The 115,343-nt window shown below is 38.8% G+C and carries 94 protein-coding genes, 4 tRNA genes and 4 pseudogenes (2 of these 102 running past the window's edge); 36 read left to right on the top strand and 66 right to left on the bottom strand.

Features of this window, described 5'->3' with window-relative positions; all coding sequences use genetic code 11:
* The 5 genes from AC0L4E_RS05590 to yghU form a co-directional block, all read left to right on the top strand.
* A protein-coding gene (locus AC0L4E_RS05590; RefSeq protein WP_473678352.1) for a hotdog fold thioesterase crosses the window boundary here: on the top strand, nt 1-756 show its 3' end. The gene continues 5,304 nt to the left of window position 1, outside the view; 756 of the gene's 6,060 nt are visible here — the last part of the coding sequence; its start codon lies beyond the left edge, outside the window; the stop codon is at nt 754-756.
* Nucleotides 757-766: 10 nt separating this feature from the next.
* On the top strand, nt 767-2,395 hold the full coding sequence (gene pfaD / locus AC0L4E_RS05585; RefSeq protein ID WP_473678351.1) for an eicosapentaenoate synthase subunit PfaD: 1,629 nt from the start codon (nt 767-769) through the stop codon (nt 2,393-2,395).
* A gap of 125 nt (nt 2,396-2,520) precedes the next feature.
* The gene (locus AC0L4E_RS05580; RefSeq protein ID WP_473678350.1) at nt 2,521-2,778 is read left to right on the top strand and encodes a hypothetical protein; all 258 of its coding nucleotides are present in this window, start codon (nt 2,521-2,523) and stop codon (nt 2,776-2,778) included.
* Nucleotides 2,779-3,011: 233 nt separating this feature from the next.
* A complete protein-coding gene (locus tag AC0L4E_RS05575) occupies nt 3,012-4,589 on the top strand; it encodes a methyl-accepting chemotaxis protein (RefSeq protein WP_473678349.1) in 1,578 nt (525 codons plus the stop codon).
* Between the two features lie 284 nt (nt 4,590-4,873).
* Nucleotides 4,874-5,737 carry a glutathione-dependent disulfide-bond oxidoreductase gene (yghU, locus tag AC0L4E_RS05570; protein WP_473678348.1) on the top strand — a complete coding sequence of 288 codons (864 nt, stop codon included), beginning with the start codon at nt 4,874-4,876 and terminating at the stop codon, nt 5,735-5,737.
* A 186-nt stretch (nt 5,738-5,923) separates the two neighbouring features.
* Here yghU and AC0L4E_RS05565 read toward each other — a convergent pair whose 3' ends face one another.
* Nucleotides 5,924-6,355, bottom strand: coding sequence for a GIY-YIG nuclease family protein (locus AC0L4E_RS05565; protein ID WP_473678347.1), 432 nt, complete (start codon nt 6,353-6,355; stop codon nt 5,924-5,926).
* Complete coding sequence (locus tag AC0L4E_RS05560) at nt 6,355-6,762, bottom strand: hypothetical protein (RefSeq protein WP_473678346.1); 408 nt, start codon at nt 6,760-6,762, stop codon at nt 6,355-6,357. Before AC0L4E_RS05560 ends, AC0L4E_RS05565 begins: the two co-directional genes overlap by 1 nt.
* Nucleotides 6,763-6,959: 197 nt before the next feature.
* On the opposite strand from AC0L4E_RS05560, the gene AC0L4E_RS05555 reads away from it, so the two are divergent.
* Nucleotides 6,960-7,478: a hypothetical protein gene (locus AC0L4E_RS05555; RefSeq protein ID WP_473678345.1), complete on the top strand. Its 519-nt coding sequence runs from the start codon at nt 6,960-6,962 to the stop codon at nt 7,476-7,478.
* Nucleotides 7,479-7,507: 29 nt separating this feature from the next.
* Entirely contained in the window at nt 7,508-7,927 is a 420-nt protein-coding gene (locus AC0L4E_RS05550) for an MmcQ/YjbR family DNA-binding protein (protein ID WP_473678344.1), read from the top strand.
* Nucleotides 7,928-7,944: 17 nt separating this feature from the next.
* Here the strand turns inward: AC0L4E_RS05550 and AC0L4E_RS05545 are convergent, their stop codons facing one another.
* Nucleotides 7,945-8,625, bottom strand: coding sequence for a PilZ domain-containing protein (locus AC0L4E_RS05545; RefSeq protein ID WP_473678343.1), 681 nt, complete (start codon nt 8,623-8,625; stop codon nt 7,945-7,947).
* Nucleotides 8,626-8,916: 291 nt separating this feature from the next.
* On the opposite strand from AC0L4E_RS05545, the gene AC0L4E_RS05540 reads away from it, so the two are divergent.
* Nucleotides 8,917-9,477, top strand: a complete 561-nt coding sequence (locus tag AC0L4E_RS05540; RefSeq protein WP_473678342.1) for a CBS domain-containing protein — start codon at nt 8,917-8,919, stop codon at nt 9,475-9,477.
* 22 nt (nt 9,478-9,499) lie between these two features.
* Here the strand turns inward: AC0L4E_RS05540 and AC0L4E_RS05535 are convergent, their stop codons facing one another.
* From AC0L4E_RS05535 to AC0L4E_RS05515, 5 genes are all read right to left on the bottom strand, one after another.
* On the bottom strand, nt 9,500-10,477 hold the full coding sequence (locus tag AC0L4E_RS05535) for a GGDEF domain-containing protein (protein ID WP_473678341.1): 978 nt from the start codon (nt 10,475-10,477) through the stop codon (nt 9,500-9,502).
* A 268-nt stretch (nt 10,478-10,745) separates the two neighbouring features.
* The gene (locus tag AC0L4E_RS05530) at nt 10,746-11,465 is read right to left on the bottom strand and encodes a fumarylacetoacetate hydrolase family protein (protein ID WP_473678340.1); all 720 of its coding nucleotides are present in this window, start codon (nt 11,463-11,465) and stop codon (nt 10,746-10,748) included.
* 326 nt (nt 11,466-11,791) lie between these two features.
* Complete coding sequence (locus AC0L4E_RS05525; protein WP_473678339.1) at nt 11,792-12,802, bottom strand: succinylglutamate desuccinylase/aspartoacylase family protein; 1,011 nt, start codon at nt 12,800-12,802, stop codon at nt 11,792-11,794.
* Nucleotides 12,802-13,707 (bottom strand): 30S ribosomal protein S6--L-glutamate ligase, encoded by a 906-nt coding sequence (gene rimK / locus AC0L4E_RS05520; RefSeq protein ID WP_220753810.1) that lies wholly within the window; start codon nt 13,705-13,707, stop codon nt 12,802-12,804. The genes AC0L4E_RS05525 and rimK overlap by 1 nt, the downstream gene beginning before the upstream one ends.
* A 4-nt stretch (nt 13,708-13,711) precedes the next feature.
* Complete coding sequence (locus tag AC0L4E_RS05515) at nt 13,712-14,143, bottom strand: ATP-dependent zinc protease family protein (RefSeq protein WP_473678338.1); 432 nt, start codon at nt 14,141-14,143, stop codon at nt 13,712-13,714.
* Nucleotides 14,144-14,698: 555 nt separating this feature from the next.
* On the opposite strand from AC0L4E_RS05515, the gene AC0L4E_RS05510 reads away from it, so the two are divergent.
* The 3 genes from AC0L4E_RS05510 to AC0L4E_RS05500 all read left to right on the top strand — a co-directional run bounded on the left by AC0L4E_RS05510 (nt 14,699) and on the right by AC0L4E_RS05500 (nt 18,565).
* Nucleotides 14,699-15,370 carry a DUF2461 domain-containing protein gene (locus AC0L4E_RS05510; RefSeq protein WP_473678337.1) on the top strand — a complete coding sequence of 224 codons (672 nt, stop codon included), beginning with the start codon at nt 14,699-14,701 and terminating at the stop codon, nt 15,368-15,370.
* A 314-nt stretch (nt 15,371-15,684) separates the two neighbouring features.
* Nucleotides 15,685-17,043: a BamA/TamA family outer membrane protein gene (locus tag AC0L4E_RS05505; RefSeq protein WP_473678336.1), complete on the top strand. Its 1,359-nt coding sequence runs from the start codon at nt 15,685-15,687 to the stop codon at nt 17,041-17,043.
* Between the two features lie 154 nt (nt 17,044-17,197).
* On the top strand, nt 17,198-18,565 hold the full coding sequence (locus AC0L4E_RS05500) for an RsmB/NOP family class I SAM-dependent RNA methyltransferase (RefSeq protein WP_473681538.1): 1,368 nt from the start codon (nt 17,198-17,200) through the stop codon (nt 18,563-18,565).
* A gap of 143 nt (nt 18,566-18,708) precedes the next feature.
* On the opposite strand, the gene rfbD is transcribed toward AC0L4E_RS05500, so the two are convergent.
* The 27 genes and pseudogenes from rfbD to AC0L4E_RS05365 form a co-directional block, all read right to left on the bottom strand.
* On the bottom strand, nt 18,709-19,611 hold the full coding sequence (gene rfbD / locus AC0L4E_RS05495) for a dTDP-4-dehydrorhamnose reductase (RefSeq protein WP_473678335.1): 903 nt from the start codon (nt 19,609-19,611) through the stop codon (nt 18,709-18,711).
* Entirely contained in the window at nt 19,608-20,240 is a 633-nt protein-coding gene (rfbC, locus tag AC0L4E_RS05490) for a dTDP-4-dehydrorhamnose 3,5-epimerase (RefSeq protein WP_473678334.1), read from the bottom strand. Before rfbC ends, rfbD begins: the two co-directional genes overlap by 4 nt.
* Nucleotides 20,227-21,141, bottom strand: coding sequence for a glucose-1-phosphate thymidylyltransferase RfbA (gene rfbA, locus AC0L4E_RS05485; protein ID WP_473678333.1), 915 nt, complete (start codon nt 21,139-21,141; stop codon nt 20,227-20,229). The genes rfbC and rfbA overlap by 14 nt, the downstream gene beginning before the upstream one ends.
* Nucleotides 21,141-22,205 (bottom strand): dTDP-glucose 4,6-dehydratase, encoded by a 1,065-nt coding sequence (rfbB, locus tag AC0L4E_RS05480; RefSeq protein ID WP_473678332.1) that lies wholly within the window; start codon nt 22,203-22,205, stop codon nt 21,141-21,143. The genes rfbA and rfbB overlap by 1 nt, the downstream gene beginning before the upstream one ends.
* Before the next feature lie 141 nt (nt 22,206-22,346).
* Nucleotides 22,347-23,702: a phosphoglucosamine mutase gene (gene glmM, locus AC0L4E_RS05475; RefSeq protein WP_473678331.1), complete on the bottom strand. Its 1,356-nt coding sequence runs from the start codon at nt 23,700-23,702 to the stop codon at nt 22,347-22,349.
* A gap of 579 nt (nt 23,703-24,281) precedes the next feature.
* Complete coding sequence (gene cysC / locus AC0L4E_RS05470; RefSeq protein WP_473678330.1) at nt 24,282-24,926, bottom strand: adenylyl-sulfate kinase; 645 nt, start codon at nt 24,924-24,926, stop codon at nt 24,282-24,284.
* Between the two features lie 26 nt (nt 24,927-24,952).
* Nucleotides 24,953-26,679, bottom strand: a pseudogene (locus tag AC0L4E_RS05465) (SLC13 family permease).
* 338 nt (nt 26,680-27,017) lie between these two features.
* Entirely contained in the window at nt 27,018-28,421 is a 1,404-nt protein-coding gene (gene cysN / locus AC0L4E_RS05460; protein ID WP_473678329.1) for a sulfate adenylyltransferase subunit CysN, read from the bottom strand.
* Between the two features lie 92 nt (nt 28,422-28,513).
* Nucleotides 28,514-29,419, bottom strand: coding sequence for a sulfate adenylyltransferase subunit CysD (gene cysD / locus AC0L4E_RS05455; RefSeq protein WP_299568295.1), 906 nt, complete (start codon nt 29,417-29,419; stop codon nt 28,514-28,516).
* Between the two features lie 609 nt (nt 29,420-30,028).
* Entirely contained in the window at nt 30,029-31,963 is a 1,935-nt protein-coding gene (locus tag AC0L4E_RS05450) for a polysaccharide biosynthesis protein (protein WP_473678328.1), read from the bottom strand.
* A 794-nt stretch (nt 31,964-32,757) separates the two neighbouring features.
* Nucleotides 32,758-33,948, bottom strand: a complete 1,191-nt coding sequence (locus tag AC0L4E_RS05445) for a DegT/DnrJ/EryC1/StrS family aminotransferase (RefSeq protein WP_473678327.1) — start codon at nt 33,946-33,948, stop codon at nt 32,758-32,760.
* 16 nt (nt 33,949-33,964) lie between these two features.
* Nucleotides 33,965-35,956, bottom strand: a complete 1,992-nt coding sequence (locus tag AC0L4E_RS05440) for an NAD-dependent epimerase/dehydratase family protein (protein ID WP_473678326.1) — start codon at nt 35,954-35,956, stop codon at nt 33,965-33,967.
* Nucleotides 35,949-36,563 carry a sugar transferase gene (locus tag AC0L4E_RS05435; RefSeq protein ID WP_473678325.1) on the bottom strand — a complete coding sequence of 205 codons (615 nt, stop codon included), beginning with the start codon at nt 36,561-36,563 and terminating at the stop codon, nt 35,949-35,951. Before AC0L4E_RS05435 ends, AC0L4E_RS05440 begins: the two co-directional genes overlap by 8 nt.
* A gap of 69 nt (nt 36,564-36,632) precedes the next feature.
* Entirely contained in the window at nt 36,633-38,033 is a 1,401-nt protein-coding gene (locus AC0L4E_RS05430; protein ID WP_473678324.1) for a hypothetical protein, read from the bottom strand.
* Nucleotides 38,034-38,042: 9 nt separating this feature from the next.
* Entirely contained in the window at nt 38,043-38,468 is a 426-nt protein-coding gene (locus AC0L4E_RS05425; protein ID WP_473678323.1) for an acyltransferase, read from the bottom strand.
* A gap of 301 nt (nt 38,469-38,769) precedes the next feature.
* Nucleotides 38,770-39,717 carry a hypothetical protein gene (locus tag AC0L4E_RS05420; protein ID WP_473678322.1) on the bottom strand — a complete coding sequence of 316 codons (948 nt, stop codon included), beginning with the start codon at nt 39,715-39,717 and terminating at the stop codon, nt 38,770-38,772.
* Between the two features lie 191 nt (nt 39,718-39,908).
* Nucleotides 39,909-41,153 (bottom strand): oligosaccharide flippase family protein, encoded by a 1,245-nt coding sequence (locus AC0L4E_RS05415; protein ID WP_473678321.1) that lies wholly within the window; start codon nt 41,151-41,153, stop codon nt 39,909-39,911.
* A gap of 2 nt (nt 41,154-41,155) precedes the next feature.
* Nucleotides 41,156-42,526 carry a glycosyltransferase gene (locus AC0L4E_RS05410; protein ID WP_473678320.1) on the bottom strand — a complete coding sequence of 457 codons (1,371 nt, stop codon included), beginning with the start codon at nt 42,524-42,526 and terminating at the stop codon, nt 41,156-41,158.
* Nucleotides 42,523-43,116, bottom strand: coding sequence for an acyltransferase (locus tag AC0L4E_RS05405; protein WP_473678319.1), 594 nt, complete (start codon nt 43,114-43,116; stop codon nt 42,523-42,525). Before AC0L4E_RS05405 ends, AC0L4E_RS05410 begins: the two co-directional genes overlap by 4 nt.
* Nucleotides 43,116-44,816 carry an N-acetylneuraminate synthase family protein gene (locus tag AC0L4E_RS05400; protein WP_473678318.1) on the bottom strand — a complete coding sequence of 567 codons (1,701 nt, stop codon included), beginning with the start codon at nt 44,814-44,816 and terminating at the stop codon, nt 43,116-43,118. Before AC0L4E_RS05400 ends, AC0L4E_RS05405 begins: the two co-directional genes overlap by 1 nt.
* Nucleotides 44,816-45,358, bottom strand: a complete 543-nt coding sequence (locus tag AC0L4E_RS05395; protein ID WP_473678317.1) for an acyltransferase — start codon at nt 45,356-45,358, stop codon at nt 44,816-44,818. The genes AC0L4E_RS05400 and AC0L4E_RS05395 overlap by 1 nt, the downstream gene beginning before the upstream one ends.
* 19 nt (nt 45,359-45,377) lie before the next feature.
* A complete protein-coding gene (locus AC0L4E_RS05390) occupies nt 45,378-46,406 on the bottom strand; it encodes an NAD-dependent epimerase/dehydratase family protein (RefSeq protein ID WP_473678316.1) in 1,029 nt (342 codons plus the stop codon).
* Between the two features lie 41 nt (nt 46,407-46,447).
* Nucleotides 46,448-47,728, bottom strand: a complete 1,281-nt coding sequence (tviB, locus tag AC0L4E_RS05385; RefSeq protein WP_473678315.1) for a Vi polysaccharide biosynthesis UDP-N-acetylglucosamine C-6 dehydrogenase TviB — start codon at nt 47,726-47,728, stop codon at nt 46,448-46,450.
* Nucleotides 47,729-47,965: 237 nt separating this feature from the next.
* The gene (locus AC0L4E_RS05380; protein WP_473678314.1) at nt 47,966-48,934 is read right to left on the bottom strand and encodes a Wzz/FepE/Etk N-terminal domain-containing protein; all 969 of its coding nucleotides are present in this window, start codon (nt 48,932-48,934) and stop codon (nt 47,966-47,968) included.
* Nucleotides 48,935-49,069: 135 nt separating this feature from the next.
* Nucleotides 49,070-51,811 (bottom strand): SLBB domain-containing protein, encoded by a 2,742-nt coding sequence (locus tag AC0L4E_RS05375; RefSeq protein WP_473678313.1) that lies wholly within the window; start codon nt 51,809-51,811, stop codon nt 49,070-49,072.
* Between the two features lie 494 nt (nt 51,812-52,305).
* The gene (gene rfaH, locus AC0L4E_RS05370) at nt 52,306-52,797 is read right to left on the bottom strand and encodes a transcription/translation regulatory transformer protein RfaH (RefSeq protein WP_473678312.1); all 492 of its coding nucleotides are present in this window, start codon (nt 52,795-52,797) and stop codon (nt 52,306-52,308) included.
* 294 nt (nt 52,798-53,091) lie between these two features.
* Entirely contained in the window at nt 53,092-53,652 is a 561-nt protein-coding gene (locus AC0L4E_RS05365) for a DUF4136 domain-containing protein (RefSeq protein ID WP_473678311.1), read from the bottom strand.
* 283 nt (nt 53,653-53,935) lie between these two features.
* Here AC0L4E_RS05365 and yciH point away from each other — a divergent pair, with 283 nt between their 5' ends.
* The 3 genes from yciH (at nt 53,936) to ruvX (ending at nt 55,398) form a co-directional block, all read left to right on the top strand.
* Nucleotides 53,936-54,265: a stress response translation initiation inhibitor YciH gene (gene yciH / locus AC0L4E_RS05360; protein WP_473678310.1), complete on the top strand. Its 330-nt coding sequence runs from the start codon at nt 53,936-53,938 to the stop codon at nt 54,263-54,265.
* A gap of 78 nt (nt 54,266-54,343) precedes the next feature.
* Complete coding sequence (locus AC0L4E_RS05355; protein ID WP_473678309.1) at nt 54,344-54,904, top strand: YqgE/AlgH family protein; 561 nt, start codon at nt 54,344-54,346, stop codon at nt 54,902-54,904.
* A 68-nt stretch (nt 54,905-54,972) separates the two neighbouring features.
* On the top strand, nt 54,973-55,398 hold the full coding sequence (ruvX, locus tag AC0L4E_RS05350) for a Holliday junction resolvase RuvX (RefSeq protein ID WP_473678308.1): 426 nt from the start codon (nt 54,973-54,975) through the stop codon (nt 55,396-55,398).
* A 166-nt stretch (nt 55,399-55,564) separates the two neighbouring features.
* Here ruvX and hemH read toward each other — a convergent pair whose 3' ends face one another.
* From hemH to AC0L4E_RS05330, 4 genes are all read right to left on the bottom strand, one after another.
* Nucleotides 55,565-56,578 carry a ferrochelatase gene (gene hemH / locus AC0L4E_RS05345; RefSeq protein WP_473678307.1) on the bottom strand — a complete coding sequence of 338 codons (1,014 nt, stop codon included), beginning with the start codon at nt 56,576-56,578 and terminating at the stop codon, nt 55,565-55,567.
* A gap of 157 nt (nt 56,579-56,735) precedes the next feature.
* Nucleotides 56,736-57,281 (bottom strand): glutathione peroxidase, encoded by a 546-nt coding sequence (locus AC0L4E_RS05340; RefSeq protein ID WP_473678306.1) that lies wholly within the window; start codon nt 57,279-57,281, stop codon nt 56,736-56,738.
* A gap of 280 nt (nt 57,282-57,561) precedes the next feature.
* Nucleotides 57,562-58,674 (bottom strand): PilT/PilU family type 4a pilus ATPase, encoded by a 1,113-nt coding sequence (locus AC0L4E_RS05335; protein ID WP_473678305.1) that lies wholly within the window; start codon nt 58,672-58,674, stop codon nt 57,562-57,564.
* Between the two features lie 11 nt (nt 58,675-58,685).
* Nucleotides 58,686-59,723, bottom strand: a complete 1,038-nt coding sequence (locus AC0L4E_RS05330; protein ID WP_220753529.1) for a type IV pilus twitching motility protein PilT — start codon at nt 59,721-59,723, stop codon at nt 58,686-58,688.
* Between the two features lie 35 nt (nt 59,724-59,758).
* On the opposite strand from AC0L4E_RS05330, the gene AC0L4E_RS05325 reads away from it, so the two are divergent.
* The 8 genes and pseudogenes from AC0L4E_RS05325 to AC0L4E_RS05290 all read left to right on the top strand — a co-directional run bounded on the left by AC0L4E_RS05325 (nt 59,759) and on the right by AC0L4E_RS05290 (nt 67,133).
* Nucleotides 59,759-60,448, top strand: a complete 690-nt coding sequence (locus AC0L4E_RS05325) for a YggS family pyridoxal phosphate-dependent enzyme (protein WP_473678304.1) — start codon at nt 59,759-59,761, stop codon at nt 60,446-60,448.
* 177 nt (nt 60,449-60,625) lie between these two features.
* Nucleotides 60,626-61,444, top strand: coding sequence for a pyrroline-5-carboxylate reductase (gene proC / locus AC0L4E_RS05320; RefSeq protein WP_473678303.1), 819 nt, complete (start codon nt 60,626-60,628; stop codon nt 61,442-61,444).
* A 149-nt stretch (nt 61,445-61,593) separates the two neighbouring features.
* Nucleotides 61,594-62,142, top strand: coding sequence for a YggT family protein (locus AC0L4E_RS05315; protein ID WP_473678302.1), 549 nt, complete (start codon nt 61,594-61,596; stop codon nt 62,140-62,142).
* Nucleotides 62,143-62,160: 18 nt separating this feature from the next.
* Nucleotides 62,161-62,475: a DUF167 family protein YggU gene (gene yggU / locus AC0L4E_RS05310; RefSeq protein ID WP_473678301.1), complete on the top strand. Its 315-nt coding sequence runs from the start codon at nt 62,161-62,163 to the stop codon at nt 62,473-62,475.
* A 183-nt stretch (nt 62,476-62,658) separates the two neighbouring features.
* A pseudogene (locus AC0L4E_RS05305) lies at nt 62,659-63,106 on the top strand (DUF4426 domain-containing protein).
* 188 nt (nt 63,107-63,294) lie between these two features.
* Complete coding sequence (gene rdgB / locus AC0L4E_RS05300; protein ID WP_473678300.1) at nt 63,295-63,891, top strand: RdgB/HAM1 family non-canonical purine NTP pyrophosphatase; 597 nt, start codon at nt 63,295-63,297, stop codon at nt 63,889-63,891.
* 5 nt (nt 63,892-63,896) lie between these two features.
* The gene (gene hemW, locus AC0L4E_RS05295) at nt 63,897-65,036 is read left to right on the top strand and encodes a radical SAM family heme chaperone HemW (protein WP_473678299.1); all 1,140 of its coding nucleotides are present in this window, start codon (nt 63,897-63,899) and stop codon (nt 65,034-65,036) included.
* Between the two features lie 249 nt (nt 65,037-65,285).
* The gene (locus AC0L4E_RS05290; protein WP_473678298.1) at nt 65,286-67,133 is read left to right on the top strand and encodes a DUF885 domain-containing protein; all 1,848 of its coding nucleotides are present in this window, start codon (nt 65,286-65,288) and stop codon (nt 67,131-67,133) included.
* Nucleotides 67,134-67,855: 722 nt separating this feature from the next.
* On the opposite strand, the gene AC0L4E_RS05285 is transcribed toward AC0L4E_RS05290, so the two are convergent.
* The 5 genes from AC0L4E_RS05285 to trmB form a co-directional block, all read right to left on the bottom strand.
* Complete coding sequence (locus AC0L4E_RS05285) at nt 67,856-68,797, bottom strand: LysR family transcriptional regulator (RefSeq protein WP_220753537.1); 942 nt, start codon at nt 68,795-68,797, stop codon at nt 67,856-67,858.
* Between the two features lie 537 nt (nt 68,798-69,334).
* Complete coding sequence (locus tag AC0L4E_RS05280) at nt 69,335-70,162, bottom strand: YggN family protein (protein WP_473678297.1); 828 nt, start codon at nt 70,160-70,162, stop codon at nt 69,335-69,337.
* A gap of 377 nt (nt 70,163-70,539) precedes the next feature.
* Nucleotides 70,540-71,454, bottom strand: a complete 915-nt coding sequence (glsB, locus tag AC0L4E_RS05275; RefSeq protein WP_473678296.1) for a glutaminase B — start codon at nt 71,452-71,454, stop codon at nt 70,540-70,542.
* Between the two features lie 8 nt (nt 71,455-71,462).
* Nucleotides 71,463-71,789 carry a 50S ribosome-binding protein YggL gene (locus tag AC0L4E_RS05270; protein WP_220753540.1) on the bottom strand — a complete coding sequence of 109 codons (327 nt, stop codon included), beginning with the start codon at nt 71,787-71,789 and terminating at the stop codon, nt 71,463-71,465.
* A gap of 62 nt (nt 71,790-71,851) precedes the next feature.
* Nucleotides 71,852-72,568, bottom strand: a complete 717-nt coding sequence (gene trmB, locus AC0L4E_RS05265; RefSeq protein ID WP_473678295.1) for a tRNA (guanosine(46)-N7)-methyltransferase TrmB — start codon at nt 72,566-72,568, stop codon at nt 71,852-71,854.
* A 326-nt stretch (nt 72,569-72,894) separates the two neighbouring features.
* Between trmB and mutY the strand changes: the two genes are divergently transcribed.
* From mutY to AC0L4E_RS05235, 6 genes are all read left to right on the top strand, one after another.
* Nucleotides 72,895-74,007: an A/G-specific adenine glycosylase gene (gene mutY / locus AC0L4E_RS05260; protein WP_473678294.1), complete on the top strand. Its 1,113-nt coding sequence runs from the start codon at nt 72,895-72,897 to the stop codon at nt 74,005-74,007.
* A gap of 20 nt (nt 74,008-74,027) precedes the next feature.
* Nucleotides 74,028-74,306, top strand: a complete 279-nt coding sequence (locus AC0L4E_RS05255; RefSeq protein ID WP_473678293.1) for an oxidative damage protection protein — start codon at nt 74,028-74,030, stop codon at nt 74,304-74,306.
* A 335-nt stretch (nt 74,307-74,641) separates the two neighbouring features.
* Complete coding sequence (locus AC0L4E_RS05250; protein ID WP_473678292.1) at nt 74,642-76,444, top strand: aryl-sulfate sulfotransferase; 1,803 nt, start codon at nt 74,642-74,644, stop codon at nt 76,442-76,444.
* 383 nt (nt 76,445-76,827) lie between these two features.
* Nucleotides 76,828-78,228 (top strand): MFS transporter, encoded by a 1,401-nt coding sequence (locus AC0L4E_RS05245; protein WP_473678291.1) that lies wholly within the window; start codon nt 76,828-76,830, stop codon nt 78,226-78,228.
* Nucleotides 78,229-78,291: 63 nt separating this feature from the next.
* Nucleotides 78,292-80,670, top strand: coding sequence for a GH36-type glycosyl hydrolase domain-containing protein (locus tag AC0L4E_RS05240; RefSeq protein WP_473678290.1), 2,379 nt, complete (start codon nt 78,292-78,294; stop codon nt 80,668-80,670).
* Between the two features lie 246 nt (nt 80,671-80,916).
* Nucleotides 80,917-81,759 (top strand): sugar-binding protein, encoded by an 843-nt coding sequence (locus tag AC0L4E_RS05235; protein WP_473678289.1) that lies wholly within the window; start codon nt 80,917-80,919, stop codon nt 81,757-81,759.
* 126 nt (nt 81,760-81,885) lie between these two features.
* Here AC0L4E_RS05235 and AC0L4E_RS05230 read toward each other — a convergent pair whose 3' ends face one another.
* Both AC0L4E_RS05230 and AC0L4E_RS05225 read right to left on the bottom strand, forming a co-directional pair.
* Nucleotides 81,886-82,461 (bottom strand): YceI family protein, encoded by a 576-nt coding sequence (locus AC0L4E_RS05230; RefSeq protein ID WP_473678288.1) that lies wholly within the window; start codon nt 82,459-82,461, stop codon nt 81,886-81,888.
* Nucleotides 82,462-82,572: 111 nt separating this feature from the next.
* Nucleotides 82,573-83,124 (bottom strand): cytochrome b, encoded by a 552-nt coding sequence (locus AC0L4E_RS05225; RefSeq protein ID WP_473678287.1) that lies wholly within the window; start codon nt 83,122-83,124, stop codon nt 82,573-82,575.
* Nucleotides 83,125-83,693: 569 nt separating this feature from the next.
* Here AC0L4E_RS05225 and AC0L4E_RS05220 point away from each other — a divergent pair.
* The 5 genes from AC0L4E_RS05220 to AC0L4E_RS05200 all read left to right on the top strand — a co-directional run bounded on the left by AC0L4E_RS05220 (nt 83,694) and on the right by AC0L4E_RS05200 (nt 86,145).
* Nucleotides 83,694-83,769, top strand: a tRNA-Phe gene (locus AC0L4E_RS05220).
* 6 nt (nt 83,770-83,775) lie between these two features.
* Nucleotides 83,776-83,851: transfer RNA gene (locus tag AC0L4E_RS05215), tRNA-Thr, on the top strand.
* A gap of 272 nt (nt 83,852-84,123) precedes the next feature.
* A tRNA-Phe gene (locus tag AC0L4E_RS05210) sits at nt 84,124-84,199 on the top strand.
* Nucleotides 84,200-84,205: 6 nt separating this feature from the next.
* A tRNA-Thr gene (locus AC0L4E_RS05205) sits at nt 84,206-84,281 on the top strand.
* A 322-nt stretch (nt 84,282-84,603) separates the two neighbouring features.
* On the top strand, nt 84,604-86,145 hold the full coding sequence (locus AC0L4E_RS05200) for an arylsulfatase (protein ID WP_473678286.1): 1,542 nt from the start codon (nt 84,604-84,606) through the stop codon (nt 86,143-86,145).
* Between the two features lie 99 nt (nt 86,146-86,244).
* On the opposite strand, the gene nagP is transcribed toward AC0L4E_RS05200, so the two are convergent.
* The 9 genes and pseudogenes from nagP to AC0L4E_RS05155 form a co-directional block, all read right to left on the bottom strand.
* Nucleotides 86,245-87,549, bottom strand: coding sequence for an N-acetylglucosamine MFS transporter NagP (gene nagP, locus AC0L4E_RS05195; protein ID WP_473678285.1), 1,305 nt, complete (start codon nt 87,547-87,549; stop codon nt 86,245-86,247).
* Between the two features lie 262 nt (nt 87,550-87,811).
* Nucleotides 87,812-88,923, bottom strand: a pseudogene (gene nagX / locus AC0L4E_RS05190) (transmembrane glucosamine N-acetyltransferase NagX).
* A 94-nt stretch (nt 88,924-89,017) separates the two neighbouring features.
* Entirely contained in the window at nt 89,018-90,211 is a 1,194-nt protein-coding gene (nagA, locus tag AC0L4E_RS05185) for an N-acetylglucosamine-6-phosphate deacetylase (protein ID WP_473678284.1), read from the bottom strand.
* Nucleotides 90,212-90,293: 82 nt separating this feature from the next.
* Nucleotides 90,294-91,292, bottom strand: a complete 999-nt coding sequence (gene nagB-II, locus AC0L4E_RS05180) for a glucosamine-6-phosphate deaminase NagB-II (RefSeq protein WP_473678283.1) — start codon at nt 91,290-91,292, stop codon at nt 90,294-90,296.
* 216 nt (nt 91,293-91,508) lie between these two features.
* Nucleotides 91,509-92,414 (bottom strand): N-acetylglucosamine kinase, encoded by a 906-nt coding sequence (gene nagK / locus AC0L4E_RS05175; RefSeq protein WP_473678282.1) that lies wholly within the window; start codon nt 92,412-92,414, stop codon nt 91,509-91,511.
* 370 nt (nt 92,415-92,784) lie between these two features.
* Nucleotides 92,785-95,514: a family 20 glycosylhydrolase gene (locus AC0L4E_RS05170; RefSeq protein ID WP_473678281.1), complete on the bottom strand. Its 2,730-nt coding sequence runs from the start codon at nt 95,512-95,514 to the stop codon at nt 92,785-92,787.
* A gap of 621 nt (nt 95,515-96,135) precedes the next feature.
* Nucleotides 96,136-96,840: a SapC family protein gene (locus AC0L4E_RS05165; RefSeq protein ID WP_473678280.1), complete on the bottom strand. Its 705-nt coding sequence runs from the start codon at nt 96,838-96,840 to the stop codon at nt 96,136-96,138.
* A gap of 262 nt (nt 96,841-97,102) precedes the next feature.
* Nucleotides 97,103-98,671, bottom strand: a complete 1,569-nt coding sequence (locus AC0L4E_RS05160; protein WP_473681536.1) for a tryptophan halogenase family protein — start codon at nt 98,669-98,671, stop codon at nt 97,103-97,105.
* 392 nt (nt 98,672-99,063) lie between these two features.
* A complete protein-coding gene (locus AC0L4E_RS05155) occupies nt 99,064-101,661 on the bottom strand; it encodes a TonB-dependent receptor (RefSeq protein WP_473678279.1) in 2,598 nt (865 codons plus the stop codon).
* Between the two features lie 444 nt (nt 101,662-102,105).
* Between AC0L4E_RS05155 and AC0L4E_RS05150 the strand changes: the two genes are divergently transcribed.
* The gene (locus AC0L4E_RS05150; RefSeq protein ID WP_473678278.1) at nt 102,106-103,116 is read left to right on the top strand and encodes a LacI family DNA-binding transcriptional regulator; all 1,011 of its coding nucleotides are present in this window, start codon (nt 102,106-102,108) and stop codon (nt 103,114-103,116) included.
* Nucleotides 103,117-103,219: 103 nt separating this feature from the next.
* Here the strand turns inward: AC0L4E_RS05150 and AC0L4E_RS05145 are convergent, their stop codons facing one another.
* Nucleotides 103,220-103,561 carry a P-II family nitrogen regulator gene (locus AC0L4E_RS05145; RefSeq protein WP_473681534.1) on the bottom strand — a complete coding sequence of 114 codons (342 nt, stop codon included), beginning with the start codon at nt 103,559-103,561 and terminating at the stop codon, nt 103,220-103,222.
* A 220-nt stretch (nt 103,562-103,781) separates the two neighbouring features.
* Between AC0L4E_RS05145 and AC0L4E_RS05140 the strand changes: the two genes are divergently transcribed.
* Together AC0L4E_RS05140 and AC0L4E_RS05135 are read left to right on the top strand one after the other, a co-directional pair.
* Nucleotides 103,782-104,309 carry a GspH/FimT family pseudopilin gene (locus tag AC0L4E_RS05140; RefSeq protein WP_473678277.1) on the top strand — a complete coding sequence of 176 codons (528 nt, stop codon included), beginning with the start codon at nt 103,782-103,784 and terminating at the stop codon, nt 104,307-104,309.
* A 94-nt stretch (nt 104,310-104,403) separates the two neighbouring features.
* Complete coding sequence (locus tag AC0L4E_RS05135; RefSeq protein WP_473678276.1) at nt 104,404-104,892, top strand: GspH/FimT family pseudopilin; 489 nt, start codon at nt 104,404-104,406, stop codon at nt 104,890-104,892.
* A gap of 80 nt (nt 104,893-104,972) precedes the next feature.
* On the opposite strand, the gene AC0L4E_RS05130 is transcribed toward AC0L4E_RS05135, so the two are convergent.
* From AC0L4E_RS05130 to ileS, 10 genes and pseudogenes are all read right to left on the bottom strand, one after another.
* A complete protein-coding gene (locus AC0L4E_RS05130) occupies nt 104,973-105,269 on the bottom strand; it encodes a TapY2 family type IVa secretion system protein (RefSeq protein ID WP_473678275.1) in 297 nt (98 codons plus the stop codon).
* Entirely contained in the window at nt 105,269-105,664 is a 396-nt protein-coding gene (locus AC0L4E_RS05125) for a type IV pilin protein (protein ID WP_299568232.1), read from the bottom strand. The genes AC0L4E_RS05130 and AC0L4E_RS05125 overlap by 1 nt, the downstream gene beginning before the upstream one ends.
* Nucleotides 105,665-105,670: 6 nt before the next feature.
* Nucleotides 105,671-109,207, bottom strand: a complete 3,537-nt coding sequence (locus tag AC0L4E_RS05120) for a pilus assembly protein (protein ID WP_473678274.1) — start codon at nt 109,205-109,207, stop codon at nt 105,671-105,673.
* Nucleotides 109,208-109,211: 4 nt separating this feature from the next.
* Entirely contained in the window at nt 109,212-109,646 is a 435-nt protein-coding gene (locus AC0L4E_RS05115; RefSeq protein ID WP_299568230.1) for a pilus assembly PilX family protein, read from the bottom strand.
* Between the two features lie 11 nt (nt 109,647-109,657).
* Nucleotides 109,658-110,665 carry a PilW family protein gene (locus AC0L4E_RS05110; protein WP_299568229.1) on the bottom strand — a complete coding sequence of 336 codons (1,008 nt, stop codon included), beginning with the start codon at nt 110,663-110,665 and terminating at the stop codon, nt 109,658-109,660.
* A complete protein-coding gene (gene pilV / locus AC0L4E_RS05105; RefSeq protein ID WP_473678273.1) occupies nt 110,666-111,193 on the bottom strand; it encodes a type IV pilus modification protein PilV in 528 nt (175 codons plus the stop codon).
* Between the two features lie 286 nt (nt 111,194-111,479).
* Nucleotides 111,480-112,439, bottom strand: a complete 960-nt coding sequence (ispH, locus tag AC0L4E_RS05100) for a 4-hydroxy-3-methylbut-2-enyl diphosphate reductase (protein ID WP_473678272.1) — start codon at nt 112,437-112,439, stop codon at nt 111,480-111,482.
* Between the two features lies 1 nt (nt 112,440).
* Nucleotides 112,441-112,875, bottom strand: a complete 435-nt coding sequence (fkpB, locus tag AC0L4E_RS05095) for an FKBP-type peptidyl-prolyl cis-trans isomerase (protein WP_259651297.1) — start codon at nt 112,873-112,875, stop codon at nt 112,441-112,443.
* A gap of 11 nt (nt 112,876-112,886) precedes the next feature.
* A complete protein-coding gene (lspA, locus tag AC0L4E_RS05090; RefSeq protein ID WP_473678271.1) occupies nt 112,887-113,384 on the bottom strand; it encodes a signal peptidase II in 498 nt (165 codons plus the stop codon).
* 9 nt (nt 113,385-113,393) lie between these two features.
* Nucleotides 113,394-115,343, bottom strand: a pseudogene (ileS, locus tag AC0L4E_RS05085) (isoleucine--tRNA ligase) (it continues 872 nt past the right edge of the window).

The raw sequence follows: 115,343 nt of genomic DNA, 5'->3' as shown, positions 1-115,343 counted from the left end.
TTATTGCGTGATGTAGATTTACGCGGCAAAACCATTGTCAATGATTCTAAGCTATTATCTACCGTTATTGCCGGCAGTAATATCATCCAAAGCTTTAGCTTTGACTTAAGTGTCAATGGCGAACCTTTCTACACAGGTAGCGCAGTATTTGGTTACTTCAAAGGCGATGCGCTTAAAAACCAATTGGGTATTGATAATGGCCGAATCACACAGCCGTGGCACATTGAAAATAACGTCCCTGCTGATATCACTGTGGATTTATTAGATAAGCAATCACGTGTATTCCACGCACCGGCCAATCAACCACATTATCGTTTAGCTGGCGGTCAACTTAACTTTATCGACAAAGCTGAAATTGTTGATAAAGGCGGTAAAAATGGCTTAGGTTACTTGTCTGCATCACGCACAATTGATCCAAGTGATTGGTTCTTCCAATTCCACTTCCATCAAGACCCTGTAATGCCAGGTTCATTAGGCGTTGAAGCAATTATCGAGTTAATGCAAACTTACGCCATCAGTAAAGACTTAGGCAAAGGCTTCACTAATCCTAAATTTGGCCAGATTTTATCTGATATCAAATGGAAGTACCGTGGCCAAATTAACCCACTGAACAAGCAAATGTCGCTAGATGTTCACATCAGTGCAGTCAAAGATGAAAACGGCAAACGCATCATTGTGGGTGACGCAAACCTCAGCAAAGACGGTTTACGTATTTACGAAGTAAAAGACATCGCTATCTGTATCGAAGAGGCATAAAGGAATAATAATGACTATTAGCACTCAAAACGAAAAGCTTTCTCCATGGCCTTGGCAAGTAGCCCCAAGTGATGCCAGCTTTGACAATGCCGCTATCGGTAAAAAATTAAAAGAACTGACTCAGGCGTGTTATTTAATTAACCACCCTGAAAAAGGCTTAGGTATTTCACAAAACGCACAAGTGATGACTGAAAGCATGAACAGCCAACAGGATTTACCTGTCAGCGCATTTGCCCCAGCACTTGGTACTCAAAGCTTAGGCGACAGTAACTTCCGCCGCGTTCACGGTGTTAAATACGCCTACTACGCTGGCGCGATGGCCAATGGTATTTCATCTGAAGAGTTAGTGATTGCATTAGGCCAAGCCGGTATTTTGTGTTCATTTGGCGCAGCAGGATTAATTCCATCACGTGTTGAACAAGCCATTAACCGCATTCAAACGGCGCTACCAAATGGCCCGTACATGTTTAACTTAATCCATAGCCCGAGCGAGCCTGCGCTTGAGCGTGGCAGTGTTGAGTTATTTTTAAAACATAAAGTGCGCACGGTTGAAGCATCAGCATTTTTAGGGTTAACCCCGCAAATTGTCTATTACCGCGCAGCAGGCTTAAGTCGTGATAGCCAAGGTGAAGTGGTTATTGCCAATAAGGTTATCGCTAAAGTTAGCCGCACAGAAGTGGCGAGTAAGTTCATGCAACCAGCTCCAGCTAAAATGCTGCAAAAGCTGGTTGATGAAGGCTTAATCACGCCTGAGCAAATGGAACTGGCACAGCTTGTTCCTATGGCTGATGACGTAACTGCAGAAGCTGATTCTGGCGGCCATACTGATAACCGCCCGTTAGTCACGCTACTACCTACAATCTTGGCGCTTAAAGACAAAATTCAAGCCGAGTACCAATACAAAACACCTATCCGAGTCGGTTGTGGCGGTGGTGTCGGTACACCTGATGCAGCACTCGCGACCTTTAATATGGGCGCAGCATACATTGTTACTGGCTCAATTAACCAAGCGTGTGTTGAAGCAGGCGCCAGTGAACATACTCGTAAGTTGCTTGCCACTACAGAAATGGCTGATGTCACCATGGCACCTGCTGCTGATATGTTTGAAATGGGCGTTAAACTACAAGTCGTTAAGCGCGGTACACTATTCCCAATGCGTGCCAATAAGCTTTATGAGATTTACACTCGTTACGAATCAATTGAAGCGATTCCAGCTGAAGAACGTGAAAAACTAGAGAAACAAGTTTTCCGTTCAAGCCTTGATGATATTTGGGCAGGCACCGTGGCTCACTTTAACGAGCGTGATCCTAAACAAATCGAGCGCGCTGAAGGTAACCCTAAGCGTAAAATGGCACTCATCTTCCGTTGGTACTTGGGTTTATCGAGCCGTTGGTCAAACTCTGGTGAAGTTGGCCGCGAAATGGATTACCAAATTTGGGCAGGTCCTGCACTTGGCGCGTTCAATGAATGGGCAAAAGGCAGCTATTTAGATGATTATACCCAGCGAAATGCGGTAGACTTGGCAAAACACTTGATGCATGGCGCAGCTTATCAAGCCCGCGTTAACTTATTAACAGCTCAAGGTGTGGCACTGCCTGTTGAATTACAACGCTGGAGCCCGCTAGATCAGGTTAAGTAACTGAGCGATAAGTTATAGCATAAGCTCTGATACTCGCCGTATTGCGATCAAGTTAACCATTACTATTGTGCCACTCACTCAACATGAGTGGCTGATTGATATTTAGTTTGCAGTTAGGTAACAGTATGAGCGACACTCAAAAGTTAGATTTTTCAGCAGTTAATGGCACAACATTAGCTTCGTTCAATCAACATAAAAACTTGATTAAACGTATGCTAAAAGGCAACAGCGCTGAATGCAGTGAATGTAAAAAACCACTCACATTGCAATTACCGCCTAACGTTAAAAACGCTAAACCCAATGCTAAAGCCCCTGGTATTTATTGCGCAAAAGGCTGCACTGATATCGAACTCGATATGGAAGCGGTAGCGTTAATGAAGTAGTCATTTATAAGCATACGGCTCTTAGGGTCTAAAACTTAACAAGCACAAAAACGAAAGCATCTCAGGGTGCTTTTTATTTGCCCTTTCAAATTAGCCTTGTCAGCCAAACAAGCTCCACCACATCTCATTTTTGCTAACAAAAATAATGTGTTAACAATTTTTTGACCTATATCAATAATAAAAATAACCAGCTAAGGCACACTGCCCCATTATTTATTTTTTGGTTATATTGAATGAGTGATATCAAGGCAAACAATAATATAGAGCAGCCTCTTACTGATGACTGTATTTTACTTTCTACAACGGATTTGAATGGGAATATAAAATACGCGAATAAAGCTTTTGCTGATATTTCTGAATTCAGTGCAGATGAGCTGCATGGACAACCTCATAATATTGTTCGTCATCCTGATATGCCCAAAGCCGCATTTAAAGCACTTTGGGAACGAGTCAAAGAGGGAAAGCCTTGGTGTGGCATCGTTAAAAATAAAACCAAAACCGGTAAGTACTATTGGGTTAACGCCTATATATCGCCAGTATTTGAGAATGGCCGCTTACATGAGCTGCAATCTGTAAGGCGCAAACCTAGTCGTGAGCATATCGCCTCAGCAGAAAACATTTATCAGCAACTCAATGAAGGCAAAGAGCCTGCTGCAATTACTCCACCTCTATTCAGTTTTACTGGAGCATTATGTTTATGGGCAGTGCTTATCTCGCTAATCGGGGTTATCTCTTCACTAATAATGCCGACACTCGTCGCCGCATTTTTCATCCCTTTATTGGCGGGTTTTGGAATTTACTTCCTAACACGTCCATTAAAAGAACTTGAAAACAAAGCGACCAATATCATTGATGATCCTATTGCCTGTGGCATTTTTTCATCAACTCAAAATGAAATTGGCAAAATTGATCTGGCTTTAAGTTACCTTGTCACAGAGATGGGAGGTGTAGTCGGCCGTATGGCAGATTCAGCTTCTTCAATCAGTGAAGAAAGCCAACAACTGAACGAAACTATTATTAACACACGTGAACGAGTGCAAGAGCAAACCCAACAAACAAGCCAAGCAGCAACGGCGATGGAAGAAATGACCACTAGCTTTGCTGAAGTAAATCAAAACACTCACAGCACGGCTCAAGAAATTACCACCAGCCAAGAAGCCGCAAACCTTGGGCATAACAGCATGGTCAAAGTGGTCGATTCAATTGGCGAACTTAGAAAAGATGTCGTGCAGTTTTCAACCGTCGTTAACACGATTGAGCGAGACAGTAAGTCCATTGTAGGCGTGTTAGGAGAAATCAAAGGCATAGCCGAGCAAACCAACTTACTTGCCTTAAATGCCGCTATTGAAGCCGCAAGAGCCGGTGAAAGTGGTAGAGGTTTTGCTGTAGTTGCAGACGAAGTCAGACAGCTTTCAAAAAGAACTAGTGAATCTACCGCTGAAATTGAAAATATTGTGTCAAACTTCCAGCAAACCACTAAAAAAGCCACAGAAGCCATGGAAGCAGGTCAACGACAAGCAGATACCTCTGTCACACTTGCTGAAGAAGCTGATGGCGCTTTCGATAAACTACTCGTATCTATCAATCGTATTCAAGAAATGGCCGAGTTAAATGCAACAGCAATGAATCAACAAACCACTGTAGCAGAAGAAATTAGTCGTTCAATTTTACAAATTGATGAGCTTTCAAATCAAAGCCTAACGCAAACAGAAGATACGCAAGTGAAGTGTGAACAGATGAATAGACTGTCTAATAAAACTAGTCACCTATCGAAGCAGTTTTGGAAGCAAACGATAGAAAGGGCTAGATAAATATTTAAAAAGTCACTTTTGATAAGGCTGTAGTCTGACTATCGCTTTATCAAAGCCTTTACTTCAACAAAACTCCACTGTTTAACAATTAAGCCTTTCTTTTTTACTGCTACAACTTATTCCAAAACGACACTAATCATAACCAAAAATGCTAGTCTTATTCATTCTGTAAGGTTTTATATTAAATTTTCGCCCTCATATCCTAGAGACACTAACTGATAAAGCTTAGATAAAGCTTAACTGTATAGAGATCATTTGGCAGCTTTCAATAAAGAGGTTTTACAATGACAAAAGAATTCACTCCACCTAAAGTTTGGAAAATGGAAGATGAAAATGGCGGTAAATGGGCAAGTATCAATCGTCCAGACTCAGGTGCCCGCTTCGAAAGGTCGCTCCCAAAAGGTAACCATGCTTTGCAGCTTTACTCAATGGGCACACCTAACGGTCAAAAAGTCACTATCATGTTGGAAGAGTTACTAGCTGCTGGCGTTTCTGAAGCCGAGTATGATGCGCATATCATCAACATTGGCGACAGCGATCAGTTTTCTTCTGGCTTTGTCGCGGTAAACCCAAACTCCAAAATTCCTGCCTTGTTAGATTACACAACAGATGCTCCAATTAATGTTTTTGAGTCAGGTGCGATTTTAGTTTATCTCGCTGAAAAATTTGGCCACTTTTTACCTACAGAATTGGCAAGTCGTACCCAAGTAATGAATTGGTTATTTTGGCTACAAGGCTCTGCACCTTATTTAGGTGGCGGTTTTGGTCATTTCTACGCCTATGCACCTGAAAAATTCGAATATCCAATTAATCGCTTTTCTATGGAGGCTAAACGTCAACTGGATGTGCTAGACAAACAACTTGCTAATAACCAGTATCTTGCAGGTGATGAGTACAGTATCGCAGATATAGCAACTTGGCCTTGGTATGGTAATTTGGTCCTAGGAAATTTATACGATGCTGCCGAATTTTTAGATGTTGAAAGTTATCCTAATTTACTTCGTTGGGCGAAAAAAATAGAGCTACGCTCTGCAGTTGAGCGAGGTAGAATAGTCAACCGCTCATGGGGAGAAGAATGGGAGCAAGTGGCTGAACGCCACAGCGCCGAAGATATTGATAAGGCTCTAAACTTAAAACCCAAAGCATAATCTCAAACATTAAAGAGGTAACAAGAACATTCACTTAGTTACCTCTTTATTCTTCAAGCTTCTTTCCATAGCACAAACACTCAGGCTGGATATCTGGCGGTAACGTAATGATGAAATCACAATGTGGGCATAAATCCCCTTGATTAAGGGAGAAGTTACAACTGACAACTAAAAACATATTTTTCATTAGCAGCGCTCTTCTTTGCGATTATATTTAGGAGAGTACATTTTCATTAGCTGAGCTTCCACGGCGCCTCGAACGCAAACAGGTTCACCATTCAACGGACTAGGAACCGTCACGTCTATAGCCACCCATAACTCCATATCTCTAAGTTGTTCTTCTTTTACTAATCGTCCAGCTGTTCCATGGGACCAAATACGCTTACCTAATAAGCCACTTTCACCGACATAGAGTACATCATCACCTTTTTTGAAGTAGTAAACGCCTGTGGCTTCACGCGGCATCAAACTAAACCAATGCTTTCTTGTGGCATATTCATTACCATCAAAATCATATAAACCATAGGTCTCGCTATTGCGATTGGCTAACCAAGCTTTTGACAAGCTGATATTAGCAATATGGTTAAATTCAATACTGCCCATGCGAAATGCTGTCATTAGCTAAACCCTACACAGTTAAATCCCTGATACATCTGGCCTTCCTCAGTTAACTTTGAGCTTTTAATGCCGTTTATAGTTATAAATTGGCTATAGGACATATCAACGCGCTCAATTGGTTTACCAAATAGCACTCGAGTATTGCCTCCAATCGCTGATACAACACGACTGCCAAACTCTGAGCCTTCTTCCAACGCTACCTCTTCAAGAATTTCATGTACCTCATAAACAACTGGGATCTTTCTGGTGTGATTAATCACGAAAACTTTATCACCCTTTGTAATGGATGAATAAGCTTCCCACCCATGCTGAGAAGGCTGTAGATCAAAGAAAGCCCCGTTACCTAACACGCTATATATTTTGTTATGCCTACGATTTGCTATGTTGGACACTAAAAATTTACCCATCAACTTGCTCCTTCATGAACTTTTTCTGGATTTTACTTAAATTAAACAATAAAGTAAACCGTACTAGGTACCAATAATGATAATTAGCTATTTCCCATAATTGTTGATTTATTGGATCTGTAGGCGCATGGTGAATAAGCTTAGAGGTGTATTAAGACAAGAGTATGGTACTGATTTAGTAAGGAAAGGAGTATCTAATGGAGCAAGTAACACACTTGAAGGTCAGCTTTGTTAATTTCTTATTTTCCAATAAAAAACATCGCTTAAACAAAACTCTTCTCGACTTGAACTGCCCACTAATATTAATGGTTTTACTATTTTCTATTCAATCAAATATTGCCTTTGGTACAACCATCAACCTTGAAAAATATATAGGGGGATATAACGCTGAGCTTGCTGGGAAACCAGCTCTGACATTTAGATTTTCCAGTGAAAATAGTGACAATTTCTGCAATATCATCACTACAGAAGAACATATGTTTAGTTCAAATAACCTGTTAGAAAATATAAATTTAAGTGAGAAGAATTTTTACCTAGATTGTGAAGTTGAAGGCCAGTTTTATATGCTCTCTAATCGCTACCGAACCTACGCACAGGTGCTAATAAAACAACCTGATATAACTTTCCCTATGTCGATGCATATTGAAGCTAAACTGGTTACCATAAACGGTGATCAACTTAATGTTATAAGTGGTGATATCTCGCTTAGGAAATAAATCCATCAGTTAATGTTGTGGAATATATTATGGAATTTGATCAAATAAGACAGTATTTACTCGCAAAACCCTTCACCACAGAAAGCTTTCCTTTTGGTGAAGATGCGCATGTATTTAAAGTGAAGTCTAAAATGTTTGCTTTAGTTGCATGGCGTAAAAATGCCTTGATGATTAACCTTAAGTGCGATCCTGATGAGTCTTGTGCTTTACGGGATATTTTTAACTCTATTACCACTGGTTATCATATGGACAAAAAACACTGGATTTCAGTTTATTACCCAAATGATGTTGAAAATCAGATGATAACTGAAGGCTCAAACAATGATAAAACACGACCAATTAATATTGTTCCAAATGGGGAGTTGGAAAGAATTATCGATAATTCCTTTATGTTGGTGGTGAACAAAATGCCTAAAAAAGTTCAAACATCGATTTTACTTCACCTGTAAAATTGAAGGTTTACAGACTATTTTTCGGCTAATAGCGCCAAACGAACAATTTTTTCTACCTGTTCATCTTGCTCACTAATAAACTGACAGCCTAATTTAAGCACATCTTCAGAATTTTTTGCGTTACAAATTCGGGCTTTGAGTAATATTTGGGATTCATCATCCCCATCAACAGACATAATGATAGTAATAGTTTCACCTTCAACAAGTTCATCTTGCTCCCCTTCACGGACTTCTACGTGACAGCCTGTTAGTGAGACATCGGTTAACTGCGCTACCCAAGACTTCTCTTTTATTTTTATACTAGCGATAAGCTCTGTTAACACACGTTTAGTCGAGCGCAAATTATGAATGATCATTTTATCTGGGAAGTTAAGTGCCATCATTTTTGTTGGCGTACTCAAGGTTTGTTTTATTGTTGATGAAAATGCAATTACAGATGCTTCATGACCCTCAACTAATCCTCTAACAACAACTTCACTCCCTTGAACAAAATATTGGCCAAAGTTACCTAACTTATTCGAATCAGGAAATTGAATTAATATAAATTGCTCAGGTAAGTAGCCTATAAAAATGGTTCTAAAGCGCCCTTTTTGCCCTGCAGGGCTGACGATATCAATGTTAACTGGGGTTCCAGCTAATAAGAATTTGAACTCTTTCGACAAACCTTCTTTTGTATCGACTTGTTTAGTTGGCATTTAACTTCCCGATTTCAATTTCCACCTCTGAAAGACTAGCACAAATATTAACAACTACTACAACAACTTAACCTTAATTAATTGTTATTCATCTACTTGCATCAATTGCATCTACAGGACTATGGTGAATATACAAGGTTAAGGCTTTATTGATGCAACACTTAAGTTAAGCACCCGCATTCATATCCAATAAGTCGAGTATTTATTTCTATTTGATGCTATCGATACCAGAGTTAACCAAAGCTATGTTCAGTGCCCTGAGCTATTTAATACTGTAACGGAGTTTTCACCATGAGAAATTTAGAACTATTTAGTACTGCATCTATCGATCATCTTTTATGGTCATCAAAACCATCAACACCGAATTTAGACTCTTCAGCGTTAGATATTTTCACTGATTTCGATGTGTCTAGGCCAATCATTGTTGATGCCTCAACCAGTGCGGTAGGTACGGCTAAAATCATGGAAAAAACCCATGCTTATATGCGTTTAGTTGTTGATAAAAATGATAGATTTCTTGGAATTATTACCCAACGAGAATTATCACATCACAACCTTATGCTCACCGCTAAGCGATTAACTTTAACCATCGATGAATTATTAGTCACTGAAGTGATGGTACCTAGAGAAGAGCTTCAAGCATTTGATTATAATCAAATTGCTACCGCTAAAGTCAGCGATATAGTGCGATTATTGCAGGAAAATAATTTACATCACATGTTAGTCATTGATCAGGATTTACATCATATTAGAGGGTTAATTGCCGCGAGTGATTTAGCAAGAAAGCTAAATCAGCCAATTGAAATACACCAGCGCCCATCTTTTAGCCAAATATTCTCTCAAGCCCATTAATTGGCCGAATATTAAACCGACATCATCTGCTATTGACGACATAACCGATGTTAGTATTGAACTCTATACATCGGTTTTTCCCCAACTGTTTTGCTTGATAAAGAGCAGCATCAGCTTTTTCAATTAGCTCTCGTGCTGTGGTGTTTTTTGAGGGGATACAAGAAGTAAAGCCCAAACTCATTGTAACGACTCTATTACTCGCTTCAGGGTGGGCAATTCCTAGCGTTTCAATATTGGATCTTATGTCTTCAGCTAATATTGCAACATCTTCATGAGTGCCATAGCAAATTATGGCAAACTCTTCACCGCCGTAACGGCAAACCACGTCAGTGGAGCGAACACAGACATTAGCGATGGTTTGCGACACATTGATGAGGCACTGATCTCCTTGATAGTGCCCCAACATGTCGTTATAAGCTTTGAAACAATCAATATCACACATAATCAAGGAGATAGGCTGTTGCTCTCGCCTTGCTAAATTAATGATAAAATCCAATTGGGAATCAAATTCTCTGCGATTATAAAGTCCCGTTAAACTGTCTAATTTAGAAAGTTTAAATAGCTTTGAACTTGTTCTTTCTTGCTCAATTAATCCAAATAACAGCACCGCGTGACCACTATCATTTCTGACGACGGCCCTCGCCTTACTGGTAAAATACAAGACTTCATCTTGTTTGGCGTCGTAATAAGGAAATCGATTATGATACTCATCGATATTACCTAACTTCAAATTATGGTAATCCTCAAAAATTTGTTGCGCTTTTTCTGAATCTTTTAAGGCAATATTCTTGTTGTAATCACCAGCTATAGGACAAGTTTTACTAACAGAATGCTGAATAAGTTGAGTGTCTAGCGAGAACATATCTTGCATGATTTGATTGCAATAGAAAATATTACTGTCTTGCTCTAAGTCAATGAGCCACCAAGATACCCCAGAAAAGTTGAGTAACTCTTGATAAAGTTGGTAATACTTTTTAATCCGTTCATTAGGAAATGTCATATTCAACTAGCCACTTTAAAAAGCTAATTAAGTTGTCAATTCAATGACTAACTTTCCCTTTAGCAAGATTATTTAATTGTAATTCTAGATTGAGTATAGACCTTGTTGAAAATACTGCCTGTCACGACAAGACTCCACACGATCCAATATGATAATTAATGGATGAAGTTTTAATAGCTGAAGGACAAATAGGTTAGGCCCTAATCTTTTTGAAATGCTAAACCAGAATTAAGATAATCACTGGGCATAGAGAGAGGCCTCCTCGAGTTTACTCAGCAACCCAAGTTTGGGTAATAATGGGCTCAAGGTTTTTGACATCATTTAATAATTGCTCAAAAGAGTTATATTCAATATCAACCCATAACTTAACTGCAAACGTCGCACCTTTTGTTATTACCCCAACACCTTTAGGCGTGCCAGTCATAACTATGTCACCGTTTTCTAGGGTTAAAAAGTCAGTAATGGATTCATGAATATCTGAGGCTGAATACATCATCAAGTTACTGTGACCCAGCTGCACGACTTCATCATCTATGGTTAACTGAAAACAAAACTGTCTTGTAAAATCAGCTGAAGACTCAAGTGATGACTTAACCGGTGGTTTAAGCGATGGTTTAATTGATGAAAGTTCAACAAACTCGCTAAAAACTGCAGCGCCATTAAAGGCTTTTGCTCGCTCCCAAGGTAATTGTTTAGCTTTAAGTGTTGACTGCAGTGCTCGTTTAGTTAGATCAAGGCCCACTCCAACGGCAGAAAACTGGCCGTTTTTAACCATAAAGCACAACTCAGTTTCAAAATGAATAGGTTCATGATGGAATGAAACTAAGATGTCAGAAATTGACGAGTTGGGTTTAATAAACACTACCATTTCATCTGGTGTTTCATTACCCAGTTCGTGGATATGATCAACATAATTTCTACCCACACAGATGATTTTTGAAGGAGTTAATCGCTCCTGACCTGAACTTGAATAAACTGTTTTTAACATTAAGTCACACCTCAAGATAGCAATGACAGACTAGCTTATTGATTTTATTGTAACTAATCAAATAGCTTGTTGATATTAAAAAGCTTTCTTAGGTGCAAAAATACTCAAATGGCTTCACTCTATAATCTACTAACCAACTTAGCGACTTAGCGACTTAGCGACTTAGCGACTTAGCGACTTAGCGACTTAGCGACTTTAGTAAAATATAGACTGCCTTGAGTTTGACAAATGTAGATACCAAAAAGCCACTGATTGAATTTAAAGAAATCAATCAGTGGCTTTTTAAAATAACGATGACCATTACAATAACAACACAACATTATTTATTATGCGTATGTCGAGATAAACTCATCTAAATGCTCGTTGGCAATTTCAATATCATCGCCAACAAACTGCGCAATATGAAACAGTGCTTCGCCTTCGTTTGCGACAGGAATATTGCTTAATCCAATAATAATGCCATCTGTCGGAGATTTAAGTTCTGACAACTCTCCACCTAAAGGGTTTACTACATTGGCTAATACGCAACCTTTACTGACTCTTGCGCCAATTTTACGCTTTATATTCACTAAACCATCTGATTCACTTCGCAGCCAATAACTGCGACTAGCGTTGATCGAAGCAGTCGGCTTAAGCTTACTGGTTAACATGCCTAAGTGACGCATCACATTAAGTACACCTGTTAAGCCAGATTTAATCGATAACTCACTAAACCTAAGCGCTTCACCAGCTTCATACAAAATACATGCAATGCCTAGCGAGTTAGCATAACCGCGCATTGAGCCCTGCTGTGCTTTTGAGTCCATAATCACTGGCGCGCCAAAAGCTGTTGCCATCGCCATCATGGTTTCATCATCTGTATCACAACGTATTTGCGGAAAGTTGTCCCGATGAATCGCACCAGTATGTAAATCAACAATGTGGGTCGCTTGTTTTAATAACTCATTAGAAAACAAGTGAGCTAAACGACTCGCTAACGCGCCTTTTGCACTGCCAGGGAAACAACGATTTAAATCGCGTCTGTCAGGTAAATAACGTGATTGATGAATAAAACCAAACACATTCACAATAGGCACAACCACCAAGGTTCCAGTTAAGGTTTTAATGTTCACCTTATCAATCAAACGACGACATATTTCTATGCCATTTAGCTCGTCACCATGAATTGCAGCGCACACTAATAATACAGGCCCAGGCTTTTTACTATGAAACACTTCAGCATGCAGCTCTAACGGCGTGTCGTTGTACAATTTTGCTGCGGGCAGTTTGATGCTGGCACGCGTGCCAGCATCAATACTAAACTCACCAATTGCAAACGCTTCACGCTTAGGCGCCATTAACCCACACCTTTGGTTTTAGTGCTGTTTGGTTTAGCATTTTTTTCAATAAACTGAATAATTTTTTCAGCCACATCGATACCCGTAGATTGCTCAATGCCTTCAAGACCCGGAGATGAGTTAACTTCCATTACTAAAGGGCCATGTTTCGAACGTAAAATATCCACACCTGCAACATTAAGCCCCATGGTTTTAGCCGCGCGCAATGCCGTAGAGCGCTCTTCTGGAGTCAGCTTCACAATCGTTGCAGTGCCGCCGCGGTGAAGGTTTGAACGAAACTCGCCTTCAGCGCCTTGGCGCTTCATCGCTGCAATCACTTTGTCACCAATCACAAAACAACGAATATCAGCGCCACCAGCTTCAGCGATATACTCTTGCACCATGATATTCGCTTTTAAGCCCATGAATGCTTCAATAACACTTTCAGCCGCTTTACGGGTTTCAGCTAATACCACACCAATACCTTGGGTGCCTTCAAGTAACTTAATCACGCAAGGTGCGCCGCCAACCATGTCCAATAAATCTGGTACATCAGCAGGCTTATTTGCAAAACCTGTAACGGGTAAACCAATGTTTTTACGTGACAATAATTGCAATGAACGTAATTTGTCACGCGAACGTGAAATCGCTACAGATTCATTTAGCGGGTGCACACCCATCATCTCAAACTGACGCAAAACAGCAGTACCATAAAAGGTTACTGAAGCGCCAATACGAGGTACAACAGCATCAAATGTTGGTAATTCTTCACCACGCATATGAATACTAGGAGCCATCATATTGATGTTCATGTAACACGCTAGCGGGTCAATAATTTGTACTTCGTGACCTCGAGCTATCGCCGCTTCTTGAATACGACGAGTAGAATATAAGTCTTTATTTCTAGACATAATTGCAATGCGCATAACCTTAAGCTCCTGTTAAATGTGCTGCTGATGAATCCACTAAAAAACGCCCTGCTAGTGCTCGGCGACCTAAAAGCATTCTAAACTGCATGTTGTCACGCTGTGTCAGCGTAAGTTCAATATCAAACTGTGTATCGCCAATAATAATTGGGGTTTTAACCACGTAGCGATTTGTTATGTGACCGCCAGAATCTTTGACATGGCGACGATCAAAAACCGCAAACTCTTGAACGATTTCTCTGTCTGATTCTTGCTCAGGGTGGATCCAGACTTTAATCCAGTCTTGATCATGTTTAATAAACGGTTTAATTCTAAATGCGTGTAAACATGACGTCTTAGCACCAGTATCAACTTTCATATTGACCCGTTCATTGCCAAGTTCAGGAAACGTCGCCCATTCACACCAGCCAAGAATTTTTAATGCATTTTTTGTCATGTTTAAGCCTTTTTCACAAAACCTTATTTCGTTTAATATCGTTAAATTGAGCGGCATAAAGGAATCAATAAGACTGCTTTTGACAATATTGCAGCCATATAAAAGTATCAACTTTAGCCAAAACAACACTTTAATTGAGTTAACAATACGTTAAAAACTTACTCTCAATCAGTTTGGAAGCGCATAATACTCCTAAAGTTTAAAAATACTACTAAAAAAAACACAAAATATAAAAAAACTCACCAGCAACAAGCAATAACCTTATCAACACTGCATTCTCAAACAGCCAAAAATGGCAGTTAACTCTAGATAAAACTAATAAATACCGTAAAGTAAATGAAAATTGACGTTTTAACACACAAAATAATTCATTTGAGTCAAGTATAAAAGACGATTATAAATTAACCACTGAACTTTGTACTATTTATAGTCAAATAGGTCCTGCATGTTGTAGTCAATTCGGTCCTACATTCCAAGCAGAGTTTTTTAACATTTTGAATTAAAGATAGTAGTTTTTTGTGGCACACTTTGGGCTCACCATTTTTAGGATCTGTTATGTATACTCAGCAAAGTTTTGACTTCTTAACCTTACTTGCCAATAACAACGATCGCGAATGGTTTAAAGCAAACCAACAAGATTACGAAGACAGGGTTAGAACGCCGACGTTAAAGTTTATTGAAGCCATGCAAGGACCAATCTTAAATATATCACCTCGCCTTACTGCCGTGCCTAAAAAGGTAGGCGGCAGCATGATGCGACCACAAAGAGACAGTCGTTTCAGTAAAGATAAAAGCCCTTACAAGTTAAATGTTGGTATTCAATTCAGACACTTTCAGGGTAAAGATGTCCATGCGCCAGGGTTATATTTACATTTAGCCAATGACGGTTGCTTTCTCGCGGCTGGTATTTGGCACCCTGAATCTAAAACCTTAAATGCAATTCGCCACTGTATAGATGAAAACCCAAATGGTTATAAAAAGGCATTAAACGCACTAGATAAAGCTGGGTTTGAGTTATCAGGTGATAGCCTAGTCAGGCCTCCTCGGGGATTTGATAAAGAACATCCGCTTATAGAAGAATTAAAACGCAAAGATTTTATCGCCATTAAACCAATAACGATTGAGCAGGTTTGTGATAAGGGCTTTGTAGAGTACTGCGCCAAAGAGTTCGAGAAAACGACGCTATTAATGGGCTACCTTTGTTTTGCTCTCGATTTAGACTTTTAGTTGGATTCTTAATTAGATTTTTAGAAAAATTAGGCTTTTAAAAACTTACACTCTTATCAAGCTTGGACTATTTATACTCCAAGCTTACAAACCTCTAAATCAACTTCATGATTTGGTAAACCTCCTCCCCCAATAAAGTTATTTGTAGGGGATTTCCGGCGTGTATTTCACTCTTAGCTCGAACAAGCTTCAATAATTATAAAATCATTTAATCACTGTACCTTTTTCGCTAAACAACCTATATTATTCAATAAAATACCAACAAATAAACAACAAACATCCCCTTGAACTCGATGTACTGACAAGGCTTGCTGATGATGAATAAATACCAGAAAAATGCTGCCATTAAACCGCTCAGAGGCTTACTTCCTTTAACCGTACTCATTGCAGCTTCCTCACTACTTTTTAGCCAGTCAACAATTGCTGCATCTGCACATGTAAAATCATCTGTAAACCGAAGTGAAACACCTGATACTGGCGCCGAGAAACTGCTTTTACCTTATGTTTTCAGTACAGATTCTATGGGCGTTAATATTGGCTTAGGTGCTATGGTCAGTGGTTATTATCAAGAGCAGATGACAGTCGGCGGAACCGTATATGGTGGCGATGTCAGTTATGGTGTCGGCGGCGGGATTTGGAATTATAAGCTCCCTAAAACTGAGCGATTTTATTTAAGCCTTGTTGGCTTTATGGGTTACTACCCGCAGCAAAAGGCTTATGCAAGTTCAGGTGATGGATACACTCCCCCAGGCACACCATTACCTGGCAGTAATGAATCCTCAACCGAACAATTTCTTCAAGCTGACGGCTCATCAAACTGGTGGGATATCAAGCTTGAATATGCTTTACCCATTGGCGCAACCAAAGATAAAGGTCGCGTAACTTATGAATTAACTGGAGGGTTACTCACTTCAGAGCCGACTGGCGGTAAAGTATGGAATCCGCTTGAATCTGGTGCCACTGTTGCTGTTTTAAAGCAATTTAATCGTTATGAAAGTTACGAGTTTGATGACGATGAACTCGATGGTGCCGTTCACGCTATTGAGCTAGGACTGCTCTACGACAATACCGATTTTTCAGTTAACCCAAGTATTGGTAGTAAGCAGTATTTATCAATCTCACACGATGCTGGCTGGTTTGAGTCTGAACAATCTTGGACTTTCTTAGAGTTTGAAGCCAGTAAATACTTTTCATTTGGGCAATCAGATTACGCATCACAACGAATTTTGGCGTTGAATTTTTGGACAGGTTACTCCCCTTCTTGGGAACTTGAATACGATGAGCAAGGTGGTAGAAAGGTTAATAATAACGCCCCATACAGTGAAGGCGCTTCATTAGGCGGCTTTTATAGAATGCGTGGCTTCGAAAGTAACCGTTTTCATGATAAAGCGTCAATCTATGCTACCGCAGAATACCGCTACACCCTTAAATATAACCCTATAGAAGATGTAAGTTGGCTTAAGTTTTTGCGTTTAGATTGGTTTCAACTTGTAGGTTTTGTTGAAGCAGGACGTGTTGGTGAATCCTATACCGCCGATGAATTGTTAACTGACATGAAATACGACTATGGCGTGTCTTTAAGAGCATTAACCGCAGGGATTGTAGTCAGGCTTGATGTAGCAACATCTGATGAAAGCACCAATGCTTGGGTTATGGTTGATCACCCTTTTTAATGTCATAACTGCTCGCCCTCTTTAGAGAGCGAGCACACAGTTCGTCAATGAATACTCATACATATTCAACCAAAATTAAAGACATGCTAAAATAGCGCATTATTTTTTTAGATTACAAACAACCTTTGTGATCACAGCCACTCTTGAGTTAGCCATGCCATCAGCACCACAATCTACCATTATCGCTAATACACCAGCAGAAAAAAGAGCACTTAGTTACTCTACCACCATCAAAAAACTATTTGATGAAGTACTGGACACTAAAATGCCTGCAGACAGGATTGTGGCTAATTATTTCCGTGAACATAAAAAACACGGTTCTAAAGACAGACGCGTGATCCGCGAAACTTTATTTGGGCTATTTAGATGGTGGGGCTGGCTTAAGCAATTAGGCTCACAACATGACGAGCAAACTTGGTACAAGATGCTCAGCGCATGTGCATTATTAGAGCAACATAATTGGCGTAGCTTTGCTGATGCTTGGCAAGTATTTGCTGCACTTTCTGATGCTCAGTTAGAGATAATAACGACTCTTATTGCCTCCAATGAGATAGTAAACACTGACTCAGTGGTTGCTAAAAATCAGCTGCTCAATAAACTATTTACTGACATTGAATTCACAGAAACTCAGTTACTACCTGATTGGTTTTGGGAAGTTTGCCCTGTTGATGACCATAAAACACAAATACAGCTAATAGATGCCATGAGCTCTAGACCACCTATTTGGGCGAGAGTGCAAGATCATGACACTCAGAAGGCACTAACTGAACTGCAACAAGCTGACATTGATGCATCCCTAAGTGAATTCTTTAGTGATGCGATTAGCTTAGGCAGTAAAAGCATTAACTTGAATGAAGTGAAACTGTATAAAAATGGTCAATTAGAAATACAAGATTTAGCCTCACAAGTCATCGGTAATATTTGTCAGCCTAAAACCGATGAAAACTGGTGGGATACCTGTAGTGGCGCAGGCGGTAAAACCTTACAACTTAGATCCTTGATGATGCAAGATGCAGTAAAAGCAACGTCTATTGGCAGCGTAATTTCATCCGACATTCGCTCTAAAGCATTAGAAGAGCTAAACAAGCGTGCCAAAAGAGCAGGTTTTAACAATATCTCGATTGCCCGTTGGAAATCAGATGCGTTGCCAGTCGAAGTTAATCATTTTGATGGCGTATTAGTTGATGCACCTTGCAGCTGCACAGGCACTTGGCGCAGAAACCCAGACATGCGCTGGATAGACGACAGAAATTGTGTCGAAGACAAACCTGCCCTGCAGTTAGACATTCTCACTCGTAGCGCTAAAGCGGTTAAATCAGGTGCAAGTTTAGTTTATGCCACCTGTTCTTTATCACCAATTGAGAATGAAGCCGTGGTTGAAGCGTTTTTAGCGAGCAATAAAGAGTTTACTCTTGAAACGATTACTCATCCATTTACCCAGCAGCAAAATACAATGCTGACAGTATGGCCTTATGAAGCTAATAGTGACGGTATGTTTGTCGCGAAAATGGTTAAGCGATAACACGAGAGTACTTTTCGTAAATCTGATTAAAAAGCCTTTTTAGCTCACTTATGACTCGTTAATTGCTCAATTGAGTTATGTGACTAAACAAGGCTTTTTTATTGGTCGTGACAACCAAAACAGTAAAAATAAATGTGGTTAAATTAGAGATTTTCAACAAGCCGTTTTAAGGAGCAAGTCCATTCAGGCGCAGTTATTCCCCAAACCTCTTTGATCTTTTGACATTCCAGCACAGAATATTTAGGCCTTAGAGCTTTGATATTAGCCTGCACAGCAAATGCCTCTGATGAAATGGCTACAACTTCAGGTTTAGAGCTGATTTTTTTCTGCAGTAAAGCTTCATCCAAAATCTGCTGGGTTAACTCAAACCAAGTCATGGCAGCATTGCCACAATAATGAAATGTTCCCCAATCAGCTTGCCCAGCATCTATTGCTATCAACAGTTTAAATATCGTTGCGGATAAGTCATCTGCAAAGGTTGGGCAGCCTTGTTGATCTGAAATCATTGTTAACTGCGAATGCTGTTTAGATAACCTTAATACTGTTTTTGCAAAGTTATTGCCATACTGACTTATGAGCCAAGATGTGCGGATAATAAGGTACTGTTTTAATATCTTGTTGATCCGTTCTTCACTTTGTAATTTGGTCTTGCCATAGGTATTAAGTGGCTGAGTATCATCAGTTTCAAGGTAAGGCGAAATAGAGTTGCCATCGAATACATAATCGGTCGATAGATGAATAAGTGGGATATTATGATGACTTGCAGTGTTAGCTAAATTGCTGGTACCAACAAGATTCACTTCTCGGCACAATTCAATATCAGTTTCGGCTTGTTCTACATTGGTATAAGCAGCAGCATTAACGATAATGTCCGGTTTGAACATTGCCATATATCGTGACACTGCATCAGAACAACAAATATCAACATCAGATTTACTCGTTGACTGGAGTTCGAACCTAGCACTGAGAAGCGATGAGTTTTGTTTGCAATAGGCAATCAAGCTTTGGCCTAATTGACCATCAGCGCTAACTAACCAAACTTTCACAGAACTAAATCCTTCGACATCTCACCCTTAAAAATCAAGCCTTTCAGCACTAACTCTTCCAACGTCAAACCAAGCGTATCTTTGGTTGATAATATTGGGTCTTTAATCGGCCAATCTATTGCCAAATCAGGGTCATTCCAAAGCAAGCAAACTTCATGTTGAGGCGCGTAATAATCAGTGCATTTATATTCAACATCTGCAAGCTCTGATAAGGTCACAAATCCATGGGCGAACCCTTCAGGGATCCAAATTTGGCGTTTGTTTTCAGCCGATAGTTCAACACCAAGCCACTTACCAAAACTGTTTGAGTCTTTACGGAGATCGACTGCTACATCAAAGATGCTTCCTCGAGTGACACTAATCAGTTTTCCCTGAGGTTGTTGTCTTTGAAAGTGAAGGCCTCTTAGTACACCTCGTTTAGATTGAGACACATTACTTTGTACAAAAGGCTTATTAATATTTAATGCTTGCAGGTAGCGCTCTGCTTGAAAGCTTTCATAGAAAAAGCCTCTGTCATCATTGAATACTTGAGGTTCGATGACTTTAACATCTGCAAGATCAGTTTCGATGATTTTCATGCCGTTACTATTACTATTACTATTACTGTTACTGGTCTTATGATTTGTCATATGAATAACTATGTTCTTGTGCGATAAGCTTTAGATAATCACCATAAGCTGTATGCTGATGACGCTGAGCTTGCTGCATCAGTTGTGCGACATCAATCCATTGATTGATAAATGCAATTTCCTCTAAACAGGCCACTTTAAGACCTTGACGTTTCTCTACTGTTTGCACAAAGTGACTGGCCTCTAACAATGAGTCATGGGTACCAGTATCTAACCAAGCAAAGCCTCGGCCTAAAATTTCAACATTCAGTTGTTTCTTGTTTAAGTAAGCCATATTCACATCAGTAATTTCTAACTCACCTCTTTTAGATGGCTGAATCGACTTGGCGATACTAATAACGTCATTGTCATAAAAGTACAAGCCTGTGACGACATGATTTGATTTTGGTTCTAACGGTTTCTCTTCAATATCGATAACTTGGCCTTCATCATCAAAACCTATTACTCCAAAACGCTCAGGCTCGCTGACTCTATAGCCAAATATCGTCGCACCAGATTGTTTCGACACCGCTTTTTTAAGTTGCTCACTAAAGCTTTGGCCGTAAAAAATATTATCACCTAGAACTAATGCGACATTACTATCACCAATAAACGATTCGCCAATAAGAAATGCTTGCGCGAGTCCATCAGGAGAAGGTTGTGGCTCATAAGTAATCTTAATCCCGAATTGTTCGCCATTACCCAGTAAGCGCTTAAAATTAGCAATATCATCAGGGCTTGAAATAATTAACACATCTCGAATGCCCGCCAACATCAACACTGACAAAGGATAATAAATCATCGGTTTATCATAAACAGGTAACAGCTGTTTAGATGTGCCAAAGGTAATAGGAAAAAGCCGGCTGCCACTGCCACCAGCAAGAATGATACCTTTATAAGCAGATGAGTTAATTTGTGTCATTAGTTAGTATTCACTCTGTCAAATGGCTTCAATTGATAACCTTCATCTATTATATTTTGGCACCAATCTAAGTGGGTTAAATACCATTGCACAGTTTTTCGTAAACCCGTTTTAAAGGACTCTGTTGGCTGCCAACTTAGTTCTGTTCGTATTTTGGTGATATCAATAGCATAACGCACATCGTGCCCGGGTCTATCGGCTACAAAAGTTATCAATTCAGCATATGATTTAAGCTCGCTTTTCCATGGTGTCAACTCATCTAATAACTCGCATACTTGGTGAACAACATCTAGATTTGTTATCTGATTCAAACCACCAATATTATACACTTGCCCTACTTTTCCTTGAGTGAGCACTTTAAATAATCCACGAACATGATCATCAACATGCAGCCAATCTCGCACTTGTTTACCATCACCATAAATAGGCAAAGGCTTGCCAGCTAGGGCATTTAAAATCATATGGGGAATGAGTTTTTCAGGATATTGAAACTGACCATAGTTATTCGAGCAATGACTCATCACAACGGGTAAACCATAGGTTCGATGCCATGCATTGACTAAATGATCAGAGGAAGCTTTCGAAGCTGAATAAGGTGAACTTGGCTTATAGGAGGTTAATTCATTGAAAGCCGACTCTTCTTGGCTTAAATCACCGTAAACTTCATCAGTGGAGATATGAACAAACCGAAAATTGTGCTTATCTTGTTCATTTAACGTTAGCCAATAGTCTTTGGCAGCTTCTAATAACTTAAATGTGCCAACAATATTGGTCTCAATGAACGTTGAAGGACCATCTATGGAACGATCCACATGACTCTCGGCAGCTAAATGCATTACAGCTGTAGGTTTAAAGTCCGAAAATACTTGCTTCAAAGACTCAGAATCACAAATATTACCATGTACGAAGTGATATCTAGGATTTGATTCTACACTCTTTAAAGAGGCTAAATTACCTGAGTAACTTAACGCATCAAAATTCACTACAGTTTCATTGGTAGTGTCTAAAATGTATCGAATTAAATTTGCACCGATAAAACCCGCACCGCCAGTGATTAAAAGCATAAATGTCCTGTAAGAGCGTAAAGTGGCAAAGAATAAGCGATGGATTATATCAAACAAAACAAAAATGCCAGCGTAGATTACGCTGGCATTTTTATTTAAATAGCTATATAAGCAAATTAAAGCTGATTTACAATCTGGCGATTAACCCGCAAGCTTTACCGCATCAGCAATATTTTGTGCTTGAGTTTGGGTCATTTCAGCGCAAGTAGACTCAACCATCACTCGAATTAGTGGCTCAGTGCCTGATTTACGCAGTAACACACGACCGCGTTCACCCATAAATTCTTCGGCAGCTAACACTGATTTCTTAACCGATTCTGCAGCGATAATCTCATCGGCATTATCGGCATTTAAGCGAACATTGATAAGTACCTGAGGCAGTTTAGTCATTCCAGACTTAACATCTGCTAAGCTTTTTCCTGATTCAATCACCGCATCAAGTACTTGAAGTGAAGCAACAACACCATCACCAGTAGTGGTGTGTTTTAAGCTTAAGATATGACCCGAGCCTTCGCCGCCCAATTGCCAGCCAGTTTGTTTTAATTGCTCAACTACATAACGGTCGCCCACTTTGGCGCGAACAAAAGGAATATCCATCTCTTTTAGCGCTAACTCAAGGCCTAAGTTAGACATTAAGGTGCCGACTACGCCACCTTGTAGTTCACCTTTAGTTTGTGCGGCTTGAGCAAGAATAAACAAGATTTCATCGCCATCAACTGCATGGCCATTATGATCAACAAATAAGACCCTATCAGCATCACCATCTAACGCAATACCTAAGTCAGCTTCATGAACCATCACAGCAGTTTGCAGGCTGTCTAAGTGGGTTGCACCACAACGCTCGTTAATATTGAGGCCATCTGGCTTGTCATTAATACTAATAACTTCTGCGCCAAGTTCTGCATAAACTTCTTTGGCGATATGGTAAGCCGCGCCATTGGCAGAATCTACAACAATCTTAAGCCCTGTAAGTGACTTATCTTTATCGAAAGTCCCTTTACAAAACTCAATGTAACGGCCAGCAGCATCAGCAATTCGGCGTACCTTACCTAATTTATCTGAATCAACACAGGTCATTGCACCATGGTTAATCGCTTGGTCGAGTAAATGTTCAATCTCTAACTCTTGAGCGTCATTCAGTTTGGTACCCGAATTTGAAAATAACTTAATACCATTATCATAATAAGGGTTGTGGGATGCACTGATCACCACGCCCGCATCGGCTCTAAATGTCGATGTTAAATATGCAATTGCTGGTGTTGGCATTGGGCCAACCAACGCACAGTTAATACCCGCAGCAGAAAAGCCTGCTTGCATTGCAGTTTCAAGCATATAACCACTAATACGAGTATCTTTACCAATAATCACTTCTTTGGTGCCTGCTGACGCTAAAACCGTCCCAGCAGCCCAACCTAATTTCATTGCAAAAGACGGATTAATAGGGAACTCACCTACTTTACCGCGCACACCGTCGGTGCCAAAATACTTACGAGACATTATTACTCCATTAAAAACTACAAGCTCGTGGCTCACTGCTGATGGCACTTAGCACTTAGCACTTAGCACTTAGCTTTTAGTACATAGCTAACAGCGCACTGCTCTCTTAAAATTGAATGCTTTATTCACTGTGGCTAAGTTTACCTAATTTTTAGCCAAGTTTAACCACATTTATTTGCAGCGCTTCATAGAGTTCGAGTTATGTCTCCGCTACATCGAATTTCGGTGACTTACTTAGCATTAGCTAAACAACTTATCTGTAGCCAACCTTGGCAGGTTGTGAACATGGCTCAACAAGTTTAAACAGGTCTTACTAATGACAGCAGCTTTATAAGCGAAGGTTAGAAAAGGCTTTAAAATTAGAGGATTGATGGTAGGTTTGCTTGGCGTGATGTAAGAGTGCGCTGGTACAGCAGTTAGCTGCCAGTAATCAGCTATCAGTAATCAGCTATCAGTAATCAGTAATCAGTAATCAGTTGTCAGTTGTCAGTTGTCAGTTGTCAGTTGTCAGTTGTCTGTTGTCTGTTGTCTGTTGTCTGTAATGAAATAGCATTAAACACACCAACAACTGACGGAATATCACTTTACAGTGATGTAGCGATGTTCAATTAAATAGTTAATCACTTGCATGGCGCAAGCTTCAATATCGTTTTCTGCCGTTTTAACGTGGACCTCAGGAGTTAAAGGCACGTCATAATCGGAGTCGATACCAGTGAAATGTTTAATCTCGCCTGCGCGGGCTTTTTTATACAGTCCTTTAGGGTCTCGCTGCTCGCAAATAGCAATAGGGGTATCTATAAACACCTCAATAAATTGCCCTTGTTTAAGTTGCGATCGCACCATTTCTCTGTCTTGTAAAAATGGCGAAATAAAAGCCGTAGAGACAATCAATCCGGCATCTACAAATAACTTAGACACCTCACCAATTCGACGAATATTTTCAACTCGCTCATTATCACTAAAACCTAAATCGCCATTTAAGCCATGACGAACGTTATCGCCATCGAGCACATAGGTTTTACAGCCCAAATCGTAGAGCATTTTATCAACAGCGTTAGCGACAGTTGATTTACCTGAACCACTTAAACCAGTAAACCACAATACCGCAGCGCTATGGCCATTGAGCTGAGCGCGTTCGTTGTGGCTAACACTGGCAAGATGCCAGACAACATCGGTTGATTTTTCAGCGCTAACGTCAATAGACTGATAAGGCGTTTGTGACATGGTAAATCCTTGCAATACTTAAGTTGTTAAAAAGGGAAAAAATAAGGCACAGCCAGAATAACAATCGCGCCATAAACCATACTGACGGGCAAACCAACTTTAATAAAGTCGTTAAACTTATACTGACCAGCGTTAAACACCATTAGATTGGTTTGATATCCATAAGGGCTAATAAAGCTGCCACTGGCCGCAAAGGCTACTGTCATGACAAACGGCAGTACATCAACTCCAAACCCTAACGCCACACTGTAAGCAATTGGAAACATCAGTGCAGCAGCGGCATTATTGGTTACAAGCTCCGTCATAAACCAAGTTAAAAAATAAATAATAATCAATGCTAAGTAAACATGATTACTGTCAAAGCCATCACTTATCCAATCACCCAACAAGCCAACAACACCGGCATTAGTCAATGCATGAGATAACAAAATAGCCGCAGAAACAATTAACCAAATATCAATGGGTAACCTACGCATTATTTCATTAACGCTAATCGACTGAGATAAAATAAGACAACCAAGTAAAATAACCAACCCTTGGAATAATTCAACCAAACCCAAAGCGGCTAACGCAACGGTAGCAACAAAGCCGCCCACAGCTAACCAAGCTCGCCAGCCATTAAGCCTAACCTCAGTTTCAACACCACTCAAAAAAATGAAGTTTTTACTGATATTTCGTCGAGACTTAAAGTCTTCACCCACTGCAAGCACTAAAAAATCACCCGCTTTTATGCATACTTCACCTAACTTACCCGACACTTGCTCACCGTCACGCCTAATAGCAACGACAGCGGCATCGAACAAGGCTCTAAAGCCGACATGCTTGAGTGTTTTTCTAATTAAAATGCTTTCAGGTCGTACAACAACTTCGGTCAAATTGGCTGTTGTCAGCTCATTTTGGTGGGCAAAGGTTTTAAGACCTGAAAACTGAGCTAGCTGTTCAACTTTAGTAATGTCACCTGAAAAAATTAACCGATCATCTTGTCTTAAAATTTCACTAGGAGAAACAGGGCTGATTAAGCATCCATCACGCACTACTTCAACCAAAAATAATGACTCTAAGTTACGTAACCCATTACTTTCGACAGTTCTTCCTATCAATTCAGAATGCTCGGTTATTTTTGCATCGATAAAGTAACCTTTACTGCAATCAGAAACCGTCGTATTTTCAGGTAAAAACCGAACAGAAAAGGCCAATACCCCACCACAACCAACAACCAATAAACAACCAATGGCTGTAAAGGAGAAAAAGATAACGACTGCCCCACCGTATCCATATAAAGGCTATTAATAATCAAATTTGTTGAAGTGCCAATCAGGGTTAATGTTCCCCCTAAAATGGCCGCATAAGACAAGGGCAGCAATAATCGACTAGCGAAATGGTGTGGATTATTTCGAATCGGCGAAAGCAGTGTCGCTACGACCGCGGTATTATTTAACAATGCAGAACTGATAGTGGTTAACGAGAACAACCTAATAAAAGTAGCCTTGTAGCTTTTTAAAATCACTTTAGAGGCTATGAGCCTAAGCAGGCGCGTTTTTTCTAGTGCAAAGGAGCAAATAATAAGCAACACTAAAGTGATTAACCCAGGATTGGCAATACTCGATAACAGTTGCTGCTGGGTCACTAAGCCAGAAGCGACTAGCAGCAATAAGGTTACGCCAAAAACGGCGCCAGGCCGATTCTGAAAGCGCAATAATGCCACGATAGTGGCAACAAAAATAAATACTGTAACGTAGGCTTCAAATGACATATAACAATGGTTCACGCTAAGTAAATAATAGGAATAAGAACATTACCAAAGAAGAGCATTAATCAATGCCAGCTATATGTAGTATTCTCAGATTCAGGTGACACTCTTTAAAGGCATCTATTTCGATAGCGATAAGCACTAACCATTAACCACTAACCACTAACCACTAACCACTAACCACACTCATCAAACGCATCAAACGCATCAAACGTTAGTCACTTTCAACTTGGCACAATCGAGGTGCTCGCACTGAACATCACTTCCACACGAGCACTTTCATAAGAGCACTTTTATACGAGCACTTCTAAATGACCACTTCCAAATGACCACTTCACTAGCTAGCCAATCACTTTGGCTCCCCAGTGCGGAAAGTGCTTGCGAACCAGTGCATTGAATTCAACTTCAAATTCAGAATACTGGTGCTTCGAGCTTACCTCGCCTTCAATGGCAGAACGGATCATTGCTGCGCCCACGGTCACGTTGGTTAGCCTATCAATAATAATAAACGCACCCGTTGAACGATTTTGGCTATATGAGTCAAATTGCACTGGCGCTGTTAGAGTAAAGTGACAATTACCCATTTCATTGAGTGCCAGTTGTTGAGTACTTTCAGTAGCTAATGTGTTCACATCAACTTTAAAGTTAAAAGCATCCACATAACCGTAAACCGACTTACTGCCCGCTTTGATTTCATACTCACGGTCTAGTTGCAGTGGCTCTTCAGCCATCCAAACAACATCTGCTTCAAGGTGGTTAGATGAATGAGGTTGGTCATGGGGCCTAACAAGCATGTCGCCGCGGCCAACATCTATCTCATCCTCTAAGGTAAGCGTTACTGACATTCCAGCTGAGGCTTTTTCTAAATCACCATCAAAGGTCACAATCGATTTAATCTTGCTTTCTTTACCTGATGGCAGCGCAACTATGGTGTCACCGACACGGATCTCACCAGATGCAACGGTACCGCAAAAACCTCTAAAATTAAGATTAGGGCGGTTAACATATTGAACCTGAAAACGGAAAGACGCATTACTATTTTCTGTAATAGAAACCGTATTAAGCAACTTAAGTAACGTAGAACCTGGGTACCATTTCATGTTGTCACTTTCGTTGACGACGTTGTCACCTTTTAAAGCAGAAATAGGCACAAAACGGATATCATCAAAGGCTAAGTCTTGGGCAAATTCACGGTAATCTTTTTTAATTTTTTGATAAACAGATTGGTCATAATCAACGGCATCCATTTTATTAATCGCGATAACAACGTGCTTAATGCCTAATTGCGAACAAATAAAACTGTGTCTGCGCGTTTGAACTTGAACGCCATGACGAGCATCAATCAAAATAATCGCTAAATCGGATGTTGACGCACCTGTTGCCATATTGCGGGTGTACTGCTCATGGCCTGGTGTATCAGCGATGATAAATTTACGTTGCTCAGTAGCAAAATAGCGATAAGCCACATCAATGGTGATCCCTTGCTCACGCTCAGACTGTAAGCCGTCAACTAATAGGGCTAAGTCAAATGCCTCATCTGTAGTATTAAAACGCTTTGAATCTTTCTCGATAGCCGCCATTTGATCTTCAAAAATCATTTTGCTATCAAACAATAAACGACCAATTAACGTAGATTTACCGTCATCAACACTGCCGCATGTTAATACTCTGAGCATGTCTTTATTTTCATGAACGTTTAGATATGCTTCGATATCAGATGCGATTAACCTTGTGCTATCACTCATTTTATTTCCTTAGCTATCGCCATACATCCTGCGCAGCTTGATCAATTCTTTTAGGGTTTACTAGATGGATTAAAATAGATGTACTTCTGTTGTTAGAAATACCCTTCCATTTTCTTTTTCTCCATTGAGCCTGCTGAGTCATTATCAATAACCCGGCCTTGTCGCTCAGATGTGGTGCATAACAACATCTCTTGAATAATTTCAGGCAGTGTTGTCGCTTCTGACTCCACTGCGCCCGTTAATGGATAACAACCTAAAGTACGGAAACGCACCATTTTATGTTCTACCACCTCATTAGGCTCAATTGGCATGCGCTCATCATCTACCATAATCAAGGTACCATCGCGCTCTACCACAGGGCGCGGCTTAGATAAGTACAGTGATGGAATTTCAATGCCTTCAAGGTAGATGTACTGCCATATATCTAACTCTGTCCAATTAGAAAGCGGGAAAACGCGAATACTTTCGCCTTTATCAACTTTACCGTTATAGATATTCCACAGCTCAGGACGTTGGTTTTTTGGGTCCCAGCGATGCTTACTGTCACGGAATGAATAAACCCGCTCTTTAGCGCGAGATTTTTCTTCATCACGTCTTGCACCGCCAAAAGCAGCGTCAAAACCATGCTCATCTAATGCTTGTTTTAGCCCTTCGGTCTTCATAATGTCAGTGTGTTTAGCACTACCGTGTGTAAAAGGGCCAACATTCATCGCTAATCCGCGGGGATTCTTGTGCACAATTAAATCAAAACCATACTTTTCAGCCATTTGGTCACGAAAAGCGATCATTTCTTTAAATTTCCAGTTAGTGTCGACGTGCATCAACGGGAATGGAATTTTACCTGGGTAAAAGGCTTTTCGAGCCAAATGAAGTAGTACTGAGGAGTCTTTGCCCACAGAGTACAGCATCACGGGATTATCAAATTCAGCGGCGACTTCACGCATAATTTGTATCGATTCTGCTTCAAGTTGCTTTAAATGAGTCAATTGTGTCGACATATCTATTCCAATAAACCTTCAATAATTCATACGATAAAAGGAGACTTATAATGCAATGTCATCCCTTTAATGATTGTTAAGCTGAATTTACATATATTTATATTACCAGCATCAAATAATAGTAAAAGTTATTAATGTCACATTTAGTATAACGAAAAGGAATATAAAGGAATGAAAGGTTTGTTAATTGGATAAGATATTCTGCGGGAAAGTGGAACTAGTGGAGCCTATTTTACATGGTGATAATTAGGTACAAATAAGCAGTGATATAGTAGGTGAATCTAAAGTGCTGGCAAGATAACTCTTAGTTCACAATATCCCTTGCATCTTTAATACAGCCTACTTTTAGGGTAGTAAATGAAAGCATCAACTTAATGATTAACTACTGTAGTCATCTTGTAATAATTGGGAGCATTCTTCATAAAAATTACTTTATTTAATATTTCAATGACTAATTTAAACTCAAGGAAGCATATGGCAACTAACCTCAGCCAGCCTCAGTACAAAAAAACCTCAAATCAAAAAAGGCCTCAAGCTTTCACTTGAGGCCTAAACTTTATGAATGATGGTTAATGACGCATTAGCTAAAACTTATTTTGTAAAACACCTCTAGGAAACTAAATTAACCACTTTAGCATTTGTTTCACTATTCTTTTCTTGTTGTTGGTACAGTAAATCACAAATACCATCTGTCGGAGCAAAACCTGTAGGTGTACTTAACAAAATTTCACGAATAGCTTCATGATTAAATTCATGGCAGGCGGCATCTAAACGATCGAGTATAATAGAATAATCACTCCAAGTAAGATGAAGCTCATTAGCAGTCATAATACGCTCATGCTCTGTACCGGTGACATCATCCCCGATAAGCAACTCCTCATATAGTTTTTCACCTGGGCGTAAGCCACTAAATTCGATAGCAATATCCCCATCAGGATTTACATCATCTTTAACTTCAAAACCGCTTAAACGAATCATTTTAGCTGCTAAATCGACAATTTTAACTGACTTGCCCATATCTAAAACAAACACATCACCGCCTTTACCCATTGCACCAGCTTGAATGACTAACTGAGATGCTTCAGGAATAGTCATAAAGAATCGAGTGATCTCTGGATGAGTCACAGTAACAGGGCCACCATTGGCAATTTGAGTTCTAAATACTGGAACCACAGAGCCAGATGATCCTAGAACATTGCCAAATCTCACCATACAAAAACGAGTTTGATTACTCTCTTTTGAAAATGCCTGCAGAACTAATTCAGCCATTCGCTTAGTCGTGCCCATAACATTAGTTGGACGAACTGCTTTATCAGTAGATACAAGTACAAATGTTTCTACGTCAGCTTCAATAGCTGCGCGCGCGGTATATAAAGTACCAAAAATATTGTTGCGCACCCCTTCAACTACGTTATGTTCAACTAAAGGTACATGTTTATATGCCGCAGCGTGGTATACAGTTTGCACACCAAACGCTAACATAATTTCTTTTACGCGGTTCTCGCGCTGTACTGAGCCCATCATAGGCAAAATACGAACACTTAAGCCTAACTCGAGTGCAGTAGCGCTTAATTCGCGCTCAATAGCATATAAGGCAAACTCAGATAATTCAAAAAGTACCAACTTTTTTGGAGACTGCTTTAAAATTTGGCGGCATAATTCTGAGCCAATAGAACCACCAGCCCCTGTAACCATAACAACTTTATCTTTAATATTGGCAGACAGTAAATCTTGACGAGGAGCAACAGCATCACGACCTAACAAATCATCAATTTCAACTTCCTTGATGTCAGTATAAAGCTTAGTACCATTGACTAAATCAGCCATCGCAGGAATAGTAAGAACCTGTACAGATAAAGGTTCCAAGCGATTTAAAATGTTTTGACGTTTAGCACGACTTGCACTTGGAATAGCCAGTAAGACTTTAGTCGCTTTCTTCTGTTTAATTAATTTACGAATGATTGAAGGTGAATGAACATGAACCCCCTGAATAACCGTGCCATGTAGGGACTCATCGTCATCAACAAATGCAAAAGGATGATATTCATGACTCAAAACTAAAGAAGTCAAAAGTTGCCTGCCACTGACACCTGCGCCATAAATAATAACCGGTTCACCTACACGTTTTATCCCTGAGCCTACAAGAGAGCGAACAATTGCACGCGTTCCACCAATAAAGACAATTGCAAATGCTGCGTAAATAATAGGAACAGTACGAGGAAGAGGAGCATCTGTAAAATAGGAAGCTAACACTAAAATGAAAGCAGAAACCAACGCTCCCAAGAAGATAGCAGTTAAAGCCTGTAGGCCCATATATCGAAGAATGGCTCGATATAATCCAAGCTTTGTAAAAGCAGCTAGAGTAAAGGGGAGCATGATTGCAGCAAGCAACCAATAACTCGCATCAGTTAATACACTGATATCATCAACTCTAACCAATAATGCTGTCCAAAAGGCAAAACAAAGAAAAAGTGCATCAATAGATAAACTAACAGCACGTTTTTGTGAACGTTTAAGTCCAAATAATGTTGGCAAAAAATCCATTTTCCGCTCCAAATTTATAATTTTCATAGAGTATTACAACTTAAATACAAACAGTATTATAAAAACTTCTTATAGAAACGAAGTAATCAGGGAATAGATAACTAATGATTATATGCAAAAAGTGAGCAAGATGAAAACTAAGAATCTACAGACTGAAATAAAACAACGATAAATTTCTTTCAATGAAGTAATGCTGCCATTAGCAATTTATCTCAATAATTTTTGGTTAATTAATCAGTCTTGATTTGATCGTATTTTCGCACTGATAATTGTCACCTACTCACTAAAATTGACACTTGGAAAGTAGAGAGATATTAATTAGAGTTTCAAAAGTTTAAACAAGATTAATCCGTTCAACTAGATTCCTATTTTGACGTTCTGAATTGCTGGAGTAGTTGGATATGATCAATTGGTAGAGAGTTAAAAACTTGGTTCAATCAGACTCATGAAAGTTTGGAAATGAAGTCTACACTAAAGTTAAAATTAATAGTCTGATTGGTAAACTTATGTTTTCGTAATAGAAGCGCTGATGCCGTGACAATAGCATACTTGAATAAGTTAAGAGTAGATTACAAAGTCGATGATTTCTCACAGTAACCCCTTTATGGGCAAAGCACCCAATCCCCAGACAAATTCAGTTTACAACGAGTAGACGCTTTAAGTGGAGAATTTGTGTCAGCTATCGTAGATTAAAATGATAATATAAGCCGTTCGTTACCACTAAAAAAGAACGGCTCTGCACTAACTAAAAATACAGTTAAATACTTGAAGTTAATCTAAAAATAACAAACCAGCTAATCCGAACACTCATAGTCCTTTTGAGCAGATAACAAAACTGTTCGTATTACTTCACATGTTTTGTCAATTTCAGATTGTTTCAATGTAGGATGAACTAAAAACATTAAACTAGTTTCCCCTAATTCAACAGCATTGATTAAACGCTGTTCAGGGCGCCAAGAAGTATTATCAAAAGCCTTTTCAAGATAAACTTCGGAGCAACTACCTTGAAATGCTGGAACCCCGTGAGAAGTGATTTCTTCGACGATCCTATCACGTGACCAACCTTCGGCTAAGTTTTCTGTTATGACAAACATATAATGCTTATATTCGGCATGTTCAATATGTTCGGGCACTAAGACAGTCCTAACACAATTTATAAAAGCAACTGCGTTATCCAGTGCTTTAGCATTGGATTGACGTTGAGCGGTCCAATCTAGCATACGAGTTAACTGAATCCGCCCTATTGCCCCCTGCAATTCAGTCATACGCCAGTTGGTGCCAAAGCTTTCGTGTAACCAGCGAAAACCAGGTGGATGTTCGCGATTATAAATAGCATCAAAGCTTTTACCGTGATCTTTATATGACCACATTTTTGACCATAGTTCTTCATCACTCGTGGTCACCATGCCACCTTCGCCACCAGTAGTCATGATTTTGTCTTGACAAAAAGACCAAGCACCAATATGTCCGATACTTCCAACAGAGCGACCTTTATACTTTGCGCCATGTGCTTGTGCACAATCCTCAATAACATAAAAATTGTGCTTTTCTGCTAAAGCCATAATGGAATCCATTTCTGCAGGCATACCAGCTAGATGAACGACAATTACGGCTTTGGTTTTAGTTGTTAATACAGCTTCTATTGATTCTGCGGTGATGTTTTGACTGTTTAAATTTACATCAGCAAATATAGGGGAAGCACCAGATGTTACGATTGTAGATGCTGATGCTAAAAAAGTTCGGGACGTAGTAATAACATCGTCGCCACAACCAATACCTAACGCTTTTAAAGCCAGATCGAGTGCTAGAGTTCCATTTGCGACGGCAATGGCATGCTCACATCCCGTCCAAGTAGCAAACTCATTTTCAAACTTGCGACATTCTGTTCCTGTCCAATAATTTACCTTATTCGATAATAAAACTCGACTGATGGCATCTGCTTCTTGATGAGTAAATGAAGGCCACGGAGAAAAGCTATTTGACATAATTATCTACCACAAATTATTTATTATATAAGGTTAATAATTTTAACCAGCTAGAAACTAAATTCCTGCTTGAATTAAGACCATATTGTTCAGCTAAATGACTTGAAATCACAACAGACTTTGATTGAGTACTCTCTGTATTAATGGCAAGCTTATTGAATTTAATACCTGCCTCTAAAAGAGCACCTTCCAAGCTTGATACTAATTGATTTAAGCTTGTATTTACGCCACCTAAATTAAGTGTTGTCGGTAGTTCGTTATCACCCTTCCATAGCTCCATTAAACTAAGTAAAGATTGAGATAAGTCATCAACATCAAGCATACTTATTTGGTTATCGGAATTTGCCACTTCAAACAGCCCATCTCCGAGCATTGAATCTAGCATTCTGTAAGGAAATTGTGACTTATCGACTTCAATGTTACCAGACCAAAGCCTACCCAAACGCAGATTAACGACTTTAGTGCCTTTACAATATTTAGGAATACTTGAAAATGCTTGCTCAACAACATGCTTTGACAATCCGTATGTGCTAGTTGCTGTTACAGCAGATGACTCATAACATAGTGAATCGAAACTTGCTTCGTAAACTGATTGTGATGACATATTGACTACAAAACCAGGATTTCCACACTTGATAAGATCAACTAATGAAAGATTAAACATCGTTGATTCAAATATCTTGTGATTACCATGGGGAGGCCTAGCAGACGCGAAATTAAATATCACATCAGTTAATCCAATCGATTGCGATAGTTCCTCACTCCGAGTGCCAATATATACAAATTCTCGAGTTTCATTTGTACCTAACTCATGTTCAAGTTGCTCTTTCAAACCTGCTGAATTACGTGCGCTTAAGATTATTTTTTTACCTACTAAAAACCCTGTTTTTGACATATGACAAATAAAGTTTTTAGCTGCCCAACTACTCGCTCCAGTAACTAAAATAATAGAAGTGGCATTTTGACCGAGCGGATAAAATGTTGTACAGGCGACTTGACGAGCGCCTACACGGGCGGTGTTACTAATAAGCGGTGTTACTAGGCCCTCATTTGTAAAGGCTTCAATAACTGAGCTTACTTCGTTAAAACCAAACTGAGAACGATTGCCAGTAATACCTGTAAATCGCAAATTCATTTCGAAAAAAACAAGTCCTTGGTCAGTTAAACGGCCTTGAATGTTAACGGGCCCGATTAATTTTTCGGATTTTAATTTTTCAGCAATATCACGTATCACGGCGAGTATACTTTCGTCAGTTACTGGCTCAATCGTAACTGGCACACCATTTTTTAGTGAGTTTTTAGATACAAAAATCCCCATAACCTCAGAGTTTAAATCATAAACTATCTGGCAAGAGATCTCAGATAGCTGTAATAATCGTCGCTCTTGCACTGCTTTATTGAGAGTTTTGTAATCAGAAGCTGTTTTCATTGGCATCAAGTATGGCTGAACGACATAGTTGATTGCCTCATCACTAGGTATTGGGTCAGAAAGTAACTCAGCTAGTGATAAAAATATCTGAATGCCTGATGACGCTGATCCGGCCGCGGGTTTGGCGATTACCGGAAAAGTGATTTCATTAAAACTATCTGGAGATTTGACGTACTCGCTGTAAAGCGCAGTAGGTACAATATTAATGATGGATGAATAATCTTTGTACCAGTTGAACTTATTTCGACTGCTTGCCACGATATTTAAAGGTGATACGACAACTTTAACATCAATATTTATAAACAAATCAATGTTACGGCTTAACATTTCAAGTTCCCCGTCATTTCCGGGGATTAAAACATCAATATTGTATTGTTCACAAGTATCTAATAAAAATTGAAGATAAGATGGTTCGTTTATTCTCGGTGAGATTAAAAAAACATCACATTGGTTTCTTGCATAAACCGTGTCAGATAAATCAAGGCCTATGATTTTATACTTTGAGTCAAGATACGCAATAGAGTCAACAACTGACTGACCAACACCACCACCAACTGAAGTTACCAATACATTAATCATTATTATTTTCCAAGTAAGACTTATCTTTATCTAAAGGAATGATTGAAAGATCGCTATTTCCTTCCACGCCTTCCCGTTTAAATACTTTATAAACAGTCAAAATTAATATTTTAAAATCTAACCATAAACTTTTATTTTCGACGTAATTTTTATCAAAATCTAACCTTGTCTGCCAAGCTGTAGCATTTCTACCATTAACTTGTGCTAAGCCTGTTATTCCAGGCCTGACGGTATGCCTGACTCTATGCTCTTCTTTGTAAAAAGGCTGATATTTTGTTAATAAAGGGCGGGGGCCAACTAAGCTTAAGTCCCCTTTAATAACATTAAGTAAAGAAGGCAACTCATCGATACTAGAACGTCTTATAAAATGTCCAAACTTTGTTACTCTTTGATTATTTGGTAATAAATTACCATCTGGGTCAGTATCATTAGTCATACTTCGAAATTTATATAACTTAATAACCTTTTCATTCAACCCCAATCTTTCTTGGATAAACAGTATAGGTCTACCCATAGTAAAATTAATATAAACAGCAACAATCAATAGGAACGGAAGTAAAAGCACAAATAAAGCTACAGAAAATAAAACATCAATAAATCTTTTCATTAATTTGGTCTCGCGCCGGTTAAACATTCAAAATAAACAATTCAACTTAAGTAACACTTCAAGTGCTACCTAAGTCGGAGCCAACAAACCATTAACCCTTTCAGCATCAAATTTACCATAGAAAAGACTTGCATCGATATCTTCAGAAACAGGAGCGTTTAAAAATGAATCGAAATCATCAAGATTGCTCATAAAATAAAGTGCTTTAGAAAACTTATTAGGTGACAACAAAGAAGTACAACCTCCAAAATTTAAAACTCCCACCTTAATATTTAAAGACAGAGCTTCAAATAAGGCAGTAGAAGATAAACCGACAACGTGATTATAAGATTGTAAAAAAACGATAGACTCAATAGTGTTATCTAATAGCTTTACATTAGGCATAGAGTCAATTTTATTTAATAACTGATTACTAACACTGTCATTAGGGTGCGGTCTTATATGAAATTGATTATGACAATATCGCGACGACAATTGCTCAATTAAAGGCAACATCGTACTTAACCAATCAGAAATTATAAGTATGGAATCAACCTTATTCACTTTACATACTTTTTCGGCAATAAAAGTATTATACGCCCATCCAATATTGATAATTCTTTCGACTGGGACTCCAAACTGCTTGCCATTCCAATTGCTACCAAAGGATAGAAACTTATCAGTATCTAACTTCTCGTCGAAACACCCAGAATACAGCAGCGTCCAACCGTGCGTGATACCATGCTGTAATTCATAAGTCTTAATCCCTAGCTGCTTACAGGCAAACGTTTCAGCAAAAAAAATTTCTCGATTAACTAAAAAAACCTGCTTAACCTTTAAACGTTTAAATATAAAGCAATAGAGTTGCGAGGAGATAATAAACTCTGTAAGTTTTAAAATAAAAGATATAAAAGCTCTTCTAGGAATAGAAAACTCTTTTCTTGCGATTATAAACAACTTCAACATAGGGATAGAAAAAGCTATAAATACAATTGGAAAAAATAGAAAAGAAAGAAACTTTGAAATAAAACTTATAAAATCTGTTTTAAAAGTATGTTTGCTATGAAGTCTATTTTCATAATGTTTACCGCTGTGATGCCGTTGAAAAACTAAGTAACTATCCTTTATATTGGAGTACTCTATTAGGGGATCTGTAAATTTACAAACATGTTCATTATCAATTTTTTGTAAACGTGGAAAAGCCAAGATCACAGATTGAACATCTTTTCTCTTAAAGAAAATAATTTTGCAAAAGTATAGAAAAGAAAGAAATATATCAAATAGAACCGCAAAAAAATTAGATATTTCCAATTTACGTTTTTTAGTCCTAACATCTGCCTTCCCGATATTATACTCTCTTAACAAATAACTCCTTAATATTGGTAATCTAACTAATCGCCAAAATGAAATTCCTAAAATTTTATGTTCGTATAAACCTGCGCATTTTTCTTTGATTGAAATATTTTTTAATAAATCAGATTTATTTTGCATTCTAAAACCTTACTTATTAATAATTTGACCATTATCTGATACATTAATACCTGTTTTTATAATTTTTGCAGGATTTCCTGCAACGATACAGTTACTAGCAACATTTTTCGTTACAACAGAACCTGCGGCAACTATAACTTCATTTCCAATATGAATTCCAGGTAAAATAATAGCATTAACACCAATAAAACATCGTTCACCAATATAAGTATTTATTTTTAAAGCCCTGCTATGATCATGAGCAAAAATGATAGCGTTATAAGTTACCCAGGTATGTTTACCAATATATATGCCTCGAGGGTTAATATTTTTATCTAACTTTGCTTTAAGCGATATCCTAGCTGAAGAGTGAATATTCATTTTATATCTAGCTTTCAAGTATCGTGGATATACTTTCGAAAGAAAATTCCAAATACTTTTTCTCCACTGCAACATATTACTCTCCTTAGATGTAAAAATACCAAAGTAATATACACCTATTTTACTATGCATTTATAAAACACTCTCTTTCAAGAGTCATCCTAATACCCTTTATCAAAAAGTCACTACTTCGAAGAAAATCACTTATTTATAGCCAAATTCCCTTTTAATTGAATAAAGAGTAAATAAAATAAAATCCAGTCTAATTTACCTCCTAGGATTTGTACATCGGTAATAGCTCTCACTAATATTGCTACAAATACAACGAGCAACACAAAATTTCTACCTACCAACAAACAAAAAATAATACAAATAGCTAGAAACAAATACAAAACAAGAAAAAAAAACCAAATAATCCATGAATAGATAAGTAAGAATTATGTAGATTGTACCCATACTTTTTAAATTCATTCACATTATAAAAATCAACACCAGACAACAAATACAAGGCACTTTTTGAATATTGCAAATAACTCGAAATAATAAACTCTCTAGAGTAATCTGTTAAACCTCTATTTAAAATTCTGTCAACTAAACCGGAGTTAATAAGAGCATTAACTAATATACCAACTGTAAGCAACGCAACAAAAAAAGATAAGGAATAGACTAAAGTTCTAATTAATTTATTGTTTAATTGCATTATACCACTATTAAGATATAACAATAAAATTGACAAAAAAACAAATCCAGATGTAATAATCCCAGAACGTCCTATAGAAATAAGACTTAAGAAAAAAATTAAACCCGACATGAGTACAAGGTGAAAATCAACTTTATATTTTTTTGAAAGTGCAAAAGACAAGAAAAATGTTAAGAACAAAGAAACTGATATAAAATTTTCAGAGTTGTTTTCTAAAAACTGAGAACTCGGAATACCGCTAAGGAATAGAAAAAAGTAATAAAATGATACAAGATAGAAAGGGACTCTAGATAGAACAAGGCTAAATGGTCTAGACTCAGACAAAAGATAACCTGTACAAATCATCATTAACATTATTATAAATTGTTTTATATACTCTACATTTATTTCTTTAACTAATAAAGTTGGTACAATTAAAAGCGAACAAAGAACAATAAATATCAAGAAATTAATATTCGAAACAGATAAAGCTTGGTCTTTATTACTAACAAAATATATGAATATTGAGATAAAAACGCAAAGTATAGACAGTGTATATAAACCTGATAATATGTAGCTGCAAGATAACAACAATGTAGAAATATAAATAAAAAATCTAATATAAAAATCTTTTCTTACTTTCAATTTTATTCACCAAGTAATATATTGACTATAACAATTTAGTAGTAAATTACATTCTAACAGTTACCGCAATTTCACGGGTTAAAATGTGTGGATTAATCAATTTTTAATTGACAAGTTCAAACAAACTCAATAAACCAAATAAAATATAAATACAAATAAAAATATAAAAGTTCATAATTTAAAATTTAATATCAATTACTAGATACTAGATTAGAGATTACATTATTAGCACATACGGCTGTTGCAAAAAACTTAATTAAATTAGCAACAAGAAATGAATAAGCTGCGCCGACTATTCCAAACTCAGGAACTAAAATCAAAAGTAACAACACATTTACAACAACGCATGTTACAGAAATCGTCGATATTATTTTTGTTCGTCTATCATACAAGACAAAATTAATAACCAGCAAATAAAAACCGTTACACAATTGTCCCAACATAATAATCTTAAGAGTATCTAGTGATGATAAATAGCTAACGTTGGATATTATTGGTATTAAAAACTCAAGAAAATTAATACCTATGGAATAAACAACTATGCTTATCAAAAAAACAACCAAAGTACATAGCTTAATTCTGGTTAGCTTATCAGAACTTATACTAGCTAAGTTTTTATATAGCCAAGGACTATACACTTGATTCACTGAAATAAAGAAAACACTCACAACACTACCTAACGTTACAGCAAACATATATAGGCCTAATTTTTCAAAACCTAGATAATAGCCAATCATATATCTATCAACAGTAATGATAGCTATACCAGAAAGTGCATGAGGTAACAGAGGCACACCATATGATAAACACTCTTTAATATATTTTAGGTTAGGTTTAAATATACTGGAAAACTGTAACAAGTTATCCTTAACCATACTGTGTAAAGCTATAGAAGAAAATAATATAGAGACAAAGAATAGCGCACTTACTCGTGCATCTACTTTATCTTTTATTATATAAATAAAACATATTGTAACTAAAAATGACATTAATGCTTCAAACATTTGAAACTTTGTATATGATGAAACTTCTTCTCTAATCATCCATTGACTTAAACGGAATTCAGACATGTACTTCATAGCTGAACATAGAATACAAAGTAACAACAAATTACTAGATAGCCCAGTTCCGTCCAACATTCCTGTCAACATTAGGGCTACACTAATTAAAAGCAATAACATTATAGTTAGTATCTGGATACAACTATTATTATATAATGCTAGGTTTTCGTTGTTTTGATAGAACCGAATACTAGCCGAGCCAAAAGCTTTCAATCCAATTATTGGAGTTAAAGTTATAAGGAAGGTTTGAAAGATACCTACAATACCAAACTCTTCCACACTCATTACATTAGTTAAAATAGGCAATAACAGAAAAGGGAATAATCCTTTTATAATATTACTAGAAAAATAAAGTCCTATATTTTTTATTTTCATGATTATAATGCTTGCAGTTTTTCCGCAAGAAAAACATCTAATTGAGAATCTATAGCAAAAGCCGATTTTTGATCAAATACAACATGACCAATAACATTTCCCCAAAGAGAGTTTGATTTAATCAAATTATTTGTTCGAAATACATTAAAACCTCGTACCATTTCATAAAAATCATCACGCTCTAACCGCAAACTATTACTAGAGAAATTAACACCATCAAGTGAACTCCCTGTATGCCTGAAGAAAATTTCACTATTAGGCCTTACCCCAATAACATTATCTACATTAAATATACGTGCTATATCTATTGCTGATTGAATTAGATAACCTTTATTGAAAGGTCTTTCAATCCCAATTACCATACCAAACTCAGTCGTTTGCAAATCTGCACCTTCACTTCTGATGTATTCTGATAAAAGTTGATCAAGGCTTGTGTTTATTTTTGCACTAGAATTACTTCGTAGATGTGTAATTACATTTTTATATTTTTTTTCTTGGAGATAGCGAATAAGTACTTCATCTGGCGTAGATACCACTATTTTGTCAAACACTTTAGCTTGAATAACATCATCTAGCACAAGATCAATAATATAGTTTTCACCTATTTTTTGAAATGGCATAGAACGAGAATCAATATTGCTACCACGCACAGGAATAAAAGCAAATGATTTGCTTTTATTCACGCTTTTATTACTAGCAACTTTTCTTAAAATATTAGCCCGAGTAGATAATATTCTATCTTCACTACCAGTTAAATTGTTACCATGTCGCCGATAGTCAAAAATAACTTTATCAATATTTTTCACTTTAAATTTATCGATCACTCTAAACCAAAGCTCATATCCATCTTGGCATCGAAGATCTTCATCGTAACCACCTATAGATCGAAGATAGTCCGTTTTAAACATTGTACACGCGCCATGTGCAGGGGAATCCATTAAAGTTACATCTTTTTGAAAGTCGTGACGTTTGTATGTAAACAAAAAGCTGCCTTTCTCATCAACAACATTCCAATTACCAAATACCATTGCAACGTCATCACAAGTAAAACCTGAAATAAGATTTTCGATGGCATCTTTATGTAATATATCATCAGCATCTAATCGAACTATATAATCGCCATTAGCCATTGCAAGGGCGACATTATTTGTTTTAGTTAGTCCCTTATTTTCTTGATATACTGATTGTATATTTTTTCTGTTTGTATAACTTTCTATTATGTATTTTGATTGATCCGTAGAACCATCGTCAATAATAATGATTTCTATAAAGTCGTAAGTTTGTTGTAATGCACTCTCCACAGCTTCTTCAATATAAGAACCATAGTTATAGTTTGTGATGTAAATTGTTACTAATGGTTTTTTTATTATCATTTTAGTCTCTTAGCTGGAATGCCTCCAATAATGGAGTTTTTTTCAAAAGATTTATTTACTACTGCGTTACTGCCAATAATAGCTCTGTCCCCTAATGTTACACCGGGGAAAATAACAGAATGTACTCCTAACCAGGAACCTCGACCTATTTTAATATCCGCGTAGGTGTAACCATTATCAATGATATCTTTATTTTCAGTCGTATTATGATTATGCATACTAGTCTGAATATACACATAACCAGATATCAATGTTTTATCACCTATATCGATATTACCACCTCCATTAAAGACAGTTCCAATTCCAATTTTACACCCCTGACCAATATTAACCGTTGTATCATTCGTTGCAATAATTCGAACAAGCTTATCTACTTTCACATTTCTTTCTACTATCAATTTTGAATTTTTAGTAGCGCGAAACTCAGTCCCTGAACGTATGATACATCCAGAGTTAATTTCAATTTTAGAATCTTTGTCGATTATAAAAAGGGTGTCTTTTAAAATAACTACGTTTGGGGCTAGGTATAAGCTTCGGCCAAACTTTATTTTCAACCAGAGCTTATAAAAAAATGAACTTATTTTTTGCATTATGAAAAATCATCACAAGTTAGTTTCTCGTATTTAGTCAGTTCTCTAGTGGTTTTTTTACCAATAACATCATCATAATAACGAGAAGATAAACCATGGGAAGGTCGTAAAATAATAAGATCATCAGTCGTTACCACATGACCTAAAGGTAAATCCTTTGCTGGATAAATTGCTCTACGAAAACTATCGACATGTCCTGTTTCTATCTCAATCGGTACAGGTTTTTTAGTTTTGCTACCTTTAAGTGTATTAATTACCTTAATGTGCTCAATTAAATCAAGAACTTCATCTTTAGTGATTGAAACCTTATGATCACGGAACTCTTTACCTTCTCTTTCATCTGTAAAATGAAACTCCAAAACTTGAGCTCCCATTGCCACCGCAACTTTCAAGGCATCAGACCCTTCAGTATGATCTGAGTAGCCCATAGTTGTACCTGTTAATTCATTTAGACGAACCATAACATCTAAATTTGCAGCTGATTTTGGAATTGGATACATTGATGTGCATTGAAGAACTGAAAGGTAGTCAGCTCCCTCATATAATGTATTGCACTCTCTTATATAATTAACTGTTGCTGTTACTTCTTCTTCTGTAGCTAATCCAGTAGATAAGATAATTGGTTTGCCACGATTTGCAACATTCTTCAGAAGTGGCCAAGCTAATAAATCACCTGAACCAATTTTATATATTGGATTATAGTCATCAACCCAATCGATCATCTCTTCATCCCAAATAGAGGCCATAAACCTCTTACCAGAGTCTGTAATCATTTTAGCAAGTTCACGATATTGCTCTTTACTTAGCTCAAATTTTTTAAAGTGTTTATGTCTGTCAGGCGATTCAACAGGATTAACTAATGTATTACCTGAATATATTTGAAACTTAATAAAGTCGGAATCGCTGTCAATTGCCAATTGTGTTAATTTTTTAGCGTAATCGAAGTTGCCTTCGTGATTTCCACCGATTTCAGCAATAAGTAAAGGTCCATGTTGTCCAACAAAATTCATTTTTTTCTCCTGAAACTGAAACTCTTTTACAAGTTTATCTAAATTAAGTTCATAACTATCGTACTCAAAGTTGCTATGCACATTTTGAGCAATTATAAAATCTCTTTGTGTATCAATAGCAATCTGCATACCTGCAGCATCTGGAAACTTAGTGTTCTTTATGAAGTAAGTATTAAACTCACTACAATGACGGTAAAAGTAAGGCATAACATGTTCAACATCATTATCCATGTTGAATCTTTTAAAATGATCTCTGTAAACAGTTGTTCTAATTGCTTCTACACTCATTCCTTTTGGAAAAGTACGTTCTTTTACATTTGATACAAAATCAGCACCTTGTTTAATTCTGATACAAGCTTCATCAACGAGGCACGGATTAACAAAAAGGTTATCCCCATTGATTCGGATAGCACAATCAAGGTTATTAGTTTCAGCAGCTAATAGAAACCTTTCTGCTACATTATGTAAACTCCCCCTAAATAAGGTTATACAATGTTGTTTTGCAAATTTTGAAAGGGCATCATCTGAGCTAAGTTCAGAAGTAGCTAAAATAATTTCATCAACATTTTTAGCCAGCTTTAAACTATTAATAATTCTTAAAAGAATTTCTTGCCCATTAATAATTTTTAACCCTTTGCCTGGTAGTCTTGAAGAGGTTAAACGTGCCAATATAATTGCACCGACTTTCATTAACGCTCTCCTATTTTTCTCACTGGGGAACCAGCATAAATCGAATATGGCTCTAGTTCACCTTTGACAACAGAATTAGCAGCGATAACACATCCATCAGGAATCACAGTTCCTTTTAAAATGATAACGCCAGCGGCCACCCAAACATCATTTCCGATTTTTATTGGTGCTGTTGAATTTTGTTGCTGCTTCATGGGTATGCTGCGTTCCAATCCATGATCGCTATCTACAATATAGACATTTGGCGCTATCATACATTGTCCACCGATATTTACATTATTAGATGAAAAAATGACAGTATTGTAGCCAATGGAAGTACCTTCACCGATTTTTATTTTGGCTTGAGGGTTACAGGAACAAATTTTAGCTCCTTCTTTCAAATGACAATTTTTTTGAATTGAAATATTCTTTGGGAATCTAAGTAATTGTACATTTTTTTCAAAAAAAACATTATCTCCGCAAAAGCCTAACTTGATTTTATTAATTAATAAACGCCAATAATTACTTATTTTAAACTTAGTATATATCGCTAACTGACTCATATTCTGTATATTTCCTCAACTATTTGTCTGATAGAGAACGAATATACCAAGGCATCGCTTTTTCAATACCTTTGTCAATAGTGAAACAAGGGATATAACCTAATGTATTTTGTGCTTTACTAATGTCAGCTTGAGAGTGCCTAACATCACCGGCCCTAAATTCACGATAAATAGGCTGAATTGTTACTACTTGTTCGTTTGAAACTAACGCTAGTTTTATAGCTTCAAATAATTGATTTAGACTTGTTCTATCACCAACAGCAACATTGTATATCGAATCTTTTGCATCACTATTAGCTGTGGCAGACAAAATATTCATTTGTACGACATTCTCAATAAAACAAAAATCTCGACTCGTTTCACCATCACCATTTATATAAACATCTTCCCCTTTAAGCATTGATGCTGTCCATTTAGGAATAACTGCAGCATAAGCACCATTCGGGTCCTGACGTTTACCAAATACATTAAAATACCTTAAACCAATTGATTTAAAACCATATGTACGAGCATAAACATTTGCATAAAGTTCATTGACATATTTTGTTACTGCATAAGGTGATAATGGATTTCCAATGTTATCTTCAACCTTCGGTAATGCAGGGTGATCACCATAAGTGGAACTGCTCGCTGCATAAGTAAAGCTTTTCACTCCTTCTTCTTTAGCACTATGCAACATATTCAAAAAGCCTGTAATATTAGCCTGATTAGTCGTTATTGGATCGGCAATAGAGCGAGGAACAGAGCCTAAAGCTGCTTGGTGTAAAATATAATCAACGCCATTTACAGCCTCAATACACGTTTCTATATTACGTATATCACCTTGTATAAATCGAAACCTATTCCATTGTTCCTTTGATACTAAACCTTCAACCTCGTTTAAATTATGTTGATGCCCAGTAGCAAAGTTATCCAATCCGACTATGGTTTGATTCAGTTTTAATAATTTTTCTAGTAAATTTGAGCCAATAAAGCCAGCAACACCAGTTACTAACCAAACTTTTGGGTTATTAACTAACTCTTTTTTTATTTTTTCATACTGCGTCATTTATATTCTGCCATTATTAATTAAAGAATTTACTAGCTACACTACAATCGCATATCAACATCAGCTTTATCTAGAACATATTTCAAATCGTAGAGTACGTGATTAGATTTGCCAAAACCTTTAATAGTGTCAATACCCATCGATTTAAATTCGTCATGTGAAACCGCTAAAATGATCGCATCATAATTGTCAGATTTAATGTCAGATATAAGGTCTAACCCATATTCATTCTGAGCTTCAATATTCGAACACCATGGATCCATTACATCAACATTGATATTATATTCTAGTAACTCTGAAACAATATCGACCACTTTGGTATTCCGTAAGTCTGGACAGTTCTCTTTGAATGTAAGCCCCATAACTAGCACATTGGCTCCATCGACATGTATTCTCTTCCTTAGCATTTTCTTAACTAGCTGAGATACAACATATTGACCCATCCCATCATTTAACCGACGCCCAGCTAAAATCATTTCAGGGTGATAACCTACTGTTTGAGCTTTATGCGTTAGATAATATGGATCAACTCCGATACAGTGACCACCAACTAATCCTGGTCTGAATGGTAAAAAGTTCCATTTAGTACCAGCAGCTTCTAACACTTCTAAAGTATCTATATCTAATTTATTAAAGATGATAGAAAGCTCATTAATCAACGCTATATTTACATCACGCTGCGTATTTTCGATTACTTTAGCAGCTTCCGCGACCTTGATGCATGATGCTTTATGAGTTCCTGCGATAATGATTGTTTTGTATAACTGATCTACAAATTCGGCAATTTTAGGGGTTGAGCCACTGGTTACTTTTAAGATATTGGTTACACGATGCTCTTTATCACCAGGATTAATACGCTCAGGAGAATAGCCAGCATAGAAATCAGTATTAAAAATAAGCCCTGAAACTTGCTCTACTACTGGTAAACACTCTTCTTCGGTTGCACCAGGATATACAGTAGACTCATAGACTATGATATCACCTTTCTTGATAACCTTACCAAGCATCTCACTCGCTTTAATGAGTGGTGTTAAATCAGGTTGTTTGTGTTCATCAATTGGCGTTGGAACAGTAACGATATAGACATTACACTCATTCAAGTCAGCTACGTTTGCACTATATTTTAGTTTAGTTGCTTCTTTAAGTTCTTCACTTGAACACTCTAAAGTAGAATCTTTTCCAGATGTAAGCTCTGATACTCGAGTCGCATTTATATCAAATCCTAAAGTATTAAACTTCTTTCCAAACTCTACAGCTAACGGTAAGCCAACATAACCTAAACCAATAATACCGATCTTTACGTTTTCTAATGATAGACTCATCTAACTGCCTTATATTTTATAATTTGTGTTTCGTAGAACAAATTGAGAACTCATTACCTACATACTTTATTACTATAAACCGAAATAAATTAATTTTATGTATCAGCCTCAACACTGTGCTGAGACATTTTTTATTCATTTGAGATAGCGACATTACAGCTACTCCTTAAAATGTCTCAGTTTCAGTTTTGTTCAGTAAACAGTCTCAATAAACTCATTTTTCTTAATTTATATATCTTAATCTTCTTTTCTGCTGAAATGTCTAATTAACAAAATCATGATCGCTAGCATTCCTCCAAGCATTGTTCCCACTACACAAATTAATGCCCGTTTAGGACCAGATTTTTCTTCAGGCACTAAAGCTGGGTCAATGGTTTTAAATACATATTCTTCTCGCACTTCAGCAAACATGATGGTTTTAGTTTGCTCTTCAATTAACTGATATAAAATCGTGCGAATATCAGCAACGTTTGTTTGAGCTATTTGACTTTCTAAGAACGCAGTACTTCGCTGAGCTTCGGCAACATCTCGTTGCTTCATTTCTAAATTAATGTCTTCAACTAACCAATTTACCCATTGTTGCGCTACTAAAGGAGATAAATGCTCTACAGAAACGTTGACCATACCTGTTTCTTTATCGGTACTAACCGTCATCACCTTACTAAACTCTTTGTAAGCTTCTTGCATAGAAGGTTTCACCTGGTATGGAGCTGATACATCCCTCACCCACTTTTGAGTATTTTCATCATAGATGTCGGAATTATAAAATAATGATTCTGTAGCCATATCCCAACTTTCAGCTGCCATTAAATCAACAAGAATCCCGTACTTTTGAATGAACTCACTGGTAAACTGTCTAGACTTCAGTACCTCAATAGCCATTTGAGTTTTATCCCCTCCGCCACCAAGGTTAATCCCAGCCATACTAGCTAATCCACCAAATTGCCCTGCAAGTGCAGCCAAACTACCTCCTCCATTTTCTGTATCAGCTGGAGATAATAAAGCTTCAGACTTATAAATGTTTGGCTGATTTAGAGCATAAATAACTGAGCCAATAGCGAAAACGGCGGTAATCGCGATGATTATCCATTTACCTTGCCAAATAGCGGCAAATAATTCTCTTAAATCAATTTCATCATTAGCATTATATTGCTGATTTAGCTCAAAATTTGCATCTGTATAATTTTGTGGTATCTGTTTTGTCATCGCATTTTATTAATAAAAAGTACTTAGTTGCTTTTTATTAGTTTCCTTAAAAGACATTTTACAAAAATGGTAAAACCCACTAAAGCACCTAAAATAGGTGCTTTAGTTAGATTGCAGTTTCAAAGTAGCAGCGTGTTATAAACCAGAGATGGTTGCAAGCGCAACAGCACTGTTATAGATAATTTGTGTTACCTGAGTCCATAGCGTCAGGTTATCTTTGTACTCGGTATCAAGTGGCACAATAACCGTATCACCTGCTGATATCGCAGCAGTTTTACTAAACCAGAAGTTTGATTCAGGTAGCATTACTGAGCCATCAGCTTTAATCACGTATGTTCTGCCATCGTCACCGCGTTCACGTGGGCCACCTGACATAGAAAGGTACTGGTCTAACGTTAAGCCATCTTTAAATCTATGTGTTGCTGGGTGCTGTACTTCGCCCATTACAGATACAATTTGTTTCGTTGTCGGTACATACAAAACATCTTTATCTTCAAGCTGTAAATCAGCTTGCTCTATACCTACTTGAATAGCGTTTAAATCTACAACTAAGCGCCCTACCGACTGGATATTTTCTAAGTCACTTAGCATTAATTGTGCTTCAGAATAATTAACTACTGTGCCGTCTTTAGACACACCGCGTGTTGCGATATCACGACGCAGTTGATCGGCTAATTTTCTAATTTCTAATTGTTCTTGTAATCTGACTGACTCACGAACAAACACTGATGCTTGTGGGAATGCATAATCGGTAAAGCCACCTGCCCGTTTCATCACATCTGCGAGTGTTTCACCACGGCGAATATTATAAACACCTGGGAATCTCACTTCGCCTCGAATTTCAACAGACTTACGCTCTTGCCACTCGGGTGTTGTTAGTACGACTAGCATGTCTCGGCCTTCAAGCGCGATATTATCATCGGGGTTGAATGCCATTGCATTGGCAACATTGACATGAATATGTTTTATATCAGACAACGAATCAGAACTTTCGGTACGAGTTAATTCAGCTCTTGACGTGTAAGCACCTTCAACAAGTCCTCCCGCAGCTAAAACTAAATCGCTAACTTTCGCGTTCACGCTGAGCGGATAAATACCCGGATGCTTCACCTTACCAGTGATAGCTATTACATTAACTTTTTCAGATGATTTGGTTTGCTGTGACAATTTACTGATGATTGGGAATAGTAATTCTTCACGACTTAATGAATTACTCATTTTGATAAGGTCACGGTCATCAAACAAGTTTGATAACATTTTACTGACTTCATCACCAATCAGCTTTTCTTCATCATCTAAAGCCGCTGTAGCACCAGCAATAACAACACCACCGATATCTGTTTTACCGAGCATTGCTGAAGTGTCGCCAACGTTCATTGATTTGAAACCAGCTTTGAACAAGTCGGTTCCAATTAATGAATCGCTACTCAATGATTTAATTTTAGCGGCGCGCTTTTGAACGAGTTTGTTTAGTTCATAACGATTGATTGATGCATCATCATGATTAAACACGATCACTTTATCTCGAGGGTTTAAAGTCAGGTTCTGTGTTAAATCGGCTTGAGTAATCGCTTTACCTGGTGCAAATTGTAAAACTTCAATATTGCCGTATTTATCGATTTCACGAATAACGAGTGCATAAGTTAAATCGGCAGAAATGGCTAAATCACCCCAAATTGTAGGTAGTAAATCATTTATTTTTTGACCTTGGTACCACTGGTATTTTCCAGGGCGAACAACGGCACCAACTAATGTAATAGCATCTTCATATTGTGTCGAAGCACTTTTAACGCGGATAAAGTCACCCGCTTTAGCAAGCTGTTTTTTAGCTGTATCTGAAGTTAGATCAACATTCACAATGGTTTTTAATCCATTGCGATTAAAGCGCTCAATGCTACTTCTTCTTGGGTAAGCGCCTGGGTTAACACCAGCAGCCATCGTAATAACATCATTTATATTTTCATTAGTTTTAATTTCGTAAATCGCAGGGCGTCTGATTTCACCAGTAACGCTTACACGACCACCAACTGAAGGGATAAATACAACGTCCCCAGATCTAAGGTTAATATCTTTAGAAGCATCGCCTTTTAGCAATAGGTCATATAAATCAAATGTGGTAACTAGCTTACCTTTTCTTTTTACTTGAATATTTCGAAGGCTACCAATTTCATTAACGCCACCTGCTACAAGCAGGGCTTCAGTGATTGAAGATAAGCTTGATACCGTGTAAGAACCTGGTTTGTATGCATCACCAGCAATAAAAATACGAATTGAACGCAGTTCACCCATAGTAATGTTGGATTCAATACCAATCATTTGCTTTTCTATTCTATCGCTAAGGTATTCTCGTACCTCAACAAAAGTTAAACCAACAACTGAAATGGGCCCAAGTTCTGGAAACTGAATAGTACCGTCTCGACCAATTGTTAAAGAATATTCGCTATTATCCTTACCATATAACTGCACATTTAAAGTATCGCCGGGACCGACCATATAATCACTTGGCACAGGGACATCTGATACAGGCGAAAATGTCATTGGCTCGCCAGCAAACATATCGTAGCCAAAGTAAGCTAATTCGGCTTTCTTACTATCTTGTTCAAAATCTAATTCAGTCTCTTTCTTTTTAGTTGCTTTAGCTACGTCACGGCTTGCCACTTGAGATGGCTCAGAAATTTGAGTCGATTGTCCAGTGTTACCACCTAACATTGATGGGTCGATGCCATACTGTTTCGCCAGTCTTTGCTGTTCAGATGCTGGTAATGATTTGAACTGCTCAATCATTTGTGGAGACGGAGTAGCAGCTTGCACTGGTAAACTGAATAGTATTACAGCACTCATTGCTGCAATGGCTAAACTTTTAGTTTTTTGAAACACCTTTAAATCTCCAAATCATCACTAACTGGTTAACATGTAAGAAACTTACTAAGATTTAGACACGCTACCGCCCATAGATTGCGGCTTCTATAGTGCCCATCGAGAACTCGACTTTCATATTTTAAATAAAACAACTGATTAAAAAGTACCGTTTAGTACTAGTTCTTTTTAATAAGCAGTCTTAAAAGTGTTGCATACTATATCTCATTTGACGGGCATTTATTATATTAAAAATAAAATTCCTTCGTCATATTCAGCCATTTACTTTTGATGCTTCTAGTAATACACACTCACAACACTAAAACTATGTAATAGCCACAAAATCATAAACTTGCAATATGATTCATCTATTTATAAAACAATCAAAAGCACGTTTTATAATTTTTACTACATCTTTAAAACGGTCAATGGCTAATGTCTCACAAATAAATAGGACTATTTCCTCACGACTCAATTACGTCAAAAAGAGTATTTCATCATCGATGAACCAAACCTCAGACTTTTTTGATGCTTTCTTTATCAACACATAGCCTTTTTTGTTGGCCCATTATATTGAACAATACAAAGCAGCGTTTCTCGGCATTTGTTTCTTCAAAAATAGCTTCTAAGTCTACAAAAGGGCCCTCAGTGAATTGCACTTTATCACCTGCTTGTATGCCTTTATCCACTTCAGGTTTATGCTTCATCACCCGATGCTTTATTTGCTGGATAATTCTGTCATCAATTGGCGTCATATCCTCACGACAACCAATAATCCTTGAAGCACCACGAGTTGAGTGAATGCGGCTAACGCTCACTTGTGTAGGGTCAAAATAAATGAATAGATAACAAGGGAATAATAGGGCTTCTACAAGCTTTGTTTTTCCTTGAGATATTCTCTCCTCTTGAATGACGGGCAAATAGCTTTCAATCTGCTGCATGGCTAGGTTTTGTTGAGCGCGTCGTTCATTACGCGGCTTACAATATAACAAATACCATGACTTCATCTTTGATTACTCTTATATCATCCAGTGGTGACTTCCGTTATCACCAATTTATTAATTTTAGCAAAGCTATTTTTGTAAAGAAATGGCTTTTAGAGTTTATGCCCCTATTTGATGAATATTGATACAAATGCAAGGTTAAAAGCTCAATAAAAAGTCATTAAAACTTCAAGATACATCAGTACTTTTGCATATAAAACAAAAAACCACCTCATCAATAAGGTGGTTTTAAAGTAGTAATAACTAACTTACCAGTTTACCTGCACAAAGCTGCTGCTTTTAACAACGAAACTTATATTACTTAGTTTCTGGCTTTGGTGGGAAGTTCATCATCACTTCAGCAATTGCGTGGTTAATGATTTCAACACGTTCTTCAGGAGTATTTTGGTCACGAATGGTATCTGCAACACTGCCACGCCATACTAAATTGCCACTTTCTTTATCAACTAAGTCGACAATCAAAGTCCCTACTTCATATTCACGAACTGTAGTTTGGGTGTTCATCCCTGCTCCGCCCCAGCCACGACGACCGTAATATGGGTAGTAGCCATAGCTAGTGTTGAAGGTATCAACATTAATTTTCTTATCAACTTTGGTTAAATAGTTAACTAACAAGTCAGCTTGTGCAGCATCAACCTGTGACAAACCTTTCTGGGTCAGTTGAGAGTTGACCGCATCCCTAACACGTTGGTCCATCAAACCATCTAAATGGTAAGTAGAATCTTCGTTTTTCTTTTCTACCCAAGCGAAGCTTTTGTACTGTTCAAACGAAACAGCTGGATCGTAGTCACTACTTGTTTTTAATGAACTACAGGCACTTAATGCTAAAACTGCGGCTGCAACTAAAAGCTTTTTCATATTAACTCCAAACGGTAACTAGCAAACAAGTTGTTTTAATTTACTATTTAATGATTTTATCTGATATTGAATTCAGCTTACCTAGGTAAGTCTTAATCATCAACTGATAATATAAACAAAATGTGTCTCTTTACAGAGCATCAACATTCTTCACTCTATTATCAGCCTTCCATGCTATACATGTCATTTAATCTCTCAGCAGCATAAGTTAGCTATTATCAGCCTTTAGCGCTGTGATTTAGTTTGCTAGACTATTGATAACACTTTCTTACTTTGTTGTTTTATGAGAATTGATCCGAATATATCCTTAGTTTATAGCACCGATGGCGGTAAAATTGACCAGCCTAAAGCTGAAGCAGCCATTCCTGAAGGTGATGGTATTGTCAGAATACACAAAGACAGTAAAGGCCGAAAAGGTAAAGGCGTTAGTGTTATTAAAGGCTTAGGCTTAGCTCCTAAGGAACTTAAAGCCCTTGCGCAAAAGCTTAAAAAGCAATGCGGCTGCGGCGGAACAGTTAAAGATTTCGATATTGAAGTTCAGACAGATGATAGAGAAAAAATTAAGACTCTTTTAGAAAAACAAAAATACACCGTAAAGCTCGCCGGCGGATAATCTGCACTTTATTAATGCATCGAACGTATACCTTGCTATTAGCAGCATCCAATTTACGTATTAGCACAAGGATTTATTATGGATAGCTTACAAGGTCATTTATTAATTGCTATGCCCTCATTAGAAGATACCTTCTTTGAGCGTTCTGTTATCTATATTTGTGAACATAACGATAAAGGCGCGATGGGCGTGATGATCAATCGTGCGACGAATATAGTTATCGACGAATTACTAGATCAAATTGGCTTAAACAATGAGTCTGAATTAAGTTTAGATCTTGAAGGCCCAGTGTTACTTGGCGGCCCTGTGGATACAGACCGCGGGTTTGTGCTGCACACACCGCAGGAGCAATGGGTTAACAGCGAGTCTATCAGTGACTTTTGTATGCTGACCACTTCTCGTGATGTGCTTAACTCATTAGGAACCAAAGAGTCACCAAAACAGTTTGTGGTTGCACTTGGCTATTCAGGTTGGAGCAAAGATCAGCTTGAACAAGAATTAGCTGATAATACCTGGTTAACTATACCCGCGACATCCGAGTTATTATTTGGCCAAGATATTGATGAACTTTGGACTGAAGCGACCAAAAGGCTAGGATTTGATATTTGGCAAATTTCATCTCAAGTGGGTCACTCTTAACCTTAAGCAGTTCATAAGCTGATTAAAACAATAATGCCGACTATGTTGGCAATCTAAGGTAAAAATTCATGCAATCAAAAACCGTTCTTGGGTTTGATTTTGGCACAAAAAGCATTGGTGTGGCTGTTGGGCAAGAAATAACAGCAAGCGCTGCACCTGTTTCTGCAATTAAAGCCAATGATGGGATCCCTAATTGGAATGAAATCGAAGCTGTGATTAAAGAATGGCAACCTGATCTAGTTGTCGTTGGTCTACCACTTAATATGGATGGTACAGAACAAGAAATGACTCAGCGAGCCAGAAAATTCGCAAATCGTGTTAGCGGGCGCTTTGGGGTTAAAGTCGCAACCCAAGATGAGAGATTGACGACAACAGATGCAAAAGCCCGACTTTTCGAGTTAGGTGGATATAAGAAGCTAACTAAAGGCCAGGTGGATGCAGTTTCAGCTGTATTAATTATTGAAAGCTATTTTGAAAACCAATTTGCTGATTAAATTGCTAAATACATAAGAATTTAGAATATAAAAAAGGAGTCCTGAGGACTCCTTTTTTATTAAGTAGCTTTTATTAGTCGCACTATTGCTAGGCGAACTTTTGCTAGTCTAACTATTTCTAGGCGAACTATTTCAAGCCGGACTATTTCTAGCTGAACTAAAGACCTTATAGATAAGGTTTAACCAAATTGGCCATCATATTAATGTGCGCATCGTTATCATTTAAGCACTCAATGTAGCGGAACTTCTTACCGCCCGCTTGTTCAAAAACTTCGCGGTTTTCACCTTTAATCTCTTCTAGCGTTTCCAAACAATCTGCACTAAACGCTGGGCAAATAACGGCAATATCATTCACGCCTTCACCAGGCAATGCTTCCATTGTTGCATCTGTATAAGGCTGCAACCATTTAGCTTTACCGAAGCGAGATTGAAATGTCATCACATATTCTTTTTCATCTAAACCAAGTTTCTCAACCACTAATCGAGTGGTTTTAACACAGAAGCAATAATATGGATCGCCCAAGTGTAAGTTACGCTCTGGCATACCGTGATATGACAACACCAGTTTTTCAGGTTTACCATTTGCATCGAAGTCAGTTTGAATTGACTCAGCTAATGCATCAATAAAAGTTGGGTCGTCATGGTAGGTATTAATGAAGTGCAGTGCAGGAATATAACGCCACTTACACAGCTCTTTTGCAATAGCATCAAAAGCTGATGCTGTTGTTGGGGCTGCATATTGAGGATATAGAGGCAAAACCACAATTCTATCGATGCCATCTTTGTGCATTGCTTGCAGCACAGAAGGCGTTGACGGGTTACCGTAACGCATCGCTAGATGAACAGAAGCATCAACATCATTGTCGGCAAATAACTTTGCTAGCTTGCTTTGTTGACGCAAGCTGATATCCATTAAGGGTGAACCATCTTTAGTCCATACCTCTTTGTATAAAGCCGCAGACTTTGCTGGTCTAACACGCAAGATGATGCCATGTAGAATACACATCCAAACAAGCTTAGGAATTTCAACAACCCTAGGATCTGCTAAGAACTCAGCTAAATATCGTCTTACTGCTGATGGTGTAGGTTCATCAGGTGTACCTAAGTTCATTAATAACACGCCTGTTTTGCCGCGTGTCTTATGGCCGTCATCTTTACTTAAACCAGAAAATTTATACAAAACTGTCTCCGAAAAAGTCTAATCATCGAGTGAAAATACCAACTCACCCCAATGTTAAAGTCTGTCACACGCTAAAACTATTATAGTTATTACAAATATAAAGCCACTGACTAAGTGACTAACTTGTAAACAATTAGTTTTATGAACGATGCATAATTTATAGCACTGACTCTATCGCTTTTTTCAGTTCTTCGCTATCCGGTTTTACTCGAGAGTTGAATTGCTGCACACTTTCGCCATCAGCACTGACTAAGTATTTATAAAAGTTCCATTTCGGAGCTGCAGTTTTGTCGCCTAAATAAGCAAATACAGAGTTAACGTCACTACCACGAACGGCAGATGTTGAGACCATAGTAAATGTCACCCCATAATTTACGAAACATACATCAGCAGTTTTAGCTTCGTCATCTTCTTCTTGAAAGAAATCATCAGATGGAAACCCAATCACTACTAGATCATCTTCATATTGCTTATGTAATGCTTCTAACGCTTCAAATTGAGGTGTAAATCCACAATTGCTCGCTGTGTTAACAATCAGTACGGGCTTACCTTTAGTGACTTCACATAAGTCGACTATTTCATCTGAATGCAGTTTTCTTGCTTCTACATTAAGGTAATCAGGACAGCTATTTGCTATAGCTGTAGTAGGTAAAAGAGCGCTGCTTAAAGTAAGTAATCCAGCAGTTAATAGAAGCTTTTTCATATTGATTCCTTTCGACTTAAGTCATTTAATAGTGCTGTTTTATTACTAACACTGTTATTTAACCGATTATACGTTGTTCTAATAAAAGCAGATCATCAATTATGTAAATAATCTATATAGATGTTCCATTAAACATCTGCCGACGCTGAACATATAGTTATTCAACATAAATGCAGTTCAAAATTCAAATATAAAAAAACCAAAGCAATACACTTTGGTTTTTCCTACAAGATTTTTAGGCTTGGACAAATCGATTAACTTTCAAACCGACTTCTAGGTTTTAGCCTAAATCTAAAGTCACGCCGTCCATTAAGCCTGAACCGTTGGTTTCATTATTTTGCAGCTTAATCATTAGACGTAAATCATTTGGAGAATCTGCATGGTGCAATGCATCAGCATAAGTAATTTCTTTCTCTAAATATAAATCTAATAAGGCTTGGTCAAACGTCTGCATACCCTGCTCGCGAGATTTACTCATGGTCTCTTTGAGTAAGTGCAGTTCATTTTTCTGAATTAAACTGGCTACACGAGGAGTATTAATTAATACCTCAATCGCTGCTCGACGACCTGTTCCATCCGATTTAGGTACCAACTGCTGTGCAACAATCCCGCGTAAATTAAGAGATAAATCAAAAAGTAACTGGTTATGTTTGCTTTCAGGCACTAAATGCATAATACGGTCTAACGCTTGGTTGGCGTTGTTAGCATGAAGTGTTGCCATACATAAATGACCTGTTTCAGCAAAAGATAACGCAAACTCCATAGTCTCTTGAGTTCGGATCTCACCAATCAAAATAACATCAGGTGCCTGACGCAGCGAGCTTTTAAGCGCCGCATCAAATGAATCCGTATCAATACCAACTTCTCGCTGAGTAATAATACTTTTACGATGGTCATGAACGAATTCCACAGGGTCTTCAATGGTTAAAATATGCCCACGCGCGTGCGCATTACGATAACCCACTAAAGATGCCAGCGATGTCGACTTACCAGTACCCGTACCACCTACCATGATAATTAAGCCACGCTTACTCATCACTAAGTCTTTCAAAATTGGAGGTAGTTTTAAATCTTCTACTTCTGGAATTTTAGTTTCAATACGGCGCATCACACAGCCAGGAGATTCACGCTGCCAAAAAGCACTGACACGAAAACGACCTAAGCCCTTTGCTGCAAATGCAAAATTACACTCGCGGCTTTCATGGAACTCCTGCTTTTGAATATCAGTCATTAATGATTCAACAAAATCTAACGACTGCTCTGGATTAAAACTTGTTTCAGAAAGCGGTCTTAACTCACCATCAATTTTTGCACTTGGCGGAAAGCCCGCTGTAACAAATAAATCTGAGGCTTTACGGTCAACCATGACCTTTAAAAAAGGATGTACATCCATTTTATTTCCCCTTAAAAGTTGGCTTGCTTGTTTGAACTCTTAGACATTGCGTCATCACGAGTGATTAGTCCACGATTCACCAAGTTCTGTAAGCACTGTTCAAGGGTTTGCATACCATGAGCCATACCCGTTTGAATTGCTGAATACATTTGCGCGACTTTATCTTCACGAATTAGGTTACGAATCGCCGGTGTTCCCATCATGATTTCATGGGCTGCAACTCGGCCGCCACCGACTTTTTTAATCAGGGTTTGCGAGATAACAGCTTGCAATGATTCCGACAACATAGTTCTTACCATGTCTTTCTCACCGGCAGGGAATACATCAACGATACGGTCAACGGTTTTTGCCGCTGAGGTGGTATGCAGAGTACCAAACACTAAATGACCTGTTTCTGCAGCAGTCATTGCAAGTCGAATGGTTTCAAGGTCACGCATCTCACCAACAAGAATAACATCGGGATCTTCACGAAGCGCGCTTCGAAGCGCCGCATCAAACCCATGAGTATGTTTATGGACTTCACGTTGGTTAACCAAACATTGTTTATTTTGATGAACGAATTCTATCGGGTCTTCAATGGTAAGAATATGGTCATGGCGTTCATTATTAATGTAATCAACCATAGCTGCTAGTGTTGTCGACTTACCGGAACCTGTAGGACCTGTTACCAGCACAAGACCACGTGGGAAACTTGAAATTGTCTTAAAGATTTCTGGAGCACCGAGCTGCTCTAATGATAAAATTTCACTTGGAATAGTACGGAAAACCGCACCAGCGCCGCGAGACTGATTAAATGCATTTACACGAAAACGAGCAAGGTTTGGCACTTCGAACGAGAAATCGATTTCTAAATGTTCTTCGAAGTCCTTACGCTGTTTATCATTCATGATGTCGTACACTAAACCGTGTACTGCTTGATGGTCTAATGCAGGTAAATTAATTTTTCTGACTTCACCATCTACACGGATCATTGGCGATACGCCTGCTGAAAGGTGTAGATCCGAGGCATTGTGCTTTACACTAAAGGCAAGTAACTCAGTAATTTCCATGGTCAATGACATCCATTTAAACAAATAAAAACAATATGACAACAATAGCAGACCGAATATCAATCGCCCAGAGCCAAATCACTCAAGCGGCGCAAAATTGTTCACGTAATAGTGAAGAAGTGACCCTTCTTGCAGTAAGTAAAACCAAACCTATTGAAGATATCCTAGCAGCATATGAAGCAGGTCAACGCTGTTTTGGTGAAAATTACGTTCAAGAAGGTGAAGAAAAAGTCATCGCACTCAGCGCTGACTACCCAGATATTGAATGGCATTTTATCGGCCCGCTGCAATCAAATAAGTCACGCATTATTGCTGAACACTTTGATTGGATGCACACTTTAAGCCGTGAAAAAATCGCTAAACGTTTAAATGACCAAAGACCTGGCGATAAAAATCCATTGCAAGTATGTATTCAAGTCAACGTCAGTAATGAAGCCAGTAAATCAGGCGTATCAAAACAAGAAGTGGCTCAACTCGCTACGGTTATTGATTCGTTACCTCACCTCACCTTACGTGGCTTAATGGCTATCCCCACTGCAACATCTGATATTAATCTGCAAAAACAAGAATTTAGCCAACTTGAAAACTTATACCTTGAACTTAAACAGCAATACCCTAGTGTAGATACCCTTTCAATGGGGATGAGTAATGATTTAAGCCTTGCCATTGAACACGGTTCAACCATGGTGAGAATTGGTACTGCTATTTTTGGTTCTAGAAAATAAATGTCGCTTATTAAGCTGTTATTCATGAAGGATAATTTATAATTGCGGCCTTGAAACTCTATGTTGCAGCCCAAACATATTTTAAATGCTAACTAAGGATACTATTCCGGTATTTAGATAACACTACACACCATTAATAAGATTAATAATTAACAACTATAAAGTGGTAAGAAACAAATGACTCAAGCAAAAGTATGCTTCATCGGCGCCGGCAACATGACTCGTTCTATGATCAGTGGCTTAGTCACTAATGGCTACCCTGCCTCTTTGGTACATGCGACGAACCCTAGTGTAGGTAAATTAGATGCGTTAAAAGCGGATTTTAATATTAATGTATCCCACGATAATATTGCCGCAGCCAACTCAGCTGATGTCATTGTGCTCAGTGTAAAACCGCAACTCATGCAGACTGTTTGCGAACAGCTAAGTCATTTAGATTTATCTGATAAGTTATTAGTCACTATCGCAGCTGGTATTCCAGCGGCGCGTTATCAAGATTATTTCAAACAACCTGTTAAATTAATCCGTGCAATGCCAAATACCCCAACACAAATAGGTGTGGGTATGACAGGTATTTTTGCCGATGACTCGATTTCAGATGCACAGAAACAAATTTGCGAAACCTTAATGAAAACCGGTGGCGAAGTTGTTTGGGTACAAAAAGAAGACGAATTAAACCAAGTCATTGCACTTGCGGGAAGCTCTCCTGCCTATTTCTTCTTGTTTATTGAATCAATGATCCAACATGGCGTTAAAACGGGTATGGATGAAGACACCGCCAGAGCTCTAGCTCAACAAGCGGCACTTGGGGCTGCGCAAATGGTAGTGCAAAACCCTGAGCTATCATTAGAGAAGTTACGCACCAATGTCATGTCAAAAGGTGGCACTACAGCACGGGCTGTAGAAACCTTTGAAGAAGGTGATTTACGCGGATTAGTTGACCAAGCAATGACTAACTGCATAAAACGAGCAGAAGAAATGGCAAAAACATTTTAAAAATATGCTGATTCGGCGACACTGTTAGTTATTAGAGATATTTAACAGTTTTATTAGTAATAGATATGCGAAATAGCATTAGCTCGCTATCAGCAAGATCAGATAACTCATTTACACATTAAGCGTACCAACCAAACAAGGCACTTAAAATGAATGCAATGCACTTTCTCGTTACCACGGTATTTGACCTCTACCTAATGGTGGTAATTTTACGTTTTTGGCTACAACTTGCTAGAGCAGATTTTTACAATCCATTTAGTCAGTTTGTTGTTAAAGCGACTCAGCCAGTTATTGCTCCAATGCGCCGTGTGCTGCCGTCTGTTGGCGTGATTGATACTGCATCCATCGCACTTGCCTTGATTGTTGTGATGGTTAAGTTTTTAGCTTTAACATTAATCGTCGAATTTAAAATCGATGCGGTATCGTTAATTATTTTATCAGTGGTTTCAGTAATAAAAGAAGCTGGTGTATTACTATTTTGGGTATTAATCATCCGCGCTTTACTAAGCTGGTTTAATCAAGGCCACAACCCAATAGTGATGGTGATGGATCAATTAACCGAGCCATTTTTACGCCCTGTTCGCAAAATCTTACCGCCAATGGGTGGGTTAGATTTATCAGTGATGTTGGTGTTAATTGCAATGAACTTTATTAATATCTTATTCGCCCAATACATTCCATTTTGGAACGCGGTTTAAGTTTTAGTATTAGTTCTAATGTCAGTGCCTGCTATCATTCAGCAACAGAGCGATCTGTTGCTGAATTTATATATCCAGCCTAAAAGTAGCCGAGACAAGATTATTGGCTTACATGGCAACGAGTTAAAAATAGCGATTACCGCACCGCCAATCGACGGTAAAGCTAATAGTCATTTAGTTAAATACTTGTCCAAAACGTTCAAAGTCCCTAAAGCAGATGTCATCATCTTAAAAGGATTGCAAGGTCGTCATAAACAAATAAAAGTGCTGGCCCCTAAACAAATACCAAACGAAGTATCCCAATTACTATTAGCTGAAACAGTCAAACAATAAATCCCTCGTTAAGTAATCGGATCTCGGCTTAACAAATATTACTTAATCCCAGTTCAGGTTAACTAATTAAATTTACTTACTATTGTATGAAATTAAGGTGAGTTTGATTAAAATTCTCTATACTTAGCATTACACTCCATTAGTGAATCATCTCTTTAACAGAGCCGATCAAGGATCCAGATTATGTTTCGCACTCTCATTTTAAATTTAGTGATTGTTTTAGGACTTTCATTAGGACTAGCAAATACCGCACAAGCAGAACAAAAACAGCAAGTGGGCAATTTTGATATTCATTACATGGCATTGGGCAGCACGTTTATAACTCCGAGTATTGCCAAAACCTACGGCATAGAAAGAAGTAATTATAATGGCATAGTGAATATTGCTGTTTTAGATACGAGTAAAGAAGGCAATCCACCTGTGGCTATAGAGATTTCAGGAGTCGCAAATAACTTATTAGATGCCAGAATGACATTAGACTTTAAAGAAATTCGAGAAGGTAAAGCTATCTATTACATTGCCCAAGTGCCTTATCGAGATGACCAAGAAATTAACTTTACCATTGCAGTTAAACACGGCAATCAACTAAATACCTCGCTTAAATTTAAGCAAAAAGTTTTACGTCGAATAGATAGAAGTACAGGGTATTAAAAGATCTTATAAAGCCAATCCTAGTATGATTGGCTTTATTTTTACCAGTATCTAAACCATCACCGATTATCATCTATTGAGCTATCTATCATCCATTCGCTTAGGTATCATTAGCACCATTTTCATGAACTATTTTAACGTACTATTTCAATGTACTAAGGTATTCCCATGCAGCAGATTGTTTTAGCCAGCGGTAACAAAGGTAAACTCAAAGAGTTTGACCAAATGTTGTCACAATTCGATATCCAAGTATTACCGCAAAACCAATTCAATGTGCCTGAAGTGGCAGAAACTGGAACCACCTTTATTGAAAATGCCATTATCAAAGCAAGGCATGCAGCTGAAATTACAGGTAAACCTGCTATTGCTGACGACTCAGGCTTAGAAGTTGATGCACTGCAAGGTGCGCCTGGTATTTACTCTGCTCGTTATGGCGGTGAAGACGCGAGTGAGAGAGACCGTTACCTTAAATTACTCAATGAACTTGAAGGCCAAACTGAGCGTAGTGCTCGCTTTCAGTGTGTGCTGGTCTACATGCGCCATGCAAAAGATCCAACCCCGATTGTTTGCCAAGCTGCTTGGGAAGGTAAAATAGGGACTACGCCACAAGGCGAACAAGGACACGGCTACGACCCAGTTTTTATCCCACAAGGGTTTGACTGCTCAGCTGCAGAGTTAAGCAGTGAGCAAAAGAATCAGTTAAGCCATCGCGGCTTAGCGTTAAACCTACTGGCTGATGCCATGAAAGCTAAAGGGATTATTTGATCACTATGTTAACCCTGCCACCACTGAGTCTTTATATTCACATACCATGGTGTGTGCAAAAGTGTCCTTATTGCGATTTTAACTCCCATGGACAACAAGGCGAGCTACCTCAAGAGCAATATGTCGCTGCACTTTTGCAAGATTTACATAATGACTTAGCTTATGTGCAAAACCGTAAGCTACACAGCATTTTTATTGGTGGTGGCACGCCTTCACTGTTTGAAGCCAAACAAATCAAACGCATTCTTGATGGCGCTAAAGATGCCATTGGTTTTGAGGATGATATTGAAATCACCATGGAAGCCAACCCTGGCACCTTAGAGCATGATGATTTTGCTGCGTATCAAGCTGCTGGTGTCACTCGTTTATCTATTGGTGTGCAAAGTTTCTCAAAAGACAAGCTTAATCTTCTTGGGCGTATTCATGATGAAAATGAAGCGGTCACAGCTGCCAATACCGCTTCAAAGGCTGGATACAAGAGCTTTAACTTAGACTTGATGCATGGACTTCCTAACCAAAGTTTTGATGAAGCCATGGCTGATATCGATACCGCTGCTGAATTGATGCCACCGCACATGTCTTGGTATCAACTCACTATTGAGCCAAACACGCTTTTTCATTCAAAACCGCCACAACTACCTGATGATGAAAACCTGTGGCACATATATGAGCAAGGGCAAAAGAAGTTAGCCGCTTTAGGCTATGAGCAATATGAGATTTCGGCTTATGCAAAACCTGGATTTCAATGTCGCCATAATCTCAATTATTGGCAATTTGGTGACTACTTGGGCATAGGCTGCGGCGCCCACGGAAAAATTACTCAACCAGAAAAAAATGTCATAACGCGAACCGTTAAGATTAAGCACCCTAAAGGTTACTTAAATACCCAAGATTACATCTTTGAAACTTCTGAAGTATTACCTGAAGATAGAGCTCTTGAATATTTAATGAATCGATTACGTCTTATGACACCGATCCCGAAAGTCGAGTTTGAACAACGCACAGGTTTATCTGCTGACGTACTTGCTGACGGGATGAAAAAATCTATCTCAAGAGGCTTGCTGACAGAGTCTGAGAGCCACTGGCAGTTAACATCAAAAGGCCACATGTTCGTCAATGATCTGTTATCGCAATTTATTGATTAACCTATTTTTTGAATAACCAAATATCACAGCCTTTAATCATAAAACCACTACATTGAATTCAATGGGTGGTTTTTTCTTTTTTAAACAAAATAGCCATTTAAAACAGATTACTACCTCACCAACAAATTTAAGCAACATTTAAGACACAATTGCTAACATTTCACTTTACCCTTTTCCCCTTTGCTCCATTAGGATATCAATCAATATTAATAAACGCTTAACTCTACCCTTCGTTTACGGAAACCCATTATGCTACTAAAAACTAAAACGACATTAATAGCCGTTGCATTATCTAGCTTATTATCGACTTCTGTTATGGCTCATGGAACGGACAGCCATCCAGTACAAACCACCGCAAAAACAACTAAGCAGGCGACTACTGAATCAGAAAAAGCCAATGAATTATTTGAAAACATTTTCATGGAAAATGTTATGGCAAGCCCGATTTCGCAAACCTATATGCGTATCAAAACTGATTACGACAAATGGGGTGATTTTAGTGAAAAGGCTGAAGACGAAGATTTAGCTCGCGCTAAAAAGCACCTAAAGCAACTTGAATCTATCGATGTTAGTAAGTTAGACGTGCAAACCGCTTTAAGCTACAAGCTGATGAAGCAAGGTTTAGAGCAAGATATTGTTGATGATAAATGGCGTCATCATACTTACCCAGTAAATCAAATGTACGGTAGCCATACTTTTATCGCGACATTCTTAATTAACCAACACCAAGTATCAAGTGTGAGTGATGCTGAAGCTTACATTAGCCGTTTAAATGGCGTTAAGCTTGCCAGTAAGCAGCTTGTGGATGGATTAAAACTGCGCGCTGATAAAGGCATTATTGCACCTAAGTTTGTATTTCCGTATGTGATTTCAGACAGTCAAAACATCATCACTGGCGCACCTTTTAGTGATACTGAAGAAAAAAGCACCCTTTGGGCTGATATCAATAAAAAAGTAGCAGCGTTAGATGCCCCACAAGCAAAGAAAGATGAGCTGCTTGCTGATGCTAAAAAAGCATTAATCAACAGCGTACAACCAGCATATAACGACCTTATCGCTTACCTTAACGAGCTTGAGCAAAAAGCCGATACCCGTGATGGTGTATGGAAACTACCTGAAGGTGATGACTTCTTTAACATGCGTTTAAACCGCGTTACCACAACGGACATGAGTTCAGAAACTATTCATAAATTAGGTCTATCTGAAGTGGCTCGTATTCATGATGAGATGCGTGACATCATGAAGAAAGTGAAGTTTGATGGAAACTTACAAGAATTCATGGCATTCATGCGCGATGATGAGCAGTTTTACTACCCTGCAACTGATGCTGGTAAAACTCGCTATATGACTGAAGCAAAAGACTTAATTGATAACATGGAATCTCGTCTTGATGAAGTGTTCAACATCAAGCCAAAAGCGCAGCTAATCGTTAAACAAGTTGAAGCATTCCGTGAGAAGTCAGCGGGTAAAGCATTCTACGATGCACCAGCACCAGATGGCTCACGCCCAGGTACTTACTACGCTAACCTGTATGACATGAAAGCCATGCCAACATACCAAATGGAAGCGTTAGCTTACCATGAAGGTATTCCGGGCCATCACATGCAAATTGCGATTGCTCAAGAGCTTGAAGGTATTCCTAAGTTCCGCAAATATGGCGGCTATACGGCCTACATTGAAGGTTGGGGCTTATACACTGAGTACTTCCCTAAAGAGATGGGCTTATATGCTGATCCTTATTCTGACTTCGGTCGTTTAGCGATGGAGCTATGGCGCGCTTGTCGTTTAGTAGTTGATACTGGTATTCATTCAGAAAAATGGACCCGTGAGCAAGGTATTCAATACTATGTTGATAATACCCCAAATGCAGAATCTGATGCTGTGAAGATGGTTGAACGTCATATCGTGATGCCAGGTCAAGCAACCGCTTATAAAGTCGGTATGATTAAGATTTTAGAATTGCGTGAAGATGCTAAAAAGCAATTAGGTGATAAGTTTGATATTCGCCAGTTCCACACGCTAATTTTAGAAAATGGCCCACTGCCTTTAGATGTTTTAGAGGATAAAGTCACTGAATGGGTTAACGCGACTAAATAGTCCAAATTGACTTATCCAAGTTCAGTTACCCCTGTTGAGTTATAACTGTTAAGTTAGCTCAAACTTCAAAGATAGAAAAAAAGCCACTGTAGTCAGTGGCTTTTTTGTATCTACTTAAAGGTGATGACCAGTTCTAATTGTAATAGTGGCACAAACAAAACATAAGCAAATATCGTTTATATCAAACGTATATTCTGGGTAGGAATATAGGGGACGAAACTAAATTGGAACTATTGCAGTTTAAGCAAAGTTCATATGCAAAAATCTGAAATCAACAAACAATTCGATACGGCGGGTGTTTATTTTAGATAAAAATAACCCCAGAACATTGTCTGGGGTAAACCAATATAAACTAGGATGATGGTTTCAAAGCCGGCATTGTTCTAGTTTTAAAACCGTTGCCAGCAGTGATTCAAAATTTGCGAAGTTGCTGGTTTGCACATAAAGCTGAAAAGGGGTCATTTCTCAACAAGATGCGTGACTCAAACCATTCCGAATCAACTGAAATCTATTGTATTGATTTCAGAACATAGTTCAAGATGCATTTTATCGATTGTTTTTTATTTAAGACAAAGTTCAACTGGATAATTTTTAACCACAAACAATCAAGCCATTGTTTTTAATTAATAAATAAAAAAACCGCATATAAAAATGCGGTTTTGTTTTAAAATTTGAACAATGTTTCCATATATTCTTACGTATTTAACGACCTTCAGTGGTAATTATTTACGCAATTTGTATAAATGGTCATATTTAGTATCCCAATATGGAGTACTACCAATATGTCCTTTAATGAAATCAATGAACGAACTCACTTTTGGTGCAAGATGTTTACGACGAGGGTAAACCGCTTGAAGAGGCAAGTTATTGGTTAACTGCCAATCCGGTAACAAGGGAACTAAGGTTCCTTGCTCGATTTCATCTTCCATCAAGTAACTGGCTAAATATGCAATACCTAGTCCGCTTACAGCTGCTGATTTAAGCGCTGGAGCATTATCGACACGGAAGTTACCTGATACACCAATCTCGCAGTAGTCTTCGCCTTTCTTAAACTGCCACATACTGTGTTCATGCCATTCGCCTTGATACACAAGACAGTTATGATCCACTAGCTGCTCAGGGCGTGAAATAGTGCCGTTTTGAGCAATATACTCTGGCGATGCTGCAAGTAAGAATTGGCACTTCATCAATGGACGAGCCACCATGCCTAGAGGTAATTGCTCAGACATAGTTAATAATAAATCTAAGCCTTCACTTACCACATCAACTTTATGATCAAGTAAGCTTACTTGTAGCTCAAGCTCAGGATGTTTAGCCATAAACTCAGGTAAAGCTGGAATGATGTGCATAGTACCGAAAGACTGAGAAATACCCACTTTCAATACACCACGCGTGGCATCATTTAAGTTATGAACACTTGCGACGGCTTGTTCAGCATCGCGAAGCAACTCTTCACCTTGAATATAAAGCAAGTTACCTGCTTCTGTCAGACTCAAACTACGTGTAGTACGTTGAATAAGTTGAACCCCAAGTTTATGTTCAAGGTCAGCGACCTGAGTACTTACTTTCGACTTAGATATACTCAATCTTCTAGCTGCGGCGCTAAAACTTCCCGCGCGGGCAACATGAGTAAAAATAGCAATAGGTTCTAACAGTTCTAACATGGGAGTCGCCTTAAGCTGTTTACGACATTAAAAATAGTTTTTGGAATGCCAATCACTGTAACCTCCTCGAAACAAAACCGAACAAGATTTAAGCGATATAACGGTGCGAAAATGAATGCACTTTTTACCAAAAAAGAAATTAAATTGTGATAGTCCGTTATCCTGTATAGCCAATCAAAATTAAAACAATAAGTTAATCAAATTAGCTATGCAGTTTTATAATTTTATGGAGTATACCAAAAAAATCACAAATGGCTCTATATTTATAATATACAATTTTTTTATCAGAACAAATCATTAGTTATTCATAAATGCAGTTGAATTAGGATTTTAAGCGCATTTAAAACGAAAAAGCCCCTGCATATAGATACAGGGGAAGGTCAGGTGCATTTTAACAATGCTAGAAATTGAACAATCAAGATAATGAGTTTAGTAATAATAAATAGGGGTTACTTTTACTAAACTAATACCATTACCTGTTAGTTAAATACTCATGAACATCATTGAGCTCGATTCAACTAAATAAACTAAGACCACTTATTCGTAACGGTTATCTAGTGTTGCTAATTCGAATGATGCAAGCTCAGGGATTGACTTACGAACTTCTGATTCAAGAACCATAAGCTCCTCAAAATCAGCACAAATTCTTTCTGCTTTTTCTTCAATAGCTTGTGATTGGTCAGCAATTTGAAGTTCAATATCATCGCCTACTTTTTCCATTTTGCTAGAAAATGCTTCTATCTTCTCTTCAAAACTACCGCCTTCCGATGACATCATTTCAGCGCCAATTGCCATCATGAAACTTCCCATTGAATTAGCGATCATCGCTTCCATTTCTTTTTCAAAGTCTTCATTAAATGCATCTTCAATTGAAGACTCGGTAGCACCTATATAAAACTTATCACCTTGCTGATAAGCAGCTTCATCTACTCGTGTTTGAATACCTGCAAGTAATTCATCTAACTTAGCGCCAGTTGCATCACCAAAGATTGGAGTTAATGCTAAGCTAACCGCATCTGTTGCAAGCACAACCACTTCATTTACTAGGTCAATAATTTCTGGAACTTGTTGAGATAGTTCTTCTGAATAGTCGTTTAACAGTCTGCTTTGCTTACTGTCTAATTTGACCTTACTGCCTTCAACATACAACTCGCCCATTTCAACTCGATATAACTCCTCGCCCTTTTCGCTGATAAGCAGTTTTTTGGGTTCGACGGTTACGTCATAGTTTAAAGTGACATTACATTGTTCATCATCGATAGACAGCTTTGCCATAGCGGGTGACATTGCACCTGCAGTAAAAATAAGCCCTGACAAAGCAATACCTTTAATCAATCCGCTGGTGAAATTAGTTTGAGTTTTCATTCGCTCTTCCTTAGCTGTAAATAAAGCCAGTCATTAATGTATAGACTGAATTTTTAATTTGGTTATCAATTGTGTTATTTGTAAAACTTATATTAGATAAAGCACAGTCCATGCCAATAATGAAAAAGCCTTTTATTTCAGTAAATAAGTAGAATTAATTTTAAATGGAGATCAATATAGAATTAGGAAGTTAACCGACTATGAGTGAAATAAACAACAAAGTGGTGTATTTCACTCATTGGTAATATTCTGAAAAGAAGAGTTTAAAAACTGGGGAAAATGAACGACTAACTGAGTTGCTTGCTTAGTTACTTACGCTCGTTGCTCACTTAGTTGCTCACGTTAGAAACTTACTGGGCAGCCAATAAAGCAAGCGGTTAAAAAATTGAACGACCTAAAGACTGAGATAAATACTCAAGCATACGAGTACCAGCCAAAGAGTTGCCATTTTGGTCTAGCTCAGGAGACCACACACAAATAGACATATCACCGGGTATAACCGCAATAATACCGCCACCTACTCCACTCTTACCTGGCATACCAACTCTATAAGCAAACTCACCAGCACCATCATATAAACCAGAGGTAGCCAATAATGCATTTAGCTGTCTGGTTTGCACTGGCGTAATTAATTGCTCATTTTGTAGCGTCTTGCCACGATTAGCTAAATAGAACATTGCCTTTGATAAGTCAGCGCAATTCATCTTTAACGAGCAATAATGAAAATAGCTTTTTAATACCGTATCGACATTGCCATCAAAATTACCAAATGATTTCATCAGGTATGCTATGGATGCGTTTCTGGCACTAAATTTAAACTCTGAATTGGCCACATTTTTGTCAAAGCAAATATGTGAATTACCACTGAGCTTTCTTACTTCTTCAAGCATACGGTGCTTTGGTGCACTTTGCCTTGCCTGAATCAAGTCTGCAATCACTAACGCGCCAGCGTTGATAAAGGGATTACGCGGAATGCCACGCTCTAACTCAACTTGCACTAGCGAGTTAAAAGACTGGCCAGATGGTTCTTTGCCCACTCTGCTCCAAATCTCATCTTCACTATATAAGCTAAGCGCTAGTGTAAGGCTGAAAACCTTAGAAATACTTTGAATTGAGAACGGCTCTAGGTAATCACCAGCGCCCATGGTTTGACCATCAGCAGTGGTCACTGCAATCGCAATTTTATTAGGATCGACATTTCCCAGTGCAGGAATGTAGTTTGCCACCTTCCCAGAACCAATAAGTGGCCGAACTTTGTCGACCACTTCTTCAAGCAATATCTGCTCAGGCATTGGCTGAATTAGCCCCACCAGATGTCATATAATGCACTGACTTCAAGTTCAGAAACTTTCTTTGCTTCCCAAAATGCTTTAACGGCAGCAACATCTTCTTCGGTACATTTACCAATTTGCTGTGTAGCAATGATGCCTTCCCACATTTTGTGGCCGCCACCATGGAAACCTAAGTTACGAGGCTCGATAACTTGATCGATAAACTCATCAACAGTTTTATCAATGTCTTCTTCAGAAATTGATTCTTCAAAAGTCCAGACCACATCAAAACCAAGTTCTTGGAACTCATCAACGCGTAATTTTTTACGTAAACGGCGAGTACGATTCTTAGCCATGTTTATATCCTAGTTTGTATTATCGTTTAAAAATTATTATGTAAAATCAACAGTAAACTATCTTAGCTTACTCTTTCAAACATTAAATCCCAAACGCCATGGCCTAAACGATGACCACGAGCTTCAAATTTGGTTAATGGACGATGATCAGGGCGTTCAACCACAGTGTTAGTTTCAGATTGGTTTTTATACCCTTCTGCACCAGACATCACTTCAAGCATATGCTCACTGTAGTTCTCCCAGTCTGTTGCCATATGGAAAACACCACCAATTTTAAGCTTACGGCGAATAAGTTCAGCAAATTCAGCTTGGACAATACGACGTTTATGATGACGCTTTTTATGCCATGGATCAGGGAAGAACAATTGCACGCGACTGAGTGAACCGTCCGCTATACTGTTTTCAAGTACTTCCATAGCATCGTGATGATAAACACGTAGGTTAGTCACTTCCGCTTTACCTGCATCAACAAGACAAGCACCAACACCCGGCTTATGAACTTCAATACCGATATAATTTAGTTCAGGGGCAGCTTGCGCCATTTCAACTAAAGAAGCGCCCATACCAAAGCCGATTTCTAATACGGTGTCAGCTTCACGGTTAAATACTTCAGTAAGATTAATCGCCTCAGGAGTGTAATCTAACCCCATTGTTGGCCAGTAAGATTCAATTGCTTGAGCTTGGCCTTTTGTTAGGCGCCCTTCTCTCAATACAAAGCTTCTAATCTTACGAATATATTTGCCATCTTCGTTAAATTCAGCGGTAGTCACGTCGCTCATGTTTGCCTCATCAATTGGGTGCTTATAAAAGTGACCCAATGTTTCACTTCAAATTCATAAAATAGTCGGTAAGTATATCGCAAATTCAGCCTGACTAAAGTAGTTAACGTGCTTTCAAGCAAAGATTGTTATGCCTTAAGGCTATTTTTTACTGAAGTTTGACTACATTAATCAAAATAGCAGCATTTAATAGCCTATTTTAAGCATCAAATGATTTGCATGAACCCAATATCAACTGGCTCTAACTGAGTCCTCACTCAATTATCAGCTTTATCGAAAACCGCTTCTAGCTTGTTAATCCACACCTTGGCATATACACTGCCCCGATGAAAAAAGTTAACTCCTTTTCCGAGCGTAATTTTTCTGACCGAATTGTCGCTTGGTACGATGTTCATGGCCGTAAAACATTACCTTGGCAAATGAATAAAACCCCATACAGAGTATGGATTTCTGAGATCATGCTACAGCAAACTCAAGTAGCAACAGTCATCCCTTACTATGAAAAGTTCATGGTAAGTTTTCCTTCTATTGAAGACTTAGCCAATGCCTCTGAAGATGATGTTCTGCACCATTGGACTGGCCTAGGTTATTACGCCCGTGCCAGAAACCTACATAAAGCTGCCAAAGCAGTATGTGAACAACATGCTGGTAAGTTTCCTGAATCTTTAGATGAAGTGATTGCACTACCAGGCATTGGGCGTTCAACTGCTGGTGCAATATTGTCACTCGCCCTTGGGCAGCATCATTCCATATTAGATGGCAACGTCAAACGAGTCCTTGCAAGACATGGGGCTATTGAAGGCTGGCCGGGGCAAAAAGCGGTTGAGCAAAAGTTATGGACCTTAACTGACTCTCTGACGCCAAAAGCTGATGTGCGTAAGTTTAATCAAGCCATGATGGATATCGGTTCTGCCGTTTGTACTCGCAGCAAACCTCGTTGCGATGAATGCCCCGTTGCTATTGACTGTAAAGCGCAGCTTGCAGGCAAACAAACCGAATATCCTGGTAAAAAACCTAAAAAGGCAATTCCAACCAAGTCTGCTTGGATGTTAGTCGTTAAACAAGATGGTCAAGTTGTATTAAATAAACGACCACCAGCTGGCATTTGGGGCGGGCTATGGTGTTTCCCTCAGTTTGAAACTGAAGCTGATTTGCATGCCCATGTTTCATCTGAGTTTACCCATAAGAAAATAGCTCATACAGAAACTGAATGGCTTGCAGGCTTTAGGCATACCTTTAGTCACTTCCACTTAGATATTCAGCCAATCTTAATTGATATTGAATTAACACAAGATTTAGCAGAATTTGAAACCAGTGTAATGGAACAAAACCAGACTCTCTGGTATAACATACATCATCCAGCTAAAGTCGGATTAGCCGCAGCAACCGAGCGGATTTTATCTCACTTAGTCGCACTTTCAGCAGCAGATCCTCAATAGGATCCCGTTAAGGAAACATCATGGCTCGTAATGTTAATTGCGCATATTTAAAAAAAGAAGCACCAGGTTTAGATTTTCAACTTTATCCAGGTGAAGTTGGCAAACGAATTTTCGATACTATTAGTAAAGAAGCTTGGGGACTTTGGCAGAAAAAACAAACCATGCTAATTAATGAAAATAAGCTCAATATGATGAATGTTGATGACCGAAAATTTCTTGAAGAGCAGATGGTTAACTTTTTATTTGAAGGTAAAGACGTAGAGATTGAAGGTTACGTCCCACCAGCAGAAGACGAATAAAACTAAACCAAAGCATGAGTTAACTATAAATCTGACTCAGCTTATCTTGAATAGCTCGTATCATCGTTTTTTTGCCTAGCTAAATTTAGTGCAGATTATTGATGACGGGCTATTTTTGTATCTAACAAAGATACATCTGATAACTGACCCCGCCTAAAGATAACCTTTGATTATTTTCATTTAACATTCAAAAAGTTCCCGATTTTAGACAGAAATTTCATATTCGTGACTCTTCTTTAAATTCAGAAATATAGTCAGTGCTTTGTTAGCTAAGCAACAATATTAAAAAATGATAACGATTATACTCCTCGCAATTGTTTCAACAGAGAATACCCATGATTAAGCCGCTCATTTACACCATATTTGCAGTAAGCCTTAGTGTCTCAACCCCTATGGTTAGTGCAGATCCACTTGGAATGAAACCCTTTCCGGTTCCTGATGCACCTTTAGGATACCTAATTCATAACCCTTATGAGAACGCGCCGCTAACAGCATTAGTCACTTTAGATGGCCACTCGATTTCAAATGTTGAAGTGACGGTTCATGCCAAAGACGACACTGGTGTAAGCATTCACTATCAAGTTGATGATATGCGCGTAATGAGTGAAGGTGGCGTGCCGATTTTTGGCCTATACCCTGCCCTAATGAATCACTTCACAGTAAACTGGACTGAAAATGGCAGGCAACATAGTCATGATTACCAAATGCTGACACCTGATATCGACATGGGCTTTTCAGAAAGCCAATGGGCTAAAGCGCCCCTTGTTGAGGTTGAGCATGTCGACGCCGACTTTAAAGACCGTTTATATTTTGTAAACTGGACTAATCCAGACGGTAAAACAGGCCAACTTGCCCATAATAACCCTGATGCACCAGGGGCATTTGCTTGGGATGGTAAGCCTGGATTTTTTATCATAGATACTGCTGGTGATATCCGCTGGTATTTAAACCCTTACACAACCCACAATTCAAAATCTTTTGACACTGCGGGTTACGCCATGGGAATGAACGTCACCGAGGATGGCAACATGGTTTGGGTACAAGGCCAAGGCTGGAAAAAGATGTCTCTGATGGGCAGAATGATTTCCGAACATAGCCTGCCTGGTAACTTTATTGATGCATCACATGAAGGTATTGAAGGCGCAAACGGCAATATCTTCATTCGCGCTGCAGCTAAAGATTATCGCCGCCCAGATGGTAAGTTAGTTAACACCATTCGCGACCAAATTATCGAAGTGGATACTACAGGTAAACTAGTCGATTACTGGGACTTAAACAGCATTTTAGATCCTATGCGCGATGATGCTTTATTATCACTGGATGCTGGCGCTGTTTGCCTTAATATCAATGCATCACAAGCTGGACACCAAACAACCTTAGAAGATTTACAAAATGCCCCTTATGGCGATATTCACGGTGTCGAAACTGGCCGTAATTGGATCCATGTAAACTCTATTGATTACGATGCCACTGATGACAGTATTATCATCAGTTCACGTCACCAATCCGCCGTAATTAAAATTGGTCGTGACAAGCAAGTAAAATGGATATTAAGCCCATCACAAGGCTGGTCTGAAAAGTTTGCCGATAAACTACTAACACCAGTAGATAATAAAGGTAACAATCTAAATTGTAATGAGAAAGGCCTTTGTCGCGGCACTGATTTTGACTTTTCTTACACCTCACATACTGCTTACACCGTTCCTGAAAAAGGCACTTTAACCGTATTTGATAATGGCGATGGACGTCACCTTGGTCAGCCAATGTTTGCTAACGAAAAGTATTCTCGCTCAGTAGAATATAAAATTGATGAACAAAACCTAACGGTGCAACAAGTGTGGGAATACGGTAAAGATGAGCTGGGTTACGAGGGCTATTCTCCTGTCACCTCTATTGTTAAATATCAACAAGACAAAGACAGTATGATGAGCTACTTCGCATCTGCTGGCTTATTTGGCCTTGGTGGCGGTTACGGTAACCTTAAAATGGATGACACCACAGGCAAGGTGCAATCAATACTAGTTGAACATCGTTATGGCGAAACCAAACCTGCTGTACGAATTAATATTAATAGCCACGATATGTTTGCTACTGGCTATCGCGCTCAGGTAATCCGCGTGCAAGAAATGCTCAAGTAAATGCTTTAGTTAAACACGACCAAAACTTTACCAAAACGCCCTACAAAGCAATTTGTGGGGCTTTTTATTAAGTAGAATTAAGTTTCTTTTCTACTTTCAACTCTCTTATTCAGCCTCTTGCAGCAATGAGTTAATCAGCCAATTACTCATCGTTAAAACTAACAAATATGAATAAATAGACTCACTTTAAAAACTACACAAATCTGCTTTAAATTGAATCTTGATTAAATTAACACTGGTCAAAAAATGATTAATCATTTACATTCTAACAACAATGTAAGCGCTTACACTAATTGTTAAATATAAATATCATTAAAAATCAGTTAGCTGGAAAGTCGCCATAAATACCCAATTGGATGGAATCAACCAAGGTAATAATAACAATGGCCCAAGAACCTAAAATGTCACCTGCAACACCTCTATCTGAAAAGTTATCGCTAAAAGAAAAAGTGGGATATGCCCTTGGGGATGTGGCATCTAACTTTTATTGGCGAGTGTTCGACGTGTTCCTGTTCATATTTTATACCGATGTATTTGGCATTTCCGCTGCTGCTGTCGGTACCATGATGTTAGTGACTCGAATTATTGATGCCGTATCTGATCCATTAATGGGCGCATTAGCAGATAGAACCGCAACACGTTTTGGTAAATTCAGGCCTTATCTTTTACTGGGTATCATACCGATTGCCGCAGCGGGAGTGCTGACCTTTACCGTTCCAGATTTAGGTGATGATGGAAAATTAATCTGGGCTTACGGCACTTACATTTTCATGATGTTAGCTTATACATTCATTAACGTACCTTACGGTGCATTACTAGGCGTTGTCACAGCTGATAGCCAAGAGCGTACGACTTTAACGAGTTTCCGTTTTATCGGGGCTTTTTCTGGCGGCACCTTAGTTGCTTACATGACACCAGAGTTGGTAAACATGCTTGGCAACGGCAATGAAGCCTTAGGTTGGCAACTAACAATGGCATGCTATGGTTTAATTTCAGCAGTATTGTTTACCCTCACCTTTCTAGCCACCAAAGAACGTATCGCACCGCCGAAAAATCAGCAAACCAGCATCAAGCAAGACATTATGGATTTAACAAAAAATAAGCCTTGGCTTATCTTGTTTTCGCTGGCGTTAATCATCATGTTTACCATCACCCTAAGAGCCAGCACAGGGACTTTTTATTTCAAATACTATGTTGGTCGAGAAGACCTAATTGGCACGTTCACTGCGGTATATATGATTTCGCTGGCAATAGGCGCCGCCTCAACGCCATTACTTAGCCGCTACTTTGATAAACGCAGTTTATTGATAGGCTTAATGAGCTTAGTGGCATTATTCTCGGCAGGCTTTTACTTAATCCCACCTAATAATTTAACCATGATGTTTATCATGCAAGCATTGATTGGTTTTTGCTTAGGCCCCAAATCGCCATTGGTATTTTCAATGTACGCTGATACCGCGGATTACTCCCAATATAAAAATGGTCGCCGAGCTACCGCAATGATCTTCTCTGCAGCAGCATTCTCACAAAAACTAGGCGGCGCATTTGCTGGCGCCATGATTGGTTGGCTACTGTCATCTATGGGTTATGTGGCAAACCAGCAACAGTCTCCCGATTCATTGATGGGGATTTTATTGCTGAACACTCTCATCCCTGCCGCATTCGCGCTATTAGCAGTATGGGTTGTTAAACACTACAGCCTAGATGAGCAAAAAATGAAGCATATCAATCAAAGTTTATATCCAACGACTGCGATAGAACCGGTAACTAATAGCCAAAAGTAACATTCAAAAAACCTATTTCACAATTAAATAGCTCAACTCAGACACAGGTTCAGGAATAAAATAGTGATCACTTACCATCAGCAAAATGGCGCTGTAAGCCTAAATAGTCCAACTAGCATGCCTAATGCGTGTGGTTTTTTATGGAATAAAAACATGATGATTCAGATGAATTGTCGTGGATATGCTGTTGCACAATTTATGCAGCCTGAACCTGCAAAATATGCTCACGGACCAGCCCTTGAAGCTAAGACTTTTATGCAGCCAGAACATGCTTACTTTAGTCATCATCCTGGGCGCTTCTTTTACATTAAAGACAATCAAACTGGCGAGTTATTCTCACTACCCTACGCCCCTGTAAAGCAAATGCCGACAAGCTTTGAGTTCATCGTTGATAAACATAAAATTAGCTGGCAAGTCACTCACTTAGATTTAGTATGTGAGCTATCACTATCATTAAGCACCACGGATACCGCAGAGCTTTGGCAACTTAAGATAAATAACCAAGGCAGCAAAAGCCGTGACTTAAGTGTTTATAGTTATTTTCCTGTCGGTTATATGTCGTGGATGAATCAATCAGCTCGTTTTGATGAAAACTTAAATGCCATTTTATGTGAGTCGGTAACACCTTATCAAAAAGTTGAGCAATATTTTGTTCAGCAAGACTTCAAAGACACCACGGTATTTCTCAGCGATTTAACCCCGACAAGTTTTGAAACCAGACAAGCGGTATTTGAAGGTGAAGGTGGACTGAATAACCCTGATGCCATTAAAAGTTCGCAGCTTGATTCTAAACCTGCACATTACCAAACACCTGCGGCGATTATGCAGTTTGCAATTGCCTTAACAGCTAATGAGTCAATTGAAGCCAACTTTGTTTTTGCACCGGTAAAAGATGCCGATGAAGCTGCAGTCCTAAAACAAAAGTACTTAGCTTCACCTCAAGCCTTACGCGATGCAAAACAGGATTATCAACATTATATAGCTCAAGCTGACAACCAGCTAAAAATCAAAACAGATACTCAAGCGTTTGATAACTTCGTAAATCACTGGCTCCCCAGACAGGTGTTTTACCATGGTGATGTCAATCGCTTAAGTACCGACCCACAAACCCGTAATTACCTGCAAGATGCTATGGGAATGATGTATATCGCCCCTGAAAAAACCAAAGCAGCCTTCATTAAAGCGCTATCGCAACAACATAAAAGTGGCGAAATGCCTGATGGCATATTACTCAATCCTGACTCAGAGCTTAAATACATTAATCAAATTCCCCATACCGATCATTGTGTATGGTTAGTTATCTGTATTGATGCTTACTTAAGTGAAACTGCTGACTTTGACTTTTTAAAACAACAAGTAGCCTTTATTGATGATGAAACTGGCCTCAGTGTTTTTGAACATATTAATTTAGCATTAGTTTTTTTATGGTCTCAACGAGATAACCGCGGGCTTAATTACATCAATCAAGGCGATTGGTGCGATCCGATGAACATGGTCGGTTATCAAGATAAAGGAGTATCAAGCTGGCTAAGTTTAGCCAGTGCCTATGCCATGAACTTATGGGCAAAAATCTGCTTACTCAATGGCCATAACAGCGATGCAGATAAACAAACAAGCCAAGCTCAAACGCTCAATAAAGATGTCAATCAGCACTGCTGGGACGGTCAATGGTTTGCAAGAGGGATTACTGATGCAGGCAAGTGTTTTGGCATCAGTGAGAATGAAGAAGGTCGAATTTACTTAAATCCTCAAAGCTTCTCAATGTTATCTGGCGCCATAACCGAGCAACAGTGGCAATTAATGAAGCCGCAAATAAAGCAACAATTGCAAACCCCATTTGGAATGATGATGCTTGCGCCAAGTTATACCCATATGCATGAAGAAGTCGGTAGATTAACGCAAAAGTTTCCTGGTACGGGAGAAAATGGCTCAGTCTATAATCATGCTGGCGCATTCTACATATATGCATTGTTCGAGCGTGGTGAAACAGAAGCCGCATTTGAATTATTAAACACCATGATTTGTGCTGATTCTGAAACAGATGCACTTACCCGCGGACAACTGCCAGTATTTATCCCCAATTATTATCGTGGCGCTTATTTTCAATACCCAGAGGAAGCAGGTAAATCAAGCCAGCTGTTCAATACCGGCACAGTAGCTTGGATATATCGTATTATCATTGAGCAATTAGTTGGCCTTAAAGGCGTTAACAACGGGCTATTTATAAAGCCGCAGTTGCCTCAGTCATTAAACAGTATCGAAGTTACTCGTCAATTTCGCAAAGCGACCATTGAAATGACCATAAAGCGAACTGACTCAGTTTCAAGTCAGCAGGTATTAATTGATGGTATTTCATTAAAAACGAATCAACGAGATGAGTTTGTATTAGAGGTTGAAGCTAATAAGGTTTATCAAGCACAGGTGTTATTACCTGCAAGCTAAGTCCTTATTTATTCAACGCAGTACTCTTATTAAAAGTAACGCTGGCAACACACGTTATTTAAGCGACGTGAAAATAATTGGCTATAGACTCGTAGCTTATACTGCTACTTTAAACAAACTTGCTTAATAGCGAGATAACAAATTTCATAAGCTACCTATTGCTGCATTTACAACAATAGTTATAGCGTGAGTTATAGCTCTTGTGGTAGCTAATAGATAGTAAGTAAAACCCATAATGGAGTAAAAATGGCTAAGGAATGGTTCAAAGATAAATCGCGTGCCTTATTGATAAAGACATTTATGACAGTACTTATCATGCCAGCAATGTTTAGTGATCTAGCTATAGCTGCTGAAGCTGCAAAACATGTTGAGCATCAACATGAAACAATTGAAGTCAGCTACGCGACTAAAGACATAATTATTGATGGTAAACCTGATGAAGCTGACTGGCAGCAGGCAAAATGGCACCCGATAGATCACATGATTTTAGGGCCAGAAATTTCAGCTGATGACTTTAGTGGTCGTTACAAGTTGCTATGGAGTGAAGAGCAACTCTATTTACTCACTGAAATCGTAGATGATGTTTTATATGACCAAACTGCAGACTCTACAGTGCTATATTGGGACGATGATACGGTTGAAGTTTTTTTAGATGAAGATGCCTCAGGCGGCGAACATCAATTTAATCATAATGCTTTCGCATATCACGTCGCGTTAGATAGACAAGTCGCTGACTTCTCCACTCTAAAACAAGCCATGACCTTTAATGAACATATAGAAACGGTTTGGACTCGTGATGCTACTGATCCTAAAAAGATATACTGGGAGATGGCGATTCACATCTTTCCCGACAACTATGATGATAGTTTAACTGCCTTCCCTCTTAAGCATGAGCAAGTTAACCAAGTGTCACCTGTTACGCTATTTGCAGGTAAAATAATGGGGTTCATGCTGGCTTATTGTGACAATGATCGTTCAAAACAAAGAGAGAATTTTATCGGTTCTCACCCTATAAAAGCGGTTGATGGTGATATGAATCGAGGTTACAAAACTGCTGACATATTTGGTAAAATCAAACTGATTAAATAGCTGTTATCTGGTGTTTTAAATACCTATAACAGACACAAAAATGCCGCTATTACTTTGCTGTTTGAAAAGTTAAGCGGCATTATTTTATAGCCAGATAGCGGTCGGCTTCTGACATCAATCTCAAACTTATTGCTTTATACCTTCAACAATCAGATCTAGAGTCACATTGGCAGAAGCAGGCCCTAAGTCCATTTTTATGCCGAAATCTTTCATAGCAAATTCAGTAGTTCCTGCAAAACCAGCACGGTACCCACCCCATGGATCTTTACCTTCTCCAATAAACTCAGCGTCAATTGCTACTGGCTTAGTCACACCGTTTAACGTTAAATTGCCATTCAATACAAATTGGCCATTACCTTTATCTTCAACGCCCGTTGAGGCGAATTTTGCCTCTGGGAATTTACCCGTGTTTAAGAAGTCACTACCACGTAGATGCTTATCACGCTCGGCGTGGTTAGAGTCAACACTCGTGGTATTAATAGTGACATTTACTTTTGCATCGGTAACTTTGTCAGCGTCATAGCTGAAGTTACCACCAAAATCATTAAATCGACCAGCGACAAAGCTATAACCTAAATGGTTAACTTTAAACTGAATTGAAGCGTGAGCACCCTGAGTATCAATAACATAGTCGGCAGCATTGGCGCTTAACGGCATTAACAGTGCAGAACCGATTAAGGTAGCGATAAGTTGCTTTTTCATTTGGTATTTCCTTATTAAATTCACTTTGTCAGTAAGTTTTGTTAATGGGTAAATCTTAAATAAAACGTAAATTCTAGATTGTAAATTCTTAGCCACATAAAGCGTTAATATCTATTTTCGCACTGGCTTTATCATTTTGACTAAGGTGTTATCTTTATCGATAAATTGATGCTTAACTGCCCCAGCCCCATGGATTATCACCAACCCAATTAGACTGTAAGCTAGATATTCATGAACAAGCCCCGCAATATCTTCTTGATTAGTTATAAAGCTCCCTAATGAAGGCACTTCAAACCAATCAAAAACCATAATCCCGCGACCATCAGCTGTTGAAATAAGAAAACCACTAGCCATGATGGTTAGCATTAACAGGTGTATCCCTCGATGAGCCCATTTTGCACTTTGCTGCTCCCATGGTTTATGAGCAGAATCCGCTTGAGGTTTAACTGAAATGAAACGCCAAACTAACCTCAACAAAGTCAAACCAAACAGTAAAATACCTACACTCTTATGGATATCTGGCGCTGTTTTGTACCAACTACTGTAGTAAGTCAAATCAACCATCCACAACCCTAGGCCAAATAAACCAATTACCGTTAATGCACTAATCCAATGAATCAGGATACTTATCAACCCATATCCCATTTTCGAGTTTGCTAACATCAAGCTTGTCCCTTTGATTAATATGGAATTGATTTTATAGATCAGATAATAAAATAAAATCGCAAAATTAAGTCGATATCTTTCGATTTATTAGAAAGATTAAGTTTATGTCTCATCTTGAGGCTAACGTTAACCCTAGCGCTAAATGTGGTTCTAACAGTGATTTATTTATAATAAAAAAGGCTTTACTGTAATTATTTATGCAGAGCAGAACATCAGTAATAGCTGTAACTATTCATCCTGATACTTTTAACTAGTAACATCACTACCTATTGCTCGCCCTAATATGGCCAGATAAGCGTCGCCAATAAACATCTCCTGCAAGCTTAAAATGTGTAATAGTGGCTCCCAATCGCAGCATAAAGGCGTTTAACCTAGTTTATAACGTTAAAAAACACCCATTTTGGATACTAACTAGCCGAACAACTAAAAAGATCTAAAAAAGCACTTGCGCGATTAAAACCATCCCTATAATATGTGCGCACTCCAAACGACACAGGCTCTAACAACTTAGCAATAAGTAACGTTAGCATCTAGTTTGAAGTAGCAAACTAACGCTTAGTTTAGTTGCCCGAATAGCTCAGTCGGTAGAGCAGAGGATTGAAAATCCTCGTGTCCCTGGTTCGATTCCGGGTTCGGGCACCATATTTAGCCGGCATAGCTCAGTTGGTAGAGCAACTGACTTGTAATCAGTAGGTCCCGAGTTCGACTCTTGGTGCCGGCACCATATACAGAACAGCCACTCAATAGAGTGGCTTTTTTGTGTCTAATTTTCAGTTATAGAGTAATAAATACTGCGAATAAGCTTACGACAACCTTGTAATTGCTCACTAATGCAACATGCAGTTATCCATTCGCAATAAAAGCTAAAAAAGCACTTGCAGGATCAAAACCATCTCTATACTATGTGCGCACTCCAAACGACACAGGCACTAACAACTTAGTAATAAGTAACGTTAGCATCTAGTTTGAAGTAGCAAACTAACGCTTAGTTTAGTTGCCCGAATAGCTCAGTCGGTAGAGCAGAGGATTGAAAATCCTCGTGTCCCTGGTTCGATTCCGGGTTCGGGCACCATATTTAGCCGGCATAGCTCAGTTGGTAGAGCAACTGACTTGTAATCAGTAGGTCCCGAGTTCGACTCTTGGTGCCGGCACCATATACAGAACAGCCACTCAATAGAGTGGCTTTTTTGTGTCTAAAATTCACTAAAGACTTCCTTTAGTTGCCAAATAATAACCGCAACTCCTCACCACTGAATTAGAAACTTTGATCCTTACCTGTCATATCACTGTATTAGTTATTGATTAAGTTGGTTTAGTTTTAAGCAATCACTGAGTCAGTGTCTATACTGAAAACGACGTTACTAATGTAAACGATCCTTTAGGCTACTTGTTAAATCACTAATTTAGCTGTTACGTTAGTAATAGGTGTATTTTTATCCACCACATTTGAATCTTCAGTCATATAGGGAAATAAACATGGTTAGAATGAAGAAGTTCCTAGGCGTAACTGCTGCAGTTACCTTAGGTTTACTATCTGCCAGCGCAGCTGCTGCGAGTAAACCTAACATTTTAGTTATTTGGGGCGATGACATTGGACAAGCCAATGTCAGTGCATACACATTTGGTTTGATGGGTTATCAAACCCCAAGTATTGATAGTATCGCTAAAGAAGGCATGATGTTCACCGACTACTACGGAGAACAATCATGTACAGCAGGTCGCTCAACCTTCATTACAGGACAAAGTGCATTCAGAACAGGTCTGAGTAAAGTTGGCCTACCAGGAGCTGATATCGGCTTACAGGCTGAGGATGCAACCATTGCAGAAGTATTAAAACCATTAGGATATGCCACTGGTCAGTTCGGTAAAAACCACCTTGGTGATAAAGACGAGTTTTTACCAACAGCACATGGGTTTGATGAGTTTTTAGGTAACCTATATCACCTCAACGCAGAGGAAGAACCAGAAAATATAGATTACCCAAAAGATCCTGAATTCCTGAAAAAATTCGGCCCTCGCGGCGTGATCAAATCATCTGCTGATGGGAAAATTGAAGATACTGGCCCACTCAACAAGAAACGAATGGAAACCATTGACGATGAAACCGTATCTGCGGCTATCGCTTTCATGGAGAAAAGCGTTAAGTCTAAAAAACCATTCTTTGTATGGTGGAACGGCACACGCATGCACTTCCGAACTCATATTAAACCTGAACTACAAGGTTCAAGTGGCTTAAGTAATTACGCTGACGGTATGGTTGAGCATGATAACCATGTAGGCCAATTGCTTAAAAAAGTCGATGATTTAGGCATTAAAGACAATACCATCGTATTTTATTCAACTGATAATGGCCCACACATGAATACATGGCCAGATGCTGGTTTAACGCCATTTAGAAGTGAGAAAAATACCAGCTGGGAAGGTGCATTCCGCGTACCAGCGATGGTGAGATGGCCAGGTAATATTGAACCAGGCAGTGTATCGAATGAAATAATGCATCACATGGATTGGTTGCCAACATTCGCAGCGGCAGCAGGTGATACAAAAATCAAAGATAAACTCCTTAAAGGCTATAGCGCCAACGGTAAAAAATTTAAGAATCATCTTGATGGCTATAACTTCCTTCCTTACCTAACAGGTAAAGAGAAAGTTGGTCCGCGTGAAGAGATATTCTACTTTACTGATGATGGTGATTTAGCGGCACTTCGATATAAAAACTGGAAAGCTGTTTTCTTAGAGCAACGCGTAACAGGTACTCTACAGATTTGGGCAGAACCTTTTGTTGAACTTCGATTACCTAAGATTTTCAATCTTCGTATGGACCCATACGAGACAGCTGATCGCACTTCTAACACTTATTATGATTGGTTAATCGACCGAGCATTCCTGTTAGTTCCAGCTCAGGCATATGTGGCGACATTCTTAGAGACATTTAAGGAATACCCACCAAGACAAAAAGCAGCAAGCTTCAGCTTAAAACAGGTTATGGAAAAGCTAGAGCAACCATCGAATCATTAATGGTATAAATTAGCTTACAAGACAATAAAAAAGCCACTCAACAGAGTGGCTTTTTTATTGGGGGAATAAGATAAAACAGTTAAATTTATTATAACTGAGTTAAGATTTCCAACTTGTCATTTTATGACCTTTAACCGCATAAAATAAAATAAACAAGTAACACGGGATCATCACTAAATAGCCACCTTGCATTCCAAGAGAGGTTGCAGAGCTTGTTAGTCCCCAAAAAACAGGTCCGAATGCACCACCAGCAATACCCATAATTAATAATGCAGAACCTGTGCTGGTTAGCTTACCCATGCCCGATAATGCTAATGGCCATACTGCAGGCCAAACAATCGCATTAGCTAAACCTAAGAAAGCAATCATCAATAAGGTATCTGGTAATTGAGCGCCGCCAAATGGCACTAATATCATGTTGGCAATAGTGAAAGACTCGCTATCACCAAACACAATACCAAGCGATAAGATGACACCTAGCACTGCACTGATTAATAAGGCATTAGGCTGAGATATAAATCGTGGAATACAGATAATCCCCAAGCTATAACCAATCACCATACAAACCATAGTGTATGACGTCATCACACCATAGTTTTCAACACCTAAGGTTAATGCGTATGTGCCAATAGTGTCGCCAGCAATAACTTCAACCGCTACATAAACAAACAGTGCTACCACACCTAAAGCAAGATTTGGTCGCGCCAATGCTTCTTTAATTTGGCCTTTACCTGAGGCTTCTTCAGCTTCTTGCTCTAATTCTGGTAAAGGAGATTTCTTAACAGCAAAAGCTAACACACCAATAAATATTGCCATGCCTAAGTATGGAAGAATTAAGCTGTTGGCCATCTCATCAATCTGGATTTGAGTCAACGTAGTACCAACACGATCTTTAAAGCTATCTAGAATAAGCGCGGTAAATACCATAGGCGCAATAACACCTGCACCTTTATTCAAAATACCCATTACACTCACACGCGCTGCAGCTGATTCTTCTGGGCCTAAACGAACCACATATGGATTCACTGCTGTCTGCAATAAGGTCTGCCCTGTTCCCATCACTAACTGCGCTAACAAAAACAATGGAAAAATTTGGGTCTTAGCAGCAGGTATAAACAGTAAACCCGCGACCATCATGATCCCCATACCCAGTGCCATACCTGATTTATAACCCACTTTGCGGATAACCCACGCAGAAGGCAGCGCTGTAAAAGTCACTGCTATATAAAATGAGAATAGGATAAGTGAAGCTTGAAACGGAGTGAGTTGAAGAATTTGTTTTAGATACGGCATCAAAGAGCCGTTTAGCCAAGTCGCAAAACCTAGAACGAAAAAGAGAATGGCGACAATCGCCATTGGCAGTAAACTGCTTTTTTGCTGGCTGTTGTTCATTGTAGTTTCCATAAACCTGCTTCTTATTGTCATTAATTACTGGCAATAATCTAAGGTTATTGCCCCATATGAGTCTTATTGTTATTGAGGTTTCTAGCACTACTATGATGCCGAATTGTTAATTCATTTCATAGTAATTACGCGATTCATGTTAAAACATAAACACCCCAAAGACAACGCTGTCATTCCTTTAACTGGTACAACCATAACAAGTGAAAAATCAGGCTCCAATAAAAGTCCATCAAGCCAAACACTTAAAATTTTCAGTAAACGATTAAATTCGAATAAATATCTTCCGTTGATGCAGCCACAGCAATGCTAACCATTGCACAGCTAGTAAACTGATGACAGCAAGTAATTGCTGCCAACTCTGGGGGCGGCATTGACTACCCCGCCAAATAAACTTTGTGCAAAGTACTGCCAATTCATCAAGCTAGATGCAAGATATATAATGATGGCATTAGTGCCTATCACCACAAAAATAAACGACCACTTTTGCCATTTAAGTACGTCAACTAAACCATAAAAAACAGCTAGTAAAATAATACTCCAGCCAGAAGTGACAAGAACAAAGCTACTGGTCCATAAATCTTTATTGACAGGAATAACCAAATCCACCAGCCAGCCTAAACCTACAGATAAAGCACCAAATACCAATAGAGAAAGAACTTTAATCCATTCACCAGACAATTTTCTTATAGCGCCCTGTTCTTTGACTATGTATTGCCCTACAAACACGCCTATCAAGCCATTAACCACTGCCGGTATAGTTGATAAAATGCCTTCAGGATCTAATGGGCGATTTTGATAAGAAATGCCAGGAAGCATTAAAGTGTCGATATATGCATTAATGCTTCCAGCCTGAGTAAACTGCCCAGCCTGACCATTGGGAAATGGCATAAATAATTGCAGCAATCCGTAACCCACTAATATAGCGACTGCTGTAATCATTTGAGTTCGTAAACTAGTGTGCCAAACAAGCATTGCACCGATAAACCAAGCAAAACCAATTCTGGCTAATACACTGGCATATCTAACTTGTTCAGGGTCAACAGGAGCCCCTGTGCCCCAACCGTGGTTATAAAGCACGCCTAAAAAGATTAATAGCCCTAAGCGTTTTATCGCATGACGATATAAGGGGGTGCGTTGAGCGAGAGGTAATTTATCAAGCCTTTTAGGCGACAAACCTAAAGCTACACCTGACAAGAATATGAATAGTGGAAAAATAACATCGTAAAAAGTAAAACCATGCCATTGGCTATGGTGCATCTGACCATCAAACCATTGCCAACCACTCCAGCCAGTTAACACTAAAAGTGCTGCAAATAGCCCTTCTCCACCCAAGATCCAAAACATATCAAAGCCGCGGAGCGCATCGAGCGACATCAAACGTTTTTTGGGCGGTTTTACTTTTGTAGCGTTCGCTGATAATTCCGAATTAACGTTATTCGTAGCTGTAGCATCAGTACTCGACATCAACTCAATCCTTTTCAAGCGAATAAGACGAGTCGCTAAAAATAACCTCGCCGCGAATATACGTTTGGCTAACCATATTGTGGTTATTTAGCAAAGCAAAATCGGCTTGTTTACCTACAGCAATCTTGCCTAAGCTCTGTTTATCAAGATATTGAGCTGGATACAGTGATGCCATTCTTAACGCCTCTTCATGGCTTAAACCTAACATACTGACACTGTTATTGACTGCGCCAACCATATCCAGCACACAGCCAGCAAGCTCACCAGATTTAGCATTCAGCCTGTCACCTTGCCTGATAACTTCAGTACCAAACAACTCGAAACTAGCATTATCATCCATACCGACTGGAGGCATAGCATCGGTTACCAGCATGACCTTGCCTTGTGGCTTAGCGTTAATTGCAACTTTTGCTGTTGCACTATGAACATGATGGCCATCGACAATTAAGCCACACCAAGCTTGCTCGCTTTCTAACGCCGCGCCCACCATGCCAGGCTCTCTTGAACCGAAACCTGACATTGCATTAAATAAATGAGTAAAGCCGTCAGCCCCAGCGTCTAGTGCTGCAACAACCGTATCGTAATCGGCATTTGAGTGACCTAAACAAACCTTAACGTCATTAGCGACTAAGGTTTTAATGACCTCAACAGATACATTTTCAGGCGCTAAGGTTACGACTTTAATGCCTAAATCTTTACGAGAAAATATGCTGAGCTCTTCATCTGAAATACTGCGAATAAAAGATTGAGGGTGAACACCTTTTTTGGGCACACTTAAATGTGGGCCTTCAAAGTGTATACCTAATACACCTGCGGTTTTTGATGCGATAGCTTCTGCCACTGCATCTGCCGCCTGAGCCATAACTTCCACTTGATCAGTAATCAAAGTAGGTAAGAAACCTGTGGTTCCGAAGCGTGAGTGTGCTGCGCCTATGGTTTTAATACAATCAAGCGTTGGCTGAGCATTGAATAATGCCCCGCCGCCGCCATTAACTTGCACATCAACAAAGCCTGGCACTAATGTGCCTTGTAAATGAGTCACATTTTCAAGCTGATACTTGTCTACCGATTGAAGATCCAAACCTTTTTCGGCTATAGGATTGATAGCTGAAATCACGCCATTATCGACTGTTATTGCAGCACGAGGCATGAACTGCTCGCCATCAAAATATTTATCTACAATCAGAGTTTGCTTCATAATGTATCTCTTTACGGCTTTATCTTTTTTGTTTGACTATCTTTGTAACTAACTTTGTAACTATCTGATCTTTTATACTCCGTTACAGAGTTTGAGTGACCTTTTTAAGTCCTTCAGGCTGATCTGGGTCAATACCTCTTGCAACCGCAACTGCCGCAACATCAATATAAAAACGTTGTAGTAACGCTAATGGAGCAACACGTGGATGGATCTCTGTTGACGTTTGATTTAGGTGCACTAAATCTGCGCCACGCTGCTTCACATTTTCAATTTGTTCGATGTGACTTTCATAAGATTCATCATTAATACAAGCATCAACAATAGCGAGCTTTTTCTCAACTAATGTTACTGGGCCATGTAAGAACTCTGCGCTGCTGAAAGACTCTGCATGAATAGAGCACACTTCTTTCATTTTTAGGGCAATTTCTTTAGTTACTGCGTAACCTAAACCACGGCCTAGCACTACTAGATTATTAACGCCCTCTAATGATTCTGGTGTTAATTGAGGCGCTGAATCTACAGCAATTTGTAATGCTTTAGGCATAGTATCTACCGCAGCAGCAAGCGATTCACTTTGAGTCCACTGCGCTGTTAATTGAACAATAGCAGATAGGGTTGCTAAATAACTTTTGGTAGCAGCAACGGCTTTTTCTTCACCTGCACGAAGTGGCAATACCACATCGACAATATCTTTAATTGGCGCAGTTTCATCATTCACAAGTGCAACACAAAATGCACCTGCATTTTTAGCCATTCTCGCTTGAGCTAAAATGTCTGGGCTACGACCTGATTGAGAAATAACAATGACCAAACCACCTTCAAGTTGTAATGACTTGCCATATACACTAGCAACTGACGGCGCTGCGGCGAAAGTAGGAATACCCACTTCGATCTCAAACAAATACTTTGCAAAAACACCAGCATGATCTGAAGAACCACGACCAACAATCATCACAAACTTAGGCTTAAAAGCGCGTAGCTTTTCACCCAACTCTTTTGTTAAACCTGCATTGGCAGCAAGTTGTTCAGCAATTTTTTGTGGCGCAGAGCGAGCTTCTAGCTCCATAATTGTATCTGTCATCGGTTTAACCCTATTAAATGTTGTTAGTTAAGATGCAAAATCGCAGCTCACTGATGTTTGGATAAATAGTTGAGTTAGGTATTCTCCAAGTGCTACTCGATGAAACCCTTACTGATTAATTAGTATTTGAACGTTTCTTTTGTAACCAGCCCTGTTCATTTCAATGATTTTTTACTAAACCAATTGTGCTTACTTCAATGATTGCTGAGCGATTTGTTATTGAGCACGCTGCTTGGCAAACTCTTGTTGAGCAAACAGAATGGCACCGATTTCTGGTGGAGACATAGCAAGCTCAACTCGGGCCGCAACATCTTCGTCTAGCCAAGCACATAAAGGTTCAGCTAAACCGCCAATCATCGAAAAACGAGTTGGATTGATTGCAAATAATTTACGGGCCATATCACTAATGTATTGAGCGCCTTGTTTTACAATTGATGTCGCGACTTCATCACCCTGCTCGGCTTGCTGTAAAACAAGTCGCGCTAACTTGGCATAGGTACTAGAAGACTGACCCGCTAGGTTTTCTACAATTCCCATCGCATCTGTCACATTAAAATAATTTAAAATAGGCTGAGTTAAGCCAGTGTCCTGGGCAAAACCATCTAGATTCAATAACACATGCTCTGCTGCTTGCTGACCTAGCCATGCACCGCTGCCTTTATCACCCAACGCAAAACCATGCCCACCAATTAATAATTGGTGCTCACCAACATGGGCATAGCCGCAAGAACCGGTACCAGTGATAATCACGGCACCATCGTTACCTTCATGGGCGCCGATACAAGCGGTATGTAAGTCTGTTGTAAGGTACATTTTTGCGAACGGATGTTGCCATTGATTAACGAGCTCAAATAAACGCGGTACGTTTACTCCTGCAAGTCCTAGCCCTGCAATCAGAGTACTAATATCTTGAGGGCTAAGTTTAGCGTCTGCGATAGCCAGTTCAGTTGAAGCAAGAATAGATTCAAAAGTTTGTTCTAAGCCATGTAATGGGTTGGCGCGTCCAGCGACTCCCGTTCCAAGAGCACCTCTTTGGGGACAAAAAATTGTAGCGCGACATTTGCTGCCACCGCCGTCGATGCCAATAAAAAGCTGTGATTCAGTTTGCAGATTAACGCCCATGACATCCCTCTTATCTCTTCTATTTAAGCCGTGATAATGAACTTTAAAATAACGTTGATATTCGAATAAAACTCACGCTATTGCTGGCCTATTGAATAAGTTAACTTTATGTTACACTAAAAATGACAGCGTTGTCATTTAATTTTTATCTATCTTGATCAAATCACTTTAAAACCATAACTAACGTATTGTTTTAAAATGAATACTAAACCTAAAATAAATATTTAAATATGCGTATTATTGTTATTTTGAGTATAAAAAAGGCGTTAACATAGTGTTTAACGCCTAATATTATTTTGAATAGATTCAGCTGTTTAATCAGAACTTTTTGCTTTTCTAATCAATCTAAGTTTATTTATCAATTGCCTACTTATAAGCTCAAACTTCTGCCTTTTCTGTTTCCATCTGGTGCGACAGATCGAACTTCAACAGCCCCAGACACTTCAATAGGCTGCTCATAACGAGTCCATACTGCATTGTCATCACGATATTCAATCTGCAAACCAGGAAAAGCAACATTGGCATGTAGCTTACCGTCGATTACTTTTGCACCCACCGTCGGTAATCGATAAGCAATATCGGCTTTATCTAGCTTGGCTAATTCTTTTTGTCCAAGTGTATTGGCCAGCTCATTCCATTGTTGCTGTTGCTTATTGCGTAATTCCGCCGTGAAGAAACCTGAATTAGCATCGTATACGGAGCCTTTATATTGATAAGGCACTTCCCATTTAGCCTTATGCCAAGCTTTCTCAGCTAGCATTAATACTCTTGGGTACATCATATATTCAGCAACATCATCACTACGTATGGTTTCACTCCAAATTTGACCTTGTATGCCGCTAAAACCTTTACCTTTCTCTAAAGGGCCAGATATTAAGTTCCCCTTGTCATCCTTTTTAACCCTATCATCTGCAACGAAATCATTGCCTTCGATGTCCTGCCACTGCTCAGCATTAGCTGGTAAATTATCTGGCATAAAGCTGAAAATCTTTTGGCTGTTCAGTGCTCGACCAGCCCAGTAATAACCGTGCTCTTTTGGATCTGCTTCATAAGGGAAGTCAAAATAAAGTACTTCTGGATTTGACAGTACTGCGTCCCAGCCAAGGTTTGCCTGTTTATGGGCACGCTTATAGCCATCATGAGATATTACATCCCAAATATTACTTTGGCTTTTAGCTGGCATATTTGAAGGGTTAGTGTGGCTCATGCCATCACTCCAACCAGCAGGTTCAATACCTTTGGCTGCAATTGAGTTTGATAAACGCTCAATAAAATATGCGCCTAAATCATCAACCGAAGACACGCCTTTGTCGTTACTTGCAACAAATGCCATACACTGTGGTGATTGCTTCCATGCCCCTGCGGTTTCATCAGCACCGATATGGTAGCGATGTAACGGGTGGTTTGCTTGTTGATGCAGCTTAGCGATTTCGCTAATGACTTTATCTACAAAGTGGAATGTCGATTCCATACAAACATTTAATGTATTGTCGCTGTAGTACTGCACTGATGAATATACGGTTTTATCCTCAGCATCTGACAATAAATACTCATTAGCAGCCAGTTCATTTCCTGCAGCCATAAACTGGCGGTATCGTGCATCCATCGACTTAATTGCCGCTCGAGAATGTCCCGGCATATCCATTGATGGGATCACTTCAACCTGGCGAGCAGTGGCATATTGTAATATTTCAATGTAGTCAGCTTTGCTGTAATAACCGTTAACCTTACTATCAGCAAAAGGGCCGCTACCTAACTGCGGGATAAGACAGGTTGTTTCGGTCAAATCATGACAACGTTTACTACCGATATCTGTTAGCTCTGGCAATCCTTCAATCTCTAAACGCCAACCTTCATCATCAGCCATATGTAAATGCAATTTATTGAGCTTATAAGCTGCCATTTGGTCGATTAAATCTAAGATCATTTGTTTGCTATGGAAGTTTCGAGCAACATCCACGTGCATGCCACGAAAGTCATAACGCGGACTGTCTTTTATTTGTAAGGCATTGAGTGACAACTCGCCTGGGGTAATTAAAGCGGCAATCGATGCAATACCGTAAGAAAATCCGGCATCATCCGCGGCATTTAAAGTAATTCCATCTGCTGTGAGTTCAAGCTGATAGCTTCCGTCAACTCCCGCTTCTGAGTTAGTGACTGAGCCAGTGACTGAGTTAGTGGCTGAGTTAGTCACTAAGTTTAATACTAAACCAGTATCATTAGATTCAACCCCTAAGCGAGATAATCTTGCTAGAGCAGCCGCTACAGCTTCAGGATTAACTTGGTTATAACTAACATTAATCCCCTTTGTTAAATCCACCACTTTGTCTGATGAGTCGACAGAAATACTTTCTGGAGTTGGAATAATTCGGTTTTCAGCTAGAGCGTGACTAAACGATACATTTTGGTTTGCCTCAAATAACACTTCAGCCTTAGCCCATACAAGCTGATCTTTTTCAGTGCGGCGATATTGCCTTTTGGCATCAGTGAATGCTTCAACATAGGGACGTTGCTCCATTCCCGTTTCTGTATCAATAGTCACTTTAGTGCTTTCGATAACTACCGGTGTGAGCCCTTCAACAACAATGTAGTAGTTAGGCATAGGATCAGTTTCAGATAACTGCCATAACTCACCTCTAAAATTGAGCGTTTTAGTCTCACCAGCTTTGAAGCCTGTAAAGTTTTTAGTTGGTGTAATTTGGTGTAAATCACCTTGCACTCGTTTAATGTCAAACTCAGGGTTTAATACTTGTTGAACTGGGCGCATTTGGCTGTAATAAATTGACCAATTCCCATCTGAAATATTCTTAGCGCTAGTAAAATCTATTTCAGCGATAAAACAACGTTGGTCTTGCTGATCTTCGGCGCAGGCTTCTTGCGGAACATTGCTCACCATACGGTAAGTCACATTTAATTGCTCAGCGAATTGATTAAGTGTTGTTTGAGTCCAGCTGTGTTCTACACTTTCAGCTTTCAACGATGATTGAGTGTCTGATTTAAGGTCTATGTTAGCTTGGGCTAGATTTTCTGAAGATGAATGCTGACAGCCAGCAACTCCTAACGACAATAATAATGCTGATGCGATGATAGTCTTATTCATATGTTCCTCAGTTTATTCCTTGTTATTGCTAACGCTAACAGTTCAGTGTAATTGAATCAGTTGCAAATAATTACTTTTAACTATCTCTTAATTTTTATCAAAATAAACAAGCAGGTATAAAGTTTTTGTATAAAAAAGACAAAAAAATAGCTGGGAACCATAGGATGAACCCAGCTTATACTCGTTTCTGGGGAGAGACTAAAAGTATAAAACCGATTGTGTCTCGCCCGACCGAAACACAATCAATAACATGGATAAAAGACCTCTTCCTTACCCATGTGGACCTTAAAACAACGAATCACACAAGCGATGACAACGCTGTCATTTATAATCTACAGAATAATGTTTTAGATTTCTACACTTTTTTAATCTTTAGCTACAGATAATTAACAACAAAGTACATTTATACTGTAAAACAATGATTTATCGCACCAATCATTCTTAAAATAAACTGAACTATGTTAATAAGGGAGAATTTGGCTAGTGGTTTTAATCTTCAAACTAGCGGCAATAAAAAAGGCACTAATCGCGATTAGGTGATTAAACCTTGCGAATATTGCCTTTAATTGACCATCAAGTTTACTTGATTACGTCTTTAAGGACTCTATCAGAACCTCAAGATTATGCCTTAGACATGATCTCTGTACGTGCTAGACGATTAACTTGATTCAATGATGAAAGGTGACCATAAATAGGACCTAATAAACCACGTTTTCTAAGCTCTAAATAATCTTCATCAGATAGCTCATTTAGCTTAGCTTCATCAATTAAGTATAAACCATTGATGTTACGCTTCTCACCCGCTACATCAACTGTAAGGGTTTGAGTCGTCAGTAATTCTTTTTCAGCTAAGAAACCTAAAATATTACGGCTAGCTTGATCTTGCTCAAAATGGGCTATTAGTGCTTTCTTGCGGTTTTCTAAGTATTCAGTTTCTTTCTCACCTTCGAATAATGCTTGACCTTCAGTTTTGCTTACTTCGGCAGCTTCTTCGCGAATACCAATCCAAACTTTATCTTTTACGTCTGGGTTTAATACTAAACCAAGTGGATAGTCACGTACGACAGCCGGGATATAAAGCCCTTGCCACTTGCCATCTTTAACACTTAGGTTCTGACCAGGCTTAAGACCTAGCATTGCAACAGCTTGAAACTCACCGTTGTCACTGTTTTTTACGAATACAATTGGGTATTCAGTGGCAGCACGACCAATTTCGTGCAAAGTTACTGGAACAATATGTTGATCGGCAACATGGTTGTAGCTTGATGGAGTGATTTTTAAATCACCGTGCTTTGCGTGTTCAAGTAACGTAATTTGGTTAGACATCTTGGCTCCTTCAGGCGCTTCTAATCAATAATAATTTTCAAAAATTCGGGATTCAAGTCCCTTTTTGTTTAAACTTTTAGCTTAATTTTTCGCTTGTAGATTAAAGTACAAATCCCAACATTTTTAAATGAAACTCCCTAACCTCTATTTAATAGACTTATATTCAATAGACAGCCAACAAGCTCACAATCACTTAATCTGCTGCTAACGTTACCGTATAGAGTAATAAAGTACCACCAGCTAACTAATTTATTGGGGTGTGTTAGATTGTTTTCAAGCCAAATTGTTTAATTTTATTTAATAATGCCCTGTGTTCAGGTAATTCAGCGGCTAAACCTTGGCCTATTTGTTCGATTTGAGCCACATGTTGCTGCGCTAATTGGCTATAGGTTTCACTAATTTGGGCATGTTGTGTGTGATACTTCATTCCGTAAAGCACATAAAGGTAGTTATCGATATTAAACACTTCGTATCGGGAAAATAAGTCATCAGTTAGTGGGCTAAAGTTTTGCCATAACATCATCTTTTGTTTTAAAGGCTCAGGAATTGATTCTGGATGACGGTTATCAATCCAGAAATCTGAATCAGTTCTATCAGAAATACAATAATGCAGCTTGGCAAATTCAACGACTCGCTCCCATGCATAAGTCATGGTGCCATTGAAACGTTCAGATAACGCCGGCATTTGCGCCATCGTTTGCGGTAACCGTTTAGCTAAGTAACCTGCTGCAAAGTCGGTCAATAAAATAGATGTTGCTTCTATTGGCTCTAAAAAACCTTGAGCAAGACCTAGCGCAACACAATTGTTAGACCAAAACTTTTCTCTATAACCTACTTTCATCGGTATTTCGCGCGAAGCTAAGGTATCTAATTTACCACCAAGATAGCGATCAAACTTTTGTTCAGCCTCGGATGACGTCATGTGATTGTCTGAGTATACAAACCCAGTACCACGGCGCTCTGGTAGCGCAATATCCCAAATCCACCCCGCTTGATGCGCCGTTGCAATGGTAAAGGGCGGTATAGCGTCTTCTTCAGTAATTGGCACTTGGGCAACAATGGCTTTATTAACAAATAACTGTTTGGACTTATCAACAAATGGTACCTGACACTTTTTAGCTAATAAAATCGACTCAAAACCGCTACAGTCGATAAAAAAATCAAATGCCAATTCTCCAAGCTTATCGGTTTTTAGTTGAGTCAGGTTGCCTTCATCATCAATATCAGCATCAAGCACATTTGCGTGTAGATGCTGAACTCCAAATTTACTGGTTGCATTACTGGCGAGTAATTTGGCAAATTTTGCTGCATTAAGATGATAAGCGTAACTGACTTTACCGCCATATTCTGGAGTAGTGATTAATTTCGGCGCTTTTAACGCTTCACAGATAAAGTGTTGCGGGGAAACATGTTGCGAATAGGACAAAGATGATTTTGAATGAGTTGCTTGTTGATGAAGCCACAGTGGCGTTAAATCAGCCCCTAACGGGCTTGGCACATCAAATAAGTGATGATAACTATTATTGTCTCCGTGCTTGGTTTTATCTAACCAATTACAGAATTTGATTGATTGCTTAAAGCTTACATCACAGTCTCGAATAAAGTCTGTTTCACGAATGCCAAAACTTTGCAGAGATTGCTTAATCGCTGGAACAGTCCCCTCTCCTACACCAATGGTTGGAATATCAGGAGATTCGATTAGTGTCACCGTGACATTAGGCAGTAACTGAGCCGCTTTGCCAATATGATTAGCCGCTAGCCACCCAGCTGTACCGCCACCAATAATGACAATACGCTGTACTTCTTTATTGACCTTATCGACCTCAATCATATCGACCTCAAATTGTTGGCTTTCATTTTTATTATTAGGGCCTGTTGATCTTTCAAGGTTGTTTTTGCAGCGAATTGTTGGCCATTTATACAAGGTAGAGACTTTGTGGTGTAGTTATTCTACATAAAAAGTCGATAACGCAGTAAAAATGGCCAACAAACGCTGCCCAAAGGGGTCGACTAAAAGCATTTTACTCTTTGTGGATGCATCTTTTTAAACCAAGAACTGCTTAGATGACTAGGCATCAATCCATCCGCCTCAATTAAAACGCTTTTATTTCGAACAAAACTTAACCAGCAAAGATCAACAGGCCCTAGTTTATTTAGCATATTACATTAAAAAGCCTAGCAATTAGCTAGGCTTTTTATCAACTTATCACTACTAAATAGTGTTTAGAAGCGTAAGTTTAAACCCACTTTGTAACGTGCTTCACCTTCGAAGCTCCATGCTGGGTATCCACCTTTAAGCTCTGGTTTAACTTCGGCATCATCTGGTGCAACACCTAATTGAACACTGTCTTCTTCAAGTAAGTTAACTACTTCAAATGAAATACCTAAGTACTCAGTGATGTTGTAGTTTGCACTTAAATCAAGTGTTCCAAAATCTTGATGTTCACGGTTACCGTAGAAGCCTGGTAGTTCACGCATCATGTATTCGCTACGCCAGTTGTATGCAACACGAGCAGAGAAGTCTTCCATCTCGTAGTAACCAACTAAGTTAACGGTATGCTTTGAAGAGTCAGAGAATACGCTAACTTCATCAGGGTAGTTTTCAGCTGCGGCATCTGAATCTGCAAAAGTATAGTTAGCTGAGTAACCAAAGCCGTTATCAAAACCGTCTTGGATTTGTAACTCGATACCTTGGATTTGACCACCTGTACCGTTTTTCTTACTCGATACAGTCCAGTTATCTTCACCTGAATCAGGATCCGTAATACCAATGCTTTCATCCAACGTCTGTGAAGAAGTCACAAACGAGCTAACATCTTTAATAAAGTAAGATAAGCCCATTAAACCATCTGGACTAAAGTACCATTCCACACCTAAATCGGCTTGCGTCGCTTTAAACGGTTCAAGAGCAATATTACCGGTATTAACAACTTCGTTACCTGCTGTGCCATCTGCGTAGCCAACTAAAGCTGAAGATGCAAACATGTCTGCATAATTAGGACGTGAAATAACTTGTGATGCTGAAGAGCGGATAATGACATCAGGAGCCACATCAAAAGCAATGTTTACACTTGGTAATACGTCGCTGTAGCTTGCATCAGCAGTACTTAAATTATCAGCATATGAGCCATCATCTTGAAGCGCAAAGTAATCTGATGTTGCGTCAGTTGAGATATAACGTAAACCGAAGTTACCGCGGATTCCGTCAGACTCAAAATTAGCCATTAAATATAAAGAAAGGTTTTCTTCATTAATCGTGCCGTAACCAGATTTATAAACTGGTCCTTCTTTAGAGAAACCACCAATAGCTGCTTTAGCATCACGTAACATGGCATCCATATCTGGCTTAGGTAAAGTATAACCTGCACCCGATGAAATTTGACCACTGTAATAAGCAGAAGCATCTTTTGCCACTATATCTGGATTAACGATTGCTGGAAGTGTTTCCTGAGTGACGTCATGGTCTGCGTAACGAACACCGGTTTTAATTGCAGTGATAGCGCCTAAATCAGTAGGAATGGTAAAGTCTACTTGAGCATAAGTTTCTTCATCTGAATTTGGTTGTTTCTTAAGCGCCCAACCTGCTGGTGACAATTGACCACCAAAATCATCTGCTGTGAAGTTTTTATTAGCAACATCAATTTTGATGACTTCACCAGTGGCATCGTAAGTACCAGCGTAATCTGCAGCTGTACCTAACCAAAAACCATAGTTAGAAGTTAATTCAGTACCGCCTTCAGACTTGGTATTACCCACACGACCTTCAACTTTAAAACTGTCATTTTCGTAATCGAAATTGAAGTCATAAGTATTTGAATCCATGCTTGCTTGACGAGCCCAAGTTTGTGCCCAACCTGGATTTGCACCATTGCCATCACGGCGATAAAAAGTACAAGTTCCTAAAGAGTTTTTCTGTTCACAAGCTTGTTCTTTATCATCTGGGAACATAACAAATAACGAGGTATTGGCATTATTTGCTTGCATATCCAGACTCATGAAATCTAGACCAAAGTTTAAGTTATCTGCTGGGCTATATTGAAGTGCACCGTTAATCGCTGTACGTTCACGGTCTTGTTCAAATGTAGTAGGAACAATATCACCCCAACCGACTAATGATTCTATGCCGTTACGTTGATACGTTGTTTCTGAACCAGCTGCAGAAATTAAGAAACCGAAGTTTTCGTTTTCATTTTTCCAACTATATAAGCCTGATAGTTCAGGATCAGTTTCTTCTGAAACAGTCCCGTAATCACCTTTAGCGCTAAAGAATACTGAGTTGGCATCTAAATCTAATGGTTTACGTGTTTTAACGATGACTGTGCCACCAATACCACCTTCAGGTAAATCAGCCTGAGACGATTTGTAAACTTCAATTCCACCAACCATTTCAGACGGTAATAAACTGTAGTTAAAGCTTCTGTCGATTGACTGTTGGTCAAACCAACCAGTTGAAGCAACTGAATGGCCATTTAATAATGTACGAGTCAGGCTGCTTGAAGCACCACGTATCGAAACACCTTGTCCTTGACCAAACTGACGACTCACAGCGACACCTGGTATACGTCCTAATGACTCACCCACGTCACCATCAGGGAATTTACCGATATCTTCTGCGGTTACCGCATCAACAACTGAATTTGAAAAACGTTTTTCGTTAACCGAAGCCTTCATCGAGGCACGCATGCCTTTAACTTCAATTTTCTCAATGTTTTCTTCAGCAGTTTCAGCATCAGCAGCCATAGCGCCTACTGAAACCATACTGCCTAGTAAAATAGCAATGTTAGTCGCTAAAATATTTTTCTTAAAATTAATAGGTCGCATCTTCATTTCCCTTCCATAACTTTATTATCGTTTTTGGATACATAACCATTCCAACCGGAATGACAACGCTGTCATGTCTAGAACAAACATTACACAATTATTAACAGGCTTGCCACAACAAAATAACTTGGGAGTGTTATTTTTGTTCAAAAAACAATAAAAAACCATATGACAATACCAGTAAAAAGCTAACTAATCAGTAGCTTAAAAAATGTAATACCCTGTATCATTTTTGCTACATTTATTTTTATGAAGACACTCATCCAACCAGAAAGACAATCGGTCATTGCCTATTTCTCCAAAAATAAGCACTATTAGTGATAATACAACTTATCTGATTGCATCTAATAGACGCTTTGATAACAATTTATTGGGGGATAAATGTCATCAAACAGAGATGAAAATCTGTTAAGTTAGTCGCCTGAATCAAAGAGCAAAATAATAATGAAAGTAACCATCAATGATGTTGCCAAACATGCCGGCGTTTCAATTAAAACTGTTTCTCGAGTCACTAACAAAGAGACCTCGGTTCGACAGGCTACAATTGACAAAGTTAACGCTGCAATTAGTGAACTTAACTACCAGCCTAATCTCGCGGCGAGAAACCTAGCCAGCACCAAGTCATATGTCATTGGTTTTATTTATGACAATCCTAATGCGTACTATGTCATTGATATGCAAAACGGTATTTTGTCAGCTTGCCAAGATAAAGGTTACGAATTGCTCATCCACCCTTGTGATGCAAAGTCGACAGATATTTGTGAAGAGCTAACCAAAATGGTGAAACATTCGCGGTTATCAGGGCTAGTACTTACACCGCCAATGTCGGAAGACCCAAAAATTCTTGCTGCTTTAGATGAAATAGATGCCAATTATGTCCGCATTATTGCTGGTGAAAGCACTGAAGCAGAAAACGGCCTAACAGTATTAGTTAACGATAAGCATGGCGCACTGGAAATCACCCAGCACCTTATTGATATGGGGCATTCTGAAATTGGTTTCCTTAGTGGAGATCAACACCATGAGTCCACCAAAGAACGCCTTACTGGTTTTAAGGACGCATTAACTCAAAACCAATTATCAGTAGTTAATGACTGGATATTAGACGGTCAGTATTCATTCGAGTCTGGGGTTGAGGGTGCCAATAAATTAATTAGCTTATCTAAGCGCCCTACTGCGCTAGTCGCTTGTAACGATGAAATAGCGGCTGGGGCCTTATTTGCAGCGAGGTTAGCGGGTTTAGATATCCCTAAAGATCTTTCAATCGTCGGTTTTGAGGATAGCCCCTTCTCCCGTCAAACTTGGCCAAAGCTCACTACAGTGCATCAACCCAATGTCAAAATTGCCAAGGTCGCAACTGAGTTACTTATTGCCAATAGCAAAGAAACGCTAGAAAAGAGATCAATGGTATTTACCCCTGAGCCAGTAATCAGGGATTCATCAGCGAGTCGATAATAAGTTATTTACTTACCTTATAGATACAAAAAAGCCTCTGAACACTAATTGTTAGAGGCTTTTTTATTAGCTTGCTTTAGCTTCGTGATAACAACAAAAAAGATTAAACCGCCTCTTCGTTCTCTTCACCGGTACGAATACGAATAACACGTTCAATATCAGTGACGAAAATCTTACCATCACCAATTTTACCTGTTCGAGCTGTATCAACAATCACTTCAATTGCTTGATCTAATTGCTCATCCTGAATAACTAATTCAATTTTAACTTTAGGAAGAAAGTCGACCATATATTCCGCGCCGCGGTAAAGTTCAGTATGACCTTTTTGACGACCAAAGCCTTTAACTTCTGACACAGTCATGCCAGTGATACCAATTTCCGCAAGTGACTCACGCACATCATCAAGTTTAAATGGTTTAATAATGGCTTCTACTTTTTCATCAATCACTCCTGTAAAATTTCGACGGTGCACAACTTGCGCTAACTTACTTTGTAAGTCATTTCAGTTATCAACAAACATTTCAGCTCTCAGTTTACCCGAAACATCATTCACTTACTTACAAAATTTAATATTTTAAACCTAAACAAGTCAAAAAATAGATTCATGACTATACTCTTATCACTGTCACAGGAAGTGACTTTTACACCAACATGGATGAATAGTAATGTCTTACCGATTAAGTCACGGGTTCAATTTAATTGAACTCGTCACGGTATTATTAATAGCAAGCATAATAATACTGATTGCAACACCTCAACTAACCTCTTTAAACCAAAGTATTCGCGCTGCTAGCAGTATCAGAACGATTCAATCTTCTATACAGCTTGCTAGAAATTTAGCTATCAACTACGGAGTAAACGTAACAGTTTGCCCCGTTTTAGAAAATCAATGCGTATCTAATTGGCAATCGGGGTTTACTATTTTTACTGATACTGGACAAAAAAATGTTATCGATGGTGCAGATCTAATCTTACATGAGGTTAGTCCATTCCATTACGATGATATTGTTCAATATAACCGTAGTTCAATCCGATTTAAAAGCACAGGCCTAGCCTCCGGCACTAATGGCACACTTACATACTGCCCTGTAACATTTGATAGTCAGTACTCTAAAGCAGTAATTATTAATCAAGCTGGACGCATAAGATTTTCGAAAAAAAGAATATTTCCTGTAAACAATAATCAGCACTAACAAGTACATTAATTGAGTTAATTAAAATCAATTAATCACTGAATTTAGCAGCTTCCTTGGTTATACTTAAATCAATAAGTACAAGGAACTTAACATGAAACGAGCTTTAAAAGGATTTACATTAATAGAGTTAATGGTAACTGTAACTATCGCAGCAGTAATAATAACTGTAGCCGTACCTGCTCTTAAAACTTTCTATGAACAACAGCGAGTTAAAAGCAATATTGAAGTAATTAAAAATATTGTTGCTTTCGCTCGAAATCAAGCAGTGAGCTATGGTGCCACTGTAAGTGTATGCCCTTTTGCAAGTGCTACTTCCTGTGGTTCAACAACAGACTGGAGCAATGGCGTAAGAGTTTTTATCAATGCAAATGGCGCAGACACTGAACTAAGAGCAATAGATAGCTTTAATGACAAAGATTCAGTGAAAGGTCCTGCTGGAATAATCACATTTTCTGCTGATGGTTTATCTTCTGCTGGCGAGTTTATTTATTGCCCAGCCGGTGAAAGTGACTCTTCTAGAAGTATAACCGTGAGTGGTGGAGGATTAATTTCTTATGGCGCTGATGGAAAAAGCTGCTAATTACAAAAATAATTAGCAGCTTCTTTATCTAGGTATAGACGTTAAATTGTAAAATTTGACAAAACAAAGCTAACTCAAGTTTAGCGAAGTGTTTTGTTATCGATTTCACGGCCTAAACTGGTAGAAAATGTTGCATTCAGAGGTAAGCACTCATTAACCTCTCTGATAAAATATTTTCTATTTTTTTGATAATCTTTCATTTTTCTGCCAGTTAACCTAGCCATTTTGTTATCGACTTCACTTGCTGTCCAATTGAAAAAGATCACTCTGTCTTCAGATGATGTACTCACATGACATTTATAATCTTGCTTCTCGGTTGCTTTAGCGACAGAAATTAATGGCATAAAACATAAAATGATTGTTAATATTTTTTTCATTACCAACACTCCTCTGAAGGGCCTTTCACACCTGCAGCTGTAAGAGTAATTGTTGCACAAGTAGAATCTCTAGCCGCTTGAACACCAATTGCAGTAGCAGTAATTACGTAATCATTGGTACCTGCCGAGTCGACTGAATAAAAAGCCGATTCAGTTACAAAAGGGTCGGCACTTAAGCCTAATGAAGTCATATCTTCAGCAAAAGAGCGATTATCGATATAGAACTGCTCTTGCAAGTTTGCGACTCGCATTACAGCTCCAACCCCTTCAGAACGAGCGCTTTTAATCACAAACTCTGTATAGCTAGGATAAGCAATTGAAGCTAATATCCCTATAATCACAACGGCAATCATAACTTCAATTAACGTAAATCCATTTCGTTTCACTGTATTCATTAAGCGCTACTCTTCAATATGATAATAAATTCTGTTCGTGCTCAAACCTGAGCCTAAAGTTGCAGTACCTTTACATTCACCATTCTCACATTCCCCTTTACCTACACCAATAATGTAAGCAATAGAGTCTTCCCCATCTTCAGGCTTAGGTATAACGATTTGTGGAGTATCAGGGACCCGCTCACCTATATCATAGTAAAGCTCGCTATAAGTTCGAGTTCCTTTATGCAAACCTAATCTATAAAGCCTTCCTTGCCCTGCAAAACCACAAACACCCAGTTCAAAATCAATCTCTTCATTTAACGGCGGAACAAAAGAGGTAAAGTAGACTTCACCATTAAATATTAAAGACGAAGATAGGCTTTTTTCACCTGTATTTGAGAAGTCATAGAACCAGCCTCTCTTTGTACCAAATGTTAATTGCTGAGCTTCTGTATCTGGAGCAGCGCTAGTAACGTCATATAAATCGTTTATAGTTAAAGCATCAGGAATAGCAATTCCTCCAGTACCATATTGATTCGTTATCACATGCCTATCTTGAAGTACAAAAAACATATCGTTAGTCACTGTGCCTAATGGATTAGTTCGATTACCAGAGCCTATTGCCACTGCATCATAAGGAATATTTTGATAAGTTAATTGACCATTTGTACTATGAATATTATTAAATTGAGTTTGAGCAACTGACGGCTCAGCAAAGAACATTCTGCTATCAGTTGCAGTTTGACCACTTAATGTAGCAAACTTAAAAATAGACCAAGTCGATTTATCTGCGGATGGCATATCCATCCGCCAGACATTTCCGCCAATATCAGAAGCATAAATTCGATCTGTAATTCCATCATTATTACTGTCTAAAATTGCCACTTTGGTTGCAATACTGTTCATATCTGTAGCGGTAAACGTTTTAATTGGCCCTGAAGTTGGACCAGTATCAGCGTCAACTATATATATTGCCTCGCCTGTACCTGTATCAGTTCCAAAACCGCCACCAAATATCAACACAGGTTTTTCTATTCCAGGAACAAAAGTAACGATAGGCTCAGACCATGTTTGACCTAACTCCTCAAAACCAGACATGCCAGACGTTAACTGCCATTTAAATGAAGGGTTATCAGGGTTCGTAATGTCTAATGCATAATATGATGAACCGCCGCGGCGCATGCCGAAATACGCCCAAGCTTTAGATAAAGAACCAGAGCTATCCAGTTCAGTGTAAGCAACGGGAGATAAATCCATGCCATAAACACTATGCTCGCCTGTAGGGTCATTCTCTCTTAAAGTAGGCACATTGCTCCATAACTCTTGAGGAATAAACGCCCAAGACTCCAAAACTGTCCCAACAGAAAAGTCATCACTGCCGCTATCTGAGTCTTTAAACATATGTACTAACCCTTGGTTAGTCCCAACCAGAATACGTACATCAAGATTAGTCGCGCTACTGCCGTAATTAATTGCTAATGGTTTCGAATGAAGTGGGTCACCCATCACGTCGATTCGGGCTTCAGTGAAATTGTTGTTGTTATTGTCATCATCAACATCTACACCATATAACCAATCTAAGTCAGCTTGTGAATAATTAGAGACAAAGCTCGACCCATCAATATCAGCTAACCCACTACTATTTGTCAGCAACTTCCTATTTTTAAGCGATGACCTTAAAACTGGCAATACGCCACCAGAATTGACGTTATTGCCATCTTTTTGGCCTTCAGAACACGCATTCCAGTATGTACAGGTATCTGAAGATATGTTCCCATCAGAATCAATGGCATTAGTTGTCCCACCAGGACCTACAATTTCACCAGCACTGTTAACCTTTAATTTCTTTAAATTACCGCTCCACCTCGGTCCTTCTCCAGGATAAAACATAGCGAAATATGCAGAGTTATATGTCTGAGTCTTATCGAAATTATTACTCGCAATACTCGGAGATGTAAATGATGTATTAACCTCAAGAATATTCATTAAAACATCGCTTATGGCCTGTTGAAGGTCAAGACCACTCGTTGCTCTAAAATAACCCGTTGAGACACCATTTTCGTCTCTAGCGCTACCTGCCCTAAAGGCCGCTTCTTCAAGAAGCTCTGCGGCAGCATCTGCACCATCAGAAAAACCAATAGTATATAGTTTAACTGTTTGCTTATTATCTACACCATCCGCATCTAGTACACCTTGAACCACATCATTATTTGCCATATAAGCAGCAAGTGCTGGTAAATAATTGTCTTCAGTATTGCCATAACCATTAACAGATGAAAATGCTGAGTAGTCTGCTGATGTTTCTGCCGAACTAGCTAGCGCTATAATGGCATCATCAGCTGAACGATCGAGAGTAGGGGCACCGTCAGTAATGTAAATGACGTAAGCTGTATCAGGGCATTTTTTCAGTGGCGAAGAATAATTACCTGAACTGATAATACTAGGGGGGTCATTTGGCGTATACCAGTCAAACCTATTATTGCCCTGACCATTATTATCTTTATTACCAAATGTGACAGGTCCACCACTGAAGTAACGATAGGCCTCAAATAAAGTTTCACAAAGCGGGGTGTTTGTTTCTGGGTCTAAACTTTTGATAGTGGTGATGAGATCGCTTTGATTAGCTGATGTCATTTCTTTTACTTCTGAAATGATTCTCCCACCATCGGCATTCCCTTCTGAAGGGTAATTGACATTAAAAATAGCTAAACCGGCATCAATTGGTATGGACATGTCGATTAATGCTGTCTCCAAAGCCGTTTTGGCAACATCCATACGCGAACCGGTACCACCACTATTTTGTCCATCCTCAGTGGTCGTTACCCATTTATACCAAACAAGGTAATGTGAGGAATACAGTGTAATCGCTTCACCAGTACCAAAATCTGTAGATTCATAGCTTTGTAATCGATCAGTTTCTGATGTACCAGTTGTATACATATCTTTCACGTCAATGGGGAAGCCGTCATCGAATGGGATGTATGTATTACCATGCTTTTGTCTTCCAGGGTTTTTCGCATCGCCATCAACGATGTCTTTTAAACAATCAACTATTTGGCCTTGGTTAAAACCATTATTCTCGGCTAATGATACCCAAGTACCAGTATTACCTTGAGATTTGAATTCATGCAAATATCCAGTATATTTGCCTCTTTCTTCCAAGGCTTGAATAGAGCTATTACAATTGTTGTTATCGGCATAAAATCTGCGAGCATCATTAGCATCATCTGGTGTAGGGAGACTTGAGTTATCAATACCACCCGCGTTCCAATAGAGACCTTTATCATTAATGTAACCAGAATAGCTCGCTAAATAGTCGTCAAAGCCATCAGCATAACTACAATTACCCGCAGAATTTTGCTCAGCAGAACAATAGGGAGCAACAGAGTCCTGATCTTCAGTCCCCATACTCCCAGAATTATCAAATATAAATAAAATTTGCGGACGCTTTCCTGATTTAGGGCCAGAGTCAATTAAATATAATTCGGTATCATCGGCAAGTGTAAAAGCAGACATTACCAATGATGCGGTAAAAGAGGCTACTATAAGTTTATTAAACATAAGATTAATTTCCTGTTAGCACTTGTTGCTCTACACCTGCTGCAACAGTGATAGAGCCGAGATTTTGGCGGCCAAATTGAGCTACGCTGGTGACTTGTGCTCTTCTGCAAGCAACTAAATTGGTTCCTGTTGCATTAGACGTTCGTTGACATCCAACATCTCTTACACCTGTTTCTGGTAATGGTGTAATCACTTGTACGCTATTAAATTCATTAGCATTAACAGCTGCGGCCATATTAGCTAAAGAAGCACCTGAATGATTAGAGATAACTTGTTCCAAGCCACCGTTGGCAATAGCTTTAGCCTCAACTCTTTCTGAACCTGCTCCAGCCATTCTTAATGATTGAGTTGAATTGACAGCCAAAGCAACCCCAATGACAGTCATAATGACTAGTATTATTAGTGAGGAAAAAAGCACAATTCCTTTTTGTTTTTTCATATTCATAACCATCAATTTCTAATTAATACTGGGTTTTCCAGTACAACCGTTGTAGCCATCACTTTTCTTCTAAAATTATCATTCGGAGCAGCAATAGTTTTATCACCTACTCGATATTGAGTTTGATTGGTGTAAGTAGAATCTTCTTGAATAGCACGTACAAGTACATAAATTTTAATAGCGACTAATCGTTGGAATGACTCGTTATCCCACATTAGAGAGGTCACTAATGATGAGGGTATAAATCTATCAGGTGTGCTATCGCCATCATTATCAAAACCAAATGAATATCTTATATTTTCGATACCTTGGACAAGTTGCTCATCGTTAGTCATGCCCCCATCCGTTAACGTTTTACGGCTTAAAATTGGAACTCCATTTTCAGTATCAATAAAATACACTCGATGCTGGTATTCCCAAACTCTTGAATTTAATATGTCTTGAGAAGGATCTAAACCATTAAAGAAAACAGCTTGAGTGGAGGTTGAAGAAACAAAAAAGCTTGAACCATTGCCTACAGGGCTATCCGTACCATCACCACTACCTGCATTTGGACCAACAAAACGTTTTATTTGTATTACATCAGTACCAGAAACAACACTAACGTCACTTAAGCAAGTTAATGACTCACTGCTCACTCCACTTTCATATGCCCACAAACGCCTAAAGTGTGCAGGTTGATTGTTCGGTAACGTTTCATTATTTAAACCTGCACCTATACAGTCATCAGCTGCAGCAACATTACTATCTAAAATAGTATTAGTTCCTACAATGAATTCTGTACCTGTCATATCTCCAAAAAAGCCTAGTTGGCTAATATCTCTCTCTAAAATAGCCAAAGCAATTCGACCATTTTCTTGTAATTGATTAAATTGGCTTGTCGTCGTCACATTTGATGAAGACATGCTAAACATGGTGAATATTCCTGCTGACAGAAATAAACTGATGACTAAAGCAACCATTAATTCAACAAGCGACATACCTGATTGCTTATTATTAATTTTATTTATAATTATCATTTATATGATCACTGTTTCTAATGTGTAAATTCTTCGCTTATCGCTCTCGGTGCCACAGGAGTTTTCATCACCAGAATCACTTGTACTTCTTATGCCTTCCCAAGACAAAATAACAGTCACGGTATCGCCATTTTGCTGGATACACCCAGTCGCGGTACTCAGCCCACCAACATTTTGAGTTCCAACCGTTTCAGAGGTACCAGTAAACGCTGACTGCCATTCAAATATGTCCCAATTTGTCATTTCGGCAGTTGAACATATAGCTGTGCCTTCGCAATTTTTACTGACAGCCGCTGGATTACCTGAATATGGAGAACCGTTTACATAGTTAGCTATCTGAGTTGGGTTTAAGCGCATTCGATTGATAATATCGTTGGCATAATAAGAAGCCTGAGTCTGTTGAAAAGACTCAAAACTACCGCGCTTAGCAACGATATGAAGATTAAAAATCCCTATCAACCCAACGGTTAAAATAACTAATGAAACCATCACTTCAATTAAGGAAAATCCATTCCTTTTTACTGACATGAGTGTCAAACCTCCATTAACTGCCACATTTTTGACATGTTAACTTAATATAATTTGTTTAAAATCCTAAACTTAGATACAAAATACTATACCAATTAAAATTAGTCGAGCAAGATGTAGCCAAAAGGTTACTTATTGTATACTAAATATTGGTCAAAGATTAACTTAAGCGATCTATACAGTATAGCTCAATAAATAGTCCAGTAGCTGCAGGCATAAAAAAACCGTAAGCCTAATAGGTTTACGGTTTTAATTTAATCAGCTGTATGAACTAACGATTAAGTTATTACCTTAATTCAGCTGGGACAGCAAAGACAGTGTCTTCTTTTCGCCCTTCTACTTCAGTTATCACTGAAGGCTCAAATTTAGCAATTGCATCGACAACTTGTTGTACAAGCACTTCAGGTGCTGAAGCTCCTGCAGTCACGGCAACTTTTGCCACCCCATCTAACCAAGATTCATCGACATCTGCGGCAGTATCTACTAAGTAAGCTTTAGTACCTGTTTTTTCGGCTAACTCTCTCAGTCGGTTTGAGTTAGAGCTGTTTTTAGAACCAACAACAATAAACAAATCAGCATCTGATGACATCGTTCTTACTGCATCTTGGCGATTTTGCGTTGCGTAACAAATATCATCTTTACGCGGGCCTTCAATTGAAGGAAATTTAGCCTTTAATGCTTCGATAATATCTAACGTGTCATCAACAGATAATGTGGTCTGAGTAACAAAGCATAAGTTTTCGGGGTTGTTAACTTCTAGTTTAGCGACACTTTCTGGCGACTCGACAAGATAAACCCCACCTTCCGCATTGTCATATTGGCCCATAGTCCCTTCAACTTCTGGGTGGCCTTCATGACCAATCAGAATACACTCGATACCCTTGCGGCTTGCACGCGTGACTTGTAAGTGCACTTTTGTCACTAAAGGGCAAGTTGCATCAAAAACCTTTAACCCACGATTTTTAGCTTCTTGTCTAACAGCCTGAGACACACCATGAGCACTGAATATGACAATACTATCATCAGGAACTTGCTCAAGCTCATCGACAAATATCGCGCCGCGCTCTTTGAGGTTTTCAACCACATATCGGTTATGCACCACCTCATGGCGAACATAAATAGGCGGTTCAAATAACTCTAAAGCACGTTCCACAATGCTAATTGCGCGGTCTACCCCTGCACAAAAACCTCGTGGGTTAGCAAGTAATATATTAAGTTCTGGAGACGTCGGATCAACTTTAAGCATCTTAAAGTACCTCTACCACATCAAGTTCAAAAGTCACTTTCTGACCAGCTAATGGATGATTTAAATCAACGGTTATTGAATCACCGGCAATTTCTCTTACCATTCCAGGAATTTCACTACCGCCAGGCCCGCCAAAACTAACGATCACACCAGGTTCAAGTTCCATATCCGCAGGGAAACGACTTCTATCCATGTGATGAATCGCATCAGGATTTGATTCACCGAACGCATCAGCAGGTTCTAAAGTAAAATTGTGTTTATCACCAAGTTGTAATGCAATAATCTCAGCTTCAAATGCAGGGCTTAAGCTACCATCACCAACATTAAACCTTGCCGGCTTGCCAGATGATTTAGTGCTATCAGCAGTAGAACCATCTTCAAGTATGATATTCATATGGCATAAAATTGAACGAGATGAAGCTTGTTGTTCTGACAAAATAATTCTCCCTAACTTTCTTTTGCTGGCTCTTCTGGCTTAAATGATTCCCAAATAATCAATACTGCACCGATAAAAATACCTGCATCAGCAATATTGAACGCTGGGTAATGGCTAGTGTTCCAATAGAAATCAATAAAATCGACAACATAGCCGTGAATTAAGCGATCAACTAAATTACCAATAGCGCCACCAATAATCAGGGTATAGGCTAAATTGGTACGCCATAGTGAAGATGATTGCTTTCGTAACCAAACCGTCAGAAGTGTGCTAAAGCCAATAGCAATAATAGTAAATAACCATCGTTGCCAGCCACCCGCTTCACTTAAAAAGCTAAAAGCAGCGCCGTAATTACGGACATAGGTAAAGTTGAAAAAAGGTAAAAGCTGTATGGATTCATACAGCTCAAAATTTAATAACACCCATTGCTTAGATAGCTGATCGGCAAAAAATACCAATACAGCTACCCAATACCAACGAATGCCACTTTCTTTCCAAGTAAGAGGCATTATTAGTCCTTAAGCAAAATCACGATGTTCACCATCGCCTTCAATGTTTGTTACGCAGCGTCCACAAAGTGTTGAATGCGACTCGATAGTGCCTACATCTTCACTGTAGTGCCAGCAGCGGTCACACTTCTGTGCACTACTTTTCGCAACCATTAACTTAAGTGAACTAAGCTCTGTTTCAATCGCATCTGTTGGCGCACTCTCTAGTGTTTCAACGTCTGTTTTTGAAGTCAGTAATACAAAGCGTAATTCATTATCAACTTTTGCTAACTGAGCAGCTAATTCGCTATCAGCAAATAAGGTCACTTCGGCTTCTAAAGAACCACCGATACGTTTATCACGGCGGGCTTGTTCAAGCACTTTATTGACTTCATTACGCACAGTCAGTAACTGCTGCCAGTAATCATCACTTAAATCGCCATCTAATGTGACTGACTCAAGCCCTTGATACCATTCTTCAGTGAATACAAACTCTGTACGTTCGCCAGGTAATAATTTCCAGATTTCATCAGCAGTAAAGCTTAGAACAGGCGCAATCCAACGAACCATAGCTTCAGCAATATGGTAAAGCGCTGATTGACAGCTACGACGAGCATGACCATCTTGCTTTGCTGTGTACTGACGATCTTTAATAATATCTAAGTAGAAGCTACCTAACTCAACAGAACAAAATTGCATTAGCTTCTGAGTCACTGAATGGAAATTATATTGATCGTAAGCTTCAATAATTTCTTCTTGTAGTGCAGCTGCACGACGTACAACCCAGCGATCAAGTGATACCATATCTTCTGTGGCAATCATGTCAGTTTCTGGGTTAAAGCCATTTAAGTTAGCTAATAAGAAACGTGCAGTGTTACGAATACGACGATATGAATCAGCGCTACGATTTAGGATTTCATCCGAAACCGTCATTTCACCACTGTAATCAGTAGCTGCAACCCATAAACGTAGAATGTCTGCACCAAGTTTATTGATAACTTGCAGTGGCGCAATAACATTACCAACAGACTTTGACATCTTGCGGCCTTTACCATCAACGGTAAAGCCATGAGTTAATACTTGCTTGTACGGTGCTTTACCGTTCATCGCAGTAGAAATCATGAGTGATGACATAAACCAACCACGATGCTGATCGCTACCTTCAAGGTATAAATCTATTTCATGGCCATTAAATTCAGGTCGTGATGCAACAACTGATGAGAAAGTTGAACCTGAGTCATACCAAACGTCTAAAGTATCGGTCACTTTACGGTATTGCTCAGTTTCATCGCCAATCAGTTCACTGATTTCAAGATCCCACCACGCTTGGATGCCTTCTTGCTCAATGCGATGGGCAACACGTTCCATAATAGCAACGCTATCAGGATGTAACTCATCCGTTTCACGATTAACCAATAATGTGATTGGTACGCCCCAAGTACGTTGGCGTGAAATACACCAGTCAGGACGGTTCTCAACCATTTTTTCTATACGGCTTTGACCCCAATCAGGGATCCACTGAGTTTGCTCAATTTCACCTAATGCTTGCTTACGTAAGCCATGGTTGTCCATTGAGATAAACCACTGCGGCGTCGCACGGAAAATAATGGGTGTTTTATGGCGCCAGCAGTGCGGGTAACTATGACGGTAAGCCACATGATGTAATAGTTGACCTTTTTCTTCTAACAGTTCAACGACACTCTTGTTCGCTTTAAATACGTGTTGACCAGCAAAGAATTCAGTATCAGCTTTGTATACACCGTTATCACCAACTGGGTTGGCAACTTCTAATCCATACTTTTGACCAACAACGTAATCGTCTTGACCATGGCCAGGAGCGGTATGAACAACGCCAGTACCCGCTTCAGTTGTTACGTGGTCACCTAAAATTGCCGGCACATCAAATGCTGACAAAGGATGATTAAAACGAAGCAACTCAAGTTCAGCACCTTTAGCAGTACCAATAACGGTATGGCTTTC

The sequence above is a fragment of the Shewanella sp. GJ50-10 genome (assembly GCF_055808815.1).
Note: the sequence above shows the minus strand (reverse complement) of the source record. Positions and strands in the feature narration are given on the sequence as shown.

What these genes read in the sequence shown, in the direction of transcription:
- pfaD (WP_473678351.1), top strand. Translation starts at nt 767, where the DNA reads ATGACTATTAGCACTCAAAACGAAAAGCTTTCTCCATGGCCTTGGCAA.
- AC0L4E_RS05580 (WP_473678350.1), top strand. Translation starts at nt 2,521, where the DNA reads ATGAGCGACACTCAAAAGTTAGATTTTTCAGCAGTTAATGGCACAACA.
- AC0L4E_RS05575 (WP_473678349.1), top strand. Translation starts at nt 3,012, where the DNA reads ATGAGTGATATCAAGGCAAACAATAATATAGAGCAGCCTCTTACTGAT.
- yghU (WP_473678348.1), top strand. Translation starts at nt 4,874, where the DNA reads ATGACAAAAGAATTCACTCCACCTAAAGTTTGGAAAATGGAAGATGAA.
- AC0L4E_RS05565 (WP_473678347.1), bottom strand. Translation starts at nt 6,355, where the DNA reads ATGACAGCATTTCGCATGGGCAGTATTGAATTTAACCATATTGCTAAT.
- AC0L4E_RS05560 (WP_473678346.1), bottom strand. Translation starts at nt 6,762, where the DNA reads ATGGGTAAATTTTTAGTGTCCAACATAGCAAATCGTAGGCATAACAAA.
- AC0L4E_RS05555 (WP_473678345.1), top strand. Translation starts at nt 6,960, where the DNA reads ATGGAGCAAGTAACACACTTGAAGGTCAGCTTTGTTAATTTCTTATTT.
- AC0L4E_RS05550 (WP_473678344.1), top strand. Translation starts at nt 7,508, where the DNA reads ATGGAATTTGATCAAATAAGACAGTATTTACTCGCAAAACCCTTCACC.
- AC0L4E_RS05545 (WP_473678343.1), bottom strand. Translation starts at nt 8,625, where the DNA reads ATGCCAACTAAACAAGTCGATACAAAAGAAGGTTTGTCGAAAGAGTTC.
- AC0L4E_RS05540 (WP_473678342.1), top strand. Translation starts at nt 8,917, where the DNA reads ATGAGAAATTTAGAACTATTTAGTACTGCATCTATCGATCATCTTTTA.
- AC0L4E_RS05535 (WP_473678341.1), bottom strand. Translation starts at nt 10,477, where the DNA reads ATGACATTTCCTAATGAACGGATTAAAAAGTATTACCAACTTTATCAA.
- AC0L4E_RS05530 (WP_473678340.1), bottom strand. Translation starts at nt 11,465, where the DNA reads ATGTTAAAAACAGTTTATTCAAGTTCAGGTCAGGAGCGATTAACTCCT.
- AC0L4E_RS05525 (WP_473678339.1), bottom strand. Translation starts at nt 12,802, where the DNA reads ATGGCGCCTAAGCGTGAAGCGTTTGCAATTGGTGAGTTTAGTATTGAT.
- rimK (WP_220753810.1), bottom strand. Translation starts at nt 13,707, where the DNA reads ATGCGCATTGCAATTATGTCTAGAAATAAAGACTTATATTCTACTCGT.
- AC0L4E_RS05515 (WP_473678338.1), bottom strand. Translation starts at nt 14,143, where the DNA reads ATGACAAAAAATGCATTAAAAATTCTTGGCTGGTGTGAATGGGCGACG.
- AC0L4E_RS05510 (WP_473678337.1), top strand. Translation starts at nt 14,699, where the DNA reads ATGTATACTCAGCAAAGTTTTGACTTCTTAACCTTACTTGCCAATAAC.
- AC0L4E_RS05505 (WP_473678336.1), top strand. Translation starts at nt 15,685, where the DNA reads ATGATGAATAAATACCAGAAAAATGCTGCCATTAAACCGCTCAGAGGC.
- AC0L4E_RS05500 (WP_473681538.1), top strand. Translation starts at nt 17,198, where the DNA reads ATGCCATCAGCACCACAATCTACCATTATCGCTAATACACCAGCAGAA.
- rfbC (WP_473678334.1), bottom strand. Translation starts at nt 20,240, where the DNA reads ATGACAAATCATAAGACCAGTAACAGTAATAGTAATAGTAATAGTAAC.
- rfbA (WP_473678333.1), bottom strand. Translation starts at nt 21,141, where the DNA reads ATGACACAAATTAACTCATCTGCTTATAAAGGTATCATTCTTGCTGGT.
- rfbB (WP_473678332.1), bottom strand. Translation starts at nt 22,205, where the DNA reads ATGCTTTTAATCACTGGCGGTGCGGGTTTTATCGGTGCAAATTTAATT.
- glmM (WP_473678331.1), bottom strand. Translation starts at nt 23,702, where the DNA reads ATGTCTCGTAAGTATTTTGGCACCGACGGTGTGCGCGGTAAAGTAGGT.
- cysC (WP_473678330.1), bottom strand. Translation starts at nt 24,926, where the DNA reads ATGTCACAAACGCCTTATCAGTCTATTGACGTTAGCGCTGAAAAATCA.
- cysN (WP_473678329.1), bottom strand. Translation starts at nt 28,421, where the DNA reads ATGAGTGATAGCACAAGGTTAATCGCATCTGATATCGAAGCATATCTA.
- cysD (WP_299568295.1), bottom strand. Translation starts at nt 29,419, where the DNA reads ATGTCGACACAATTGACTCATTTAAAGCAACTTGAAGCAGAATCGATA.
- AC0L4E_RS05450 (WP_473678328.1), bottom strand. Translation starts at nt 31,963, where the DNA reads ATGGATTTTTTGCCAACATTATTTGGACTTAAACGTTCACAAAAACGT.
- AC0L4E_RS05445 (WP_473678327.1), bottom strand. Translation starts at nt 33,948, where the DNA reads ATGTCAAATAGCTTTTCTCCGTGGCCTTCATTTACTCATCAAGAAGCA.
- AC0L4E_RS05440 (WP_473678326.1), bottom strand. Translation starts at nt 35,956, where the DNA reads ATGATTAATGTATTGGTAACTTCAGTTGGTGGTGGTGTTGGTCAGTCA.
- AC0L4E_RS05435 (WP_473678325.1), bottom strand. Translation starts at nt 36,563, where the DNA reads ATGAAAAGATTTATTGATGTTTTATTTTCTGTAGCTTTATTTGTGCTT.
- AC0L4E_RS05430 (WP_473678324.1), bottom strand. Translation starts at nt 38,033, where the DNA reads ATGCAAAATAAATCTGATTTATTAAAAAATATTTCAATCAAAGAAAAA.
- AC0L4E_RS05425 (WP_473678323.1), bottom strand. Translation starts at nt 38,468, where the DNA reads ATGTTGCAGTGGAGAAAAAGTATTTGGAATTTTCTTTCGAAAGTATAT.
- AC0L4E_RS05415 (WP_473678321.1), bottom strand. Translation starts at nt 41,153, where the DNA reads ATGAAAATAAAAAATATAGGACTTTATTTTTCTAGTAATATTATAAAA.
- AC0L4E_RS05410 (WP_473678320.1), bottom strand. Translation starts at nt 42,526, where the DNA reads ATGATAATAAAAAAACCATTAGTAACAATTTACATCACAAACTATAAC.
- AC0L4E_RS05405 (WP_473678319.1), bottom strand. Translation starts at nt 43,116, where the DNA reads ATGCAAAAAATAAGTTCATTTTTTTATAAGCTCTGGTTGAAAATAAAG.
- AC0L4E_RS05400 (WP_473678318.1), bottom strand. Translation starts at nt 44,816, where the DNA reads ATGAAAGTCGGTGCAATTATATTGGCACGTTTAACCTCTTCAAGACTA.
- AC0L4E_RS05395 (WP_473678317.1), bottom strand. Translation starts at nt 45,358, where the DNA reads ATGAGTCAGTTAGCGATATATACTAAGTTTAAAATAAGTAATTATTGG.
- AC0L4E_RS05390 (WP_473678316.1), bottom strand. Translation starts at nt 46,406, where the DNA reads ATGACGCAGTATGAAAAAATAAAAAAAGAGTTAGTTAATAACCCAAAA.
- tviB (WP_473678315.1), bottom strand. Translation starts at nt 47,728, where the DNA reads ATGAGTCTATCATTAGAAAACGTAAAGATCGGTATTATTGGTTTAGGT.
- AC0L4E_RS05380 (WP_473678314.1), bottom strand. Translation starts at nt 48,934, where the DNA reads ATGACAAAACAGATACCACAAAATTATACAGATGCAAATTTTGAGCTA.
- rfaH (WP_473678312.1), bottom strand. Translation starts at nt 52,797, where the DNA reads ATGAAGTCATGGTATTTGTTATATTGTAAGCCGCGTAATGAACGACGC.
- AC0L4E_RS05365 (WP_473678311.1), bottom strand. Translation starts at nt 53,652, where the DNA reads ATGAAAAAGCTTTTAGTTGCAGCCGCAGTTTTAGCATTAAGTGCCTGT.
- yciH (WP_473678310.1), top strand. Translation starts at nt 53,936, where the DNA reads ATGAGAATTGATCCGAATATATCCTTAGTTTATAGCACCGATGGCGGT.
- AC0L4E_RS05355 (WP_473678309.1), top strand. Translation starts at nt 54,344, where the DNA reads ATGGATAGCTTACAAGGTCATTTATTAATTGCTATGCCCTCATTAGAA.
- ruvX (WP_473678308.1), top strand. Translation starts at nt 54,973, where the DNA reads ATGCAATCAAAAACCGTTCTTGGGTTTGATTTTGGCACAAAAAGCATT.
- AC0L4E_RS05340 (WP_473678306.1), bottom strand. Translation starts at nt 57,281, where the DNA reads ATGAAAAAGCTTCTATTAACTGCTGGATTACTTACTTTAAGCAGCGCT.
- AC0L4E_RS05335 (WP_473678305.1), bottom strand. Translation starts at nt 58,674, where the DNA reads ATGGATGTACATCCTTTTTTAAAGGTCATGGTTGACCGTAAAGCCTCA.
- AC0L4E_RS05330 (WP_220753529.1), bottom strand. Translation starts at nt 59,723, where the DNA reads ATGGAAATTACTGAGTTACTTGCCTTTAGTGTAAAGCACAATGCCTCG.
- AC0L4E_RS05325 (WP_473678304.1), top strand. Translation starts at nt 59,759, where the DNA reads ATGACAACAATAGCAGACCGAATATCAATCGCCCAGAGCCAAATCACT.
- proC (WP_473678303.1), top strand. Translation starts at nt 60,626, where the DNA reads ATGACTCAAGCAAAAGTATGCTTCATCGGCGCCGGCAACATGACTCGT.
- AC0L4E_RS05315 (WP_473678302.1), top strand. Translation starts at nt 61,594, where the DNA reads ATGAATGCAATGCACTTTCTCGTTACCACGGTATTTGACCTCTACCTA.
- yggU (WP_473678301.1), top strand. Translation starts at nt 62,161, where the DNA reads ATGTCAGTGCCTGCTATCATTCAGCAACAGAGCGATCTGTTGCTGAAT.
- rdgB (WP_473678300.1), top strand. Translation starts at nt 63,295, where the DNA reads ATGCAGCAGATTGTTTTAGCCAGCGGTAACAAAGGTAAACTCAAAGAG.
- hemW (WP_473678299.1), top strand. Translation starts at nt 63,897, where the DNA reads ATGTTAACCCTGCCACCACTGAGTCTTTATATTCACATACCATGGTGT.
- AC0L4E_RS05290 (WP_473678298.1), top strand. Translation starts at nt 65,286, where the DNA reads ATGCTACTAAAAACTAAAACGACATTAATAGCCGTTGCATTATCTAGC.
- AC0L4E_RS05285 (WP_220753537.1), bottom strand. Translation starts at nt 68,797, where the DNA reads ATGTTAGAACTGTTAGAACCTATTGCTATTTTTACTCATGTTGCCCGC.
- AC0L4E_RS05280 (WP_473678297.1), bottom strand. Translation starts at nt 70,162, where the DNA reads ATGAAAACTCAAACTAATTTCACCAGCGGATTGATTAAAGGTATTGCT.
- glsB (WP_473678296.1), bottom strand. Translation starts at nt 71,454, where the DNA reads ATGCCTGAGCAGATATTGCTTGAAGAAGTGGTCGACAAAGTTCGGCCA.
- AC0L4E_RS05270 (WP_220753540.1), bottom strand. Translation starts at nt 71,789, where the DNA reads ATGGCTAAGAATCGTACTCGCCGTTTACGTAAAAAATTACGCGTTGAT.
- trmB (WP_473678295.1), bottom strand. Translation starts at nt 72,568, where the DNA reads ATGAGCGACGTGACTACCGCTGAATTTAACGAAGATGGCAAATATATT.
- mutY (WP_473678294.1), top strand. Translation starts at nt 72,895, where the DNA reads ATGAAAAAAGTTAACTCCTTTTCCGAGCGTAATTTTTCTGACCGAATT.
- AC0L4E_RS05255 (WP_473678293.1), top strand. Translation starts at nt 74,028, where the DNA reads ATGGCTCGTAATGTTAATTGCGCATATTTAAAAAAAGAAGCACCAGGT.
- AC0L4E_RS05250 (WP_473678292.1), top strand. Translation starts at nt 74,642, where the DNA reads ATGATTAAGCCGCTCATTTACACCATATTTGCAGTAAGCCTTAGTGTC.
- AC0L4E_RS05245 (WP_473678291.1), top strand. Translation starts at nt 76,828, where the DNA reads ATGGCCCAAGAACCTAAAATGTCACCTGCAACACCTCTATCTGAAAAG.
- AC0L4E_RS05235 (WP_473678289.1), top strand. Translation starts at nt 80,917, where the DNA reads ATGGCTAAGGAATGGTTCAAAGATAAATCGCGTGCCTTATTGATAAAG.
- AC0L4E_RS05230 (WP_473678288.1), bottom strand. Translation starts at nt 82,461, where the DNA reads ATGAAAAAGCAACTTATCGCTACCTTAATCGGTTCTGCACTGTTAATG.
- AC0L4E_RS05225 (WP_473678287.1), bottom strand. Translation starts at nt 83,124, where the DNA reads ATGTTAGCAAACTCGAAAATGGGATATGGGTTGATAAGTATCCTGATT.
- AC0L4E_RS05200 (WP_473678286.1), top strand. Translation starts at nt 84,604, where the DNA reads ATGGTTAGAATGAAGAAGTTCCTAGGCGTAACTGCTGCAGTTACCTTA.
- nagP (WP_473678285.1), bottom strand. Translation starts at nt 87,549, where the DNA reads ATGGAAACTACAATGAACAACAGCCAGCAAAAAAGCAGTTTACTGCCA.
- nagA (WP_473678284.1), bottom strand. Translation starts at nt 90,211, where the DNA reads ATGAAGCAAACTCTGATTGTAGATAAATATTTTGATGGCGAGCAGTTC.
- nagB-II (WP_473678283.1), bottom strand. Translation starts at nt 91,292, where the DNA reads ATGACAGATACAATTATGGAGCTAGAAGCTCGCTCTGCGCCACAAAAA.
- nagK (WP_473678282.1), bottom strand. Translation starts at nt 92,414, where the DNA reads ATGGGCGTTAATCTGCAAACTGAATCACAGCTTTTTATTGGCATCGAC.
- AC0L4E_RS05170 (WP_473678281.1), bottom strand. Translation starts at nt 95,514, where the DNA reads ATGAATAAGACTATCATCGCATCAGCATTATTATTGTCGTTAGGAGTT.
- AC0L4E_RS05165 (WP_473678280.1), bottom strand. Translation starts at nt 96,840, where the DNA reads ATGTCTAACCAAATTACGTTACTTGAACACGCAAAGCACGGTGATTTA.
- AC0L4E_RS05160 (WP_473681536.1), bottom strand. Translation starts at nt 98,671, where the DNA reads ATGATTGAGGTCGATAAGGTCAATAAAGAAGTACAGCGTATTGTCATT.
- AC0L4E_RS05155 (WP_473678279.1), bottom strand. Translation starts at nt 101,661, where the DNA reads ATGCGACCTATTAATTTTAAGAAAAATATTTTAGCGACTAACATTGCT.
- AC0L4E_RS05150 (WP_473678278.1), top strand. Translation starts at nt 102,106, where the DNA reads ATGAAAGTAACCATCAATGATGTTGCCAAACATGCCGGCGTTTCAATT.
- AC0L4E_RS05140 (WP_473678277.1), top strand. Translation starts at nt 103,782, where the DNA reads ATGTCTTACCGATTAAGTCACGGGTTCAATTTAATTGAACTCGTCACG.
- AC0L4E_RS05135 (WP_473678276.1), top strand. Translation starts at nt 104,404, where the DNA reads ATGAAACGAGCTTTAAAAGGATTTACATTAATAGAGTTAATGGTAACT.
- AC0L4E_RS05130 (WP_473678275.1), bottom strand. Translation starts at nt 105,269, where the DNA reads ATGAAAAAAATATTAACAATCATTTTATGTTTTATGCCATTAATTTCT.
- AC0L4E_RS05125 (WP_299568232.1), bottom strand. Translation starts at nt 105,664, where the DNA reads ATGAATACAGTGAAACGAAATGGATTTACGTTAATTGAAGTTATGATT.
- AC0L4E_RS05120 (WP_473678274.1), bottom strand. Translation starts at nt 109,207, where the DNA reads ATGTTTAATAAACTTATAGTAGCCTCTTTTACCGCATCATTGGTAATG.
- AC0L4E_RS05115 (WP_299568230.1), bottom strand. Translation starts at nt 109,646, where the DNA reads ATGAAAAAACAAAAAGGAATTGTGCTTTTTTCCTCACTAATAATACTA.
- AC0L4E_RS05110 (WP_299568229.1), bottom strand. Translation starts at nt 110,665, where the DNA reads ATGATAATTATAAATAAAATTAATAATAAGCAATCAGGTATGTCGCTT.
- pilV (WP_473678273.1), bottom strand. Translation starts at nt 111,193, where the DNA reads ATGTCAGTAAAAAGGAATGGATTTTCCTTAATTGAAGTGATGGTTTCA.
- ispH (WP_473678272.1), bottom strand. Translation starts at nt 112,439, where the DNA reads ATGCTTAAAGTTGATCCGACGTCTCCAGAACTTAATATATTACTTGCT.
- lspA (WP_473678271.1), bottom strand. Translation starts at nt 113,384, where the DNA reads ATGCCTCTTACTTGGAAAGAAAGTGGCATTCGTTGGTATTGGGTAGCT.